The organism is Marinobacter sp. ATCH36, assembly GCF_023555055.1.
In the GTDB taxonomy this organism is placed as follows: Bacteria; Pseudomonadota; Gammaproteobacteria; order Pseudomonadales; family Oleiphilaceae; genus Marinobacter.
The window spans coordinates 57672-173014 of record NZ_JAMJPL010000005.1; the positions used below are offsets into that span (position 1 = coordinate 57672).

A 115343-nucleotide genomic window follows, 5' to 3' on the forward strand; every position below is an offset into this window, starting at 1 on the left:
GTGACGATGACCGGCTCCGGATTCTGATGGCCCGGGCAGAACAGCGAGGGCTGGTCCTTGGCGATGACGTCGCGGCATTTATTCTCAGGCGCGCCCCGCGAAAGCTTGCTGATCTGCTGGCAATGCTGGATCGCCTGGACGAAAATTCATTGCGTGCCCAGCGCCGGCTAACAATACCGTTCGTGAAGTCGGTAATGGGTTGGTAGGGTGAACGAATACAGGGAAACGGTCGGGGGAAAATCATGAGGCGAGTAGTGTTTAATCAGAAAGGTGGTGTTGGCAAATCCAGCATCACCTGTAACCTGGCGGCCATCAGTGCTGCCAGAGGCAAGCGCACGCTGGTCGTCGATCTTGACCCCCAGGGCAACTCAACCCACTACTTGCTGGGCAAGCCGGCGGGGGAGCTCAAGGACACAGTTGCAGACTATCTGGAACAGACGGTGGCGTTTACGGTGTTCAACCGTCGTGCTGACGAATTTGTTCACGCGTCGCCCTTTGACAATCTGTTTGTCATGCCGTCCAGCCCGGAGCTGGATTTTCTGGAGCGAAAGCTGGAAGCCAAGCACAAGATCTACAAGCTCAGAGAGGCGCTCAAGAAACTGGGCGAATCCTTCGATGAGATCTATATCGATACCGCTCCGGCATTAAATTTCTATACCCGTTCGGCACTGATTGCGGCACAACGGTGCCTGATTCCCTTTGATTGTGACGATTTTTCCCGTCAGGCTCTCTACAGCATTCTCCACGAAATTCAGGAACTGCAGGAAGATCATAACGAAGATCTTGTAGTGGAGGGGATTGTTGCCAACCAGTTCCAGCCCCGTGCCAGCCTGCCCAAGAAGCTGGTACGTGAGCTGATAGACGAGGGGCTGCCGATGCTGCCGGTGCGCTTGTCCAGTTCGGTGAAGATGAAGGAATCCCATCAGAGCCGGCAGCCGCTGATTCATATGGCGCCCAAGCACCCGTTGACGCGGCAATACGAGGATCTTTACCGCGTGCTTCACGGCGAAACGGTTGAACTGGAGCCACTGGCCGACTGAGCATTAACTATGTCAAGAGAGTCCGACGATATCACCCGCGTGGCGGACAGCCTGCTGCAGATCGAGATCGAGTTGCGGCGAATCGATGCCTGGGAAAGCGAGCCGCCCCCTGCGGATGCGTTGCAAAGCACAAAGCCATTTGCGGTGGATACCCTGGAATTTACGCAATGGCTTCAGTTTGTGTTTGTTCGCCGCATGAAGGTGATGATCGAAAGCGGGCACTCATTGCCCGAAGTATCGGGAATGGCCCCCATGGCTGAAGAGCATTTCCGGGGCAGGAGCGAGTCCGGTCACGGCCTGATTCGTGAACTGGAGGAGATGGACCGCCTGCTATCCGGGCAGTCCTGAGCTCTCAGCCGGCGGTTTCCAGCCGCATGGACAGGTCCGCGGCCCGCACATCCTTGGTCAGTGCTCCGATTGAGATGTAATCCACGCCCGTTTCTGCTATCGGTACCAGCGTATCGTTGTTGATACCGCCGGAGGCCTCCAGTTTCGCGGCGCCGGCTGTTCGGGCAACCGCCTTTTTCATGTCTGCCAGAGAAAACTCATCAAGCATGATGATGTCTGCCCCAGCGGCAAGCGCCTGCTCCAGTTCATCTGAATTTTCGGTTTCGACTTCCACAGGGCGCCCCGGGGCAATTCTGTGCGCCTCCGCGACTGCGTTGGCGATCGAGCCGCAAGCAGCAATATGGTTTTCCTTGATCAGGAACGCATCCCAAAGGCCAATGCGGTGGTTGTGGCATCCGCCGCAGGTTACCGCGTACTTCTGGGCCAGACGTAAACCGGGGAGAGTTTTCCGGGTATCAAGCAGTTGCACGCCAGTATGTGCGACACGTTGCGAATAGGCGGCACATGTTGTGGCGACCCCGGAGAGCATCTGAAGCCAGTTAAGCGCCGAGCGCTCTGCGGTGAGCAGACTGCGGGCCGGGCCCTCCATGGAAAACAGCAACTGGTCGGGATTTGCTCTGTCGCCATCGTTGACGTTCCAAGTCAGGGTAACCCTCGGATCCACCTGTCTGAAAACCTCCTCAACCCAGGCGCGCCCGGCAATGATGGCCTCCTCACGAGTGATAACCCGCCCCCGGCTTACCCGGTCTTCCGGTATCAGCATGGCGGTGATATCACCGTCTCCGATATCTTCCCGAAGGCTTTGGGCGACAGATTCGATACGGGACTGACGAAGCAGTTCGGCTGGGATCATGGTCTGGTTCCGGTCGGTTTTCAGGGTCTTGAGTAGCGCATTCGATACGGGCCGATGATTCTAAAGCCAGGCAAGGGATTCGCCAAACATAAGTAAGCCGGAATGCTAAACTGTGACCGCCATCACTTAAACACAAAAGGTGACAAAATCTGACACAAGGTGACGTGGGTAGAGCATAAGATGTGCAATAACACATCTCTCCAGTCAACGTCCGGAGTAGCCGAATGGCGCAGGATAACAAGGTTGTAAGTCTTAAAGCCCAGAAGTTGCCGGACAGGTTTTCCCTGCCGGGCTCTCTGGTGCGCCTGCGTGACGTATCCGGGCAGTCCCTGAAATCGATGATGTCCGGTTTTTTTGATAAGGCTGACGACGCGCTTTTCGAGCTGGCGGACAAAGCAGCTACCAATCAGGACCAGACTGCCTATTTTGATGCAATGCGGGAACTCAGGCTGCGTCGCAAAAACATGACGGTTTCGGTGCTGCAATACGTCAGCCGCGCATTCAATGAGATTGGCTCGTTCCGACCTGGTGCCGGCAGCGGCAGCCTTGACGAAGTTGACCAGGATTCTTTGGCCCTGGTGGATCACTCCGACCTGGAGCAGCAGGTAGCGATCGACAACCTCATCAACAAGCTACGCAATCAGCACGCCGAAGCAATCAGACTGCTGAATGTCCGGGTGTCGCACCTCGTATCGTCGGTAAAACTTGATGACAGCCAGATGCCACTTAGCCCGGAAGTCATCTGTGGGGGTGTCGCTGAGGCCTGTTCCGACCTGGAGATCGACATTCGCGCCAAACTGGTGGTGCTGAAGCTGTTTGATCGTCTGCTGGTCGGAGTTCTGGGCGATGTCTACAAAGATGCCAACAAAACGCTGATTGCTGAAGGCGTATTGCCAGACATGCGCCGTGCTCCGGTTGGTGGTCGTTCACCTTCCGGTAAATCGGCTCCGGCGCCCGAGCAGGGTGGTGGGGTGTTGTCGGCGCCCTCCGATAATGCTCATGCCACTTTTTCAGAACTCAGTGCGCTGCTACACCAGGGGCAGGGCCATAGCGATGCAGGCGGCATGCCATCCGCAGGGGCCGGATTGCTGGATACCAGTACCCTGATGTCACGGTTGAGCGACGTTCAGGCGCAATCAGTGCATTGGGGAGAGGGCGAAGTGGTGCCCTTATCCCAGCAACTGCAGCCGGTATTCAGGGCGGAAACAGGCGGAAGACTCAATGCCGGCCAGGTAGATAGCGATGTTATCAACCTTGTCTCCATGCTGTTCGATTTTATCCTTGAAGACCGTCAGCTCCACCCGGTCATGAAAGCGGTAATCGGCCGCTTGCAAATTCCGGTGTTGAAAGTGGCCCTGAGTGACAAGAATTTCTTCAATCGCGGCGGGCACCCGGTCAGGAAGCTTCTCAACGAACTGGCAATGTCCGCTATTGGCTGGACTGAGAAAAAAACGGGCCAGCGTGATCCTTTACGGGAAAAAATTGAATCTGTTGTTGATCGTGTGCTGAACGAATTTACCGACAACGTGGAGATATTCAGCGAGCTGCTCAGCGACTTTGGTCATTTCATGGATCTGGACCGCCGCCGGAGGGAGCTGGTGGAGCAGCGGCTCCGTGATGCTGAAGAGGGCCGGGCCAAACAGGAAAGGGCTTCGAAAGCTACGGAAGCGCTGCTGAACGAGCAGATGACCAGCCGGGACCTGCCGCCCCAGGTCGTCACCCTGTTGAACGAGGCCTGGTCCAAGTACCTGCAGTGGATCGTGTTGCGCGAGGGCGAAGACAGTGAGCGCTGGCAGGCAGCGACTGCATTGACTCGCCGATTGGTCTGGAGTGTCGATCCAAAGCCGATTGAAGACGATACCCGCAGCGAATTGCTACGGGCAATTCCCGGCATCGTGGATGGATTAAGGTCGGCATTACAGGAAATAGCCTGGGATCCGTTTGCGACCGACGCAGCCATTCGCGACCTTGAGCTGGCTCACGTTGACGTATTTCAGCGCCTAGTGACCACGTCCCGGCGCCCGGAGACGGTTGAAGAGCCGGAGCAGACAGCAGCGCCCGAGGCGGAGCCTCCTGTTATCGAGCCGGAAGACGCACAGCTTATCGAACCCGAGGAAGCTCAGCCGGCAGAAGCTGTAGTACAGACTCAGGAAATCATTGAACCGGCTCAGGCCGAAAGTCTCGATTTACAATGGCTGGACCGAGCCGACAGCCTTCGTGTCGGTTCCTGGATCGAACTGATCCGCGACAGTAGCAAGATCCGCTGCAAACTGGCGGCTTTTATCAAGGCGACCGGAAAATATATTTTTGTCAATCGCAGTGGTGCAAAAGTGGCGGAATACCAGCGTGAGGATCTGGCCTCAGCCCTGGCGGCGGAAGAAATCACCATGCTCGACGATGGCCTGATTTTCGACCGCGCCCTGGAGTCCATCATCGATAACCTGCGCAGCAGTCGCAAGGACTGACCGGCGACTGACTGGATAGCAAGGCGGGCCACTTTGTGCTTCAATCACAGGCACAAACGTAACAAAGGCGGATGGTTGTGGATCGTCCGCCGTCGGCTCGCTGGAAACACATTGTCTGAACAGAACGCATCCCGTTGTCCCCTTGACCCTGCTGATCACCTGGCTCACGAGCTACGCCTTACCGGGCGTGTAGCCGCGGCCCGATGGTGCCCGTCGCCCAATTTTGGCCCGCGGCCAGAAGGTGCTGCTATTTCCCTGCTGGTGGTACATAACATCAGTCTGCCGCCAGGGCAGTTTGGTGGCGATGCCATAGAGCAGTTTTTCTGCAATCAGCTTGATACCTCCGCGCACCCCTATTTTGAAACCATTGCCGAAATGAAAGTTTCTTCGCATTTGCTGATTCGCCGCGACGGTTCACCGGTACAGTTCGTTAGCCTCCTGGACAGGGCCTGGCATGCGGGCCGGTCCTGTTTTCGGGGTGAAGAGGAGTGCAACGACTTCTCGATAGGAATTGAACTCGAAGGTGCGGACGACATTCCCTACACCTCAGCCCAGTACAGAACTCTGGTAAACCTGTCGCAGCTGATCATGGCGGCCTGGCCGGAAATTGCCCCGGACAGAATTACCGGCCACAGTGATATTGCACCGGGCCGAAAAACCGACCCCGGCCCGGCGTTTGACTGGGCTCATTACCGGCAGATGCTGGATGCCCGGCAGCAATCAGGAGGGATGGGCTGATGGTACTGGTCGTGTTTTTACTCGCATACCTGACCAGGCGCAAGCTGGACGCGGCGAATGCCTGGTCCGGGGATTCTCTTTGGCGAGCTGCCTTTCGCGCAAACAGTAAAGTACCGGCCGGGAAAGAATCGGTGAAATGGAAGGGGCTGGTCATGGTTGCCGTGCCAGCTGCATTACTTGCTGCCGGGGAGTGGTACCTGGGGGAAGTGGGCTGGAGAATGGCCGCTTACCCTCTGGAATTTGTTCTTCTGGTCATGCTGATGGGGGCACCCGGGTGGCGGTCGCCGCTGGAAGCCTACAGTGCGTCCTGGGCCAGGGGAGACATGCAGGCTGCCTGGCATCATATCAAGGATTTTCTACCAGCCAGAGAGCGAGGTTCAGCCGTCTCTCCAGACGAAATGCACCTGATACTGTCACGCACGTTGATGGTCAATATTTTTGAGCGCTTCTTCCTGGTTGCCTTCTGGTATGTGGTTGGTGGCCCGGCAGCTGCATTTTTGGTACGCGGGGTTATCGCATTGCGTGATCACTGGCCGCAGGCCGCTGCCAGGCCTGGTTTTGCCATGCTGGCAGAGGTGCTGAACTGGTTGCCGAGTCGCATTCTGTCGTTCACGTTTGGCCTGGCCGGAGATCTTGCCGGCTGGATGAGCGAGGGGAAACGTGTTCTGGCCGGCCTGTCGCTGAAAACAGATCAGGTGTTGATGGCGGCGGCGAATGGCGCTTTGACGGGCTATGCGCTGGACCCGGGACGGTTTTCGCAGATCCACCCGGACGAGTGGGCAAATTATGGCCGTCGCAGTCTGGAGGCCACCCGCGACCTGTTGAACCGCAGCATGCTGGTATGGATCTGTGTGCTTGCTCTGCTGGTAATCGCGGGGGTTCTATAGCGTTGATGTTTTAACAAAAATTACATTTATACGCCGAAAAACACTCAAGTTTGTAGTACTTTAGTCGACAATATAAACAAATAGAATAACGTTTCTTTTTTCGACGCCTTGAGTGAGGGTAAATGTGAATCAGCTTATCAAGCCGGCAGTGTCGTTGATGAACCGGCTTCCGATGTTCTACAAATTCAGCCTGATCAGCATTCTGTTTCTGCTCCCCATTGTCGCTCTTTCCTGGCTGGTCATCAGTGAGCTCAACCGGTCGGTGGAAACCATGACCCGGGGTGTCGAAGGCCTGGAACAGCTTGAGAAAGTCGATTCACTGCTGCAGGCCTCACTGGACTACCGCGATTTCCGGGCACCCGGAAAGACCAAGGATAACGGCGAGCTGCTTTCCAGGTCGGATCAGTCGGGCCGGCAGATTGACCGCATTCTGGAGGAGCTGGCCGAAGCTGATGCAGAGTTTGATACCTCCGGCAATTGGGCTGAACAGGTTGCTATGCTGCGGGAAGAGTGGCAAACGCTGAAATCAACCGACAGCTATCAGGGCAATATTGATCCCCAGTTCAAGTATTACCAGGAGTTTGTGCAGAAGGTCCGTGCCATGCTCTCCGCAACCATTGAAATTTCCGGCCTGGGTCAGGACGCTTCGCGGGAAAACCTGCTGCTGCTTGGGCTTCTGCGTGAGGCTCTGCCAGATGCCGAAAGTATTATCGGACGGGCCCGATCGTTTGGCATTTTTGCACTGGTGGAAGGGCAGGTGGGTTACGGCCTCAGTGATGTGTTGAATGAAATCTACGACCAGCTGACCAACCGCGCTTCGCTTCTTGGTCCCGCGCTTGCAGTGGCAATCGATACATCGCCTGCACTGGCGGAAAAGTCCGGGAATGCCGCTAAAGGTATTAAGGGTAGCCTGATCGACATTCGGAATGAGCTCGATACGAATGTGATTACGCCCATGCGGCTGGAACTGCCATGGCAGGAATTCAATAGCACGGTTGAGAATCAGCTCGTTCATTACGAGACCCTGACCGCGGGTATATTCGATGTGGTCAGCGAAAACCTGAATGCACGTCTGAATGGCGAGATTCGTCAGCGCCAGTTCATTGTTGTCGCCCTTGTGATCGTGCTGCTGGTGGTGGTGTATCTCTACGTCGGTTTCTTCATGTCAGTACGCACCGCGATCAACCGGTTCAGCCAGGCGGCCCGTAACGTGGCGGCGGGCGATATGACGGCCCATATCGAACTGGATAACCGTGACGAGCTGGGTGAACTGACCACCGAGTTCAACAGCATGACAGACCGGATTGCCGAACTGATCCGGTCTGTCAGCACGACGACATCGGATGTGGATCGCCAGGCAATTCGGGTTAATGACACTGCCGCCGCCAACAGCGAGGCGGTAGCCCGTCAGATGGAGGAGTCCGGGCAGATTAACGAAGCCATGAGCCAGATGGTGGAGGCTGTCCATGAAGTGACAGAGAGTGCCCACAGGGTGGCTGACAGCGCCGGTGCGGCCGAGCAGGACACCGAGCAGGGACGCAAAGTGGTCGCCGATACCGTCGAAACCATTAACCGTCTTGCCACTGAAATTTCCGCTGCGGTTGGGGTAATAAACCGGGTTAACGCGGACAGCGACAACATCAGCCAGGTGTTAGTGGAAATCAAAGCGATTGCCGAGCAGACAAACCTGTTGGCCCTGAACGCCGCCATTGAGGCAGCCCGTGCCGGGGAGCAGGGCCGTGGGTTTGCCGTGGTTGCGGACGAGGTGCGTTCGTTGTCCCAGCGTACCCACAAGTCCACGGAAGAAATTGAAGGTATGATTTCCCGCCTGCAAAGCGGTGTCAAGGAAGCTGTTTCCGCCATGACCAACAGCCATGACGTGACTGAAGCTACCGTCAGGAAGTCCTCTGAGGTCACCGAGGCCCTGGACAGAATTGCCCAGGGAATCTCGACCATCGTGGATATGAGTCACCAGATTGCCCAGGCCGCAGAAGAGCAGTCTGCAGTAGCGAAAAACGTCAATACCAACGTTGAGCAGATTAGCGTGTTGGGCCATAAAACGGCAGAAAATGCCGAAGAGACACTGGCGTCTTCCCGTGAAATGTCTCAATTGACGGCCTCTCTGCAGCGGCTTGTGGAAGCCTTCAAGGTCTGATTGGTGATTGGGGTAGCTTTCGTACCTGATCCGTCAGCATCTGATTCACTGGCACGTCGATTCCCTGCGCCCGGCCCCGGCGCGCGATATAGCCGTTGATGAAATCAATTTCTGTGGGCCGGCCCTGTTGCCGGTCACTCAGCATGGAAGATGTGTTCTTTGCGGTAGTTCGGGCAACCGCTTCAATACGCTGACGAATGGTTTCGGGCGCCAATGGCCTGCAGCCTTCGGCGGCGAGGACAGCGGCCATTTCGGTGCACAGGGCGTCGATATGCTCAAGGTAGAGTTGCTGGTTCAGGATGTCGCCATTGCGGCAATTGAGAATCGCAGTAAAGGCGTTGATACCGGCATTGATCACCAACTTGTCCCAAAGTCTCTGGTGAATATCGGCTTCCGGGTGGATAGTCAGGCCACTGGTGGCGAGAGCCTGCACTGTCGGCGTTAAATGCGGCCTCGCCTTTTCTGTGATGGCGCCAACCCAGGTTTCTCCCTTGCCGGCGTGGACCGTATGGCCGGGCTTCGGGCGGTTAGCGCCTTCGGTTGTGCTGGCTGCCAGCACAGGGTGGTGTGGCCAGCGCTCTGCGACAGCCTGCTGATTACCCATGCCATTCTGAAATAGCACAATGGGCGTGTCCGGAGGAAGGTCGTGCAGATGCGGCTCCAATGCGCTCAAAGTGTCGCCTGCCTTGGTCGTTACCAGCAGCAGCGAGGGGTTTTCTTCGGGGTTGTTCAGCCATGGCACGGAAACGGGATGTACAGAACCATCGAATCGTTCGAGGTTATAGGCCAGTGGTTCTGCGGTGGAGCCGGGCCTGGGCACGAAGGCGACTTTACCGGTCGGTAAATAGCCCGCCCATAGTTGGCCAAGAGAACCAGCCCCGAGAATAGCGATGAGGCCATTCCCGGGTGGCTGTTGATTCTCCTTGCGCCCGTTCATGGACTACATGGCCTCGATGGCGACCCGCTGCTCGGTGAGACGGCTCATGCTGCCCTGGGCATCCCGGAGTTTTTCCTTCTCTTTTTCCACCACGTCGGCCGGGGCTTTGGCGGTGAACTTCTCATTGCCCAGCTTGCCTTCGAGCCGGCCAACTTCCTTCTGCAGTCGCTCGAGTTCCTTGTCCAGGCGTTTGAGTTCGGCATCCTTGTCAATCAGCCCGGCCATGGGTACCAGGACTTCCATCTCACCAACCAACTGTGTGGCAGACATGGGGGCCTCACCTTCGGTGAACCAGTCCACGGATTCCAGTTTCGCCAGGGATGCCAGGAACTGCCGGTTTTCATCCAGCCGCCGCTGGTCTTCCGTTTCCTTGCCGCGCAAAAGAACCGGAATGGCCTTGGCTGGGGAGATGTTCATCTCACCACGGATATTCCGAACCGCAACAATCACGCCTTTCAGCCATTCGATATCGGCGGCAACGTCAGGGTCCTGCTTGCTGGTATCCGGCTGGGGGAAGGGCTGCAGCATGATGCTATCCCCGGTCTTGCCAGCCAGCGGTGCGATACGCTGCCAGATTTCCTCGGTAATAAACGGCATGATCGGGTGTGCCAGGCGGAGCACCGCCTCGAGAACGCGAACCAGGGTGCGGCGGGTACCGCGCTTCGCCTCGGCACTGGCGTTGTCGTCACCCAGTACCGGCTTGGACAGCTCCAGGTACCAGTCGCAGTATTCGTTCCAGATAAACTCGTAGAGAGTATAGGCTGCCAGGTCGAAGCGATACTGGTCCAGATGGCGGATCACGTCCTGTTCGCAGGCCTGTAGTTCGCTGGTAATCCAGCGGTCTGCCAGGGATAGTTTCACCGGCTCATCGTTGACGCCACAATCTTCGCCCTCGGTGTTCATCAACACATAACGGGCAGCATTCCACAGCTTGTTGCAGAAATTGCGATAACCTTCCAGGCGCTTCATGTCCCAGTTGATGTCGCGGCCGGTGGTGGCCATGGCTGCCAGGGTAAACCGCAGTGCGTCGGTGCCATGGGCAGTGATGCCTTCCGGGAATTCCTTTTTCGTGCGCTTGCCGATTTTCTCGGCCAGCTTCGGCTGCATCAGGTTGCCGGTGCGTTTTTCCAGCAGATTTCCCAGGTCAATGCCGTCAATCATGTCCAGCGGATCAATCACATTGCCCTTGGACTTGGACATCTTGTCGCCGTGTTCATCGCGAATCAGACCGGTTACATAGACGGTCTTGAACGGTACCTGCGGGGTGCCGTCCTCGTTCTTCATGAAGTGCATGGTCATCATGATCATCCGGGCGACCCAGAAGAAGATGATGTCAAAACCGGTCACCAACACGTCGGTGGGGTGAAAGGTTTTCAGGCGCTCAGTGATCTCCGGCCAGCCCAGGGTGCCGAAGGTCCACAGGGCAGAGCTGAACCAGGTGTCGAGAACGTCATCGTCCTGGTTGAGTTGCAGGTCAGCAGCCAGGCCATGTTTCTGGCGCACCTCTTCTTCGCTGCGGCCGACGTAGATATTACCGTCGGCGTCGTACCACGCGGGAATGCGGTGGCCCCACCACAGCTGACGTGAGATACACCAGTCCTGGATGTCGCGCATCCAGGCGAAGTACATGTTCTCGTACTGCTTGGGGACGAACTGGATGCGACCATCTTCCACAGCTTCAATGGCGGGCTTGGCCAGAGTTTTGGCGTCTGCAAACCACTGATCCGTCAGCATGGGCTCGATGATCAGGCCGGAACGGTCGCCCCGGGGCACGTTCAACACGTGGTCTTCCACCTCGTGAACCAGGCCTTTTGCGTCCATGTCGGCCACGATCTGTTTGCGTGCGTCCTCACGGGTCAATCCGGCATAGGCGGCTGGCAGGCTGCCATCTACCTCGGTGTTTTCAGTGCCGTCGGCATTGACCACTTCGGCTGCGTCTCGAATGCTGGCGTCCTGGGTCATGACGTTCATCATTACCAGGTTGTTGCGCTTGCCCACGGCGTAGTCGTTGAAGTCGTGGGCCGGAGTGATTTTTACACAGCCACTGCCTTTTTCCGGATCGGCGTGGGTATCGGCAATGATGGGAATCCGGCGGCCTACCAGGGGCAGGTCCACGAATTTTCCGACCAGGTGCTGGTAGCGCTCATCATCCGGATGGACCGCCACGGCAGTGTCGCCCAGCATGGTTTCCGGGCGGGTGGTGGCGACCACGAGGTAATCTTGGCCGTCCTGAGTTTTCTCACCATCGGCCAAGGGGTAGCGCAGGTGCCAGAAAAAGCCCTTCTCCTCCTTGTTCTCCACTTCCAGATCGGAGATAGCGGTGTGCAGTTTCGGGTCCCAGTTGACCAGGCGCTTGCCGCGATAGACCAGGCCTTCATCGTACAGACGGATGAAGACTTCCTGCACCGCCTTGTAGAAGCCGTCGTCCATGGTGAAGCGTTCGTGGTCCCAGTCCACGGAGTTGCCCAGGCGGCGCATCTGGCCGGTGATGGTGCCGCCGGAGTGCTCTTTCCAGTCCCAGATGCGTTTGATGAATTCGTCCCGGCCCAGGTCGTAGCGGGTCTTGTCTTCTTCGGCGGCCAGTTTACGCTCGACCACCATCTGGGTTGCGATGCCGGCGTGGTCGCTGCCTACCTGCCAGAGGGTGTTGCGGCCCTGCATGCGTTTGAAGCGGGTGAGCGTGTCCATGATGGTGTGCTGGAACGCGTGGCCCATGTGCAGGCTGCCGGTGACGTTGGGCGGCGGAATGGCGATGCTGAATGACTCGCCTTCGCCGGAGGGGCGGAAGTACCCTTTGGATTCCCAGTTTTCGTACCACTGGCGCTCGATGTTTTCTGGCTGGTAGGTTTTTTCCATGGGTTTCTTCTGGTGACCGTTTGGTTGATTCGCAAGGGAAATTCGAGATGGGTGATTATACATGCTCACTTGGGTTGCGGCGAACCTTGGGAGGAGGGGTACGGGGATGGTTTATATTTCAGGCTGGAAAAGAACTCGCTGCGCTCAGACACCTTTTCCTGCCTGAAATATAAACCACCCCCATACCCTTATTAAGTCCGAGTTATCTCAACTGTGTTCAAAGGTCTCACTTGGGTTTGATTGTGAGTCTGCTTTGCATATCTAGGTTTCCAGACAAAACAGGGACAGACCTTGCGCTGCTCTGGAGATACCGGCTAGGCCCACAAGAGTGGGGTGGTGGTGTTATTTCCCGCCAGGAAAAGATGTCTGAGCGAAGCGAGTTCTTTTCCCAAGGGAAATAACATCACCACCCCGCTCCTCCGCCAAACGAGCAGTCCTACAAAAGGCTCAAATTCTCACCGCTTCCTCTGATCATGCACCCGAGGCTCAATCCCCAGCGCCCGCAATTGCTTGAAATGCGACCGCGCCTGCCCCAGCACAGACTCATCGTTATGGGCCACCAACGCCAACCGTTTGAACCGGTCTGCATCCGCCGGCAGCGTGGCCGACAGAATGATCACGGTGTCCCAGTCCTCAGCCACCGGTGGGCAAAGCAGTATGCCAACCGGGTCGGTGCAGGCGGTGGCGGAGTCAGGAACAATACTGTGGGGAATAAAGGCTTCCGGGCTGAAGTTCCAGAGCAGGTCGTCCAGTTCCTGGGCATGCTGCATGGTATCGCAGACGATGCCCACGCGGTCTCCCTGCTGTCTGGCCTTGGCGACCAGCCTGGCAGCGTGAAGGTTACGGGCAGAGGGAGCATTTTGGGAGAGGATGTGGAACCAGTAGGACTGGTTCCTTTCATCCTGTGAGCCGTTGTTACTTTCCGGCATGGGACATCAGGTAGTCGACCAGCAGGGGTACCGGGCGACCAGTGGAGCCTTTGGCCTTGCCGGAGTTCCAGGCGGTGCCGGCGATGTCCAGGTGCGCCCAGCGATAATCCTTGGCGAACCGTGACAGGAAGCAGGCGGCGGTGATGGAACCGGCCGGGCGACCGCCGATGTTCTGCATATCGGCGAAGTTACTGTCCAGCTGGCTCTGGTACTCATCCCAGAGTGGCAGGCGCCAGGCGCGATCGCCAGCCCGCTCGCCAGCGGCCAGAACTTCGTTGGCCAGCTCGTCATCATTGCTGAATACAGCGCTGGCCTGATGGCCGAGGGCGATAATGCAGGCGCCGGTCAGGGTTGCCATGTCCAGCACGGAGGCCGGGTTGTATCGCTTCACGTAGGTCAGTGCATCGCAGAGTACCAGGCGGCCTTCGGCGTCGGTGTTGAGGATTTCAACCGTTTGACCCGACATGGTAGTAACAATGTCGCCAGGGCGGGTTGCGCCGCCATCGGGCATGTTTTCGGCGGCGGCAATGACGGCCACAATGTTGATCTTGGGTTTCGTTTCAGCAATCACCTGCATGGTACCCAGTACACTGGCAGAGCCGCCCATGTCGTACTTCATTTCATCCATGCCTTCGCCGGGCTTGAGGCTGATGCCGCCAGTGTCAAAGGTGATGCCTTTGCCAACCAGTACGTGGGGTTTGTCTTTCGCTTTGCCGCCGCTGTATTCCATGATAATGAATCGAGGCGGCTGGGTGCTGCCCTGGCCAACGGCAAGAATGGTGTTCATGCCCAGCTTTTTCATCTGCTTCTCATCAAGAATTTCAGTCTTGATGCAGTCGTGTGCTTTTGCCAGTTTTTGCGCCTGCTCAGCCAGCCAGACCGGATGGCATATATTGGGAGGGGTGTTGCCCAGGTCACGGGTGAAGTTCATGCCGCGGCCGGTGGCCAGGCCGAGGTTGAACGCATCTTTCATTGCCTTGCCCGCGGAGGAGGCAGCAACAGTAATTTTTCCCAGTTTGCGATCTGACGGCTTTTCACTCTTGAATTCGGTGAAGCGGTAAAACTGCTCTTCCAGGGTGCGGCCAATGAGGCTGAGGCGTGCCGCTTCCGAGCCGGTAGCGTCATCGCCGGTTACGAGGGTGTCACCGAGGCCAACCAATACGTGTTTCGACGGGCCGTCCTTGATCTGGCCGGCCATGGCAATCAGTGCTTTGCGATAGTTGGCGGGAGTGCGGTCTTTGTCCGCTCCGGTGCCCACTACCAGCAGGCGTGCCCAGGGTTGGCCGTCAAGAGGCATTTGCAGGGTGGTTGCGTTTTTACCGGTGGCGTCCCCGTTTTTATGCAGGGTCTTGATCAGTCCGCCCAGGGCTTCGTTGGCCTGTGTGGTGGAGGCGGGCCAGTCGCCTTTTTCCGGCAGGGCGACAACAAGGCAATCCGCTTTGATATCGGAAATGGGCTTACTGCTCAGGGTAAAATTCATGGCAACTCCCGTTGATTGTACTGATGGAGGACAGACCCGGACTCGGGTTTGCTGTCCGAATGCCTATAGCATTGGGGTTCGGGGGCAAATTATCAAGCGCTGACAGCTTGTTAACGCCTTTGTAAAGCCGGTGCTCTGTCATTCGGCTCCAAGGTTACTTAGAATACGGCGAACTCCGAATTCCATCGACTCCGGTCGCGTCCGGCTCTGAGAGACCGAATTGAGCATCGTTTTCCGATACCTTACCCGCCAGGTGATTATCAGCATGCTTGCCGTTTCCGGCATTTTGCTGATGGTGTTCATGAGTGGCCGGTTTATCAAGTATCTGGCCGATGCCGCTGCCGGCGAACTGGCCGGTGATGTGTTGTTCCAGATTATGGCCTACCGCTTCCCGGGGTTTCTGGAGCTGATCCTGCCGCTGGGCCTTTTCATCGGTATACTGCTGGCTTACGGGCGCATGTACCTGGAAAGTGAAATGACAGTGCTGTCTGCCTGTGGTATCAGCGACAAGCAGTTACTGGGTAAAACCCTGATTGGCAGTATTCCGGTGATGCTGACGGTCGGGCTCATGAGTCTTTATGTATCGCCCTGGGGCATGAAACAGGTCGAAGGCATTTTCAATGAGCAGCGCCAGGCGACGGAATTCGAAATGCTCGCGCCCGGGCGTTTTCAATCGCTGTCTTCCGGTGATCGTGTTACCTACACGGAAGGGTTGAGTGACGACAAGCGACGGCTTGAAGGCGTTTTTATTGCCGAGTACAACAAGAATGGCAAAGGCCTGTCGATTATCACCGCCCGCGAAGGTTCCCAACTGGTTGATGAGGAGACCGGCAGCCGGTTTCTGGTTCTCGAGGAGGGTGCCCGCTTCGAGGGGGTTCCCGGTCGTCTTGATTACGATGTGACCGGTTTCGATGCTTACGGACTGAAAATTCGCAGTGGTAACGCCCGGGACAAAGAGCTGGAAGAAGGGCTGAGCACGTCGGATTTGATGGTGTCCGATAACCCGGAACACCGTGCGATGCTGCACTGGCGTTTTACACTGCCGCTGATTGTGCCGATTGTGACCTTGTTGGCGGTTCGGCTCAGCCGGGTGAATCCGCGCCAGGGACGTTTCTTTCATTTGCTTCCGGCAATGCTGGTTTATATTACCTACCTGGGCCTGCTTATTGTGGCTCGTGACGCCCTTGAAAACGGGAAGGTTCCAGAGTGGGTTGGCCTGCTCTGGGTTCACGCAATCTTCCTGGCACTGGGTTTGTGGCTGCAATTCGGCCCCGCCTGGCTGTACCGGCGGCGCCTGATTCGGGAGGGTCGAACCCGTGCGTAAGATCGACCGATATGTAATGAGCACCGTCGGCGGCGCCATGTTCCTGGTGATGCTGGTGGTACTGTCGCTGGATCTGATTTTTGCGTTTATCGCCGAGCTGGATGACGCCGAAAACAACTATCAGATGCTGCAGGCACTGACGTTTGTATTTATGACCTTGCCCCGCCGCATTTACGACTATTTGCCGCTCGGCGCGTTTATGGGGTGCCTGGTCGGGCTTGGGGCTATGGCGAGCTCTTCCGAGCTGACAGTGATTCGTGCTGCTGGCGTTTCCCTGAAGCGTATCGTCTGGTCGGCGATGAAACCGGCCCTGGTGATTGTGTTGATTGGTGTGTTGATAGGCGAATACGTCGCGCCCCCGGCAGAGCGGATGGCCCAGAGCCAGAAGGCGATGGCCCAGGGTGCGGGCGAGAACGTTGCGTCGGCTTCCGGTATCTGGCATCGGGAGGGCGAGGTGTTCATGCACCTTAACGCCGTTCAGCCCAATGGTGTGCTGCATGGGATATCGCTGTTTCGTTTTGATAATGAACGCTGGCTGGTGTCTGTCAGTTTTGCTCAAAGAGGCATTTATCAGGGCGACTACTGGCTGTTGGAAAACGTTACCACCACCACTCTGACTGACGACAAAGCCACCCAGGAGAAACACCAGGCACTACGCTGGGAAACCGGATTGTCTCCGGATGTGCTCAGTGTGCTGATAGTAAAACCGGAAGACCTGTCCATTTCCGGCCTTTATACCTATGCCAGCTATCTGGGTGAGCAGGGGTTGAACGCCGCGAATTACTGGCTGGCGTTCTGGAAAAAAGTACTCATGCCTTTGGGCACAGCGGTGATGGTTCTGGTGGCGATTTCGTTCGTGTTTGGTCCGCTGAGATCGGTCACCATGGGCTTTCGGGTGTTCACCGGCCTGATTGTGGGGCTACTGTTCAAGTACATGCAGGACCTTTTGGGGCCCATGAGTCTGGTTTTCGGTTTCAATCCGGCGCTGGCCATTGTGCTGCCGATCGCCATTAATGCGGCAGTCGGTGCGGTTCTTATGAGAAGGGCTGGGTAGCTATTTTTTGGGTGCCTTGGGCACTGCTGCCACGATGCTACCGGATGCGCGATCGGTCAGGGACAGGCCGTTTATGGGATAGAACAGCGCGATAATGGCCGGGATAGTGACGAATAAAGTGGCAGCGTTGAGATAATAGGCTCCCAGCAAGGCTACGAACAGAATTGCGGCTGCGGCCGTGTATCGCTTCAGTGCCTGCGTCCAGGAAACGGACGTGCCATCCAGATTTTCAATACGGATGCGCCAAACCTGCATGCCCAGCGTCTGGCCGTTTCTGGTCCAGAAATATCCGAAAAACAGGTACAGGGTCAGGAACAACACAAACGTAAGCGCCGGGTCTGCGCCAAGGCTGCCGGCCTCGGCCATTTCCTCGTACTTGTCCCAGCCGGTTATCCAGCCTGCCACAAGGGTGTACGCCCAGGTGGTTACCAACAGCACCGCAATACTGATCAGGGCATCATAGACCACAGCCATGAGACGCTTGATAAACGCGGCGGGGGGTAACAGTTCCTCAGCACTATGAAAGCGGCGGGGCATGGGGTCTCCTGTGATGTTTCACGTTTTTCCTGTTCTCGGCGTGTGCTAGAGTAGCGGATTTGCACGCGCATGTAAGTATGTGTCTTTAAACGTGGACCCGCACGGGTTTATAGAAGGGTATCAAAGGGCTATGAAAACCGCAGAGTTGCGACAGGCATTTCTCGATTACTTCAAACAGCAAGGCCACACCATCGTATCAAGCAGTTCCCTGGTGCCGGCAGACGATCCGACTTTGTTGTTTACGAATGCGGGAATGAACCAGTTCAAGGATGTGTTCCTTGGCCGCGAAGAGCGCGACTACAGCCGGGCGACTACCTCGCAGAAGTGCGTGCGGGCGGGCGGCAAGCACAACGACCTGGAAAATGTGGGCTACACCGCACGTCACCACACGTTTTTCGAAATGCTGGGTAACTTCAGCTTTGGTGATTACTTCAAGCGCGAAGCCATCAACTTTGCCTGGACGTTCCTGACCGGTGATGACTGGCTCAAACTGCCGAAAGATAAACTCTGGGTGACGGTTTACGCCTCTGACGACGAAGCATTCGATATCTGGAACAAGGAAATCGGTGTTCCGGCTGATCGCATCGTGCGTATTGGCGACAACAAGGGCGCCCCGTACGCATCCGACAACTTCTGGCAGATGGGCGACACCGGGCCTTGCGGCCCCTGTACCGAAATCTTCTACGACCACGGCCCGGACGTTGCCGGTGGCCCTCCAGGCAGCCCCGAGGAAGACGGTGACCGCTACATAGAGATCTGGAACGTGGTGTTCATGCAGTACAACCGTCAGGCGGACGGTGAAATGTTGCCGCTGCCCAAGCCGTCAGTGGATACCGGCATGGGGCTTGAGCGTATTACCGCCGTGCTGCAGGGGGTTCATAGTAACTATGAGATCGACCTGATGCAGGATCTGCTGAACGCAGCTTCTGACATTCTCGGCGGTGTCGACACCACTGAAGCTTCACTGCGGGTGGTGGCAGACCACATCCGCTCCTGTGCCTTCCTGATTGCCGACGGCGTGATGCCGTCCAATGAAGGCCGTGGCTTTGTGCTGCGCAGGATCATTCGCCGTGCAGCGCGCCACGGCAATAAACTGGGTGCAACCCGGGCGTTTTTCTACAAGTTGACTGGCGCCCTGGTTGAACTAATGGGCGATGCCTACCCGCAACTGGTCAGCAGCCGCAAGCAGATTGAAAAGGTGTTGCTGCAGGAAGAAGAGCAGTTCGCAAAGACCCTCGATAAAGGCCTGCGCCTGCTGGAGCAGGATATTGCGGAACTCAAGGGGACCGAAATCCCCGGTGAAACCATTTTCACCCTGTATGACACCTACGGTTTCCCGGTTGATCTGACCAACGACATCGCCCGTGAACGTGGTCTGACCCTGGACTACGAAGGCTACGAGAAGGCCATGGAGCGCCAGCGTGAGCGCGCCCGTGCTGCCAGTAAGTTCGGCATCGATTACAACGCCGCCGGGCTGAATATTGAGGGCTCCACCGAGTTTACCGGTTACGAACATATCGACGGCCACGAAACCATTCGCACAGTCATTGTGGATGGCAAGGAGGCCAATGCCCAGGCAGGGGATGAGGCGGTAGTGGTGCTGGAACGCACGCCTTTCTATGCGGAATCCGGCGGTCAGGTGGGTGACACCGGCCTGCTGACCTGGAGCGGTGGTCGTTTCAAGGTAACCGATACCCGGAAAGAGGGCAGCAACCATCTTCACATAGGAACTGTGATTGAGGGTGAGCTGTTCCCTGGCCTGGAAGTGGATGCGCGCATCGACCACGCTCGCCGCGAGCGAACCAAGAAAAACCATTCGGCAACGCACCTGATGCATGCCGCGCTTCGCAATGTACTTGGTGAGCACGTGTCCCAGAAAGGCTCACTGGTGGACCCGGACAAGCTGCGCTTCGACTTTTCCCACTTCGAGCCGGTAACACCGGAACAGTTGCGGGAAATCGAACGTCAGGTCAACCAGCAGATACTGGACAACACCCCGGTACAGACCGAAATTACCGATATGGAGCAGGCCCAGGCCAAGGGCGCCATTGCCCTGTTTGGTGAAAAGTACGGCGATACCGTGCGGGTACTGAGCATGGGTTCCGATGATTATTCGGTAGAGCTCTGTGGTGGTACCCATGTGGGTCGTACCGGTGATATCGGCCTGTTCCGCATTACCTCGGAAAGTGGCATTTCTTCCGGTGTCCGCCGGATCGAGGCGGTGACCGGTTTTGGTGCTCTGGAATGGGTGGAAGAAACCGAGCAAACACTGCGCGAGGCCGCAAAACTGGTGAAGGGCTCCCGTGAATCGTTGGTGGAAAAAGTTCAGCAAACCCTGGACCGTAACCGCCAGTTGGAAAAAGACGTCAGTGCGCTCCAGGCGAAGCTGGCCAGTTCTGCCGGAACCGACCTGGCCAGTTCTGCTGTTGAGGTCGGTGGTCTGAAGGTGGTTGCTTCGGAAATGGAAGGTGCCGACCGCAAGGCACTGATGGAAACCGCAGACCAGCTCAAAAACAAGCTGGGCGAGGGTGTCGTGGTGCTTGCCAGTGTTGAGGACGGCAAGGTCACGCTGGTGGCCGGTGTGACCAAGTCCGCTACTGACAGGATCAAGGCGGGTGATCTGATGAAGCACCTGGCGGCGCAGGTTGACGGCAAAGGCGGGGGGCGCCCCGACATGGCCCAGGGCGGCGGTAACGATCCCTCGAAGCTGGCGGATGCGCTGGCTGGAGTTCCGGCCTGGGTAGAGAAAAATATTGCTTAACTAACTGTTTTGGAAACGGGCGGGCGTTTATACTCTTGCCCGTTTGATCGTCTGAGGCAGGCCCTGTCCTGCCATTTGTCCACGTTTGGTATCGGGAAAACAATGGCGCTCTTGGTTCAGAAATTTGGTGGTACGTCGGTAGGCACCACCGAAAGAATTGAAGCGGTTGCTGAAAAAGTCAGCCGTTTTCGCAAAGAAGGTCATGACGTGGTGGTTGTGGTCTCTGCCATGAGTGGTGAGACCAATCGCCTGATCGGGCTGGCCAACGAAATCATGGAAGAACCTACGCCCCGGGAAATGGATGTGCTGGTCTCTACCGGAGAGCAGGTCACGATCGCCCTGTTGTCCATGGCACTGCAGAAGCGTGGCTGCGATGCCCGCTCCTACACAGGTGCGCAGGTGCGGATTCTGACTGACAGCAGCCACACCAAGGCGCGCATCAAACAGATTGATGAGCAGCGCATGAGGGAAGACCTCGATGCCGGCCGCGTGGTTGTGGTTGCGGGCTTTCAGGGTATAGATGAGAACGGCAGCATCACCACCCTGGGGCGTGGCGGGTCTGATACCACCGCGGTTGCCCTTGCTGCCGCATTGAAGGCTGATGAATGTCAGATCTACACTGATGTGGATGGTGTTTACACCACCGACCCAAGGGTCGTTGACAGTGCGCGCCGGCTCGAGCGGATCACCTTCGAAGAAATGATCGAAATGGCCAGCCTGGGTTCGAAAGTTCTTCAGATTCGCGCGGTGGAATTTGCAGGTAAATACAATGTTCCTTTAAGGGTTCTTTCCAGCTTCCAGGAAGGCGAAGGCACCCTGATTACTCTTGAGGATGAAAGCGCCATGGAACAACCGGTCGTCTCCGGCATAGCCTTTAACCGTGATGAAGCCAAGCTGACGATTTCCGGTGTGCCAGACACACCGGGTAGTGCTTTACGTATACTGCAGCCAGTCAGTGATGCCAATATTGAAGTCGATATGATCGTGCAGAACGTCGGCGCCGATAACCGCACTGACTTTACCTTCACCGTGCATCGCAATGACTTCAAGCGTGCCCAGGCTGTTCTGCAGAGGGTGTCTGATGAGCTGGGGGCCAGAGAGGTCAGCGGTGACAGCAAGATCGCGAAGGTCAGCATCGTAGGTGTAGGTATGCGTTCTCATGCTGGAGTTGCAACTAAAATGTTTGCGGCGCTGTCCAACGAGGGCATCAATATTCTGATGATCTCCACGTCCGAGATTAAAATCTCTGTGGTGATCGACGAAAAATATCTTGAGCTGGCGGTTCGGGCGCTTCATAGTGCCTTCGAACTGGACACGCCCGGGGTGGAGGAAGCCTGATAGTCAGTGGGCATATTTGCCTGTTTTCTCGGGTTTTCGTTTAACAAGGGAATCATTTGCAGGCTTCTGCCCTTGCAAGTGCGTATAAGTGATTATGCGTGTTTTGAGCAGCAAGTGATCCCACTATAAAAGTAAGCAGTATACATTTGTCGGAACAGGTAGCTCTGGATAAGGGAGTAAAGGAAATGTTGATTTTGACCCGCCGTGTTGGCGAGACCCTGATGGTCGGTGATGACATTACTGTAACCGTGCTTGGGGTGAAGGGGAACCAGGTACGAATTGGTGTCAATGCCCCGAAAGAAGTGGCGGTACACCGCGAAGAAATCTATCAGCGTATTCAGAGCGAGAAAGGCTCTGAAGAGCCGGAGCCCGGTAACAGCTGAAAGCGATGAAGCCGTTCGAGGAAAACCCGAACGGCTTTTTTGTACCCGGGAGCGCGTGGTTTGAAAAAACTCGTGTCAACCCTATGAAATCAGAAAAATTATGGTAGTATACGCCCCGTTCTCAAGGAGAGGTGGGTGAGTGGCTGAAACCAGTTCCCTGCTAAGGAACCGTACGAGCAATCGTACCGAGGGTTCGAATCCCTCCCTCTCCGCCATTTCTTTTCGGAGAATACTAAGAGAACGATACTGAATTAGGAAGGCTTGATGCGCGGCTGTAGCTCAGCTGGATAGAGTACCTGGCTACGAACCAGGCGGTCGGAGGTTCGAATCCTCCCAGCCGCGCCACTTTCGAACAGAATTCAAGGTTTCAAGCGGCTGTAGCTCAGCTGGATAGAGTACCTGGCTACGAACCAGGCGGTCGGAGGTTCGAATCCTCCCAGCCGCGCCATATCAAGATCAGAACGCCTCAGCTTGTGCACCTCACAGGTTGAGGCGTTTTGCTTTGTATAGCTGGGAGGATTTGAACCGAAAGAGGTTCGACCGAAGCAGACGCAGTGTGCTGAGGAACGTCGGAGCAACGCGACGACGGCCCCGAAAGGGTGAGGGCCGCAGGCCCGAATAATCCTCCCAGCCGCGCCATATCAAGATCAGAACGCCTCAGCTTGTGCACCTCACAGGCTGAGGCGTTCTGCTATGTAAAGTCGGGATCATTTGAACCGGGATGAATAGCGGCCAGTCAGCTTCAGAGCCTGAATCGGGAGACGAGGCTCTGAAGCTCGCTGCTAAGTCTGGCCAGCTCGTTGCTTGAGCTGGCCGTCTGATTGGAGGAAGTTGCGGACTGGTCAGTAACGTCCCGGATACGGGTAATATTCTGGCTGATTTCTTCAGCAACCGATGTCTGTTGCTCCGCTGCGGTGGCAATCTGGTTATTATACTGCTTGCTGTCTTCAACGGCCCTGGCAATACGCTCTATGGTTTTACCCGATGCCGTGGCACGTTCCAGTGTATTGGCGGCCATGGTGGTGCTTGAGCCCATTGCGGATACTGAGTTGCCCGCGCTGTTCTGCAGCGCGGTTACCAGCGTTTCGATTTCCTGGGCGGATGTCTGGGTGCGCTGAGCCAGAGAGCGAACCTCATCGGCAACCACCGCAAACCCCCGGCCCTGCTCACCGGCTCTGGCGGCCTCAATGGCTGCGTTCAGGGCCAACAGGTTGGTTTGCTCGGCAACGGACTTGATAACGTCCAGGACTGTGCCGATGTTTGCGGTTTCCTTTTGCAGTCCCTCGATCGTTGCCATGCTCTGGCTGACTTCTCTGGCGAGATTGTTGACCTGGTCGACGGTCTCCCTCACCTCGCGTTCACCATCGGTTGCCTGGTTGGCCGCATCGGTTGCCACTTCAAGAGCCTGCTCAGCGCTTTTTGCAATTTCGGCAACGGTCGCGGTCATTTCGTTCATGGCAGTCGCGACCTGATCGGTTTCCTGTTTCTGGCGATTGATGCCATCGCTGGTCTGGCTGGTTACGGTTGACAGCTCCTCGGCCGAAGCAGCGATACTGGAAGCGCCGGACTCTATGCTTCTGACCAGTTCCCGGAGGTTCGTCACCATGGTCGCGAGGGCAGCCATCAGGCGACCGATCTCATTGGTACCGGTAGCGTCTATATTGACAGCCAGGTTACCGGACGCCACCTCTGATGCAGCTGCAACCGCCTGTTTGATTGGCGAGACAATGGCCCGGGTAATTAGATAGGCCATCAAGATACCAAGCACCAAAGCGATGCCCGTGGCACCGAAGATGAGGCCGGATGCTTGCTGGCGATCAGACTCCATCTGGTCGGACTGGTGTGTCCTGAGGCGGTCTGCGGACTTGATGGCACCGCGGGCGGTGCTGACCATTTCGTCGGATAATCGGCGTTCGGAGCCGGTCAGCGTCACAACCGTCTGGAACCCTTCGACGTAGGTGTCGAGAGCTGCGTTGATCTGGGCCTTTTCTTCGTCGGTAATACTGGCGGATTTCAACGGAGCCTGGATCCTTTTGGCATCGTCGAGGTATGCCTTGACGCTGGCTTCGTCATTCTCGATAAGGAACTTTCGTTCGGATCGACGCATGTCCTCGAACATTGCCGAGGCAAAAAAAAGCGAGCTATGAGCTTTGAGGGATGACCCGAAGATCCTGGCGCTGGTTTCAAGGCGATTGAGAGCCTCTTCCCGTTCGCTGATGTTGTCCTCAACCTTTCCCATCAATTGCTGATAGTTTTTTACATCAGCCTGAATGCTGTTCAGCGTGCCGATATCCTCGTTATCGGTGAGCAAGGGTCTGATGTCGTTGGTCAGCTCGATAACCCGGTCTCCCTGCGCCCGGGTTCTTGTGACCGCGTCGGCTTCTCCGGTCAGAAGGAAATTCTTTTCCTCCACACGAGCTTCTGTAAGGCCGGTATTCACTTGCCCGAGCATGGCAACGATGTTCGACCTCTGGCTATACCTGTCCAGAGCCCGGTCACCAACGACGCCTACTATAATGGTCAGTAACAGAAGGATGGAGAACCCGCCTGCCAGCCTGGTGCGTATGGTCATGTTGGTGAAAAGTTCTGGAGCGCGCATCGTTCGTTTTCCTCGGATGTGGGATTCGCCGGCCCTGCCTTTGAATCTGCGGGGCTGGTTCAAAAGCCGGGCAGCTTTTCCGATACGCCCCGAAAAATAAAGGTGGATTTATTTGACTTATATTAAGTCGGTTTACGGCTGCGCACTCCAGAACTTTACAGTTACAGTTGATTGCTGGATGTTTTTAGCTTGATACGGAATGGTTTGGCCTACAAGTCTGCGGGTATCAGAAAAGGCCTTCTGTCTACCACATCAAATCATCCGGAATCTCATAACCCGCATAGGGGTCATCATCTCCCTGATCATCGCTTTTTCGGTCATGCAGCACCACAACAGCGCTCTCATCCCGTTCCATGACTTTCCGGGCGACGCCCTCAGCAACAATTTCGTAGGCGTCGCTCACCAACACAATGGCCAGCCGGCCCCGGGAAAGCTGGTCCACCATGGTGTCGTCCACAAAGATTTTCTTGATCTTTTTGTCATGCACGAACTGGTAGGATGTCTCACCCCGGGAGCGGTCAAGACGGTTGGTTTCCACCAGTTGCCGAATTTGCGCCTGTATGGCCTTTTTCTCGGCTTCCTTCTGGCGCTGGAGGTTCAACTGCCGGTCTTTCTCTGCCTTCTCTTCTTTTGCCTGCCGCGCTCTGACTTCGGCTTCGTTGACTTCAACGGCGCCCTTGGGTTGCTGCTTGCGTTTCTTGTGCTTCTCATTGCGAATGGCTTTGGCCTTCTTCTCATCGGCCAGGCCGGCTTTTAACAGCTGATCCTGTAGTGATGGCATTCATTGCTCCGTGACAGTTGGCTATTTCTGGTAAACTGGCACCATTATACGCCCGGAACGCACCCGGTCGAACCCATCCTTTTTTCGCTATCTCCAGGAATATATATGCCTTCATTCAACCAGCTGGGTCTTTCCCGGCCAATGCTCGCGAACCTGTCGAGGCTTGGCTTTGAAAACCCGACCCCCATCCAGGCCGGCACCTTGCCTCATGCGCTTGAGGGCAGTGATCTGATTGCCATGGCACAGACCGGCAGCGGCAAGACGGCGGCTTTCGGTATCCCCATGGTGGAGAAGCTGAAGCCGCGAAGGTTCGTAGTTCAGGGGCTGGTGCTGTGCCCAACGCGTGAACTGGCAGACCAGGTGGCCAAATCCCTGCGAGAACTGGCGGTGGCAAGGGATAACGTAAAAATACTTTCGTTGTGTGGCGGAGTTTCAATTGGCCCGCAGATAGGCTCACTCAGCCACGGCGCCCATATTGTGGTGGGAACGCCGGGGCGGATTCAGGATCATCTACGTAAGGAGACTTTAAAACTGGACCAGCTTGAAACCCTGGTTCTGGATGAAGCTGATCGGATGCTGGATATGGGCTTTCAGGAGGCCGTGGAAGACATTATCAGCCAGGCGCCGAAAAAAAGGCAGACCCTGATGTTTTCCGCCACCTGGCCGGAAAATATCCGCAAACTCAGTGAGCAATACCAGACCACTGCGGTGGATGTGAGGATTGATAGTCAGGCGGTAGAGTCCGACATTACCGAGCGGTTCTATGAGATTGCGCCGGGGCAGCAGGTTCAGGCTCTCGCAGCATTGCTGTCGATGCATCAACCTGCCTCCTGTATTGCCTTCTGCACGAGGAAGCAGCAGTGCGATGAAGTGGCCAGCGAACTGAACGGTCTGGGGTTTGCAGCCTTGCCCCTGCACGGTGACCTGGAACAGCGGGAGCGTGACAGCGTTCTGGTGCGTTTTGGCAACCAGAGCTGTTCGGTACTTGTTGCAACTGATGTTGCCGCCCGTGGGCTTGATATCAAGTCCCTGCCGTTGGTGGTGAACGTGGAGCCTGCACGCGACCCGGAAGTGCATACCCACCGGGTTGGAAGAACAGGGCGTGCAGGGGAGCAGGGCCTGGCCGTAACATTCTGCACGCCGTCTCAGGCACACAAGATCAACCGGCTGGAGGCAGAGCGCAAACAGGCAGTGGAGTGGGGAAGTACTGCAGACTTGCTGGCAACGCCTATGAAGCCGTCTGCCCCGGCGATGAAAACCCTGTGCATTGCGGGTGGCCGCAAAGACAAGGTCAGGCCGGGCGATGTCCTTGGCGCGCTTACCGGTGAGGCCGGGCTGCCGGGCAAGGTGGTCGGGAAGATTGATCTGTTTGATTTTCAGTGTTTCGTTGCCGTTGAGAAGGAATCAGCGGCAATGGCCCTGAAAAGGCTTGAACAAGGCCGCATAAAAGGCCGAAAAATGCGCGTACGCTATGCATGAATGAGAATTGCTTTTACCTTCCTGGGCCCCGTCATTATGGGCCAGGGCGCTGGGAAACTACCTATTGAAACCTGCAATTAGGTTGCTCAGCGGGTCGGAAACCGGTAAATTACGCGGGATTTTGCCCCCCGGATTGGCTGGTCTGTGGATGGTTTCCGCGGATTTGCAGGCGATACGGGAAAATCAACAACTCAATACAGGTAGCTATTCGTTATGAATGAGCTGATGTCACAAGCCATTGATCTGATGGTCGCAGGCATGGGGTTTGTCTTCGCATTCCTGATCATATTGGTGTTTGCAACCCTGCTCATGTCAAAACTGGTACTCCGGTTTGGCCCGGCTGAGCCTGAGCCTGCGCCGGCCCGAACTTCACGTGCAAAGCCTTCAGCGCCCTCGCCAGTTGATCCTGACACCGCTGAAGCGATTAAAAAAGCGATTGCACAATACCGGTCACGCCACAAGAAGTGACCTGGCAGACAGATTAGAACCTTTAAACAGAAGGCTGACACGATGACTGACACAAAGAAACCGCTGGGGATTACGGACGTTATTCTGCGTGACGCCCACCAGTCCCTGCTGGCCACCCGCATGCGGCTTGACGATATGCTGCCCATTGCCGAGAAGCTGGATCAAGTAGGCTTCTGGTCTCTGGAATCCTGGGGTGGAGCTACCTTTGATTCCTGCATCCGCTATCTGGGCGAGGATCCGTGGGAGCGCATTCGTGAGCTGAAGAAAGCCATGCCCAATACCCAGCAGCAAATGCTTCTGCGGGGTCAGAACCTGTTGGGTTACCGTCACTACGCGGATGATGTGGTGGACCGTTTCTGTGAACGTGCCGCCGACAATGGCGTTGACGTGTTCCGTATTTTTGATGCGATGAACGATCCCCGTAACCTGGATCGTGCCATTAAGGCCGTTCGCAAGACTGGCAAGCATGCCCAGGGCACTATCGCCTACACTACCAGCCCGGTGCACACCATCGAGATGTGGGTAGAGCTGGCGAAAGAAGTCGCCGACATGGGTGCGGACTCCATCGCTATCAAAGACATGGCGGGTATTCTCAAGCCCTATGTGGCTTTTGATCTGGTCAGCCGTCTGAAGAAAGAACTGGATATTCCGATTCACATGCAGTGCCACGCAACCACTGGCATGTCCACTGCCACCGCCATCAAGGCAGCGGAAGCCGGTATCGATAACGTGGATACCGCCATTTCCTCAATGAGTATGACCTATGGTCATTCGCCCACCGAAGCGGTGGTGGCGATTCTTGAAGGAACCGAGCGTGACACCGGTCTCGATCTGAACCTGCTTGAGGAGATTGCCAGTTACTTCCGTGAAGTCCGTAAGAAGTACGCGAGATTTGAAGGCAGCCTCAGAGGTACTGATTCCCGCATCCTGATTGCCCAGGTACCGGGTGGCATGCTGACCAACATGGAAAACCAGCTGAAAGAGCAGAACGCGGCCGACAAATTCGACCAGGTTCTGGATGAGATTCCCAAGGTGCGTGAAGATCTGGGCTTCATCCCGCTGGTAACACCAACCTCCCAGATTGTTGGTACCCAGGCAGTACTGAACGTTCTGACCGGAGAGCGCTATAAATCGATCTCCAAGGAAACCGCAGCAATCCTGAAGGGCGAGTACGGTGCTGCCCCGGCGGCTATGAACAAGGAGCTGCAGGACCGTGTTCTGGACGGAAAAGAGCCCGTTACCTGCCGCCCGGCTGACCTGATTGAGCCGGAAATGGACAAACTGACCGACGAGCTCCGGGAAATTGCCAAGGAAAAGAACATAAAGCTGGCTGAGCAGGAAGTGGACGACGTTCTCACTTACGCCCTGTTCCCGCAGATTGGTCTGAAGTTCCTTGAAAACCGTGGTAACCCGGACGCCTTCGAGCCGGTCCCCACCAAGGAAGACGCCGCTGCAGCATCGGTTCCCGCCAAGAAAGGTGGCGCTGAAACCTACACCGTAGAGGTAAACGGTAAGGAATACGTGGTGGCTGTCAGTGAAGGCGGCGAGATCAGCCAAATCGAAGGCAAGGACGGCTCCGGCGCATCGGCGCCTGCGGCTTCCTCGCCCGCTCCAGCTGCTCCTGCTGGCGGTGGTGACCCTGTTCCGGCGCCGTTGGGCGGCAATATCTTCAAGGTACTGGTTTCCCCGGGTGACGCTGTTGAAGAGGGTGATGTACTGATCATCCTCGAGGCCATGAAAATGGAAACCGAGGTGCGCGCACCCAAGGCCGGTACTATCGGCGAAGTCTTCATCAAGGTCGGTGATGCCGTCTCCGTTGATGATGAAATGCTGACAATCGCATAAGGGCCAGCATTCCATGGAAAAATTACTGACGTTGTGGACGGGCAGTGGCCTGTTCAATATAGAGCCGGGCCAGGTGGTGATGATCCTCATCGGCCTGGGGCTTCTGTATCTTGCGGTTCGCAAGAAGTTTGAGCCATTGCTGCTGGTGCCGATTGGCTTCGGTGGTATTCTGGCAAACATTCCGGAGGCGGGGCTTGCCCTGTCTGCGGCGGAAAATGCCTTGCACTTTGCCAAGCCTCAGGTTCTGGCGGCGCTGGCGGGTGTGCTGGACGTGTCTTATCAAGCTGGCCAGGCGGTAACGCCGGAGGTCAAGGAAGCGTTCAAGGCGGCGTATAACGACGCCAGTTACGCCACCATCAGCATGGCCAATGCGGTTGCCCAGGATAACGGCTACGGCAACGGCATGCTCTACAACTTCTACACCATTGTGATTGGTAGCACTGTTGGTCCGCTGCTGATCTTCATGGGTGTGGGTGCGATGACGGACTTCGGCCCGCTGCTGGCAAACCCGAAGACACTGCTGCTGGGCGCTGCCGCTCAGTTCGGTATTTTCGGTACCGTGCTGGGTGCTGCATTGCTGGACTGGCTGGGCATCCTTGATTTCACCATCCTGGAAGCAGCTGCCATTGGTATTATCGGTGGTGCGGACGGCCCCACGTCCATCTATGTGTCCAGCGTATTGGCGCCTCACCTGATTGGTGCAATCGCGGTTTCAGCGTATGCTTACATGGCGCTGGTGCCAATGATTCAGCCGCCGATTATGAAGGCGTTGACGTCGCAGAAAGAGCGGGCCATCAAGATGACCCAACTGCGTCCGGTGACGAAGAAAGAGAAAATTGTCTTTCCTATCGTGGTGCTGGTCGCTGTTGCCCTGTTCCTTCCGGATGCGGCTCCGCTGCTGGGTATGTTCTGCTTCGGTAACCTGATGCGGGAGTGTGGCGTGGTCGAGCGACTGAGCGACACCGCTCAGAACGCGCTGATCAATATCGTGACCATCTTCCTGGGGCTGTCCGTCGGTTCCAAGCTGATGGCAGACAGTTTCCTGGACGCTCAGACATTGGGCATCCTGGGGCTGGGTATTGTGGCCTTCGGCGTTGGCACGGCCTGTGGTGTTCTGATGGCAAAGCTGATGAATACGTTCGTCAAAGAACCCATCAACCCACTGATCGGTTCCGCCGGTGTATCCGCGGTGCCGATGGCAGCACGGGTGTCCAACAAGGTCGGCCTTGAGGCCAACCCGCATAACTTCCTGCTGATGCACGCCATGGGCCCGAACGTGGCCGGTGTTATCGGCTCTGCGGTGGCCGCAGGTGTAATGATCAAGCTTCTGGGCTGATCGTTCTCTGCAGTGCCAAATGAACCCCGTCACACGGCGGGGTTTTTTAATGAAAATCCCGCGAACTGACGGGTAAGGCCTCAATCAAATGGCTTAAATCCGACAACCTCCCCGCCATCACGTGAACAATATCACCCTCTCTTTCCAGCACTCCCTTCACATGTAACAACCGCGCCGTTATCAGCGGCTTGCGCTGCCGCCGTGCCGTCTCCAGCCAGACCACCACGTTCACATTACCGGTTTCGTCTTCCAGGGTGACAAAGGTAACCCCGGAGGCAGAGCCGGGTCGCTGGCGGCCGGTGACCAGGCCGGCAACCTGGACGGGGATTCCGGCTTTGGTGGTTTTGAGCTGTTCGGCGCTGAGGCAGAATTTGAGATGGCCCTGCTCCCGGAGTAAAGCCAGAGGATGGCGTTGCAGGGTGAGGCCCTGACTGGCGTAGTCGGCCAGTACATTCTGGCCTTCGGTGGGCTCAGGGAGGTGGGCGCAAGGTTCCGGCTGGTAGCTGGCTGGCACTTCTTCAGCAAAGAGTTCCGTGGGCTGTTCATGGTCGAGCAGTTGCCAGTAAGCCTGATGGCGATTAGCGGTGAAGTCCGGCATGGCATTGGCGCCTGCAAGAAGCTCCATATCCCGCTGGTTCAGGCCGGCCAGGTGTCGCAGTTCGCCAGCGGAGCGGTAACCTTCTGGAGGACGATACTGACAAAGTCTTTCGCCCCCGCTGCTGGACAGGCCCTGTATCAGCCTCAGGCCCAGGCGTAGGTGGCGTTCAGGGCCAGTTAGGGTGTGGTCCCACTGACTATGATTCACATCCGGAGGCAGCACCGTGACGTTATGGCGTCGGGCATCCTGAACCAGTTGGGATGGTGAATAGAACCCCATGGGCTGGCTGTTGAGCAGGGCGCAGTAGAAGGCGGCCGGGTGGTGACGCTTGATCCAGGAAGAGACATACACCAGCAATGCAAAGCTGGCAGCATGGGATTCCGGGAAGCCGTAACCGCCGAAACCGCAGATCTGCAGATACAGCCGTTCGGCAAAATCAGTATCGTGCCCCCGCTCCAGCATGCCGTTCACGAGCTTGTCCCGGAAGGGAGTCAGATCACCGTGGGACTTCCAGGCGGCCATGGCACGGCGGAGCTGGTCGGCTTCACCGGCGGAGAAACCGGCGGCCACCATGGCGAGTTTGATGACCTGTTCCTGAAAGATAGGCACCCCCAGGGTACGCTCAAGAACTTTCCGCACGGCGTCGTTAGGGTAGTCGACCGGTTCCAGGCCATGCTTGCGGCGCAGGTAAGGGTGCACCATATCGCCCTGGATGGGGCCAGGGCGCACGATGGCAACTTCGATCACCAGGTCATAATAGGTGCTTGGCTTCAGGCGTGGCAGCATATTGATCTGGGCGCGGGACTCCACCTGGAAAACACCAATGCTGTCGCCTTTCTGAAGCATGGCGTAGGTGGCCGGGTCTTCCTGGGGAACGTCCTGGATAGTGAAGGGTGCGCCTTTTTCTTCGCTGATCAGCGCCAGTGCCTTGCGGATGGCGGTCAGCATGCCCAGAGCCAGCACGTCCACCTTCATCAGGCCCAGGCTTTCCAGGTCGTCCTTGTCCCACTGGATCACCGTACGGTCCGCCATGGCGGCGTTCTCAACCGGTACCAGTTCGGCCAGCGGGCCAGCGCTGATCACAAAACCGCCTACATGCTGGGACAGGTGGCGGGGAAAGCCGAGCAGGGTATTCACCAGGGTAAAGAACTGGTCGGCCACCTTGGGGTTGCGGGTGAGGTGTTTGTCGAGAATCTGCTGGCGCCAGTCGCTGGCCCTGTCCCGCCAGTCGATACCCTCCAGTAATTGCTCCACCATGGCCGGGTCAAAACCCAGGGCCTTACCCACGTCGCGAATGGCGCTGCGTGGCCGGTAACGGATCACAGTGGCAGCCAGGGCGGCCCGTTCGCGGCTGTAGCGCTGGTAGATGTATTGGATAACTTCCTCACGCCGCTCGTGCTCGAAGTCCACATCGATGTCGGGTGGCTCGTTCCTGTCTTTGGAAATGAACCGTTCGAATAGCAGCTCCACCCGTGCTGGATTGACTTCGGTAATGCCCAGGCAATAACACACGGCGGAGTTGGCCGCGGAGCCCCGGCCCTGACAGAGGATGCCCCTGCTGCGGGCAAAGGCGACGATGTCATGGATGGTCAGGAAGTAGTGTTCGTACTTCATCTCCGAGATCAATGCCAGCTCTTTGCGGATGAGACCCTGAACGCTCAGCGGGGTGCCTTCGGGGTAGCGCCGGCGCTCGCCCTCACAGGTCAGCCGTTTCAGGTAGGCTGCTGGTGATTCTTTGTCCGGGACCAGGTCCGGCGGGTATTCATAACGCAGGCTGCCGGGCTCGAAGGTGCATTGCCGGGCAATGGCCAGGGTTTCCCTGAGCCAGGCTTCCGGGTAAAGACGCTGCAAAACCGGCAGTGGCCGCAGATAGCGCTCCCCGTTCTGAAACAGGCAGTGGCCGGCATTCTCCAGGTTGGTATGGTTGCGCAGAGCGGTCAGTACGTCCTGCAGGGGGTGGCGATCCCGGCTGTGCATATGCACCTCGCCGGTGGCCGCGACCGGGCAGCGCAAGTGCTCAGCGAGCCAGCGCACGCGGGCCAGCTGCAGCTCCTCTCCGGCTTCAAGGGTTCGGGCGGCAGCTATCCAAAGACCGGGTTCAAACAGACGCTGTATCCATTCGCCGCAGGCCAGGGCCTGCTCCGCAGTTGTTTCACCGGGAGAGGGAGGCAGCCACAAACACAGGCAATCATCCAGCGTGTGGGTTTCAATATCCCGGAAGAAGAGCCGGTAATGGCCTTTTTCCGCGCGTCGTCGCCCGGTGGTGATCAACTGGCAGAGCTGGCCATACCCTTTGCGGGTACGAGCCAAAAGAATAAAGTGGGGAACAGCGGCCCCTGGAGGAGCGTCTTCAAGCTCAAACCAGCTGCCGGTGATCAGCTTTACCGGGCTTTCTTTCAGTGCGGCCCAGGCCCGGGGGATGCCGGCTACGGAGCAGGCGTCGGTAATTGCCAGGGCGGTGTAGCCCAGTTTGTCTGCCTGTTCTGCCAATTCATGGGGATGTGAGGCTCCGGTCAGGAAGGTGAAATTGCTGAAGCAGAATAATTCCGCGTACGTATCCTTGCTCATCAGCCAAACCACCCGTGTACAAACCAGCCGTCCCGCACATCCCTGAATACCCAGGCAAGCTGGCCGCTGGCCAGTTGTGCAATGTAATAATCCCTGTGTACCCGCTGGCCATCCCACCAGCCACCACTAATCCGTTCCGGCCCCGAAAACCATACGGGCGGGGTTTCGGTAAGCGGTTGTGGGCCTTTAAGCAACCATAAAGGGCGGCGGGGGAGTTGGGTGTAATCCGGCAACCGGTTGTTATGCCCACGCAGCACTTCGGAGGCGGACCAGGCCCTTTCAGGGCGGTGATCTGCCTGTGGGGTTAGCTGCCGCAGGGCATTGTCACCCAACCGCGCCTGCAGGCGGCTGATCAGGGTGTGCCAGGCTTCGTTCAGATCCTGTGTTTCCCCCAGAAGATCCTGGCTAGTGGTTGCTTCCCGCCCCAGGAAACGCTTGACCAGCAGCACCAGCGAGATCACCGGGGCCCTTAGCGGGTGTTGCTCCAACCGCAGCCGTATCAGGTTCAGGAACGCGTCAGCCCGGTGCTCCGGCCCGGACGTGCGAATTCGCAGACGGGTAGGCTCCTGGTGACGATGCTTCAGAACCAGGAGCAGGCTGTCGGTATCCTGCTGACGCCAGCAAAGGTCTTCCTCGAACTCGGAAAGGATGCGCTGAAGCGGAAACAGCAGGCTCTGGGACTGTTCAATTTCCTGCACAAAGTCGGCCTGCTGGCGAAAGTAATGGGGTGGTTGCCAGGGTGTTTGTGGGTCTGCCCGGTTACCCTGGATTTTCTGGGCATGGGCCAGGGTTTCCGGCGACAAACGGCGGGCCAGTTCATTGGGTGGTAGCGCAAGCACTTCACCGAAGGTCTTCAGGCCAATCCGTTGCAGCCGGGTACGGGTTTTGTCATCAAACCCTGCAGCCAACAGCGACATCTGCCCCAGTATGCGCAGGATGTGGCCCTTATCCGCCGTGCATTCGCCCCTGCCCGTGCGGGCAATCAGCCGTGCTGCCAGTGGCGTATGACCGATGGCAACCCAGGCATTAAGCTGTCGCTCGTTCAGGCCTTGTTCCACGGTTTGCCAGACCGCTGACAACCCACCATAAAGCCGCTGCAGACTGCCCACTTCTGCCAGCAGACCATCAGGTGGCACCAGTACGATATGGGCCGCAAAGCGGTACAACCAGCGAGCCTGGTCTTCCAGTATTCGTGCTTCCTGCTGATGGTCCGCCCTTACCATGCCCAGTTCGGGTGCCAGGCTGATGGCGGTTTTCAGGCGCATGCCAGCCTGCACACCCTGGGCCTGAGCTTCCGGGCAGGCCTGGATGACTTTCTGGCCGGACCCTTCCACAACGGCCAGCGCCCCCTGTTGTTCACGGGAGCGGCGAATATGGTCCAGCAGCAGGTGAGGGAAGTGCAGGTACAACCAGAGCATGACGTGCCTTACCCGGCCCGGCCAGACCATGGGCCCTGAACTACCCGGGGCGATTCCCGGAAAGCCAGGTCGGCCCGCTGGTTCATCGCCAGAGAGCAACACTGCCCGGGCCAGCTACCGCGGCGTTTCAGCACATTTACCGTGAGATCCTGCTGGTCTCCGGGAGCCAGTTCCAGGCGCAGTGCTGCCGGGGAGTTCTGTTCGGCGTAGCGGCGTTCACGGAACAGCACGCACACATTGCTGCCGGCTTCAGCCGCCAGTTGTAAGCGCCGTACCTCCCGCGCGACCAGCTTTCCGGGCCAGGCCATCACCAGGCCGGTTACCGGCGAGCGCAGGCAGTTCTCCAGCGTCCACAGGAAGTCGCCTTCGTCTTCAGTGTCAATCAGTATCACCTGGTCCAGATTGACACCCTCCCGCGCGAGGGCAGGTGCGTAGGGCATGTGAGGCGGATTAATCCAGAATACGGTTTTGCCGCTGTGAGACAGCCGTTGCATCAGGGGCAGCAACAGGTGCAATTCACCGATGCCGGGCGTATCCAGCAAACACTCACTCAAGGCACCTTTGGGCCAACCGATACCACCAAGCTGGTTGTCCAGAACCTGGTAACCGGTTGGCTCCGCCGATTGGACCGTGCGGATATGTTGGTGGCCCTGCCAGACGCGTGCATCCTGCATCAGCGTGTTCAGAATCTCGCTCATGGATAGCTCTCAATATACTGTTTAAATATACAGTATTCTGAAAGGCAGGTGATTTCAAGCGCCCGGTTGATAATCTGGCTGAACGAACCCACGCTTGTAGTACAGCCATCAACCATGGAGGTTGAAATGAGTGACTTGAAAGAACACAGCTGTGAAGCCTGCAGCCCGAACGCCCCCAGGGCGACCGAGGAAGAAAAACAGCAGTTACACAAAAATGTTCCGGACTGGGAAATCCTGGACATTAACGACGAAGAGCAACTCCACAGGGTCTACAAACTCAAAAACTTTGTTAAGGCTCTGGAGTTCACCAACAAGATCGGTGACCTGGCGGAAGCCGAAAACCATCACCCCGTGATTGTTCTGGAGTACGGAAAAGTCGCGGTAAGCTGGTGGAGCCATGAAATCGGCGGCCTGCACAAGAACGATTTCATTCTGGCAGCGAGAACCGACGCTGCCTTTAACGACCTGCAATAACCCGAACCGCGGCGGAATTCAATTTCCGCCGCGCTCCTTCCGGAGATCATTAACAGAATGATTGAAGACCGCACCGATAACCCCCTGACTCTGAAACTTGGGCACGAGGAACTGATCATTCGCCGCCGCTACGAGGTGATCAGCATCATCAACGACTTTTTCATTGCTATCTGGTTTCTGGTGGGCAGCATCCTGTTTCTGTTCCCCGAGTACGAGAAAGCAGCAATCTGGCTGTTCATTATCGGCAGCTTTCAGTTCCTGGTTCGCCCGACTATCCGGCTTATCAGCCACATCCATGTTCAAAGAATTCCCGCCAGTAACTGGCAGAGTTAGAAGCCTTCCTTGATTCGAAGGCCTGAGCCATACACCAAGCGCGCCACTAATTGAGATTCATCCCGAAAAACTCCATGAACTTCGTTTTGGCAGGCTTACAACTCTATGAAAAGCATGAAATAGTGCGTAAATAACGATTCTGAATAAACGAACAGGCGCTTAGGATAAGGTTCAAAAATCGACGCCTATCTACAGGCCGGTTATGTTTTGAAAATTGGTAATGGTCTGATAAAAAAAGAAAGTTTGACGGTGACAATATGAGGCAGTGTGAAATAGGCGCGCCTGGAATAGATGTCATTTGTCGTTGACTGACAACCCGGCTCTTGGCGGTGTTGCCGCTCCAGTTCTTTATCCAGTGGGTCGAGCATGATGTTAGCCAGCAGATGCGTCATCAGCAGGTCGTGATTGACCCGGTCGAAGAACTTCGACAGGTCCACATCCACGGTAAAGCGCCTCCCTTCCTTGAGAACACTTTGTACCCGTCGCACCGCCTGGTGCGCGTTCCGGCCCGGACGGACGCCGTAGCTGTCCGCTGAGAATTCCGGGTCGAACAGGGGCACAAATGTCAGAGCGAAAAGGAATTCCCTATCAGAGCTTGATCAACTTATACCTCCGAGACTGTGCGGCCAAGCATAGGGATCTCAAACTTCCGTGGCAGTGATAGTTATCAAGGCCAGGCACGGCGACGCCTTTTTCGTTGCGGCTTCGTCTCCACTACAAAGGCGCGCATGCTGGCAGCGTTATGCAGAACGTTCGTCTTGACGTACGTACCAAAAGGCGTACAATTGATGAAAATCTGAGCACGCAAGAGGTTCGTCATGACTGGAATTACAGCAACTGAGGCGCGCAGTAACCTTTATCGGTTAATTGACGAAACTGCCGAGTCCCACCAACCAATCGTCATTATGGGTAAGAGAAACAAGGCCGTCTTGGTATCCGAGGAGGATTGGTCGGCCATTCAGGAAACACTTTATCTGCTCTCCGTACCAGGTATGCGTGAGTCTATTCGTGAGGGGATGGATACCCCCGTAGATGAATGTGATGAGGAGTTGGACTGGTGACATGGAAGTTGATTTACACCAAGCAAGCCCAGAAAGATGCAAAGAAGTTGGCTTCCAGTGGCCTGAAGCCCAAGGCCCAGGAACTGTTGGCACTGATTTCAGAAGATCCGTATCGGAAACCGCCCCCGTTTGAGAAACTCATTGGTGATCTTGCGGGGGCCTACTCACGCCGGATAAATATTCAGCATCGTCTGGTTTACCAGGTGGTCGACGACGAGCGGATGGTGAAAGTTCTGAGGCTCTGGAGCCACTACGAATAATGCATAACAAGCCGCTGTTGCCGGACAATTTTTCCACCGCTGCGCGGTTCCGAAATTGCCGCAAAGCTCCGCGTTCGCCCTCAATGAAGAGAGCCATGCAATAATCTGCATGGAGGAAACATCATGAAGCGTCCAATTCGTATTTCGCTCTCTTTGCTCGTAGGCTTCCTGATGGTTTTAGGTCTTTTTGCGCAAACCAATGCTCAGTCCAGTCCCTACATGAGCGCCGAGGAATCTGACCCTAAACGGTTAGGCTGGATGACGGGTTTCCCCCCGTCGCCTGGGAAGTTGATTATGCAGCCGGAATCTGATTTCTTTAGCTTTCCAAAGCTGCGATGGACGGTATGCCACATTCGGGAATTGATGCCAACAAAGCAAGTGAATAGAGGGATCGGCCCGACGGTTCCGCTAGATTACGCAATCGATGACAGTATTGACGCCGTGACTTTCACGCCCGCGGGTGCCGGAAAATCGATGACATGGAAGGAGTCACTGTCCGCGAATTATACTGACGGCATTCTCATCCTCCACAAGGGGCGAGTCGTTTATGAGAAATACTTTGGCTGTCTCGACGAGATGGCCAAGCATGCCGCCATGTCGATGACCAAGTCCATTACGGGACTCCTGGCTGAGGTCCTTGTAGTTGAAGGACGGCTCGACGATAAAGTAAAGGTCTCCTCAATCCTCCCGGATCTTAGAGACAGCGCGTTTGGCAGCGCAACGGTGCGTCAAATCATGGACAGGCGCTCCACCAGACTGCTATTACGCTGCGCTCCATAGCGGTAGCCTTTAACGATAAGGAAGCATGATTATGGCCAGTACAGTCCTGGAGTCGACGATCTAATGCCCAAACTGTGGCCACGAGAAAACGGAAACCATGCCTACCGACTCCCGCCAGCATCCTTAACAAGTACGTGGAAGGTCGCTTGCATGGCGGGCGTTAAATGCCGGTGATAGCCAGGTCCAGAATGCACAACGATCTGGTCTCTGAAATGGGAGAGGGAACCAACAGGGCCTTTGAGATGCTTTTCTGGAACGGAGGAAATTTGCGGGGTTAACAGCCCGAGTTTATGCGCATGCAAGCATTTAACCAGTAGCTGTTGTCGGACGTGCCTACTTTGGCGCCCCGGCACGCCGCAACGCCAGAGCATTATCTGAAGGCGCTGAGAGGAAAGTAAATGAAGGGAAGTTGCCTTTGTGGAAGTATCGAGTATGAAGTGGATCGGCTAGATACCCCGATTCAGCACTGCTCTTGCAGAACATGCCAAAAAGCGCATTCCGCGGCCTTTAATACGGGAGCAGGAGTGCTCCACGAGCATTTTCGGTGGACGAAAGGCGTAGATATGCTCAAGGGCTTCGAGTCTTCACCAGGCAAACTGCGCTATTTCTGCTCAAACTGTGGTTCCCAGCTAGTTGCAACAAAAAAGGGAAGTCCTCGTCTGGTTCTGCGCGTGGCGAGTTTGGATGAAGACCCCTTTTGCAGACCCGAGCGCAAGATTTGGAATTCGCACGAAGTGCCGTGGCTGGAATATGGCTCGCATATCCCGGCATATGCCGAGTGGGAACCGGGACATTGAGCAGTCAGATAACAAAGCAATGCACGCGATAATCGCGTGATTGCGACGTTACATAGTGAATCCAGCCCTATCGATGCTCGAAGATTCTGAGTTCATAAAGTTTCTGGGGCCGCTTCGCGCCCTTGCCGCTGGCGATATGCCGAGGAAGGAAAAGCACGGTGAAAACGATACTTCTTGGGAATGCCGGAGCCGGTAAAAGCACTCTCTCAAAGAGATTGATTGCCAAACACCCAGCCGCTCGCCTGTCTCTTGACGAAGTGGCATTTTGCGAGGGGACGCAGAGGCGGCCACTCCAGGATAGCATCGCCGATGTAAGGGTTTTCATCGCCGATCATGAGAGCTGGATAATTGAAGGGTGTTACGCAGACATAATCGAGCCGATCCTGGGCGAGTGCGACGAGCTCATTTTTCTGAACCCGGGAGTTGATGTATGTATCGCCCATTGTCGCGCACGCCCTTGGGAGCCAGAGAAATTCGGCTCAAAAGAAGAACAAGATAAAAATTTGGAAAATCTTATCGAGTGGGTAGCTGCTTACGATACCCGGTCAGATGAGTATGGTCTCCGTCGGCATCGGGTGCTTTACGAGGCTTACAAAGGGAACAAGCGTGAACTCAATCATACGAGTGAGTATGAATCGGTATAACCATCGCAGGCGCGGCACTCGGTGGTAAGTAGGGGCTGGCGTATAATGTGACCGACTGACCAAGACGAAGGGCGGTAAAAACTGGATAATGGCGGCCATTCAAGGTTACGACCTGCAAAATCCTCCAATCCGGATGCTTCGCCATGGAAATCAACGTCAATTTTCTCGACAACCTCAGGCTTGAAGCCAAGTTTGACGATTTCACCGTCGTTACTGATCAGCCCATCCGCTACAAGGGTGATGGGTCGGCGCCCAGCCCCTTTGATTATTTTCTGGCTTCTTCGGCTTTGTGTGCAGCCTATTTTGTGCGCGTTTATTGCCTGGCGCGTGATATACCCACCGAGAACATTCGCCTGTCCCAGAACAATATTGTGGATCCCGAGAATCGCTACAACCAGATTTTCAAAATTCAGGTAGAGCTTCCGGAAGACATCTCCGACAAGGACCGGCAGGGCATTCTGCGGTCCATTGACCGGTGTACGGTCAAGAAGGTGGTGCAAACCGGCCCGACCTTCGAGATTGAACCGGTTGAAAGCCTGGGTGCGGACGCCCAGGCCTTGCTGATGACCAAACCGGAGGGCGGTACCAGCACTTATATCGAGGGCAAGGATCTTCCCCTGGAACAGACGATCGCCAACATGACCCGTATCCTTGAGAATCTGGGCATGAAAATCGAGATCGCTTCCTGGCGCAATATTGTGCCTCACGTGTGGTCTCTGCACATTCGTGACGCCGCCTCACCCATGTGTTTTACCAACGGCAAGGGTGCCACCAAAGAGAGCGCGCTGTGTTCGGCCCTCGGTGAATTCATCGAGCGGCTGAACTGTAACTTCTTCTATAACGATCAGTTTTTCGGGGAAGACATCGCCAACAGCGAGTTTGTGCACTATCCGAACGAAAAGTGGTTCAAGCCCGGCCCTGATGACGAGCTGCCCGAAGGGATTCTGGATGACCACTGTCTGGCTATCTACAACCCGGAAGGGGAGCTGTTCGGCTCCAACCTGATCGATACCAATTCCGGCAAGACCGACCGCGGGATTGTTTCCCTGCCTTTCGTGCGTCAATCGGATGGCAAGGTGGTCTATTTCCCTTCGAACCTGATCGAGAATCTGTACCTCAGCAATGGTATGAGTGCCGGGAATACGCTGCACGAAGCTCAGGTACAGTGCCTGTCGGAAATCTTCGAGCGGGCGGTGAAGAAGCAGATTATCGAAGAAGAGCTTGCGCTGCCGGACGTGCCCCGGACCGTTCTGGAGAAGTATCCTGACATTCTGGAGGGCGTGGAGGCCCTGGAAGCACAGGGCTTTCCGACTCTGGTCAAGGATGCATCCCTGGGTGGCCGCTTCCCGGTGATGTGCGTCACCCTGATGAACCCGAGAACCGGTGGTGTCTTTGCCTCCTTTGGTGCGCATCCCAGCCTGGAAGTCGCACTGGAACGCAGCCTTACGGAACTACTACAGGGTCGCAGTTTCGAAGGCCTGAACGACGTGCCGCCGCCTACGTTCAATAGCCTGGCGGTCACCGAGCCCAATAATTTTGTGGAACACTTTATCGACTCCACCGGTGTTGTGTCCTGGCGCTTCTTCAGTGCCAAATCGGATTACCCGTTCCACGAGTGGGACTTTTCGGGCACCAATGCGGAAGAGGCGGCGTGCCTGTTTACTATCCTCGAAGATATGGGCAAGGAAGCCTATGTGGCCGTCTATGAAGAACTCGGGGCGCCGGTATGTCGTATTCTGGTGCCAGGGTATTCCGAAGTTTACCCTGCGGATGACCTGATCTGGGATAACACCAATAAAGCGCTGGACTACCGGGAGGATATTCTGAATCTCCACTCCCTGAGTGATGATCAGCTGGCGGATCTGGTGGAGCGCCTGGAAGAGAGCCAGATGGATGACTACACAGATATCATTACCCTGATTGGTATCGAATTTGATGAGAATACGGTCTGGGGCCAGCTCACCATCCTGGAACTGAAGCTGCTTATTTACCTGGCCCTGCAACAGCATGAGGAAGCCCTGGAGCGGGTGGAAGCCTTCATGCAGTTCAATGACAACACGGTAGAGCGCAATCTGTTCTACCGGGCGGTAAATGCAGTGCTGGAGATTACCCTTGATGACGAGCTAGAGCTTGATGACTACCTGATCAATCTCCAGCGTATGTTTGGTGAGGAGACCATGAAGGCCGTGGTAGGCTCGGTGAATGGCGATGTTCGATTCCATGGCCTTACCCCGACCAATATGCAGCTGGAAGGGCTGGACAGGCACCTGCGCCTGGTCGAAAGCTATAAAAAGCTGCATGCGGCCCGCGCGGCGGGGTAAAACTCATTCTGTGGAGTAGATTCTTATGAAGAGAACCCTGTTGGTGTCGATTTTCCTGGCCGTGGTCAGCTTCAATGCCTGGGCTGAAGAGGTCGATTACGACAAGCGCAATCTGCATATCTTCTGTGCAAGCCATTTAGCGCTTCTCAGTGACTCGCTCACCGAAAAAGGTGATGACTACAAGGCACTGATGTTCATGTCAGATACCCATGGTGATGAGGCCAGAAAAATGGGCGCGAATGACACACACTTTTCCGATGTAACGGGTTATCTGCAAAAGGTGCGCAACAATAACAAAGGCAAATGGAGCAGGCTGACTTCCCGGAGCAAAGAGGTTTGCCTGCCAAAGTCATGAGGACACCCTGATTCAAGATGAGGATTATTGAATGACCGACGATACCTACACGCCGCCGAAAGTCTGGAAATGGGATGCCGAGAGTGGTGGCGCCTTCTCCAAAATCAACCGGCCAATTGCAGGACCCACTCATGAGAAAGAACTGCCAGTCGGGAAGCACCCGTTCCAGGTGTATTCACTGGCAACTCCCAATGGTGTGAAAGCCACCATCATGTTCGAAGAATTGCTGGAGAAGGGCATCAAGGAAGCGGAATACGATGCCTGGCTGGTTCGCATTACCGAAGGTGAACAGTTTGGCAGCGGATTTGTGAAATCCAATCCCAACTCCAAGATTCCGGCCATGATGGATCATACCCACCAGCCTGCCGTGCGAGTGTTCGAGTCCGGATCCATTCTGCTGTACCTGGCCGAAAAATTTGGCGAATTCCTTCCGAAGGATATCGTAGCCCGCACCGAAACCATGAACTGGTTGTTCTGGCAGATGGGCAGTGCGCCTTTCCTGGGTGGCGGGTTCGGCCACTTTTTCGCCTACGCGCCGGAAAAATACGAGTACCCGATTAACCGGTACACCATGGAAGTGAAGCGCCAGCTGGATGTGCTGGACCGCCAATTGGCCGATAACCGATATATTGCAGGGGATGAATACACCATTGCGGATATGGCGATCTGGCCCTGGTACGGCGCCCTGGTCAAAAACAAGGTGTACGAAGCGGCCGAATTTCTCGAGGCTCACACTTACACGAACGTTGTGCGTTGGGCCGATGAAATAGCAGAGCGCCCGGCGGTCAAACGCGGGTTGATGGTCAACCGAACCTGGGGTGACGAGAGCAAGCAATTGCACGAACGGCACGACGCCAGTGACTTCGAACTGCGCACCCAGGACAAGCTGGAGCCTTCCGGAGAAAAATAATGGCTGCATCGGTCACCTGGTGGAAGGTAGCCCTCGCGTTTGTCGTTGCGCTCGTAGTGGGCTCGGTGCTTGGCAGTCTTGTTCAGACCCAGTTCAACCTTCAGGCGCTGGAAGGCCTGGGGGTTGAAATCAGCATGGCAAAACGGCTGGAAACCAGTGTTCAGGATCTGGTTGGTTTTGCACCTCTGTATGCCATTCTATTCGGCATCAGTTTCCTGTTCTCCCAGGGTGCTGCCTCGCTGGTGGCCAGGCTGGCCGGCGAGTCCGGACGTTTGTGGCTTTACCCGCTCGCTGCGGCAGTGGGGCTTTGGGTGACGTTGTGGTTGGTGGATACTCTGGCTCCTATGCCCACGCTTATTGCTGCCACCCGAGAGGCCGGAGGTTCGATTGCCATGATTGTGACCGCTGCGATTGCCGGCTGGCTGTTTGCGGTGTTGGTTATCCGTCTGGCCCGCCGGAGTAGCGGGGTCTCCGCCATGCCGATCATGGCACTGATGATTGCCGGTGGGCTGGCCCTGCCGGAGTCAGACGCCGTGGCTGATGAGCAGCCAGACTACCAGACCGAAACCCTGGCGGAGGGCCTGGAGCATCCCTGGTCACTGGCGTTCCTGCCAGATGGAAGGATGCTTGTCACCGAGCGACCGGGCCGGTTGCGTCTTCTGACTGCGGAAGGCGAACTGGTACCGCAGCCCCTGGAAGGTGTGCCGGAGGTATTTGCATCTGGCCAGGCCGGTTTGTTTGAGGTGCTTCCCGCCGCTGATTTCGAACAGAGCAGGGCGATTTACCTGAGTTATGCCTGTGGCACTGCAGAGGCCAACCACGCTTGCCTGGCCAGGGGTGAGCTTGACGATAAAGCTCTGAAGAACGTGACCGAGATTTTCCGGGTGCAGCCGTCCAAGAAGGGGAGTGCCCACTATGGCGGGCGCCTGGTATGGCTGCCTGACAACACGCTGGTATTAACCCTGGGGGATGGCTTTGATTACCGGGAGCAGGCCCAGCGGCGGGAAAATCACATTGGCAGTATTGTTCGCCTGAATCCGGACGGTACAGTACCTGAGGATAATCCGTTTGCCGACAGTGACCGGTATCGGGGTGAAATCTACAGCTATGGCCATCGCAATGTGCAGGGGCTGGTCTACGATAAAGAAAAGGATCGTCTTATTGCCCACGAACACGGGCCCCGTGGGGGAGATGAGATAAACGTGATTCGCCCTGGGGCCAATTATGGCTGGCCCATTACCACCCATGGGCTGGATTATACCGGCGCGCGGGTGACCCCGTTCAGTGAGCGGGAGGGCATTGAGCCGCCAATGTTGCACTGGACACCATCCATTGCGCCTTCCGGCATGACCGTTTACGACGGTGATCTGTTCCCCCGGTGGCAGGGCAATTTGCTGGTTGGTGGATTGGTGACCAGGCAAGTGCATCGTGTCAGCCTTGAGAACGGCAGGGCGAACGAGGTCGGTGTTCTGTTTGGTGAGCTCGGCGAGCGCATCCGGGATGTGCGCACCGGTCCCGACGGTGCGGTTTACCTGCTTACCGACAGTGCTGATGGTCGTGTTCTGAAAGTCACGCCAGAGTAGAAAGGAAGCCCATGTCAGACCTGAAAGATCCGAGAGTTCTGTTTGCCGCCGAGCGCACCCTGCTGGCATGGAACCGCACCAGCCTATCCTTTATTGCTTTCGGCTTCCTGATTGAAAGGGCGGGGCTACTGCTGCATGTTCTGGCGCCGGAGAGTGTGGGGGCTGTGAATGCCATGCTGGGGTTCTGGATTGGCATCCTTTTCATTTTGCTGGGGGCTTTTGCTGCGGTGTGGTCTTCGCGTCAGTTCCGGGCCCTGTTGCGCACCCTCAGCCCGGCGGAGTTCCCCACCGGATACGGTTTCCGGTGGGGGCTGGCGGTCAACATGGTGGTGGCGTTTCTGGGGCTTGTGCTGGTGGGTGCACTGTTTATCGGCCGCGGGTAGAGGCGCTTACCGCGGCCTGCGGTCGCCTTCCATGATCTTGGCCACAAACACCGCTTTGCCGTACTCCTCGAATGACCACTTCATGGTATCAGAAAGCACACGCATCACCTCATCGTACTCCCCGAACATCTCCGTGCTCATGCGCCCGGGATAGACCTCCAGGCCACTTTTCTCCAGGCGTTCGATAAGTGCCCGGATGGGCGGCTTATAATCATCGGCGAGCGGATAGCAGCTCAATTGCACTGATAGATACATAAAACCTCCCGGGTCAGTAACCCATGGCTGATGATGTGCTGCGGCGGGGGTCTGCGCCGCCATACAGTGTTCTGTCGGTGTCGATCAGTATGCTCTGGATGGCACCCATGGCGCTACCAGTCACCACCTTATGGCCCTTTTTCTCCAATAGCTCCACGGTGTCAGGGCTGATTCCCTGCTCGATGCGGATTTCGTCCGGCAACCACTGATGGTGAATCCTTGGCGCACTGACCGCAGACTGTATGTTCATATTGTGGTCAATCACATTGAGGAGCACCTGCAAGGTGGTTGTGATGATCCGCGAGCCACCAGGGCTGCCGGTAACGAGGTAGTTGCGGCCATCGCGCCGGACGATGGTCGGCGACATGGAGCTCAGCATGCGCTTGCCGGGTTCCACCTTATTGGCTTCACCGCCGATGAGTCCATAGGCGTTGGGCTCACCAGGCTTGGCGCTGAAATCATCCATTTCATTGTTCAGCAGGAATCCTGCCCCAGTCACCGTAATGCCGGAGCCATAACTGAAATTGATGGTGTAGGTGTTGGAAACGGCGTTGCCCCAGCGGTCGACAATGGAGAAGTGGGTGGTTTCCGGGCTTTCAAAGGCGCCTGGGTTGCCTGCGCGGATGTCGGATGACGGCCGCGCCTTGTCCGGGTCGATGGTTTCGCGTAAAGCCTCTCCGTAGGCCTTGCTGGTCAGGCCCTTCAGGGGCACATCCACGAAGTCGGTATCGCCCAGGAACACGGCACGGTCGGCATAGGCCAGTTTCATGGCTTCTGCCAAGTGATGAATGCTGGCGGCGGAATTGTGGCCGTAATCGGCGAGCGGATAGCCCTCCAGGATATTGAGGATCTGCACGATATGGGTACCACCGGAGGAGGGCGGTGACATGGAATAAATGTCGTGGCCACGGTACCTGCCATGAACCGGCTGGCGCACCTGGGGCTGATAGTTTTTCAGGTCACTCAGGGTAATCAGGCCGTCGTGGCGCTCCATTTCCTCCACAATCAGTTGTGCGGTTCGGCCTTCATAGAAACCCTCGGTGCCCTGATCGGCAATGCGCTGGAGGGTGTCTGCGAGTTCTGGTTGCCGGAAACGTTCGCCCGGTTGCCAGGCGTTCCCGTCATTTTTGTAGAAAGTGCTCAGCGTGGCGGGCCAGCGTTGCAGTCGTTCACGAGCCTGCTCCAGGCCTTCGGTGAATCGGGCGGGTACTGTAAAACCATCCCGGGCCAGTTTTATCGCTGGTGCCAGTGCCTGTTTCAGGGGCAGGGTGCCGTGCCTCTCCAGCGCCAGAGCAAGGCCGGCGACGGTGCCGGGCACCCCGGCAGCCTTATGGGTGAAGCGGCTGCGGTTCTGTACCACATTGCCGTCTTCATCCTGGAACATCGTTTCCATGGCAGCAGCAGGCGCTTTTTCCCGGTAGTCGATGGCTTCGACGGCATCACCGTTACCGGGCGCATAGAGCATGAATCCGCCCCCGCCGATATTGCCCGAGCGGGGTTGAGTAACTGCCAGGGCAAAACCGGCCGTTACCGCCGCATCCATCGCGTTACCGCCTTTCTCAAGAACCTCCAGTGCCACTTGAGTTGCCAGTGTATGGCTGGTGGCGACCATTCCGTTCATGCCTTTGACCGGGTGGTGGCGTTCGCCCTCAAGAATGGCGTCGGCCACCGCTGGTTGTAGTGGCAAGAGTAATGCAATGGTAATGATCAGGTTCTTAGCCAGTGAATAGCCCGGCTCGGCTTTTCTGTTACCTACCTGTAGGGGGTGTCTATCCATGTCAGTGCGCCTCGTTTCTGATGCTCAGATAGGCTATCATAGCCGGTCATTTTTAGGGGTGTGAACCTGCACGCCCGCTTTCCCGGATCAGATTAAGGAAAGGCTTCCATGGAGCATACCTATCGTCTTGTGATTTCCTGCCCGGACCGGGTGGGAATCGTTGCCAAGGTCAGTAATTTCCTGTCGACCTATAATGGCTGGATTACCGAGGCGAGCCACCACTCGGATACCCAGGCAGGCCGGTTTTTCATGCGGCATGAAATCAAGGCCGACTCCATTCCGTTCGGCCTTGAGCAGTTTCGCATTGCCTTTGAGCCTATTGCCCGCGAGTTCGATATGGACTGGCACATCGCTGACTCGGCGCGGCCCAAGAAAGTGATCCTGATGTGCAGCAAGGAATCCCACTGTGTGGCGGACCTGCTTCATCGCTGGCACAGCAGGGAGATCAATGCCGAGATTGTTGCCGTCATCTCCAACCACGAAGATCTCAGGCGCATGGTGGAATGGCACGAAATACCCTATCACTATATTCCCGTGGACAAGAGCAACCGTGACGAAGCCTTTGGTGAGGTTGAGGGTCTGATCGAGGGCTATGAGGCGGACGTCGTTGTTCTGGCGCGGTACATGCAGGTACTGCCCGCCAGCCTTTGCGAAAAATACGCCGGCCAGGTCATCAATATTCACCACAGCTTTCTGCCATCGTTCGCGGGTGCAAGGCCATATCATCAGGCATACAGCCGGGGTGTGAAGCTGATAGGTGCCACCTGCCACTACGTGACCCAGGATCTGGATGAAGGCCCCATTATCGAGCAGGATGTGATCCGCATCAGCCACAGTGACTCGATCGAAGATATGGTGCGCCTGGGCAAGGATGTTGAGAAAAATGCCCTGTCCCGCGGGTTGAGAGCGCACATTGAAGACCGCGTGATCACCTACGAAAACAAGACTGTGGTTTTTGACTGACGGACACTGCCACATACCCCGCTAAAGGGTTGAATGTGGTAGTATTGGCCGCTTATTAAAGAATAACTATGGGGTGCTCTGAAGGGCCCTGAAACGACTTCCAGCAAATGCAAAGGAACCTTTCTCGATGGGTGAGTTAGCCAAAGAGATCCTGCCGGTAAATATTGAAGACGAACTGAAACAGTCCTATCTCGATTACGCCATGAGCGTTATCGTTGGCCGGGCCCTTCCAGACGTACGGGACGGCCTCAAGCCGGTGCACCGCCGCGTGCTGTTTGCCATGTCCGAGCTCAATAACGACTGGAACAAGGCTTACAAGAAGTCCGCCCGTGTGGTCGGTGACGTTATCGGTAAATACCATCCCCATGGTGATTCCGCTGTTTACGACACCATTGTCCGTATGGCCCAGCCATTCTCCCTGCGATACCCGCTGGTGGACGGCCAGGGCAACTTTGGTTCCATCGACGGTGACAACGCAGCCGCCATGCGTTACACCGAGATCCGCATGGAGAAGATTGCCCACTCCCTGCTGGCGGATCTGGAAAAGGAAACGGTGGATTTCGTCCCCAACTACGACGGCACCGAGCAGATCCCGGAAGTGCTGCCTACGCGGGTTCCGAACCTGCTGGTTAACGGCTCCTCCGGTATTGCCGTGGGCATGGCGACCAATATTCCGCCCCATAACCTCACGGAAATCGTGAATGGCTGCCTGGCGCTGATCGACAATCCGGACATGACCATTGATGACCTGATGGAGCATATTCCGGGGCCGGACTTTCCCACCGAGGGCATTATCAACGGCCGCGCGGGCATTGTTGAGGCCTATCGCACCGGCCGCGGGCGTATCTATATCCGTGCCCGCCATGAAATCGAGCACGACAAGAAAACCAACCGCGATGCCGTCATTATTACCGAGCTACCGTACCAGTTGAACAAGGCGAGGCTGATCGAGAAGATTGCGGAGCTGGTTAAAGAGAAGCGCCTGGAAGGTATTACCGAGCTGCGGGATGAATCCAATAAGGAAGGCATCCGGGTAGTGATTGAGTTGCGTCGCGGGGAAAACCCGGATGTGATCGTCAACAATCTCTTTACTCACACCCAGCTTCAGACGGTCTTCGGCATCAATATGGTTGCCCTGATCAACGGTGAGCCGAAGATCCTCAACCTGAAGCAGATGCTGGATGCGTTTGTTCGCCATCGCCGGGAAGTGGTTACCCGCCGGACTATTTTCGAGCTGCGCAAGGCTCGGGAACGTGGCCATATTCTGGAGGGTCTGACGGTTGCGCTGGCAAACATTGATGAGATTATTGCCCTGATCAAGGCATCTCCGGGCTCTGCCGAGGCAAAAGAGAAACTGATGGCACAGGGCTGGGCGCCCGGTGACGTTCTGGCGATGCTCGAACGGGCAGGTGAAGATGCCTGTCGCCCGGATGACTTGCCGGAGATATTTGGCCTGCGCAATGGCCTGTATCACCTCTCGCCGGAACAGGCCCAGGCAATTCTGGACCTGCGTCTGCATCGCCTGACCGGTCTCGAGACCGAAAAGCTGCAGAACGAGTACAAGGACATTCTAGAGAAAATTGCCGATCTTCTGGAGATTCTGGGAGATCCGGACCGCTTGATGCAGGTTATCCGCGAAGAGCTGGAGGCCATCGTTACCGAGTTTGGCGATAAGCGGCTTACCGAAATTACCAGTTCCAAGCGTGACCTGACCATTGCTGATCTGATCGACGAGGAAGATCTGGTGGTAACCATCTCCCACGGTGGCTATGCCAAGACCCAGGCAGTTGAGGATTATCAGGCCCAGCGCCGTGGTGGCCGTGGCAAGGCTGCGACCTCCATGAAAGATGAGGATTTTGTCGAGAAGCTGCTGGTCGCGAACTCCCACGACACCATTTTGTGCTTCTCCAACCGTGGCAAGGTCTACTGGTTGCGGGTATTCGAGATTCCCCGCGCCAGCCGTGCGTCCCGTGGCCGGCCGATGGTGAACATTCTGCCGCTGGAAGAGGGTGAGCGTATTACCACCTTCCTGCCGGTGCGTGATTACCCGGAAGACCAGTATGTGCTGATGGCGACGTCGGCCGGTGTGGTCAAGAAAACACCGCTGCCGAACTTCTCTCGCCCGCGTAGCAGTGGTTTGATTGCACTGTCTCTCGATGAGGGCGATACCCTGATTGGTGCGGCCATTACCAAAGGGGATGCCGAAGTAATGCTGTTCTCCACCGCGGGCAAGGCCGTGCGCTTCAACGAAGAAGCGGTGCGCCCGATGAGCCGGACAGCCCGTGGTGTGCGTGGTATCAAGATGCCGGAAGGGCATCATGTCGTCTCGCTGATTATTCCCGAGGAAGGCGCTGTGCTTCTGACGGCCAGTGAAAACGGTTACGGCAAGCGCACTACGTTCGACGAGTTCCCGACATACAGCCGGGGCAGCCAGGGCGTTATCGCCATGCAGTGTTCCGAGCGAAACGGTAACCTGGTGAGGGCGTTGCAGCTGTTTGATGGCGACGAAATGATGCTGATCTCGGACAAGGGCACGCTGGTGCGTACCCGCACCGACGAAGTGTCGGTTCTGAGCCGTAACACCCAGGGCGTTCGCCTGATCAAGCTGAGCCAGGAGGATGAGCGCCTGGTGGGTGTTGAGCGTATTGCTGAAACCGATGCGGAAGATGAGACCGCTGTGGATGGTGAGGACGATGAGCAGGGCGTATAACTTTTGTGCAGGCCCGGCGACCTTGCCGGAGCCGGTGCTGCGGCAGGCGCGTGATGAAATGCTGGACTGGCGCGGCACTGGCATGTCGGTGATGGAAATGAGCCATCGCGGTGACGAGTTTGTGGAAATCGCTGAAACCGCCGAGAAAGATGTTAGGGAATTGGCCGGTATATCAGATGATTACGCTGTACTCTTCATGCAGGGTGGCGCTTCAAGCCAGTTCTCGACCATTCCGCTGAATCTGCTGGGCGACAACACCTCTGCCGATTATGTGAATACCGGTATCTGGTCGAAGAAGGCGATTGCCGAGGCCAGCCGTTATGCACAGGTGAACGTGGCGGCCAGTAGCGAAGCCAACGGGTTCACCAGCATCCCCGATCAGGACAGCTGGAGCACCCGTGCCGATGCGGCCTATCTGCATTACACGCCCAACGAAACCATAGGCGGCCTGGAGTTCGATTTCGTGCCGGAAAGTGGTTCCGTGCCCCTGGTTGCGGACATGTCGTCCACCCTGCTGTCACGCCCTCTGGACGTGTCGAAGTTCGGCCTGATCTACGCTGGCGCCCAGAAGAACATCGGCCCTTCTGGTCTGGTGGTTGTCATCATTCGCAAGGACCTGCTGGGTAAGGCTCTCAAGATTACGCCGACAATGATGAACTATCGGGTGATTGCTGATAACGATTCGATGTACAACACCCCTGCAACCTATTCCTGGTACCTCGCCGGCCTGGTGTTCAAGTGGCTGAAAGAGCAGGGCGGCGTCAAGGCTATGGGCGAGATCAACCATCGCAAGGCCAGCAAACTGTACAGCTTTATTGATGACAGTGATTTTTACGCCAACCCGATTTCCCCGCGATTCCGCTCCTGGATGAACGTACCCTTCACCCTTGCGGACGACGGGCTTAACGAGGCATTCCTCAAAGGCGCGAACGAGCGTGGTTTGCTGAACCTGAAGGGGCATCGCTCAGTGGGTGGAATGCGTGCCAGCATCTATAACGCGATGCCCGAAGCAGGTGTTGATGCGCTGATCGATTACATGACGGTGTTTGCGAAGGAGCGGGGCTGATCATGAGCAATGATGAGCAGGCCCGTCTCGGGCAATTGAGGGACGAGATCGACCGGGTTGACCGGGAAATCATGGACCTGATCAGCAAGCGGGCCGAATGTGCCCAGGAAGTGGCTCGCGTAAAGATGGAGGCCCATCCGGGGGAGGATGTGTTTTTCTACCGCCCTGAGCGGGAGGCCCGGGTGTTAAGGCGCATCAAGCAGAGTAATCCCGGCCCGCTCTCTGGCGAAGAGATGGCGCGCCTGTTCCGGGAAATCATGTCTGCCTGCCTGGCGCTGGAAAAACCCATGCACATCGCTTTCCTGGGGCCGATTGGTACCTTTACCCAGGCAGCGGCGCTCAAACATTTTGGTCATTCCGTGATCAGCGTGCCACTGCCGGCCATCGACGCGGTTTTCCGTGAGGTGGAATCCGGCGCGGCTCACTACGGTGTGGTTCCGGTGGAAAATTCCACCGAGGGTATGATCAACCATACCCTGGATATGTTCATGTCCTCGCCACTGAAAATCTGTGGCGAGGTCCAGTTGCGTATTCATCACCACCTGATGGTGTCGCCCAAGCATAAAGACCAGGACATTGTTCGCATCTACTCCCATCAGCAGTCCTTTGCTCAGTGTCGGCAATGGCTGGACGCCCACCGCTATGGCATAGAACGTGTCACTGTCAGCAGTAACGCAGAAGCGGCAAGGCGTGCAGCGGAAGAACCGGGCACGGCTGCCATCGCCGGCGATATGGCGGCGGAGCTTTATGGCCTGGAAGTGCTGGCGACCAGTATTGAAGACCGTCCGGACAATACCACGCGCTTCCTGATCATCGGGCGTGAGGAAGTGCCGGCCAGTGGCAATGACAAGTCGTCCATTCTGGTGTCCATGCGTAACAAGCCGGGTGCCTTGTATCAGCTTCTGGAACCGTTCCACAAGCACGGTCTGAGCCTGACCCGCATTGAAACCCGGCCGTCACCAAGCGGAACCTGGGCCTACGTTTTCTATATTGATTTTGAGGGTCATGTAGAGGATGAGCAGGTCAGCAAGGTGCTTTCCGAGATTGATGAAGAGGCGGTGGAGCTGAAGCGCCTTGGCTCCTATCCCATCGGGGTTTTGTAAAAAACACGAATTGCTGAGGAAGGGTTACATGTCGATTGATTACCAAAGCCTGGCGGTCAAAGGTGTGCAGGCGCTATCCCCCTATCAGCCGGGCAAGCCTATCGACGAGCTGGCGCGGGAGCTGGGCCTTGACCCGGAAAGCATCATCAAGCTGGCCAGCAACGAGAACCCGCTTGGCCCCAGCCCGAAGGCCCTGGCGGCGGTAAAAGACGCCCTGGGTGAACTTTGTCGCTACCCGGACGGCAACGGTTTTGACCTCAAGCAGGCGCTGTCTGCGCGTTATGGCGTCAAGCCGTCACAGATTACCCTGGGCAATGGTTCCAACGATGTCCTGGAAGTGATCACCCGGTGCTTTGCAGATCAGGCGTCGGAAGTGGTGTTTTCCCAGTATGCTTTTGCCGTCTATCCGCTGGTAACCCAGGCTATCGGAGCCACTGGCGTGTCCGTACCCGCCAAGGATTACGGCCATGATCTGGATGCCATGGCCAATGCCGTCACTGAACGCACAAAGCTGGTATTCGTTGCCAATCCCAACAATCCTACGGGTACGGTTCACGGTGCAGAGGCTATTGAGGCATTTCTTGATCGTGTTCCCGGGCGGGTCCTGGTTGTTCTGGACGAAGCCTACTGCGAGTACCTTCAGGGCGAGGGTTATGTGGATGGCCTGTCACTGCTGGCGCGTTATCCCAATCTGATTGTCACTCGTACCTTCTCCAAGGCCTGGGGGCTGGCATCATTGCGTGCGGGTTATAGCATAAGCTCATCTGATATTGCCAATGTTCTCAATCGGGTACGTCAGCCTTTTAATGTAGATACTCTTGCATTGGCGGCAGCGACTGCGGTATTGGATGATGAGAATTACCTGCAACGCTCCCGCGAGGTCAATGCCGAGGGCATGAAACAGCTTGCGAGTGCTTTCGATGAAATGGGGCTGGACTACATTCCCTCTGCCGGCAATTTCATTGCGGTAGATGTGGGTGAACAGGCCGGAGAGGTCAACCAGTTATTACTCGAACAGGGTGTGATTGTAAGGCCGATTGGCGGCTACGGCATGCCCAGACACCTTCGGGTATCCATCGGCCTGCCCGAAGAGAACGACCGCTTTATTGAAGCCCTGGCCCGTGCGTTGGACACCGTGTCATCCGCTGAATGCGGGAAAGGAGTCTGAGGTGCCTGAGGTTCAGCCACTGTTCCAGCGAGTTGCAATTATTGGTCTCGGCCTGATTGGTGGTTCACTGGCCAGGGCCATCCGCGAAAACGGCCTTGCAGTGACGGTTGTTGGGACGGATAAGCGTCAAGAAGAGCTGGCTCTGGGCAAGGAGCTGGGCATAATCGATGAGGCCGCTGGATCCATTGCCGAGGCGGTGGCTGGTAGCGATCTGGTGGTCCTGGCGGTGCCTGTCAAGGCAACGCGAACCGTGCTGGAAGAGATTCGGCCCCATCTGGGCAGCACGACGGTGCTTACGGACGTTGGCAGTACCAAGACCAGTTTTGTGAACGACGTGCGTGAAGTTTTCGGCGATCTGCCTGCCAACGTCATTCCCGGTCACCCAATTGCCGGTTCCGAGAAGAGCGGAATCCGCGCAGCCGATCCCGGGTTGTTTGCCAATCACAAGGTGATCCTGACCCCGGCGGACAACGTCAGCAAGCCGGATCTGGAGAAGCTGAAGGCTCTCTGGGGAGGTTGCGGCGCCATGGTGCTGACCATGTCCGTGGCCTATCACGACGAAGTTCTGGCTGCGACAAGCCACTTACCGCACCTGATTGCCTTCTCGTTGGTAGACACCCTGGCAGGTGAAGATGAGAATCTGGACATATTCCGCTATGCGGCGGGTGGTTTCCGGGATTTCACCCGAATCGCGGCCAGCGACCCGGTGATGTGGCACGATATTTTTCTTTCCAACCGTGATGCGGTGCTGCGGGTGATCGATCATTTCACTCATGACCTGGACCAGCTTCGCACCGCCATTGCCGATCAGGACAGTGCAACCCTGCTGCGGGTTTTCAGCCGCGCCAAAGCGGCGCGGGAACATTTTTCGAAGATGCTTTCAGGACAGGCTTACGTGACAAAAAACAGTCAGAAACAGGTAACGTTCCGTCTTCAGCCCGGCGGCCGTATTTCTGGAGAAATCCGTGTGCCGGGCGACAAATCTATATCCCACCGATCGATCATGCTGGGTGCCCTTGCTGACGGCATCACTGAAGTGAAGGGTTTCCTGGAAGGGGAGGACAGTCTTGCCACGCTTCAGGCCTTCCGCGATATGGGCGTGACCATTGAAGGGCCGGACGACGGTTTTGTTCGCATCCATGGTGTCGGCATCAATGGCCTGCAGGCCCCGCGTGGTCCGCTTTATCTGGGTAATTCCGGTACCGCCATGCGTTTGTTTTCAGGTTTGCTGGCTGCCCAACCCTTTGATTCCGAGCTGACCGGCGACAAAAGCCTGTCCAAGCGTCCCATGGGCCGTGTTGCGGACCCGCTGAGGGCGATGGGCGCGGTGATTGATACCGCTGAGGGCGGTCGGCCACCGCTGAAGATCCGCGGTGGCCACGCGCTGGCAGGTATTCATTATGAGATGCCGGTGGCCAGTGCCCAGGTGAAGTCCTGCCTGTTACTTGCCGGGCTTTATGCGGAAGGTGTCACCTCGGTAACAGAGCCAGCGCCAACCCGGGATCACACCGAGCGCATGCTGGAAGGCTTTGGCTATCACGTCCATCGCGACCTGGCCACGGCCAGCGTTACCGGGGGTGGGCGACTGACAGCAACCGCCATCGACGTACCGGCGGATATTTCTTCAGCAGCCTTTTTCCTGGTGGCTGCAAGTATTGCCCCGGATTCCGAGCTGACTATCCGCCATGTGGGTATGAATCCGACCCGCGTAGGGGTGATCAATATCCTGCGTATGATGGGGGCGGACATCGAAGTGCTTGAGGAACGTGTGATTGGCGGCGAACCGGTTGCCGATCTGCGTGTTCGCTCGGCGGAACTCAAGGGTATCGATATCCCGGAGGACCAGGTGCCCCTGGCTATTGACGAATTCCCGGTACTGTTTATTGCCGCCGTATGTGCGGAAGGCAGAACCGTGTTACGTGGGGCAGAGGAGCTTCGCGTCAAGGAAAGCGATCGCATTCAGGTAATGGCCGATGGCTTGACCATATTGGGTGTGGAAACCACCGTTACCCCGGACGGCATCATCATTGATGGTGGCCAGAACCTGAGTGGCGGCACCGTCAACAGCCACGGCGACCACCGGATTGCCATGGCATTCGCGGTGGCCTCATTGCGCGCCAATGGCAATATTGAAGTGACCGATTGCGCCAATGTTGCGACATCCTTCCCGGATTTCGTGGGTTTGGCAAAGCGTACCGGTATCAATATCTCGACCGAGGGGGCTGAGTAATGGTCGAAGACAAGGCACCCGTGATCACCGTGGATGGCCCTGGCGGATCCGGCAAGGGCACCATCACCCAGATGTTGGCCCGGAAGCTTGGCTGGCATCTGCTGGATAGCGGCGCGCTCTACCGTCTGACCGCTCTTGCCGCTGCGCAGAACAGTGTGCCTCTGGATGATGAACCTGCACTGGTGGAGCTTGCTGCCAACCTGGATGTTGCCTTCGAGCCCACACCCCCAGGTGAGCCGGCAAAGGTGTTGATGGGTGGCGCTGATGTGACGGCAGATATACGTACGGAAACCTGTGGGGACAACGCTTCCAGGGTGGCGGTAATGCAGCCGGTTCGCGATGCACTGCTTCAGCGCCAGCGTGATTTCCGTAAGCCTCCGGGGCTGGTTGCGGATGGCCGCGATATGGGCACGGTGGTGTTTCCGGATGCTCCGGTGAAGATCTTTTTGACGGCCAGCGCCGAAGAGCGTGCGCAAAGACGTTACAGCCAGTTGAAGGACGCTGGGGTCGATGTTAATATTGATGCCCTTTTAGAGGAGATACGGGTGCGCGATGAACGGGATATGAACCGCGCCGCCGCCCCGCTCAAGCCTGCAGACGATGCGCAAGTCATTGATTCGACGGGTTTGAGTATAGAAGAGGTGCTAGTCAGGGTTATGGCCGCAGTAGGCCAGGCCTGACTACACCTTTTTGTCGTTGAAATTCCGGATTCGGCGTTATCGGCCAGCCACTGGCTGAATCCGGATTGAAACTAACAGACCGTGTTGCTGGTAGCACGGAGTAAACTTGCGTTGATCACATAGGACACATAATGAGCGAGAGCTTTGCGGATCTTTTTGAAGAAAGCCTAAAAGAAATTGACATGCAACCGGGTTCCATCGTCCAGGGAACTGTCGTTGACGTCGATAACGACTGGGTCACCGTTAACGCCGGGCTGAAGTCCGAAGGCGTTATCCCCGCCTCCCAGTTCCTCAATGAAAAAGGCGAGTTGGAAGTTGCTATTGGCGACGTTGTTGACGTAGCTCTCGACGCTGTTGAAGACGGCTTCGGCGAAACCCGTCTGTCACGTGAGAAAGCCAAGCGTGCAGAAGCCTGGAAGGTACTCGAAAAGTCCTTCGAAGCTGAAGAAGTGGTTAAGGGTATTATCAACGGTAAGGTCAAGGGTGGTTTCACCGTCGATCTGGCTGGTATCCGCGCCTTCCTGCCTGGCTCTCTGGTAGACGTTCGTCCGGTTCGCGACACTGCGCACCTGGAGAACAAGGAACTCGAATTCAAGGTTATCAAGCTCGACCAGAAGCGTAACAACGTGGTTGTTTCCCGCCGCGCAGTTCTGGAAGCTGAAAATAGTGCCGAGCGTGAAGCTCTGCTCGAAACCCTGACCGAGGGTATGGAAATCAAGGGTATCGTCAAGAACCTGACAGACTACGGTGCATTCGTGGATCTGGGCGGTGTTGACGGCCTGCTGCACATTACCGATATGGCCTGGAAGCGCATCAAGCATCCGAGCGAAATCGTCAATGTGGGCGATGAGATCAGCGTTAAGGTTCTGAAATTTGACCGTGAGCGTAACCGCGTATCACTCGGTCTGAAGCAGCTGGGTGAAGATCCCTGGGTCGACATCAAGGGCCGTTATCCGGAAGGTACCAAGGTTACTGCACGCGTAACCAACCTGACCGACTATGGCTGCTTCGCTGAACTGGAAGAAGGTGTTGAAGGCCTGGTTCACGTTTCCGAAATGGATTGGACCAACAAGAACATTCATCCGTCCAAGGTCGTTCAGGTAGGCGACGAAGTGGGCGTGATGATTCTGGATATCGACGAAGAGCGTCGTCGGATCTCCCTGGGTATCAAGCAGTGTGTTAACAACCCTTGGGAAGATTTCTCCAGCAAGTTCAACAAAGGCGACCGTATCTCCGGCAAGATCAAGTCAATCACTGACTTCGGTATCTTCATCGGCCTGGACGGCGGCATTGACGGCCTGGTTCACCTGTCAGACATCAGCTGGAACGAGACTGGCGAAGAAGCCGTCCGTGAATACAAGAAGGGCGACGAAGTCGAAACCGTTATCCTGTCTGTTGATCCCGAGCGTGAGCGTATCTCCCTGGGTATCAAGCAGCTGGAAAGCGATCCGTTCGCCGAGTTTGTACAGCTGAACGACAAGGGCTCCATCGTTAAGGGCACGGTATCTGCTGTAGACGCAAAAGCAGCCACCATCACCCTGAACGATGAAGTTGAAGCTGTTCTGAAAGCCTCCGAAATCAGCCGCGACCGTGTTGAAGATGCACGTAACGCACTGAACGAAGGTGATGAAGTAGAAGCGAAGATCATCAGCATTGACCGTAAGAACCGCGTTATCAACCTGTCTGTTAAGTCGAAAGACGTTGAAGACGACAAGCAGGCACTGGAAGGTGTACGCGCGAAAACGGCTGAGTCTTCCTCTGGTGCGACCACCATCGGTGATCTCATCAAGGAGCAGATGCAGCAGCAAAACGCCAACAAGGAATAAAATTTCCGGTTGGTACGAAAAAAACGGGCTCTAAGAGCCCGTTTTTTTTGTGTTTTTTTCTGGTTTGGCTAAACTAGAGGAAAGGAGCTGGTAACCGGCTATCCGATAATAATGTAAAGAGGGATGAGCCCAATGACGAAATCTGAACTGGTAGAGCTGATTGCGTCCAAGCAGACGCAGCTTTCAGTGAAGGATGTGGAACTGGCTGTAAAAACCATTATCGAACACATGTCCCAGTCACTGGCGGATGGCCAGCGAATAGAGATTCGTGGGTTCGGCAGTTTTTCATTGCACCACCGCGCTGCCAGAACCGGGCGAAACCCCAAAACGGGTGAAGCTGTTCAGTTACCGGCGAAATTTGTTCCGCACTTCAAGCCTGGCAAGGAGTTGCGGGAACAGGTTAACGATAGCCTGAAAAAGGGTTTTTGATTACCCTGACAGGGAAAGACTTTAACCAGGTCCTGATTTAAACACTCAGGTCCGCTTGGAGCGTTGCGACTATGGCCGGATTACAGAAGGTCCTTCTCATTCTGCTGGTGTTGTTCCTGGTTCTGGTAGCGCTTGTCTTTTCCCTCAATAATCAGATGGCTGTATCCCTCAACTTCCTGCTTTTCGAGACCCAACCGCACGGTGTTGCGGTCTGGATCATTATGTCATTTGTGATCGGCGCTTTGATCGGAGTTCTGATTACTATGCTTGCAACCGTTCGTACATCGGTTTCCCGCCGTAACCTAGAGAAACGACTTGCTCGTACCGAGCAGGCATTGGAGAAATCCAGGGCCCAGAACGACCGGACACTTTGATGGATATAGTGCTTCAGTGGCTGCTGTTAACGATTGCGGTGGCTGCAGGTTGGTTTGTCGGGCGAATGGGTAACACGAGAGAACGCTCCAAAACGCCCATCTCGGATGAAGAATCCGTCAAGGACAGGCTGCAATTCCTGTTCACCAACTATTCCGACCAGGCGGTAGAGAACTTCGTTCAATCCCTTGCAGTGAACAAGGAAACGGTGGGCCTGCACTTATCCATTGGTGCGCATTTTCGCCATAAAGGTGAAACCGATCGCGCCATCCTTATTCACCAAAACCTGCTTGCACGTCCTGAACTACCACCCCGTTATTCTCAGCAAGTGACTTACGAGCTCGCTATCGACTACCTGAATGCAGGCCTGCTGGACAGGGCAGAGGCTCTGCTCCATCAACTGATGGGAGACAGGGGGTATGGCCGTAAAGCGTCACTGCAGCTGATTGAGCTATACCAGCAAGAGAAGGAGTGGGGCAAGGCCGGCCAGGTAGCCCGAACCCTGACCACCGGTGAGCAGGACAGCGGCATGTACAAGATGCTGGCTTACATCACCTGTGAGCTGGCGGAAAACGCCCTTAAACACGACGACCGCTGGATGGCCCAGAAGCTGGCGAAAGAGGCATTGGAATACGACGGTTCCTGTGTCAGGGCCACGTTTATCATGATGAAGCTTCTGGTTCGGCAGGGAAGTTACCGGGATGCGGCGAACCAGAGCCTTAAAGTCTTCGATCAGAACCCCGAGTTCAGCTCCGAGGCTGTCGACCGTTTAATGAAGCTTGAACGGGAACACGGTGACGTGGGGCGCTTGGTCAAGAAACTGGGAAAACTTTACGAAACGTCGCCCAGCACCAGCCTTTTGCTGGCGCTGGTAGAGGCCGTTGAACGAACCTCGGGTCGCATGGCTGCCATTGAGCTGCTGCGTCGCGAACTCGAGGTTCGCCCCAGTGTTCGCGGTTTGTTGCGGCTGGTGGAACTGGCAGGCTACGAAAAGGGCATGACCACCGACGAAGGCCGCCTGGTCAGTCGTATTGGTCACCTGATACTGGCCAATCGCCCTGTTTACCGGTGTGTGAACTGTGGCTTCTCGGGCCAGCAGCTGCACTGGTTATGCCCGAGCTGTAAGCATTGGGAAACCGTTCGCCCGATCCAGGGTGTGGAAGCCGAATAACCCGAACCTACGACATTCTGCAGGAAACCGACTGTGCCGACCGCCGATAATCCCCGAATCATTGTTGCTCTGGATTTCCCCTCCGATCAGCCTGCACTGGCACTGGTTGACCAGCTGGACCCGGCCAAATGCCGTCTGAAAGTCGGGAAGGAGCTCTTCACCCGTTCCGGACCGGCCCTGGTTCAGGGCCTTCAGAATCGCGGCTTTGAAGTCTTTCTGGACCTGAAGTTCCACGATATCCCCAACACCACCTCGGCGGCGGTGGCGGCCGCTGCCGATCTGGGTGTGTGGATGGTAAACGTGCATGCCTCCGGCGGACAAAAGATGATGACCGCCTGCCGTGACCGCCTGGAGAGTTTTGGTAAAGACCGGCCATTGCTGATAGCCGTCACCGTTCTGACCAGCATGGGTCCAGAAGATCTTGCTGGCATCGGTATCACCGATTCCCCGCAAGCCCAGGTTTCCCGCCTGGCAACACTCACCCGCAACTGCGGCCTGGACGGCGTCGTCTGCTCCGCACAGGAAGCCCCAGCACTGAAGGCAGAGCAAGGCGCCGATTTCAAACTCGTCACCCCGGGCATACGTCCGCTGTCAGCGGACAAAGGCGACCAACAACGCATCATGACCCCCACGGATGCCCTCAACGCCGGTTCCGACTACCTCGTCATCGGCCGCCCGATAACCCAGGCTGCTGATCCGCTGGCTGCGTTGGAGGCTATTCACTCTGAGATGGTTGGCCTCTGATTCCGTGGGGCATGCTAGTTCGGCCCCAGCCTTCTGGTGTGGTGCTTTGGTGCGGTGGGGCCTCCCTCTCGAAAACCGCTTCTAGTACATCCATGTACGCTTGGGCTACGCCATCCCTGGCTCCGCACATTTTCGAGAGGGAGGCCCCACCACACCCGTCTGAACCGTTCAGATATCGTGAAAACCCATTTAATTGGAATCTTGAGAACAGATCCACTGAGAGACAGTGCAGGCGATAACACAGGAGATAGAACCGGCGGGGTAGGACCACCATCCCAAAAATGTGCGGAGCCAGGGATGGCGGAGCCCAAGCGCACAGGGATGTGCTTGTAGCGTTTTTTGGGAAGGTGGTCCTACCCCGGCGAGGCACTTAACTGAAAGGCTAGGGCCCAACCCAGAAGACAAGCACCATACCGGAACAATAAACGAAAAAAGCCGCTAATCCAGAGGACTAGCGGCTTTTCGTAATAGTGGCTCCCCGAGCTGGGCTCGAACCAGCGACAAACGGATTAACAGTCCGTTGCTCTACCAACTGAGCTATCGGGGAACGTCGTCATGTGACGAGGCGCGTATATTAAGGTTACCCCAACGCCTCGTCAACCCCTTGCCGGAAATTTTAGTCCAGGGCCTTCTTCAGGCGCTCAATAGCCTGCTTCAGTGTGTCCAGACCGGTGGCGAAGCTCAGGCGCATATGGCCCGGCGCTCCGAAGGCGGAGCCTGGAACCAGTGCCACGCCGGCTTCTTTCAGCAGTTTCTCAGCAAACTCCACGTCATTGCTGACCTCTGAGTCCGCATCAATGGCACCCTGGAAGCTCGGGAACACATAGAAGGTACCGTCACCATGCAGGCATTCAACGCCGGGCAGGGCGTTCAGGGCTTCCACCAGGTAGTCGTGGCGTTCCTTGAAGGCGTTGACCATTTTCTGCACGCATTCCTGCTGGCCGTCCAGGGCTGCAACAGCTGCTGCCTGGGAAATGGACGCCGGGTTGGAGGTGCTCTGGGACTGGATCTTCTTCATGGCACCGATGATCTTCGCCGGGCCTGCGGCATAGCCAATGCGCCAGCCGGTCATGGAGTAGGCCTTGGACACACCGTTAAGCACGAAGGTGCGATCATACAGTTCCGGTGTCGCGTTCAGGATGTTGCAGAACGGTTGGCCGGTCCACAGGATCGGCTCGTACATGTCGTCGGTGGCGATCATGATCTGTGGGTGCTTCTTCAGCACTTCACCGATGGCCTTCAGTTCGTCCAGGCTGTAGGCCATGCCGCTGGGGTTGGACGGGCTGTTGATCACGAACAGTCGGGTACGCTCGGTGATCGCATTTTCCAGCTGTTCCGGGGTGATCTTGAAGCGGGTTTCCGCCGCTGTTTCGATGATCACTGGTTTGCCTTCGGCCACCAGAACCATGTCCGGGTAGGAAACCCAGTAGGGTGCCGGAATGATCGCTTCGTCACCCTTGTTGAGGGTTGCCAATGCGAGGTTGAAAAAACTCTGCTTGCCACCACTGCTTACCAAAATCTGGTTGGCTTCGTATTCCAGCCCGTTGTCCCGTTTGAACTTCGCAATGATCGCCTTCTTGAGAGCGGGCGTACCATCCACGGCGGTGTACTTGGTCTGGCCGTTGTTGATGGCTTCGATGGCCGCCTGCTTGATGTGATCCGGGGTGTCGAAGTCCGGCTCGCCGGCACCAAGGCCAATGATGTCCTGGCCTGCGGCGCGCAGTTCCGCCGCCTTGTTGGTGACTGCGAGGGTGGGGGATGGCTTGATCGCCTGTACTCGGCTGGAAAGTTGAAGGTCCAAGCTTGTGCTCCTTAAAGCTGGGTCTGATAGGGCTGCGGCGGCTGAAAGGTAGTGGATTACACCACGTTCAGGCTGCCTTGAATGGAACAAATGGTACCATGAAGCCCGCGTGACGATAAGTTTCTCTAACCCGATCGATCGGAGGATGTCTCCCGACTATGGCCACATCAGAAACCGGCGCACTCATGAAAGACGGCGCGTTCAAGGTGGATTCCCCGTTCCAGCCAGCGGGTGATCAGCCGAAAGCCATTGAAGGACTGGTGGATGGTATCCATTCCGGGCTGGCCCACCAGACACTGCTGGGTGTAACCGGTTCGGGCAAGACGTTCACCATTGCCAACGTGATTCAGCAGGTGCAGCGTCCAACCATCATCATGGCCCACAACAAAACCCTGGCTGCCCAGTTGTATGGGGAGTTCCGGGAGTTTTTCCCGGACAACGCCGTTGAGTACTTCGTTTCCTATTACGACTATTACCAGCCGGAAGCCTATGTGCCGTCTTCCGACACTTTCATTGAGAAAGACGCGTCCATCAACGAGCACATCGAGCAGATGCGCCTGTCCGCCACCAAGGCTCTGCTTGAGCGCCCGGATGCCATCATCGTGGCCACGGTGTCGTCTATTTACGGCTTGGGTGACCCCCAGTCTTACCTGAAAATGATGCTGCACCTGGACCGGGGTGACCAGATCGATCAGCGCTACATCCTCCGTCGCCTGGCGGAATTGCAGTACACCCGCAACGACATTGAGTTTCACCGTGCCAACTACCGGGTGCGCGGCGATGTAATCGATGTGTTTCCGGCGGAATCCGAAAAAGAAGCCATCCGTATTGAATTGTTCGATGACGAAGTGGAAAACCTGAGTTACTTCGACCCGTTGACCGGGGAAGTCCTCCGCAGGGTGCCAAGGGTTACCATCTATCCCAAGTCTCACTATGTCACGCCCCGCCAGACAGTGCTGGACGCCGTTGAGCACATCAAGGTGGAACTGGATGAGCGCCTCCAGCAACTGCGGGACAACAACCGCCTGGTGGAAGCCCAGCGGCTGGAAGAACGCACCCGCTATGACATCGAGATGATGCTTGAGCTGGGCTACTGCAACGGCATCGAGAACTACTCACGCTACCTGTCCGGACGTCGACCGGGCGAGGCACCGCCCACGCTGTTTGATTACCTGCCACCAAACGCGCTGCTGGTGGTGGACGAATCCCACGCTACCATTCCCCAGATCGGCGCGATGTATAAAGGCGACCGTTCCCGCAAGGAAACCCTGGTGGAATATGGCTTCCGGCTGCCCTCGGCCCTGGATAACCGGCCCATGCGTTTTGACGAGTGGGAAGGGATCGCGCCGCAGATGCTGTTCGTGTCAGCTACTCCCGGCAATTACGAAGCCGAACACTCAGGGCAGGTGGTTGAGCAGGTGGTCCGCCCAACCGGCTTGCTGGATCCGGAAATCGAAGTTCGCCCGGCCTCTACCCAAGTGGACGACCTGCTCTCGGAAATCCGGCTGCGCACCAACGTTAGCGAACGGGTGTTGGTGACCACACTCACCAAGCGCATGGCGGAAGACCTCACCGACTTCCTGATGGAACACGATATCCGGGTACGCTACCTGCACTCGGACATCGACACGGTGGAGCGGGTGGAAATCATTCGTGACCTGCGCCGGGGAGAGTTTGATGTGCTGGTGGGTATCAACCTGCTGCGTGAAGGTCTGGATATGCCGGAAGTGTCGCTGGTTTCCATCCTCGACGCCGACAAAGAAGGCTTCCTGCGATCCGAGCGCTCCCTGATACAGACCATCGGCCGAGCCGCCCGTAACCTTCATGGCAAGGCGATTCTCTATGGCGACCGGATTACGGGTTCCATGCAGCGGGCCATCGACGAAACCGAACGCCGCCGGGCCAAGCAGGCTGCTCATAACGAGGAGCATGGCATAACGCCCAAGGGCCTGAACAAGAAGATCGCGGATATCATGGAAGGCGCCGGTGGTGGCAGTGGCCGCGGACGTCGCAAGGCAGAGCGTCCGGGCGAGAAGGCCGCCGAGGAAGCAGAACGCTACCGCGCGAAGATGGGCAATCGCTCGCCGGAGGAGATTCTCAAGGAGATCACCCGTTTGGAAGACGATATGTACAAGGCCGCCGCCGATCTGGATTTCGAGACGGCTGCCCGGTTGCGGGATGATATTTCGGAGCTTAAAGAGGCTGCTTTGCGCACTGGCTAGGAAGAACGCTTGGGCCCAACAATAACCGCCGCCTGCAACGGCTGGTTCTTGCCGTAACGGGACATGCGGTCAAACACCCGGCGGTCGACCGGCAGGTATTGCTTGTCGGCGACGGTTTCGCCAATCTCGGTGTCTATCTCCGGGTCGTGGAGATAAACAAACTGATCGTCGATGGCGCAGACCGTTACCCAGTGCGGTACACGGCTGCGGTTCAGTTGCCAGGTGCTGATCAGGATAACCGGTACCCGGCCATCGTGGAGTGCGGCCTGCATGCCATCCAGGGTTAAAGGGTCGTGATGGAGTTCGATGCCGGTCTGGCCGATGTCGTGCAGAAATCCTTCATGCACCAGCTCCAGTACCCGCTTCTTATCGTCATTGCGAACCGTGTCCTTGAACAGCGCACCTTCCTTGCTGATATAGGCGCTGGCATGGAAACCACGGTGCCAGGCGGCGAGTGCCAGGCCATGGGGGCCGCAGCCGCCGTGGCCGGCGAGCATGAAGATGGTGGTCGCTTCGCGCCAGAGTTTCAGCTCCTCCAGGGTAGTCATCGGCTGCTGTTCATCCAGCGTTGCCATGGCCATGATCAGGGCGGCTGGCCCACAGGAAAATTCCGTGGTCTGGGGGTAATAGGGTACCGCCGGAAATTCCCGGGATGGTTCGTAGAAGAGTATGCGGCGTTCGAACCGCAGGGCGGTGCCGTGGTCTTCGTAGTAGTCACGGTAGGTTCCGAACTGGCGATAGCCGAGGCGGCGGTAAAGCCGGATTGCAGGGGCGTTGTCTTCCCGCACTTCCAGCCGCATGACGATACGGCCGGCGTCCACGGCGGCGGCTTCGGCTTCGCGAACGAGCTGCTCGCCAATGTTGCGTCCACGCTCGGACGGCAACACAGCAATAGAGTAGATCCGCGCCAGCCGGGTGGCAGCACTCATCAGTACCAGGCAGTAGCCCACCAGTCCCTCGCTGCACACAGCAACAATCAATCGGTCCCTGGGCATCTCCAGAAAACGGCGGAAGCTCCGGCGCGAGATGCGATCGTCGCTGAAACATTGGTTTTCCAGCTTTACCAGTGCGTCCAGATCATCGCCGGTGGCGTGACGAAATTTTAGTGAGGTCATAGTGTCAGGACTCTGGAAAACGTAATAAGTGACGGCTTGGCCGGTGTCAGCTGTGGCGGCTATTATGAGTGAGAGCCGACATTGCCGGTAGCGCGCAATTATGCGTAAAAGCACGCATTTCCTGCTAATTGTAGGCCAACACATTCCGGCGTATTGTTGCGACATTGTACAGGCCGGGTCATTACACCCTTGCCCTGTTCCCTTTCCGCTTTCCGGCACTGCCTTCATGGAGGAATGCCACTGATGTCACGATTGTTGATTGTTGTTGACCGGGCCAAGGACTGGGCGCCTTATTACCCCAGTGAAGACGTGCTGACTTTCGACCAGTATTTGCAGTTTACGGCGCCAGCTTCCAGCCGGGTGCGGGTGATCAACCTGTGTCAGAGTGCCCGCTATCTCAGCCGTGGCTATTACTGCTCGCTGCTGGCCGAGGCCCGGGGCCACCATGTTGTGCCATCGGTGATGACGCTGAACGATCTCAGCCGCAAGGGTCTGTTTTCCCTACAGTTGGACGAACTGGACGCCAGTGTTATTAACTGGCTCGAGGCGTCTGGTTCCGAAATCGATCCGGCGGCTGACGACAAGAATGCTACCCATGAAGTGCGCATCCGCACCTACTTTGGCCAGGCTGAACATGCAGACCTGAAGCCGGTCGCACGTGCACTGTTTGACCGTTTTCCGTGCCCGGTGCTGGAAGTGGTGTTCCGTCGCGGAAAAACCTGGCAGATTGTGTCCATGAAGCCGGGATGTCCGGCTGATCTCAAAGGCAAGGAGCAGGACGCGTTTGCAGCGGCATTCGACCGTTTCAGTAGCATGGTCTGGCGCAAGCCCCGTTCACGCCGTCGCTATCGCTTTGATCTGGCCATGCTGGTTAATGCGGAAGAGGAAATGCCGCCCAGCGACAAGGAAGCGCTCGAGAAGTTCGAGAAAGCCGGCAGGAAACTGGGTATTAATGTCGAGAAGATCGGCCGCCGTGACTATATGCGGCTGCCGGAATACGACGGTCTGTTTATTCGTGAAACCACGGCCATTGATCATCACACATACCGTTTTGCCCGCAAGGCAGAGGCTGAGGGCATGGTAGTGATTGATGATCCGGTGTCCATTCTTCGCTGCACCAACAAGGTGTACTTGGCGGATCTGTTGAAGAACAACAAGATTCCGACACCCAAGACACTGATTCTTTCGAAAGACCAGAAAGACAGTGCCGAACAGGTAATGCGTGAACTGGGTTTTCCTGTGGTCATCAAGATTCCGGATGGTGCCTTCTCAAGGGGCGTGACCAAACCAGAGGATGAAAAGTCCCTGCGGGCAGGTCTCAAAGAGCTGTTCAAACAGTCTGCCCTGGTGCTGGCTCAGGAATACCTGTACACCGATTACGACTGGCGCATCGGCGTTCTGGGCGGCAGGGCCATCTACGCCTGTAAATACTTCATGGTCAAGGGCCACTGGCAGATCTACCAGCACGGTGGTGCGGAAGTCGACAGTGGCGGTTTCGAAACCATGCCTACCTATGAGGTGCCGAGAAATGTGATCCAGGCGGCGCTGAACGCCACCCGCTTGATCGGCAATGGCCTCTATGGTGTGGACATTAAACAGTCGGGCAATCGGGTGGCGGTGATTGAAGTAAACGACAACCCCAGCATTGACGGTGGGGTGGAAGACGGTTTCCTCGGAGGCGAGCTGTACACCCTGATCATGCAGGAATTCCTGTCCCGCATGGAGGATAACCGACGCCGTTAGATTACCGGTTGATTATCGGTGTGGGCGTGCCAGATTCTCAGGCTACCGAACCAGGCGTACTTTCCCAGCTCCCGGCTGATCCGCTGAGCGTCCGGAAGCGCTTCGGATTCGGGGATCTCCATAAACAGTTCCATGTGCACCTTGTTGCGCAGGTAGTGCAGCCTGAGACGGCTATTCGCTGGCAGCTTTTCGATGTGCCAGCTTAACCGTTCACGGATCTCTTCGCGGGTGGGTAGTTGTTCTGAGGTGTGGGGGTGGTCTTCATCATTTTCTGCATCAATATGGAAATTGATGTCGAGGATATTGTCCAGCCGCTCACGCATGGCGGAAACTACCTTCATGCCAATCTGGTGTCCTTCGGACACGCTGATTTCCGGGCGCACGACCAGATGGATATCCAGCATAATGTCATGCCCCATTCGCCGGCTGCGAAGCTCGTGAACGTTCCGCACGCCGTCGATGTTCATGGCGACTTCACGAAGCAATCGGGTATCTTCCGGCGAAAGGCCGGTGTCCACCAACTCTTTGACACTGTCCCAGGTAAATTTCCAACCGATATGAATAATGATGGCGGAAATAACAACAGCAGCCAGAATGTCCAGCCACACGTAGCCGAGCATGGCACCGGCTGTCGAAAACAGCACGATCACCGATGAAAATGCGTCCGTACGGCTGTGCCAGGCGTTGGCAATGATCAGGTCCGAGCGAATCCTGATGCCAACGCGACGGGTGTAGCGGTAGATCCACTCCTTGCTGCCAATCGATACGGTCGCGGCTACCAGAACAGGCCATTGCGGGAGTTCGACAGCGCCTTCTCCCATGAGCCGAAGGGTATTGTCCCATGCTAGCGCAGCTCCTACCGCGATCAGAAAACTACCCAACACCATGGTTCCCATGGTTTCAATGCGCTGGTGTCCATAAGGGTGGTCTGCATCCGGCCCCTGGCGGGATACACGCATGACCCCCAAAACCACGAAATCCGACGCGACATCACTGAGCGAATGAATGCCGTCCACGAGCAGAGCCTGGGAATGGAAGAGTGTGCCGCCGATTATTTTTATGGCACCCAGAAAAGCGTCCAGAAGCATGCCGATCACGGTCACTCTCGAAGCGGCCCTGCGCTCTTCTGACAGGTTTTCCCCATGGCGTAAGGGCGGGGTCTGGTGGTCTTTCAAAATTTTGCTCCCATGGCTTGGAAAACCAGTATACCGATATTATTGCCAAGCTTTGCAAGGATCTTCCGATGACCAATCTGGATGATTTATGCACATCGTCGGGAATTGGCTTCAAGCTAGCCTCTGGTGTGTCATCTGCTTTACGAATCAGAAAAAATGAGTCAACTTGCTGATATATATAATAAAATAAACTGGTTAAAAAATGATCAATCTGTAGACTGGCGCGGATATCAAGGGTTCGACGGCGTTGCTCCGCGATTTTCAACAGGGTTATCCACAGATTCCGTGGAAAAGGTCACAACACCTTAACGCTACAGACATTTTTCTGTCATATGAGTCGCGTAAGGCGATGCTGTGGAAAAGTTCCGGTATACTCCGCGTCATTCTCGATCAGGGAGATTCTGTATGTATGGGATTATGCGTGAATTGTTGTTCCGACTGCCACCGGAAACCGCTCATGATCTGACTCTGTCTGGCCTGGATATCGCTGGAAAACTTGGGCTGCTGAAAGCGCTGGTCAGCGAGCCGGATCCGCTGCCCGTACGGGTGATGGGAATTGATTTTCCCAATCCGGTTGGCCTTGCTGCAGGCCTGGACAAGAATGCAGATCATCTCGATGCTCTGGGCGCACTGGGTTTCGGATTTATAGAGGTGGGCACCGTTACGCCACTTGCCCAACCGGGTAACCCCAAGCCGCGCATGTACAGGCTTCCCGAGCATCAGGCAATTATCAATCGAATGGGTTTTAACAACCAGGGGCTGGAACATTTGCTGGCGCGGGTGGATAAGCGACGCTATTCCGGTGTGTTGGGTATTAACGTGGGGAAGAATAAGGCGACGCCCAATGAGGAATCCGAATTGGACTATCGCAAAGGCATCGCAGCTGTGTATTCCCGTGCGGATTACATTACCGTGAATGTGTCATCTCCCAATACGCCCGGGCTGCGGGACCTTCAGTTCGGGGATTCATTAAAGGGGCTGATGCATGCCATCAAGGACGAGCAGGCGCGCTGTGAAAAAACGCATGGCCGTTACGTGCCGTTGGCGGTGAAGATTGCTCCTGACATGGACGACGAAGGAATCCGCTTTGTCGCCGCAGCATTGAAAGAGTCAGGGCTTGATGGAGTGATTGCAACGAATACAACCATCAGCCGTGACGCAGTTGCCGGGCACCGGCACGCGGAAGAGGCAGGTGGACTGAGTGGAGCACCCGTGCGGGAACCTTCAACACGTGTAATCCAGGCCCTCTATGCAGAACTTGGTGAGGTGCTGCCCATTATCGGGGTAGGTGGCATTACCGACGGTGATAGTGCAGCGGAAAAGGTTCGCGCAGGGGCAAAGTTGGTGCAGGTATACACCGGCTTTATCTATCGCGGTCCGGCGCTGATCAGGGAGTCGGTCGAGGCGATTCGTCAACTGGGGGTAAAAGCAGGCTGAAAACGGCAGGGCCAATAATAAAGTGGGCCCGCTTAGCGGGCCCGTGCGGGGAACTTACCCCGTGGCGCTTCATCGCATGATACGGGTCGGGAGGACCCGTTTGGTTTGCTCTGAGTACTGCGTCAAATTGTATGTTGTTAAAAGATCAGATTAAAGATTCGGGACTTTGGCAAATAGCGTCATGCCGTTACGTTCGACAGTCTGTGGATACCGGATACGCCGGTCATGCCCTCCCATTGATCTGTGCGGCCTTCTCGCCACCCGTTGAGCCATTCCTGGCGAACTTCCGGTTGTTCCAACGGGCAGCTGTCTTTTGCTTTACCGGACACGCCGGCCAGATAGCCCCGTTTGTATGCACGAGCGTACATGTCTCTTTTCTGTCTTTTCATGCCGTTCCTCACTAATGGATTAACAGAACAAGCGTGTACACATCTGCAGTGGCCGAGACTCTGGGCAACCCTTCCGGGGTAACCCACTATTGTCAGGTGTGGCCAGAGCAGTCAGGATCCTGTTAACAGAGAGCGTTTTTTGGCTCCCCGGAACGACGCGTCACTTACAAGGTAAGACCAAGCCGACGCCGTTGTACACTAATTATTTAATCTATATGAAGCTTTTCTTATAGTTGTGTGACATAAAAAAACCGGTAAAACCCGGGACAATGCGCTATTCCGCGACTTTAGCTCCATCAGCAACGACCCAGGAGTCGAACGTGTCAGACCTTAACTTTTTCGTAACCTGCCCCAAGGGCCTGGAATATTTGCTGGAGGACGAGTTGCGTACCTTTGGTATGGATCCGGTCCGGAACGCGCCGGCAGGTGTCTGGGCCAATGGCACACTGGAGAGCGGTTACCGTGCCTGCCTGTGGTCGAGGCTGGCCAACCGGGTCATTCTTCATCTGGCGGATGTGGACGCAACCTCCGGCGATCAGATGCTGGGTGGTGTGACGGATCTGGAGTGGCAGCAGCACATTCCCGTGAATGGCAGTTTTCGCGTCAACTTTGTAGGCCAGAACGAGGCGATCCGTAACACCCAATTTGGTGCCCAGCGTGTAAAGGACGGCATTGTTGACCGCTTGCGCAGCGCCAGCGGACAGCGGCCTTCTGTGGATGCGAAAAATCCCGATGTCACCGTCTCCGCCCGACTGAATCGCGGCAAATTGTCGGTAGGCATTGATCTGAGCGGCGACAGCCTTCACAAGCGGGGCTACCGGACAGAGAAGGGTGCTGCGCCTTTGAAAGAAAACCTGGCGGCTGCTTTGTTGACCCGATGCGGCTGGCCGGAGATTGCAAAAGCCGGTGGTGATTTCGTCGACCCCATGTGTGGTTCCGGCACATTGGTGATTGAGGCCGCGATGATGGCTCTGGATATGGCGCCGGGCCGTAAGCGAGAGCGCTTTGGCTTTGAACGCTGGCCAGGCCATCAGCCGGACCTGTGGCTATCGTTGCGCCAGGAAGCAGAGAAGCGCGCATACGAAGGTAAGCAGGGCATCGAAGGCCGTATGCCCTTATTCCATGGTTTTGATCAGGACCGCAGTGTGATTCAGACTGCAAAACATAACCTGCAGCGTGCAGGCCTTGAAGGCATCGTAACCGTTGAACGGCGGGCCATCGACGAATTTATCCGTAATGAGAGCTGGGCCGAAACTGGCCTGGTGTTGGTAAATCCTCCCTACGGTGAGCGCCTGAGTGAGCGCAAGGAGCTGGGTAGTCTTTACCGAAGCCTGGGCGAAGCGGTGAAGTCTGCATTGCCGGGCTGGCGGCTGGGGGTGTTCACCGGTGCGCCCGAATACGGCAAATCCGTAGGCCTGCGCAGCTACAAACAGTATCGCCTCTACAATGGCAAGTTGCCGGCTCAGCTATTGCTTTTTAACGTCGACGACGTCAGCGCAATGACGCCGCGAGAGCCGGATGTGCCAGGTCAGTTGACCCCCCGTATTGCCAATGAAGAACGTGCGGCCATGCTGCGCAATCGGCTGAAGAAAAACCTGAAGACGGTGGGGCAGTGGGCCCGCAAGCAGGGCATTGGTTGCTACCGACTGTACGACGCCGATATGCCGGAGTTCGCCCTGGCCATTGATATCTACGAAGGGCGCGTTCACGTCCAGGAGTATGCGGCGCCCAAGTCGGTGGATGATCGCTCCGCAAGGGAGAGGCTGGCAGAAGCAATGGCGGTTATTCCCGAGGCCATCGGTGTTGAGAGGGAAGCGATGGTCTGCAAGCAACGTCAGCGCCAGGCCGGCACCAGTCAGTACGAGAAACAGGCGGCCAGCGGTGAGTTTTTCAATGTGCATGAACATGGCTGCGTACTGAAGGTAAATCTCAAGGATTATCTGGATACCGGTTTGTTTCTGGACCATCGTCCGGTGCGGCATTGGATTCAACAAAATGCGACCGGCAAGCGGTTCCTGAACCTGTTCTGCTATACCGGTGCAGCCACGGTTCACGCAGCGGTGGGTGGAGCGACCCGCTCTCTGAGTCTGGATATGTCGAAAACCTACGTGAACTGGGCACAGGAGAATCTTGCGCTCAACGATGTGGATGCGTCCCATCATCGTGTGGAGCAGGCAGATTGCCTGGCATGGCTGGCGGCGAGGACCTCCGGTGATCAGCGCTTTGACCTGATCTTTATGGACCCGCCTACCTTTTCGAATTCAGCCCGAATGGCTGGCGTACTGGACGTTCAGAAGGACCATGGCAGGCTGATACGCCAGGCTATGCAGCGGTTAACGTCCGAGGGACTGTTGGTTTTCTCGACCAACTTCAGACGCTTCAAGCTGGATGAGGGCCTGGAGGAAGAGTTTGCGATTGAAGAGGTAACCCGCGACACACTCGACCGGGATTTTCAGCGTAATGCGCGGATTCACCGGTGTTGGCACATCAGAACTCGTATTTGAGGCCTGTGGAGAGCGGTCGTCCGGGGCGGTCTCCCGGGCCTTGCCGAGGGTTGTCAGCCCGGCCTCGCCCTGCTAACAGAGGTGTATTAGTCGAAAAAACCTTCCTCACGGGCAATCAAAAGCAAAGCGTAAACGCCGTTTTCAGGTAGCTGGGGTTCCAGGCCTTCGTCTGACAGCAGTTGGCGACGGCGATCGTCCAGTTCCTCTCTGGAAAGAGTGGTGATAAGTTCTTCCACACCGGCGATTTCGAAGGGTGCGTCCATACTCACTGCGGTAAAGATCAGGTCCACCAGAGTTTCATCCGGGTCCAAACCGTCGACGTAAACGGTCTGGTCGGGCAGGTCCTGGTGTAATTCCTGGGCCAGCTCAATCAGCGGCACGCCCTGTTCTTCCAGATAAAGCAGGTCAATGTCACCCAGGTCGCCGTCTTCCGGTATCCACTCGTCGGCCGGGGCAATGACGACGGTTTTCATCTGCCCGTCGTCAAGCGACCAGGCCATGGCCACTGGAAACAATGTGTCGTCGGTCTGGCAGTATTCGATATCAAGAAAACGTGGTGCAGGCAATGTACACTCTCCGGGTAGCCGGGCCGCACTCAGGCAGCCGTTTTGTACGGATATGACGTCGGGCGCCATCATGCCATACTGGCGCCGCAATTATCAGTTTATCAGGGACATCATGGAACACGCCGAATTTAACAACCATTTGCTCGAATTTCTGAATGCTTCACCCACACCATGGCACGCTGTTGCGACTATGAAGCAACGGCTGGATGAGGCCGGCTTCAAAACTCTGGACGAGAGGGAGGACTGGAATCTGGAAGCGGGGCAGGGCTACTACGCCATCCGCAATGGCTCGTCCATTGTCGCGTTCCGGACAGGCCGCCGGGACGCCGCTGAGGCCGGCATTCGCATGGTAGGCGCACACACCGACAGTCCGTGCCTGAAGGTAAAGCCGAACCCGGAACTGCGCCGCAAGGGCTTTTTTCAACTGGGCGTGGAAGTCTACGGTGGAGTACTCCTTAACCCCTGGTTTGACCGGGACCTGTCCCTGGCCGGGCGAGTCACCTATGTGGATGAATCCGGCCGCGTGAATGACACGCTGGTGGATTTCCGCAAAGCCGTGGCCTACATCCCCAGCCTGGCAATCCATCTGGACCGGGAAGCCAACAGCAACCGCACGGTGAATCCCCAGACCGATCTGCCGCCGGTGCTGATGCAGGTGCCGGAGGATGACACTACCCGCTTTGCCGATCTGCTTGTCGAGCAGATGGCTGAGGAACAGCCGGGCATCAGCGTTCGCAAGGTTCTGGGTTATGAGCTGGGTTTCTACGATGCCCAGCCAGCGTCAATCGTGGGTCTTCGTGAGGAATTTATTGCCTCGGCAAGGCTCGACAACCTGCTGAGCTGCTACATCGGGCTGCAGGCGCTGATCGAGTCTTCAGGTGAAGAGCCGGCTTTGCTGGTATGCAATGACCATGAGGAGGTGGGCAGTATGTCCGCTGAAGGTGCCCAGGGGCCCTTTTTGTCCGCAGTTCTGGACCGCTGGTGTGGCAAAGGCCGCGCCCGTGCCATTGCGCGCTCCATGATGATCTCTGCCGACAATGCCCACGGCGTTCACCCCAACTATCTGGACAGGCATGATGAGAACCACGGCCCCATCCTGAACCAGGGGCCGGTAATCAAGGTCAATCACAACCAGCGCTATGCCACCAACAGTCGCTCAGCCGCATTGTATCGCCACATCAGTGATGAACTGGACTTGCCATACCAGACCTTTGTAGTGCGCAGCGATATGGGGTGCGGTAGTACCATTGGCCCGCTGACCGCCGGAAATCTGGGAGTGACAACTCTGGATATAGGGGTGCCGCAGTTCGGTATGCATTCTATTCGGGAAATGGCCGGAACCAGGGATAGCGTAACGCTGTTCAGGGTGCTGCGGGAGTTTATGCAGCGAGGGGAAGTGCTGTAAGTGGCTCCCCGAGCTGGGCTCGAACCAGCGACAAACGGATTAACAGTCCGTTGCTCTACCAACTGAGCTATCGGGGAACAAAGTCGGAATGGCGCGCATGATAGGGGCTTTCCCTGTTGGCGTCAAGCCCATGAATTGGAAGGTTAAATTTTGTACTATCACTTCCTCGACTACAAACCACCTCTCTGGTTGCGTAATGGCCATATCCAGTCGGTGTGGCCTTCACTGTTCCGCAAGGTGGCTCTGGCAGAGCCGGAACGGGAAGTGTTGGCCACCGATGACAACGACGAGTTGCACCTGGACTGGTATCGTCAGGGCAGTGACCGGCTGGCGGTGTTGTCCCATGGCCTGGAAGGACATAGCCGTCGCCCTTACATGCTGGGTCTGGCACGTGCGTTATTCAACGATGGTTGGGATGTGCTGGCCTGGAATTTCCGCTCCTGCGGTGGCGTCATGAACCATCAGCCACGCTTCTATCACAGCGGTGCGACAGGCGACCTGGACCGGGTCGTGAAACATGGCCTCGGGCAAGGGTATAAAACAGCGTTTCTCTCCGGCTTCAGTATGGGCGGCAATCTTACCCTGCTTTACCTGGGGCAGCAGTCAGAGCGGGTGGACAGCCGCATCTGCGGAGCCGTTACCTATTCCGTACCCTGTGATCTCGCCGGCAGTGCCGATACGCTGGCTTTGCCCAGTCGACGCATTTACATGCAGCGATTCTTGCGGGACCTGCAGGTGAAGATGGAAGAAAAATCGAAGCGGTTCCCGGACCTCATTGATACAGAGGGCTTTGAAAGTATTCGTAGTTTCCATGAATTTGATGATCGGTACACAGCGACGCTGCATGGTTTCCGGGATGCACAGGATTATTGGGCGAGCTGTTCGGCACTCTGGAAGCTGAAAGATATTCGCGTGCCATCGCTTGTGGTCAATGCCGCTGATGACCCGTTTCTGTCGCGGCAGTGTTTTCCCGAATCCCGCGAGCAACTCGGGCCATACGTGCGGCTGGAATCACCACGGTGGGGTGGGCATGTCGGCTTTGTCGAACGTGCCCGGGATGGCTATTACTGGTCGGAGCGCCGTGCCGTGGCGCAGGCAAGGGCTCTGTTGGTATAGGCCAGAGTGGTTACTGGCGCAGCATGGGCTCCAGCACCGGCCAGACATTATCGAGTAACTGGCCCTGTGCCTCTGCTGTCGGATGAATATCGTCGTCCTGCATCATGCCTTCCTGGTCGTAGATACCATCGAGGAAGAAAGGTACCAGCTCGGTCTCCTGTTCCTCCGCCAGTTCCGGATAGATTTCTGCGAAGGCGCTGGTATACCGCTGGCCATAATTCGGAGGAATCTGCATGCCCACGAGCAACGCCCTGGCACCGGCCTCATTGACCTGTTCAATCATGCCGGAGAGGTTGCGGCGAATGACCTCAGGCGGGAAACCCCGAAGGCCATCGTTGCCCCCGAGTTCGATTATGACAATGTCTGGCTCGTTTTCATTCAGCAGTCTGGGCAGGCGCCGCAGGCCACCATCGGTGGTTTCTCCGCTTATGCTGGCGTTCACCACCTGCCACTGATCAAGGCCTTCTGCGTCGAGTCGCTGCTTCAGAAGGGCAACCCAGGCTTCCTCGGTCTGCACGCCGTATGCTGCACTGAGGCTGTCACCAAAAATCATCAGTGTGTTCTGGCTGGCCTGCGCTTGCACACCGACACAAATTAAAGCGACGAAAACTATTGATCTCAGGCGTAAAAATACCGTATGCATAGAGTAGTTGATTCCAATAAACCCGTTGTGGAGAACCCGTGAGCGACCTAAGTGAGCACCAATCGGATAGTCAGCGCACCATCCTGAAAGTCAGTGACCTGACCCATAAGGTTAGCCTTGAGACTGATACGTTGACGATCTTGCAGGGGGTCAGTCTGGAAATCAACCGCGGTGAGTCGGTAGCGATCGTCGGGCGCTCTGGTTCTGGCAAGACTACCTTGCTTGGTCTGTTGGCCGGGCTTGATACGCCCTCGGCGGGCACGGTTGAGCTTGATGGTTCGGTGATCAGCCAACTCAGTGAGGATGAGCGGGCGAAACTCCGCTCCCGCCGGGTCGGCTTTGTATTCCAGTCGTTCCAGCTGTTGCCGGCCCTGACGGCGCTGGAAAATGTCATGCTGCCACTGGAGCTTGGCGGTTTTGACAGCCCGCAGGCAAAGGCACGGGAACTTCTGGAGCGGGTAGGTCTTGGTGAGCGGCTTTACCACACGCCCCGACAGCTTTCCGGTGGTGAGCAACAGCGGGTTGCCATCGCGCGGGCGTTCGCCTCGGAACCCGCCATCCTGTTTGCGGATGAGCCGACAGGCAATCTCGATAACCGCACGGGTGCCGATGTATCGGATCTTCTGATGACACTGAATCGTGAGCAGGGTACTACTTTGGTAATGGTCACCCATGATGAGCGACTTGCCGCCCGCTGCGCCCGCCAGTTCAATATCGAAGCCGGTGTCCTGACGGAGCCTTCCATCGTGGAACAGCCGGAAGCGGTGAACTGATGGCAGCGTCAAAGAAGTTAATGTCAGTCAGGCGCGATTGGCGTGAGAGGGACGTTCGTGTTGTTCTGTCAGCTCTGATTATTGCCGTCGCCACTGTTGCCACTATTGCCCTGTTTGCGAGCCAGTTACAGCGCACACTGGTGTCGTCTGCCAGCTCCTTCCTCGCCGCAGACCGGCAACTGGAAGCAGAGAATGGTCGCCCCATCCCGGAAGACTGGATGAAGGAAGCCGAACAGCGGGGCCTGGAAACCGCCCGTATGGTCGAGTTTTCCACCATGGTTTACGGCGCCGACAATTTTCAGCTGGTTTCGATCAAGGCGGTCGATAACGGATACCCGCTGCGCGGACAGGTCGAGTACCAGCAGGGTACGGATGCACCGAGGCAGACAGTCGGGCACGGGCCGGGCCCCGGAGAGGTGTGGGTGAATCCGCGCCTGTTGCGGTTACTGGAACTGGAACTTGGCGACAGCCTGGAGGTGGGGAATAAGGCATTGACCATCGACGGCTTGCTGGTTCGTGAGCCGGATGGTGGCTTCCGTATGTCCTCGCTGGCACCACGGGTGATGATGCACGTGGATGATGTGGAATCCACCGGGGTGATTCAGGAAGGCAGCCGGGTAGAGTATGTGTACCTGTTTGCCGGTGAAGAGCCTGCCCTGAACAACTACTACAGTTGGTTGCAACCACAGCTGGAACCCAGTCATGAGTGGGAGGGGGTGCGCGATGGCGAGACCTTTTCCGAGTCGCTTGAGCGCGCCGAGCGCTTCCTGCTTCTGGGCGGCAGCCTGGCGGTGATGCTGGCGGCGGTTGCTGTTGCGGTGGCCAGCCGCCAGTACGCGCTGTCCCAGAGAGATACCGTTGCGTTGCTTAAAACCCTGGGTGTGAGTAGCAAGGGAATTGGCCGGTTGTACATTCGCCGTCTGGCCCTCTGGGGCATCGTTGGCGCCATCGGAGGACTGCTGGTAGCCTTGCCCCTCTATTGGCTGCTGTCCAGTGTGCTGGGGGATGTTCTGGATCAGCAAATTGACTATCAACTGGACCCCAACGCGCTGGCACCAGCACTGTTGACGGCGCTGGTCTCACTGTTTGCCTTTGCCTATCCGCCCATTCGCCGACTGCGCAATGTACCGGCGATGCGAGTGTTGCGAAGCCAGCCGGGTGAATCCGGCCGTGAAGCCCTTCCGGACCTTGTTATTGCGGTAGTAGCCGTATTCGGGTTGGTATGGATGTATGCCCGCGAGGTTTCACTGGTGCTGTCTTTGCTGGGCGGCCTTGCGTTGCTGCTGGGAACGCTGGCATTACTGGGATGGCTGCTGGTCAGTACCCTGCGCAGAATCAGCGGTGGTGGCAATGCCTGGAGGCTTGCACTAGTCGGGTTGTATCGCCATCGCCGCGCGAGTCTGTCCCAGATAGCCGTATTTGCCATGACACTAATGCTGGCGGCCACGTTGATTCTGGTCAGGACATCATTGTTGGACGACTGGCAGGCGCAGTTGCCGGAGGACACCCCGAACCACTTCCTGATCAATATCGCTCCACAGGCAGTTGAAGACGTTGACGACTTCTGGGCCGAGCGTGGGCATCCCCTGGAGCAATTGTACCCGATGGTCCGTGGCCGGCTTACCGAGCTGAACGGACAGCCTGTCAAGGAGGCGGTCACCAAGGAAGAGAGCGTAGGGGCTCTGAACCGTGAGCTCAACCTGACCTGGATGGATACTCTGCCGGAAGACAATGAGATTGTGGCAGGACAATGGTTCGAGTCCGGACAGACGGACGGTGTGTCCATTGAGGCAGAACTGGCGGGTAAACTCGGGGTTAATGTGGGTGATGAACTGGGTTTCACCATTGGTTCGGACAAGGTGACTGAAACCGTGACCAGTATCCGCACTGTTCAGTGGGACAGTATGAAGCCCAACTTCTATATGGCATTTCCACCGGGAGGCGGGCTGGAAGACATGCCCGCAACCTGGATTACCGCTTTTTTCCTTCCATCGGACATGAAAGCGGAACTCAATGAATTTTCCCGCAGCTTCCCTACGGTCTCGGTGCTGGAGATCGACCATGTAATTGAACGCATTCAGGAGATCGTACGGCAGGTTACCCAGGCGATCGAAGCCATACTGGCGTTGATTCTGGCTGCGGCACTGGTGGTAATGGCAGCGGTAGTCAGTGCCACCATGCAGGACCGGCAAAGGGAGGGTGCGCTGCTACGAACCCTGGGCGGCAGGCAGTCTCTGCTGGTGAGAAGCACCATGCTGGAATTCGCTCTGCTGGGTTTCTTTGCCGGCGTGCTCGGGGTTGCGGCGGCGGAAGGCGCTGTCTGGGCGCTGCAGTTCAGGATGTTTGAAGGGAAGTTCCGCTGGCACTGGCAGGCCATTCTGCCAATTCCGCTGATCAGCGCCCTGGTATTGGCGCTGTTTGGTCGCTGGCAGTTGAAACCAGTGCTGAGTGTCTCACCGATGCTGTTGTTGAGGCGTCTGGAATAGTGCAGCCTCCCCGGGCAAGCACTTGGAACAGCAGGGGGAGTTAGCGATAGTTGGCGAGAATCTTATCCAGCTCGCCATTCTCCCTCATGGCCTCAAGCTCGCGGTTAAAGGCGTTGGCAAAACTCGCCCAGTCTTTTCGGAGCATCAAGCGAAAACCGTATTGGCTCAGTTTTGCTGAACTGGTACGGAATTCGTTCTGCATGTTTTCGTTACGCAGGATCCACCTGCCAACCAATTGGTCTGCAACCGCTGCGTCCATTTCGTCTCCGTGAAGCACGTATCTGAACATGTCTTTGTCACGGGAAACATCAAAACGCCTGATTTTGCCTGACGCAAAATGGGGCTCCAACGCAGGGTAGTGATAGCCAAGATGCGTAACCACTGTGAGTGAAAACAGGTCCTCGGGCACTTCAAACTCCAGGTTGGAGTTTTTGGGCACGAACAGTACTTCCTCAATATCCACTATGGGATCCGTAAAGGCGAACTGATCAGGGTTATCCGTCCACTCCTTTGCGCGAGTTGTGGCGTCGATATAGCCTTCAACAAGCATCTGGTCCACGCGTTTGCGAGGCACCTTTTCAGCAATAACCCGATAGTCCAGTCGGTCCGCAATCTCAGTGACGACATCCCACATGATACCGGACTGTTTTCCATTGTCGCTGATCAGGTAGGGTGGGTAGCCATTGGGAGAGATATTAAACCGGAACGACCGTTCTGCCTCCTGTGCAGAAGCGTGGTCAGTGGCGACTACACAGGTTGCTGGCAGCAACGAAAAAGCAAACGCCAGAGAGGCGATGACTGTCGGCAGAGGCCGGCTGGGTGATGCGTTGCGCATAGATGTAAGGCTCATAATTCATATTAAGAACTAATCCGGCTACATCCCTGCCAGCGAGAAAGAATTGTCACTTGTTCCCGTGCTGATTTCAATGATTTGATTGGAATGTTTTTACGCCCAGGCTTTTTTCAGAACGGCTCGGGCATCTTCCAGAGTTACCTCTTTCGGATTGAACATCATGGACCCGTCATCCATGGCCAACTCGGCGATGGTATCCAGCTGGTGCTCTTCCACGCTGCCGGTTTCCTTGAGGGTGCGCGGAAGTTTGCAACGTTTGAAAAGTTCATCCCGCAGCTTGCGAAGGGCAGAAATACTGGCCTCTGCGCGGCGGTTGCCCGGTGTAGCAGCATAAACTTCCGGGCCCTCGAGATAAAGCAGGAGTTCTCCCAGGGGGCCCCGTATTGTCTCCAGATTGTATTCCAGAACGTAAGGCAGATACAGGCTCATACAGAGCCCGTGGGGCAGGTGACAGATGGCGCCCGTAGCGTGTCCTAGGGCATGAACCAGTCCTACCATGGAGTTGGAGAAGGCAATGCCGGCCATGGTCGAGGCTTGCGCCAGTTCCAGCCGGTTATCGCTGTCCTTCGGGTTGTCCATTACCTTCAACAGGGACTGACTGATTTTCTTGATAGCCGCCGTTGCGTAGGCATCGCTGAGCGGGTTCTTCGCCATGCAGGTGAACGCTTCCGTGGCATGGGTCATGGCGTCCATGGCGGTGGCCGCGGTTATGTGCGGTGGTAATGTCAGGGTCATCCGCGGGTCAATTACCGCAGCATTGGGTAGCAGAAACGATGACGTAAAGGGCAGTTTTACAGACTTGGCGGTGTCGGTGATCACCGCAACCGACGTAACTTCGGATCCGGTGCCGGCAGTAGTTGGAACAACAAGGAATGGCTTCAATGGGTGCTTGATGATGCCCGCACCGCTGTATTCGGCAATGTTGTCGCCACCTTCCGACACCAGGATGTTCACGGCCTTGGCGGTATCAATGGCGGAGCCACCACCCACAGCAATGAGAGAGTCGCACTTTTCGCGCCGATAGATACCAGCAATGTCCTTGACCACCCCGGTAGAGGAATCCGGCGGGACATCATCATAAATACTGATAATTTCCAGGCCGCTCTCTTCGCAGGCAGCAAGCACGGGGTCGAGCAGGCCGGCGGCGCGCACGCCCTTGTCGGTCACGATCATCGGGCGTTTGGCGCCCAGGCCGGTCAGTTCGTAGGGAATATGTTCCAGCGCCGCTTTGCCGGCAATTACCTTAACCGGGCAGAAAAACTCATAGTATTGATTGGTCATTATGCTCTCACCGTATCGACAAAATTGGATGCTACCTTGAGGTAAATACGCGCCGCACTGAGGAGTTTCTCGGGCAGGTGCAGATTGGAGGGGTATTCCTTTACGGCACGTTGCGCCACCAGCTTGGGTAGAATGAAGGTTTCAAGCCGGTTCAGTATCCGGGTCATGCGGATTGCATAGCTGATATCGCCATCCACCAGCATGCGGTCGTTGGCAAAAGCGACGGATGTTTTTTCCTGGAACGACAGCACCAGGAAGGCATGGGCAATGTGCTTGAACTGGATAGACAGATCAGTTTCCCGGGGTGCCGAGTCGCCATGGTAGTGGAAACGACCGTCGCCGATATGCTCCACGATGAAACGGGAGCCATCCGGCATCACCATCATCTCGAACAGGAAACCTTCGGGCAGGCCGCGGGCCTCCTTTTGTACGGCAGCGTCAATTTCGCTGACGGCCTGGAGCGCCCGCCCCATGACCTGGAACATCAGCTCTACATAAAGCCGGCGAGCCTGGAAGACCATCGGCTGGATACGTTTTGCGAGCATGGCAATCGTCCGCTTGTTGTGTGATTACCGTAATCTTTAGAGTTATTGCTCTAAAAGTCAATGCGGACGATGACATCAGTTCTGCGTCAGTTTGGCCAGCTTCTGTTTTGCTTCCTGGGCAATCTGTCCCTCAGCCTTCGCTGCGGTGCTGTAATACTGGATCGCGTTGTCCCGGCGATTCTGCCTGACCGCAATGTCACCCAGGCGCAGGTAAGCAATCGAGGTAGGAACGGTTTCGTTGGCCTTGTTCAGTCGCTCCTTCGCCTTATCCAGTTTGTTAAGCCCCAGGGCATTGAGACCGCTGTGCAACTGGTAGGTAAACATCTCCGGGTAAAGGGAGGTAGCCTTGTCAAAGTCGGCTTCGGCCTTTTCGGGCTTTTCCTGTGCCTTGTATATCCGGCCGCGCAGAGAGTAGAAAGCGGCCTCGTCCGGCTCGATTTTGATGGCCTCATTAATTTTGGCAATGGCCTGATCAAACTTGTCATCGCTTGCCAGTTTCATGGCTTCGTCTTGAGCGTCGTAGGCAGGCTGTATTTTGCGCAGGTATGCAGTTTTGTTCTGGTATTCTTCACGACCGCGGTAACCGCCTGCGCCGATCTTGTCGACCAACTTCTGGTTTTCCCGGACGCGCTTCATCGAAGGTGGGTGAGTGGCAAACATGCCCTCGATAAAGCTGGTTTCGCGGCCTTCGGAAAGCTCCACAAACAGCTGCTGCAGCTCGACCGCAGCCTGTGGATCGTACCCGGCTTCTTTCATGTAACGAATGCCGTAATGGTCTGACTCCAGTTCATCGCCCTGGCTGTACTGCGCCAGGGCAAGCTGGGCGCCCATGGCAGCGCCGCCCATGATCAGCCCTGCCCATTCGTTATCCGAGAGGGCAAAACCCAGCCCCGCCACACCGGCACTTATCAGCATTCCCTGTTGCATGCGCTGAACGCTGTGCCGCGCCGCCGCATGGACGATCTCATGGCCGATAACGGAGGCCAATTGGGCTTCGTCTTCAAACTCTGTCAACAGGCCACGGTTGATGGCTATTTTACCGCCGGGAAGTGCCCAGGCATTCGGAACACTGCTGTTCAACACCACAAATTCGTAGGGGAGATCCGGGCGATCACTGACTTTGGCCAGCTTCTGGCCGATCTCCGCAACGTACTGGTTCAGATCCGGGTCCAGGTAGAAGCGGCCACCCTGTGTCTGTTGGGTGGGTTTGTACTGTTCGCTGCCGATAGACAGTTCCTGGCTTTCAGGGATAAGCGAAAGCTGCTTCTTCCCGGTGACGGGATTGGTGGCGCACCCGGAGAGAACGGCGAGCATAATAATAATGGTGAAGTATCGTAATCCAGCGTGGATAGTCACGAGTAAAGCTCCTGGTTCGGATTTGCCACTTTTATACCACATCCGGGCCTCGTGCTGCGTTACCACAGTTCGAGGCCTGCCGTGTGGAGGCAGCATGGACGTTGCGTTATTATTGGCGCTTTTCACCTGACGAGCCAGACCCTATGAACAACGCCATGCGAATGGAACGGGTTCGCCGGTTTATCGGAACTCTCAACCAGAGCCGCGAACTTGGTATGACCGTAACATCGGCAAAAGAGGGCCAGTTGACCCTTTGCCTTCCCTATAGCGACCGCATCATCGGCAACCCGGATACCGGCGTGATCCACGGTGGAGCCATTACCACGCTGATGGATACGACTTCCGGCTCGGTAATTATGTGCACCCTGGATGACTTCGAGCTAAGCCCGACGCTGGATCTGCGGGTGGACTACATGCGTCCCGCCGAACCCCATAAGCCGGTATACGCCCGCGCCGAAACCTACAGGGTTACCCGCAATATCATCTTTACCCGCTGTGAAGCCTTCCAGGAGCCTGGCGATACCATTGCCAACTGTGTGGGCACGTTCATGAGGATTGGCAAAGAGGCGATGCCCAAATCTTTTCGTGATCTGATCGACGGAGGCAAAGAATGACCAATCCGGAAATCCTCCGTTACACCCAGGAAACCGGCGATTTTTCCCGAATGCTGGAAAGCATCCCTTACGCCCGCTTTATTGGCCTGGAATGCAACCGTTTCGGTGACGACCTGATCTTCCGGCTGCCGGAAAAAGAGGAAAACCTGGGCAATCCCGTCCTGCCGGCGATTCATGGTGGGGTGATCGGTGGCTTCATGGAGTTGTCAGCGGTTATCTATCTGATGATGTCCCAGGAAACCCTGCGCATGCCCCGCATCGTGGATTTCTCCCTTGATTACCTGCGCGCCGGCCTCAACCGCGAGACCTTCGCCGAGTGCCAGCTCACCCGCCAGGGCAACCGCGTGGCCAATGTGATGATCACCGCCTGGCAAAAATCCCGTTCCCAGCCCATTGCCACGGCCCGGGCCCACTTCCTGCTGGAAGACTGAATTCAGCTTGTCGGGGTTGAAATGCCCCCGGTGACCCCCATTTCTGGACCCAGCACTTTAGGCATTGGTGCAGGCAAGCAGTTGAGGATGGGTTTACGAAACACGCCTCAAGACGTCCGTGTGCGGCTCGGGCTCCGCCATCCATGGCTCCGCACGGTTTCGTAAACCCATCCTCAACTGCTCGCTCCGGCCTGGGTGCCAGAACGGAAATTACTCCACAGTTGGGTGGGGTGGCTGGGTGATCCTTTCCAAAACCGTGCGGAGCCATGGATGGCGGAGCGGAGCGTACAAGGACGTATTCACAGCGTGTTTTGGAATGGATTACCCAGCCGCACCGCTCCTCCGAACCTTAATACCAGGAGACAAAACAAGCCATGACAGTTGAATCGCAGAAAGAGACGTTGGGATTTCAGACTGAGGTTAAGCAACTGCTTAACCTGATGATCCATTCCCTATACTCCAACAAGGAAATCTTCCTTCGTGAACTGATTTCAAACGCTTCCGACGCAGAAGATAAGCTCCGCTTTGCCGCCCTGAAAGATGACTCCCTGTTTGAAAACGATCCCGAGCTGAAAATCCGTCTGGATTATGACGCCGAGAAGAATACCGTCTCTCTTTCCGATAACGGCATTGGCATGAACCGGGACGATGTTATCCAAAATCTGGGCACCATCGCCAAGTCCGGCACTGCCGAGTTCCTCAAGCAGCTATCCGGTGACGAGAAGAAAGACAGCAAGCTGATCGGTCAGTTTGGTGTCGGCTTTTATTCTTCGTTCATCGTGGCGGATTCCGTTGAAGTGTTTACCCGCCGCGCTGGTGCGCCGGTTGAAGAAGGTGTGCATTGGGAATCCAAGGGCGACGGCCAGTTCACCATTGAGAATGTGGATCTGGACGAACGCGGAACGAAAATTGTTCTGCACCTGAAGGACGACGCCAAGGAATTTGCGGACGGTTTCCGCCTGCGCAACCTGGTGAAGAAGTACTCCGACCACATTTCGTTCCCGGTGGTGATGAAGTCCGAATCCGAGGAAGAAGGCGAGAAGGGCAAGGACGAGACAGTCAACGACGCGACCGCTTTGTGGACCCTGTCGCGCAGCGAGATCAAGGACGAAGAGTACAAGGAATTCTACAAGCACATCTCCCATGACTTTGAAGATCCGCTGACCTGGTCTCATAACAAAGTGGAAGGCAAGCTTGATTACACCAGCCTGCTGTATGTTCCCGGCCGTGCACCGTTCGATCTGTACAACCGCGAAGCGCCCCGTGGCCTGAAGCTGTATGTGCAGCGTGTGTTCATCATGGACGACGCCGAGCAGTTCCTGCCGCTGTATCTACGCTTTACCAAGGGCGTGATCGACTCCAACGATCTGTCGCTGAACGTCTCTCGCGAGATTCTCCAGAACGACAGCACCGTGGACAGTATCCGTACTGCGGTTACCAAACGGGTTCTGGATATCCTCTCCAAGCTGGCCAAGAAAGAGCCGGAGCAGTACCAGCAGTTCTGGAACGAGTTTGGCACGGTGCTGAAGGAAGGCCCGGCGGAAGATTTCAGCAACCGTGAGAAGATCGGTGGTCTGCTGCGTTTTGCCTCCACTCATACCGGTGAAGAAGCCCAGAACGTGTCTCTGGATGAGTACATCGCCCGTATGAAGGAAGGTCAGAACAAGATCTACTACATCACCGCCGATAACTTCATGGCCGCGAAGAGCAGCCCGCACCTGGAAGTATTCCGCAAGAAGGGCGTTGAGGTGCTGATCCTCTCTGACCGGATTGACGAGTGGATGATGGGTTACCTGAACGAATATGACGGCAAGCAGTTCCAGGATGTAGCCCGTGGTGATCTGGACCTTGGCGAAGTGGAAACCGAGGAAGACAAGAAGCATAAGGAAGAAGCAGCCGAGGAACACAAAGCCCTGGTGGAGCGCATCAAGACCGCGCTTGATGACCGTGTTCAGGATGTGCGTGTTACCAACCGTCTGACCGATTCACCGGCCTGCCTGGTGGTTGGTGACTTCGACATGGGCGCGCAGATGAAGAAGATCATGGAAGCTGCGGGACAGAAGGTTCCGGACAGCAAACCCATTTTCGAGATCAACGTCGATCACCCGCTGGTTCAGCGCCTGGAAAACGAGCAGGGCGAGGATCGCTTCAAGGAATTGTCTGCTGTGCTGCTGGACCAGGCTACACTGGCCAGTGGTGAGCAACTGCAGGATCCGGGTGCCTATGTAACCCGCCTGAACCGGTTGCTTCTGGAACTGGCCAACTGATCAGGATCCCATGCAGCAGATTACTGTGGACATTGAAATCAGCCCTGATGAGTGGATAAAGCTCTATCAGGGCGTTGCCACCGATGTCCGCACCACGGCCCGGGACGGACGCTCTGTCCGGTTCCCGGCCCGTATTCTCTCCCGTTTCTATCTCAAGGACGGTATTCGCGGCAGCTTCCGGATTCTGTTTGACGATGCCGGCAAATTTACGTCCATTGAACGACTGTGATTTTCTGACTCTCCCACCATTAATAAAAACTCTCACAAATTTATTTTTAATTAATTATCTTGTTGCCTTTGCCTCGCGCTACAGTGAATGTGTTCTTTATAGGCACTCGCTATCCCGGGTATTGGAATTACTCAGAGCAGAGCGTTTTTTCTATCCTATAGTTAGTGGTGCCTAATTCGAAATAGAGCGGTTTTGCCAAACCCAATGAGGAGAGAGACATGACAGACAACAATAGCTCAGGCGGAAAGTGCCCGGTAATGCACGGGTCCAACACGCAGGAGAAAGCTGATGTTGTTGCCTGGTGGCCGGAATCCCTGAATCTGGACATCCTGCATCAGCATGACAGCAAGACCAATCCGATGGGTGAAGATTTCGACTATCGGGAAGAGGTCAAGAAGCTTGACCACGAAGCGCTTGAAAAAGACATGCACGAGCTGATGACCAACAGTCAGGAATGGTGGCCAGCAGACTGGGGCCATTACGGCGGCCTGATGATCCGTCTGGCCTGGCACGCTGCAGGTACTTATCGTCTGGCCGACGGTCGTGGCGGCGCTGGTACTGGCAATCAGCGATTTGCACCGATCAGTTCCTGGCCTGATAACGGCAACCTGGATAAAGCCCGGCGCCTGCTGTGGCCGCTCAAGAAAAAATACGGCAACAAAGTGAGCTGGGCCGATCTGTTCATTCTGGCTGGCAACGTTGCCTACGAATCCTTTGGCTTCAAGACCTTTGGTTTTTCATATGGCCGTGAGGACATCTGGCATCCGGAAACCGACATTTACTGGGGTGCTGAAAAAGAATGGTTGGCGCCCTCTGATAGCCGTTATGAAGACGTCGAAAAGCCGGACACCATGGAAAACCCGCTCGCCGCGGTTCAGATGGGCCTGATCTACGTGAACCCTGAAGGTGTGAACGGCGTGCCGGATCCGCAGAAGACTGCCGAGCAGGTTCGTGTCACCTTCGCCCGAATGGCGATGAATGACGAAGAGACCGCTGCACTGACCGCAGGTGGCCATACCGTTGGCAAAACCCATGGTAACGGCGATGCGGATGCGCTTGGTCCGGAGCCGGAAGGTGCTGATCTTCACGAGCAGGGTCTTGGCTGGCACAACCCGAACCTGAAGGGTAAGGCGACTAACGCGATTACGTCAGGACTTGAGGGTGCCTGGACCACCAACCCGACCCAGTTCGACATGGGTTACTTTGACCTGCTGTTCGGCTACGAGTGGGAGCTGAAAAAGAGCCCGGCTGGTGCGAACCAGTGGGAGCCTATTGATATCAGGGAAGAAGACAAACCGGTGGATTCCACCGACCCGTCTGTTCGTCGTAATCCGATGATGACCGATGCGGACATGGCGATGAAGGTCGACCCGAAGTACCGCGCCATCTGCGAGAAGTTCATGGCTGATCCGGAGTACTTCAAAGATTGCTTCGCCCGCGCCTGGTTCAAGCTGACTCACCGGGATATGGGTCCGAAGTCCCGTTACATCGGCCCAGATGTACCGGCTGAAGATCTGATCTGGCAGGATCCCGTGCCGCAGGGCGAGACCAACTACATCGAAGAAGTGGTCAAAGAGAAAATCGCCGCAGCCAACCTGACCATCAACGAGCTGGTGTCTACCGCCTGGGATAGCGCCCGCACATACCGTGATTCTGACATGCGCGGTGGTGCCAACGGTGCCCGCATTCGCCTGGCTCCCCAGAAAGACTGGGAAGGCAACGAGCCAGACCGTCTGGGCAAGGTGCTTAAGGTTTACGAGAAGATCTCTGCCGATACCGGCGCCAGCGTCGCAGACGTGATCGTGCTAGGTGGTAACCTGGGCGTCGAGATGGCGGCGAAGGCTGCTGGCCACGAAGTGCATGTGCCATTCCTGAAAGGTCGTGGTGATGCCACCGACGAGATGACGGATGCCGAGTCCTTTGATCCGATGGAGCCGTTGGCCGACGGATTCCGTAACTGGCAGAAGAAGGATTATGTGGTCAAGCCGGAAGAGATGCTTCTGGATCGCGCCCAACTGATGGGTCTGACCGCGCCGGAAATGACCGTTCTGCTCGGTGGTATGCGGGTTCTGGGCACCAACCATGGTGGGACAAAGCATGGTGTATTCACAGATCGCGTTGGCCAGCTGACCAACGACTTCTTCGTGAATCTGACCGACATGGCAAATGGTTGGGAGCCTACTGGCAAGAACTCCTACAACATCGTGGATCGCAAGAGTGGCAACACCAAGTTCACCGCGACCCGTGTTGACCTGGTGTTCGGTTCCAACTCGATCCTGCGGGCTTACGCCGAGGTGTATGCGCAGGACGACAACGAAGAGAAGTTTGTTAAAGACTTCGTTGCAGCCTGGACCAAGGTCATGAACGCCGATCGTTTCGACGTCAAATAAGACCTGAAAGTGAATGGGTACCCCGGTAACGGGGTACCCAGCTACCAACTTCCCGCCAAATTCCTTACAATCCTCCCCGCCTGATTTTTGATCAGCCGCAATCTGTCCAGACTTCTTCTCTACTGGAGCATTCATGCGAATCATCCTCGCCCCGATGGAAGGGCTGGTCGACGCACCTATCCGTGAAACTCTGACCAAAGTCGGTGGTATTGACCGGTGCGTGACGGAATTCATTCGCGTGACTCACGGTATGCTACCGCCAAGAGTGTTCTACAAATACGCCCCGGAATTGCACAACCATTCAAGAACGGAAGTGGGTACGCCGGTCGCTGTTCAGCTACTCGGCTCAGACCCACAGCAGATGGCTCGTCATGGTGTAAAGGCGGCCGAACTGGGAGCGACCCAGGTTGACATCAATTTTGGTTGCCCGGCCAAAACCGTCAACAAGCACAAGGGTGGCTGTGTACTGATGCGTGAGCCTGAGCTGATGCACGGGATTGTCGCCGCAGTGCGCCAGGCGGTGCCTGCGAACGTGTCGGTGACTGCAAAAATGCGCCTGGGGTACGACGACCGCTCCATGGGCGTTGCCTGTGCCCAGGCCCTGGAGGCCGCGGGTGCTGAAGAAATCGTCATACACGCCCGAAGCAAAGTCGATGGCTACAAACCTCCCGCTTACTGGGAAGAAATTGCCCGGGCGCGGGAAGCGGTGAAAACCCACATCATTGCCAACGGTGAAATCTGGACCGTCGCTGATTACTGGCGATGCCGTGAAATATCCGGCTGCGAGGATGTGATGATCGGCCGGGGCCTGATTGCCCGGCCAGACCTGGCCCGCCAGATCAAGGCAAGCCAGCGAAGCGAGACAGTCGCGGATATGACCTGGCCTGAAGCCGTTGTGCTGGTTCGTGAATACGCCACCGTGTTGCAGGGCTGGCTGGAAGACCGCTATGTGACCGGCCGCATCAAACAATGGCTCAATTTCCTGCGCCAGGGTTTTGCAGAGGCTGAAGCTCTATGGCCCGAGGCACGCAAGATCCGCCAGGTGGCACCGATGATGGCCTGCCTTGAACAGCGGGTGCCTGTTACCGACTCCCGCGCCGCCTGACGTTCGCTCCCCGACGTAAATTCCTTCCACTGACTACACTGGTATCAACGGCACTAACGTTCGTATCACTGTGGGTACCAACAACAAGACAAGTGGAGAGGACGATTACCATGTTACAGGGACATTTCCGCACCGCCCTGGCTATCGCCGGAGCAACCGTATGCTTTTCACTGGCAGTGGCCATGCCTGTTCAGGCCGACGAGCATGTCGTAAAGGTCACACCTCTTGGCAGCCACGATGGTGAATTCTGCAGTCGCGACCGGGCGCTGGTGTTCGAAGATCCGAACGGCACCCGGATTCTGTACGATGCCGGAAGAACCGTCGCCGGCCCGGATGACCCGAGGTTGGGCAAGATTGATGTGATTCTGGTGTCGCACATGCACGGTGATCATGTGGGTGATCAGCGAATCAGTGAGACCAATCAGGGCAGCTGCGGCTCTCCCGACACGGGCGTGTCCACGTTACCGCAATCCAATACCGTGGATATCGCAGTGAAGAAGAATGCGAAGATCGTCACCGGTAGCGAAATGCCGGCGTTCTTTGCTGCCAAGTTGAAGGAAAGCGGTGGCGACCCTGCAAATTCTCTGCTCGTGCGCTTTGGTGGCGAGCGGAAAGTCGGGGGCGTGGCCATCACCACAGTGCCGGCTGTGCACAGCAATGGGGTATCCCCGTCGTTTCTCACCGGCCCGCTGGCGGAGTATCTGAAAGCCGCGGGCGTAGGCGCCAGTGTCGGGGCGCCTACCGGTTACGTACTGACATTTTCCAACGGGCTGGTGGTGTATCTGTCCGGCGACACCGGCATCACCGCCGAACAGAAACTGGTGGTCAACGAGCACTATGGCGCCCAACTGGTGGTCATGAATATTGGTGACACCTTTACCACCGGGCCGAAGGAAGCGGCTTACGTGATTAATGACCTGATTCGTCCGGCAGCCGTCATTGCGTCCCATGCGAATGAATCGGCCACGGAGAAGGGTGCAGTGCGCAAGGACACCCGCACCGAACAGTTTGTGAGCCTGTCTTCGGTACCGGTGCATGTTCCCCTCAGCGGGAAAACCATGAGCTTTAACGGCAGTGCAAGCTGCACTGAGGGCTGTTGATGCAAAAGGCTGACCGTCGGTCAGCCTTCCATATCTGTTGAGTAGCGCCCCAGAGTGGCCAGGCTGTTGAGCTTCGCCCGTTTCAGAAGAGCGGCCTGGGCAGCGGATTTGTTCGAGGAAATGCCTGCCCAGGCTTTTTGAGCGGGTTCCTGAAGGGCGCGACCATAGGAGAAACTCAGTACCCATGGCTGCGATGCGCCACTGTTTATGGCATTGAGGTTCAGGGTTGCCTCTTCAGGTGTCTGGCCGCCGGAGAGGAAGTTGATGCCGGGAACCGCTGCCGGAACCACCCGACGGAACACCCGCAGGGTATGCTCGGCCACTTCTTCGGGGCTGGCTTTCTTGCCATTGGCGTTACCGGGCGTAACCATGCTTGGCTTGAGGATCATGGTTTCCAGTTCAACGCGATGGCGCCGCAGGGCCCGGAACACCTCACTGATGACCGCCTCATTGACGTCGGCACTGCGCTCAATGGTATGGCTGCCGTCAATGAGCACTTCCGGCTCCACGATAGGCACGATTCCGCAGGACTGGCAGATGGCAGCATAACGGGCCAGAACCTCGGCGTTGGCCTCAATCGCCGCGATACCGGGGTTGTTGTCAGTGATGTGGTAGACGTTCCGCCACTTGGCAAACCGGGCGCCCAGCGTCTTGTATTGCTCAAGGCGCTGGGCCAGGCCGTCAAGGCCCTCGGTAATCTCATCGCCCGGCGCATTCACCATCGGCCCCTTGCCCTTATCCACCTTGATGCCGGGAATAACGCCGTTGCTCGCGGAAACGGAGGGGAGCGGCTTGCCATCGTCGGACTTCTGGCCCAGGGTTTCCTCAAACAGAATAACGCCGCTGATATAGTCTCCCAGTTCTTGTGTGTTCAACATCAGGCTACGGTATTCGCGGCGGTTCTCTTCGCTGGACTCAACACCCACGGCCTTGAAGCGTTTGGCGATGGTGGGGTGGCTTTCATCGGCCGCGAGAATACCCTTGCCGGCTTGGACCAGCTCCCGGATGGTGGCGTTCAGTTCTTCCTGAATGGTCATAGTGAGCTCCTGAAAAATCCGTGACAGTCTGCGTGTGCGTTTTGGGCTGTTATCTCATTGTAGACGGTGAATGACGCTCTGGAATTTGATCTGCGCTAAGGCAGAAACCATTCCCTTGATTTAGGCTGTAAAGGATAACAAAAGGAAAAAGGGAAGACCTGTTTATGAAAACCGTTGTCAGTGTGAGCCAGGGATCCGCCGAATACGATTACGATCTGGAAACCGAGTTTCTGGGCCAGCCTTTCCGCATCATCCGTATTGGCACAGACGGTGACTTGTCCAAGGCAGAAGCGACGCTGGAATCCGTGCATTCCCAGGCAGACGCCATCGGCCTGAGCATGGTTCACGACCATTACGAAGTGGGCCGGGAGCAGCTCGAACACCCGGATACCGCCCGATTGGAGGCCTGCGTTCCGGACAAACCGGTCACCACCGGCGCCGGGCTGAGGGCTATCCTTCAGGAATGGGCGGTTCGCCATACCCAGTCGGAATTGGGGCATTTCTTCGACAACGCCCGGGTGCTGTTCATGAACGGCCAGGCTGGCTATCGCATTGCCAGGGCGCTGTCTGAACACACCGACAACCTGTTTTTTGCGGATCCGTACATGGATTTTGGTGTTCCCAGGCTGCTGACATCAATCAAGCAGCTGGAGACCTACACGTCACTGACCGCACCCATCATGTTCCGGCCCACAGCGGTGAAGGCCGTCGAAACCCTCTTGAGGACGCCGTTGTATCGCCTTGGTGAAGGTCTGGTCAAAGGGTCTCTGCACCAGGCTGTTTCCGAAGCTCACGTGATTGTCGGCGCCATCGGAGACCTGGAGCATTTCAGCCAGAAAGAGCTGGATGGCAAGACCATCATTACCTCCCGCGTATCCGATTCCGCCCTCGACTGGATGCGGTCCCGGCGCGTCGCCATGGTGGTGGACTACAGCCCCTGGCTGGAAGGCAGGCCAGTGGGTGTCAACGTGATGGAGGCAATGATCAGCGCCGCACTTGCCCGCACACCGGATCAACTGGGGCCGGATGACTTTCTGGATGTCATTCAGAGCCTTGGCATCGAACCCCGCATTCTGTACCCGAATGGCTATCGCCGGGTGAACCGCTTTGCCTTCGTGATTCATCCGCTGTCACAGCAGTACCTGACCAAAACACCGCCCCTGGACTGGATTGCCAGCGTGTCGCCACCAATGGTGATGAACCTGGTTGAAAAAGCCGTGGCCTACACGCCGCCGTTCATTTACTCGAAAGTGTCAGGCATCAGATCGCCTGCCGGTGACGAAGTCGAGGGCTGGCTGATTACGGTGGGTGGTACCCCAAAAGAAATCATGGCCCATGACCCTGAGTTCACCTATGCGCGATTACTGCAGGCAGCGAAACTTGCGAAAAAACTGGGGGCCCAGGTTATGGGTCTCGGTGCATTTACCAAGGTAGTGGGTGATGCAGGCATTACGGTGGCCAAGCGCGCGCCCCTGCCGATCACCACCGGTAACAGCTACAGTGCCTCCGGCGCGCTCTGGGCGGCCCACGATGCCATGAAGAGGATAGGGCGGGTAACCATCGGCCCAAGTGGTAAAGCGGCGGGCAAGGCCATGGTGGTCGGTGCCACCGGTGCCATTGGGTCTGTGTGTGCGCGTCTGCTGGCCAAAGCCGTGGATGAAATCTATCTGGCCGCACCGGAGCCGGCAAAGCTGCTGGCCCTTAAAGAGAGCATTGAACAGGAAACCCCGGGCGCTATCGTTCATGTCGCCGGCTCTGCCGAGCGGGATCTGGCAGACATGGACATGATCGTTACGGCCACATCCGGCGCCGGTAAACGTATCCTGGACATCATGAAAGTGAAACCCGGCTGCGTGATCACCGACGTGGCGCGGCCATTGGATATTTCCGCCGAAGATGTCGCCAAACGCCCGGATGTACTGGTGATCGAATCGGGTGAGATTCAATTGCCGGGTGAAGTGCGTATGAAGGACATTGGCCTGCCAAAAGGCATTGCCTATGCCTGCCTGGCAGAAACCATTGTTCTGGCCCTGGAAGCACGGTTCGAAAACTTTACCCTGGGCCGCAACATTGAGTGGGAGAAAGTGCGGGAAATCTACAAGCTGGGCCTGAAACACGGTATGAAACTGGCCGCCATCTCCGGGGTGAACGGGGTGTTCACCGAGGAAGATTTTGAAAGGGTCCGCACCCTGGCGGCCAGCAAAGATATTCAGGCAGAGGGATCAACCACGCCGGCGTAACGCACCTCGCGTTAAAGCCCCTGAGCACCCCTGCGCAGCCAGTCGTGCACGAAGGCAAGCTTATGGCGGGCAAAGCTGGACAGCACGAACGGATAAAGGTCCGACAACCCCATGGATCGGTTGACATGGTTCACGCCCACGGCAATTGAAGCCGCAATGTGAATAAGGCGCTGGGCATCAGGCTCTGAGTAGGGGTCCCAACCGGGGCCCGGTACTTCGGATGACGTCAGGCCTGAGGCAAAAAAGCTGTCGGTCAGGTCTGTCAGGTGGAGCAGATGAGCAGCCGTTTCCGCCCAGTCCTCATGAGGATGGGCGGAGGCATAGCTGGTCAGGTAATACTGTTTCCAGTCCTGCGGCGGCCCGTTCTCGTAGTGGTGCTGTAACGCACCGGGATAGCTCATTCGCTCATCCCCAAACATTTCCCGGAAGGCATCCAGAAAGTCCTCCCGCAGGCTCAGACGCCACCAGAGCATATGGGCGACCTCATGGCGCATATGGCCGATCATCGTCCTGTATGGTTCGTCAAGCGCCTCGCGGCGGGCTGTGCGTAGCACCGGGTCTGCCTCGGCCACGCTGATTGTGACCACGCCCTGGGCATGGCCCATGGGAACAGGGGTAGGTCCCTCGGCAAGCATGTGAAAAACTGGCCTGGCGCCCGGATCTTCGGGCCGAAACCAGTGCCAGCGCCCCAGGTTATCAAGCATCCAGCGTTTGGCGGCTTCGGTTTGCGCCCAGTTGGGCATGGCATTGGGAATGGACGGATCCGGCGCCAGCGCAGTCATGGCACAGGAGCGACAGAAGGCACCTTGTTCGGGAGCAATCCAGTTACAGCCAATCACATTCCGGTTGGCACAGAATGGGGGCATGGGCAGGAAAGCCCTTGCCTGGGGGTCATAAGCAACAGGGGTTCCGTCAGCGGTGGCAAGATTATCAAACCAGAGTGAGCCGGAACCGACCGGGTTGGCGAAAACGCGCATAAATAAGTCATCCAGCTAAGTGAAATTCGAGTATAGGAACTACCGGTGCCCGGTGTCCAATACAGTGGAAGGCCGGGCGCACTATTCCTGCTTTCGCGAAGGCCAGAAGTGGGCAATGGCAGGCTTCACGCTAATGCCATGAACCAGTATCGACAAAGCTACCACCACCAGTGTCAGGTGAATTAACTCCAGAGCTATGCTCTCTGGCAGACCATGTTGGATGGCATACATCAGATAATAGAGCGAGCCAATACCTCTAACACCGAACCAACCGGCCATGTTCCGCAAGCGCATTGGCTCCTTGCTCGCCAGCAAGCCCAGATGAACACTGACAGGACGAGCGACGAAGAACAGAAATGCGGCAAAGCCCACAGCTCGCAAACTCCAGGAGTCCCAGAAAAGCGATCCGCCGATCAACAGGACCAGCACGATCTCAGCCAGTTTTTCGAGATGCTCGTTGAACACCAGTGAGCTCTGGTGAATGTGCGCGATGGGTTGTGGTTTATCACCGGGTTGTGCTTCGCCAGATGTGGCGCTTGAATAGCTTTGTTTGAGGCCGGTCAGCTTCAGTTCAGTGTGCCTCAAGGCGACGGCTGCGCTGAATACCGCCAGAAACCCCCAGGCCTCCACCAGCAGGCTGATGCCATAGGCAAAGGCAATCAACCCAAGGCCAAGAAAACTTTCCATAAACTCAGTGCCGGCATAGGTTGTGCGCATTTTCTGAACCAGCCAGCCAACACCAATGCCGGTCAAAATACCAATGCCAATGCCCGCGCCGCTGGCCCAGACCACATCCAGCATAATCCAGCGCCAGCCGGCATCGCCGAGGTCGTGCAGGCCCAGCAAGCCAAGACCCAGCATCACAAAAGGAAAAGCGCTACCGTCGTTGATGCCGGCCTCGCAGGTCAGCCCGAACCGCAGTTGGTCCGGATCATCCGCATGCCGAATCTGAACCTCTGTGGCCAACACGGGGTCCGTGGGGGCCACTACCGCACCCAGTAAAACGGCGGCGCCAAGAGGCAAGGCGAGCCAGTAATAACCAAAGAGCGCTACCAGGGTTACGGTCAGCGTCATTGAAACAACGGCTAGCCTCAGCGGCGTGCGCCAACGCTTGAAGGTGACCGGAGCGGGCATCTTCACACCGGTGCAGTAGAGCGAAATCAGCACCGCGATTTCTGTCAGCAATTCCAGCAATGCTGACTCTTCCAGCGGATTGAAATGAAACAGGTTGAACCCCATCGGCCCGACCACGAACCCGAAAAGCAGATAAACAATGGCCGATGTGGCGGGAACGGTTTTGATATAGGAAGCGGTAAAGCCCACTACCAGCAGCAGTGAGCCAAGCAGGATAAACCAGGTGGCAGTGGTCATAAGTGACTTATTGGCGAAAAATGTTGCGTAAGGTCACAGGAAAACCCGTGCCGATCCAATCAGTAAATACCAGTGTGCAATTGCTTTCATGTTAAACTAATATTTGTTAAATCCAGTGAAAACGTCGGGCAGTTCAGGCAGTCACCAGACAGGTAGTGTTCTCACTAATCCCAATGCCGAAAAAGAGCCTAAAATGCTTGATGCACTTGACCCACTGCAGAACAGGCTGCTTGCAGCGCTGTCTGAAGACGCCCGCGCGCGTATATTCCCGAAACTGAAACTGATCGAATTGTCCCTCGGGGACGTGATTTACGAGTCTCACCAACCCATTGAATACGTTTACTTTCCCGTCGACTGTATTATTTCTTTGCTTTACGTGATGGTGAATGGCGCTTCCGCCGAAATTTCCGTAGTGGGCAAGGAGGGCATGGCTGGCGTCGCGGTTGTCATGGGTGGCGAAAGCACGCCAAACCGGTTGGTTGTGCAAAGCCCCGGCCATGCCTATCGACTGCCTGCCGCTCATCTGAAACAAGAGTTCAATAATTATTGCGAGATACGCATCATCACCTTGCGCTTTACCCAGGCCCTGATCACCCAGATGTCTCAAACCGCCGTCTGCAATCGTCATCACTCCATCGACCAGCAATTATGCCGCTGGTTGCTGTTGTCACTGGACCGTCTGGAAGGCAACCAACTCAATATGACCCAGGATCTGATTGCCAATATGCTCGGCGTACGCCGCGAGGGCGTAACCGAAGCCGCGGGCAAGCTTCAGAAACTGGGTGTTATTGAGTATCACCGTGGGCATATCACCGTGCTTGACCGTGCGACACTGGAATCGCTTAGCTGCGAGTGCTACGGCGTGGTCAAACGGGAGACCCGCCGCCTGGAATCAGATATGTCAAGCTCTAAATGGAGCTCTTCTGGTATTTCCCGGTCTTGACCCGGTACATGGCGGCATCCGCATGAGGTAACAACGCCTCAAGGGTTTCGCCGTCGTTCGGAAACAGGCTGACACCGACACTGAGCGTGAGCGACGCCCAATGGCCTTCCTGCCGCAACAGCTCGCTGGCTGACTCGCGCACCTTGTCGACCACCGCAAACGCCTGCTCATGTTCAGTGAGGTCGCTTAACAGCACCACAAATTCGTCACCACCGTGGCGGCATACATGATCCGTGGAGCGCACGCAGCCCAGCAGTTTCTGACCCAGTGCCTGCAAAATGGAGTCGCCAACGCTGTGCCCCAGGGTGTCGTTTACTTCCTTGAAGTTGTTCAGATCGATGAACAGCATCACCATTTTCTTTTCATGCCGCCGGGCCAGCGCTGACGCCTGCTCGAAGCGCTCGGCAAAGGCATAGCGGTTGAGCAGGCCAGTGAGGGAATCATGTTGCGCCATGTACGCCATTCTGGCCGTATTTTCAGCGGAATAGCGGGAATCGTGAAACTTGACCAGGGCGCCGTTTACTTCGCCGTTTGCGTTGAGCAGTGGTGTGGCAGCATCCTCGATCGCCAGCTCACGGCCGTCGCGTGTTTTCAGCAAAGCACTGTTGTGCAATGCCACGGGCGTACCGGTATCCATGACATGACGTGCGAGATTGGCCCGGGTCACCCGGGAGGTTACGTCAATGACCTGAAATATCGCCTCCAACGGCTGCCCGAGCGCCTCCTGGCGGCTGAAACCGGTAAGGGTCTCAGCCGCCGTGTTCATGTAGATAATGTTCGCGCAGGTATCCGTTGCCAGCACACCATCGCCAACAAAATCCAGCATTGCGTACGCCTGCGCTGCCTCATTAACACAATAGGTACTCTCACGGGCGGCTCTAAGCTTTGCACCTTTTCGATCACCGTTCCGGATAGCAGGGGGTGCGAAATCAACCGCTCTGAAGGAACTCAACATCCGCCTGCTCCCTAGTTCTCAATAATGACTTCAACACGACGGTTCTGCTGGCGACCCGTGGCGGACTCGTTGCTGGCCACAGGTCGTTCGAGGCCGAGGCCCGACACGTTGAGCCGGCGGCTCTGCACACCATGGTCGATCAGGTAACGACGGACCGATTCGGCTCTCTGCAGGGACAGATTCTGGTTGAACTGCGCACTGCCGATGTTGTCGGTGTGGCCTTCAATCAGAACGCCTTTTTCCGGATACTTGTTGAGAAAGTCCACCAGCTTTTCCAGGTTGCGGTTGGAGCCGCCCTGCAGCTCGGCGCTGCCGGTGGCAAACAATACGTCACCCAGAGTGAGCACCAGGCCCCGTTCGGTGGCTTCTGCCTCAAGCTCGTCGATCTGCCTCTGCATTTCTTCGGCCTCTTTTGCGGACATGGCTGCGGCCGCAACCTCAGAGCTGCGGGCACTGTCTGCGTCTGCGCGGGCTGCGTCTGCCTCACGGGTGCGGGCTGCCAGCCTGGCGGCATCGCGTTGCTCACCCATGCGTTCCCGCTCCACTTCCATCTGCCGGGTTGTGCCCGTTGCCCGGGCGATTTCCACCATGCGGTCTGCCATATAAACACGGTGGTCGGACAACGCGGTTTCGTCGTTATCAAGGGGCTGTTCTGCAAGCTCTACTGCCGCTTCGGCGTCACGCAGTTCGATACGCGCGTTACGGGCCATTTCAGGGTTGCGTTGCAGTTCTGTCAGTTTTTCACGCACCTCAAGTGCGGCGGGCGGGGTTTCTGGGGCCATGGCGCATGCGGTCAGCAAAAATGTAGACAGCACAATGGTGGCGCCGGTTTTGCCGCCAAACGGTTTTTTCAATAGCGATATAGTGTTCATTTCTGCTCTCCCTGGCGATCCATTTCCACATCCAGGGCATCGGCGCCACGCCCCATTTCACGATTGATTTCCGCCGCCTTGGCGGCTTCTGTTCTTGCAACCGCAAGCTTCGCTGCCACGCGGGCTTGCTGAGCCATCCGGTCTGCCTCGGTCATGGCTTCTTCGGCAACCGCCTTCTCCGCCATAACGAGCTTTGCACGGGCTTCTTCCAACTCGGCACCCGCGTATTGCCGGGCGTCTGCCTGTTCAGCTCTGGCGATTGCGTCTCTGGCAGCGTTTAACGAATCGGTTGGCGGTAACGGTGCCGAGGCACAGGCAACCAGAAACGACGTCAGGGCGAGTGTACAAAGAAGAGGTATTCGGTGGTTCAGAAAGGTTGCAGAAAAGTATTTCATGGTATTGCTCCCTGTTAATTCGGAGCTGCCCGTCACCCCAGGAGGGTACAGGCACTGACGAACCGGATTGGCTCGCAGATTCTCCTTATTTCACCCAATTTAACAATTGGAGACCAGGGTTTCGGTACGCTATCGCACACAGGATGCTGAATGTCGCTATTGCGTTTCAGCCCCTGTCTAAAGCGTGTTTCGCACGGTAGTATGGAAGCTGTTTAAGGCGATAAGCCCCAACAAAAGGAAAGGCTGATGACTACCAGTGGTGAAAGTTCTTGGGAGGAAAACCGGGCCCAGCTCCGCGTAAATGCCGAAGAGCTGATTCGGGACGGCGCTGCCACGGCTGCAAAAATGGGGGGTGGGGCCCTGGGCGTTGATGCGCTGGCGCTTTTATATCGTCGGGCCGGTGATCCTGACTTTGCTGCCGATGCGCTGAAGCTTCTCCATGAACTGCAGACTCATCAGGTGGAGCTCGACCTTCTGCTTGAACAGCTCCAGGCCAGTGAAACCGAACTCACCGAAGAACTGGCCCGTTACCAGTCGCTTTATCAACTCGCTCCGGTTGCTTACCTGGTTGTAGCGCGCGACGGCCGGGTGATTGAAAGCAACGCCGCCGCAGGCACGCTGTTGGGTTTTGCCGCGGAACATTCTGACGAGCAGACGCTGACCCAATACCTGGCATCACCGGGGCGGGCAGATGTGGCCAACCTGATAGAGACACTGGAGGTGCCGGGCACGGTTGCAACCTGTGTGGCACAACTGGCTGGCCACCCCGATTTACAGGTTTCAATCAGCGCCAGCGTCACCCCATCCGGAGATAAGGTCATGGTGGTGGTTTCTCATTGCCAGGCTCCGGACAAGAATCCCGCCCGGTCCTAATGCGCATTGTCGGAATCGGAGCCTCCGCCGGCGGCCTGACAGCACTTGAAGAGTTTCTGCGCCATACGCCAACAGACACTGGCATGGCGTTTATCGTTGTACAGCATCTGGACCCCACGCAAAAAGCCCTGTTACCGGAGTTGTTGCAGCGCGTGACCACCATGCCCGTGCAGGAAGCCGTGCAAGACGCGGAGATTCTGGCCAACTGTGTCTATGTCATACCCTCCAACGCGGAATTGACGGTGGAGAAGGGTCGGCTGAAACTTGACCAACCCCGGGAGCCCCGGGGCATGCGCCTGCCCATTAATGTGTTGTTTTCATCCCTGGCCAGTGCCCGCAACGAGCGGGCGATTGCTGTGGTGCTTTCCGGCATGGGCTCTGATGGCACACTGGGCCTGCAGGCCATCCGGGCTACAGGTGGCCTGGCGGTTGTGCAGGAACCTGGCTCTGCGGAGTTCGACGCCATGCCGCGAAGTGCCATTGCCACCGGTTGCGCAGACATAATTGCTCCGGCCAATGAGTTGCCTGGCCTCATACTCGCCTACACCAAACGTGTGACCGAGCCCGACCAGGCTGGGCCATCGGCGAAATTGATGGAGCCGATCAAGGCCATTACCGCCATACTGCATCACCAGACCCGGCACGACTTTTCCCTGTACAAGCCCAGCACCCTGTTGCGCAGAATCGAACGCCGTATGGCGATTCATGGCATTGCAACCCTGCCTGATTATGCGCGATACCTGGAAAACAACGACCAGGAAGTAAAGCTGTTGTTCAAAGAGATGCTAATCGGGGTGACGTCTTTTTTCCGCGATGCCGAAGCCTGGGAGTACCTGTGCGAGCATGCGCTTGAGCCCCTGATCGGGCAACTCGAACCCGGCGCTGGCCTGAGGGCGTGGGTGGTGGGCTGTTCTACCGGCGAAGAGGCCTATTCGCTGGCCATGGTGTTCACGGAAGCATTGGAACGTTTGCAGCCCGGCAAGCATGTCAGCTTCCAGATTTTTGCCTCGGACCTGAGCCTGGAAGCCATCACCGTGGCCCGGGCGGGTCAGTACCCCGCCAGTATCGAAGGCCAGGTATCCGGGCAGCGCCTTGCCCGGTTCTTCACAAAAGACGACAACCATTACCGGATCAACCAGACCATTCGCGACAAGGTTCTGTTCGCCCAGCATGATGTCATTCTGGACCCGCCCTTTACCAAACTCGACCTGCTGGCCTGCCGCAACCTGCTGATCTACTTTGACCCCATGCTGCAGCGCCGGCTTCTGCCGCTGTTTCACTACAGCCTGCGGGACAAAGGCCTGCTGATGTTGGGCAACTCGGAAACCGTGGGCAGGTTGAACCACCTGTTTGAGCCGCTGAAGCAAAGACTGCGGATTTACCAAAGGTTGCCCCACGATTCCATCAGTGGCTCCAGCTTTCTGTTGAAATCGTTTCCACCCCTTTCCACTCTATCCAGGGAGCAGCCCATGTCGGCGTCCACCTTTCCCTCCAAAGGCAGCCAAAGTCTGCAGACTGCCGCCGACCACTTACTACTGCAAGGCTATTCACCGGCGGCTGTGGTGCTTAACCGGGATGCCGATATCGTCTACATCAGCGGACGCACCGGTAAATACCTGGAACCAGCCGCCGGCAAAGCCAACTGGAATATCCATGCCATGGCGCGGGACGGTCTGCGTACGCCGCTTTATACGGCATTGAAACAGGCTGCCATACAGCGAGACCCGGTCGAGTTGCACAACCTGGCGGTGGAAACCGGCGCCGGCGTGCAAAAGGTGGATGTAACGGTGCAGGCACTGAGCGAACCGTCAGCCCTTAAAGGCATGACCATGGTGGTATTCCGTGACCACCCTGCAGCCGCTCGGCGCAAACGGTCGAAGCAGGCTCCGGCCACGGCGGCCGATCAGTCCGATGAAATCCTCCGTTACCAGCAGGCCATAGAGCAGTTAAGCGAAGAGGCCCGGCTTTCCAGCGAAGAACTTCAGGCCTCCAACGAAGAGCTGCAATCCACCAACGAGGAACTTCAGTCCGCCAATGAGGAACTGACGTCGTCCAAGGAAGAAATGCAGTCAATGAACGAAGAGCTGCAAACCATCAACACCGAGCTGCAAACCAAACTCGATGACCTGGCACTGGCCCAGAGCGACATGCAGAACGTGCTCAACAGCATTGAAATAGCCATTCTGTTTATGGACCAGAGCCTTAACGTGCGCCGCTATACGGCCCGGGCCGCCAGCATCATCAGCCTGCGGGAAAGCGATGTGGGGCGGCCGCTCAGCGAGCTGACCACGATACTGAAATACCCGGAACTGGAGGATGATGCCCGCAATACACTCAATACCCTGGTGGTCTCTGAAAAACAGATTGCAACCAGTGAAGGCCGCTGGTTCTCCATCCGCATCATGCCTTATCGTCGCCTTGACAACGTTATCGACGGTGTGGTCATGACCATGGTCGATATTACGGCTACCAAAGAGCTGGAGTCGAGCTTGCGGAAGGAGTCTGCGTTGCCGCCGAGTTCGCGCTAGGCTCGCTCGCCCTCGCCTTGGTGGTTTAGCGAACAGACCGGGCGGCTCTCCCGAAGTACGTTGGAACCTCATCCTGAAATTGATGTTAGGCCGTAGTTCAGATCGGTTCCGGCAATGACGCTGGTGCGGAAAAGCCCTGATGAGGTGCAAGGAGAATCCAATGAAAAAATTACATTCATTCGCGTTTTATGCATTAATGACACCGGCCATCGCGCTGGGCTCCAGTGCCGCTCTTGCTCAGCAGAGCACCGGCTCGCAAGTCGAGCAGGATCAGACTGGCGTCCAGAAAAACCAGAACGACATGAAATCCACAACCAGTACCTCGCAAACTGGTCAGTCTGGTATGAAGAAGGATCAGTCTGGCATGCAGAATAAAGGCTATATGGGTTCTGCACCGGCGAACGGCATACACGCGAGCAATTTGATTGGTGCCGAAGTGAGCACTACTGGCGACGAAGAAGTCGGCCCGGTGAATGACCTCATTATCGATCAGGACGGCAAGGTTGTTGGTATCGTGATCAGCGTAGGCGGATTCCTCGGCATGGGCGAAAAAGAAGTCGCCATTGGCTGGGACGACGTTCAGAAGTCCGGCAATGCCGATGAGATGGAGCTGCGCATTGACCAGACCCGCGAAGAACTGCAGTCTGCGCCTGAATTTGAAACACAGCAGTAAACCCGAATAAACGCAGAGGCGAAGGCCTCTGCTGTTTCAGGCATCAACAGGCGCCATGTGCGCCATCGTTTTCTAGAGGGAACCACTATGGGCATTATTATATGGTTGGTCATGGGCGGCCTGGTAGGCTGGGTTGCAAGCATGATCATGGGCACCAACGGCCAGCAGGGTATTATCCTTAACATCGTGGTTGGCATCATCGGCGCACTGATTGGCGGATGGCTGATCGGGCCACTGGTTGGCGCCGGCTCCATCAACGAGGGCATCACCGTCATGAGTTTCGTCGTGTCGCTGATCGGCGCAGTTATCCTGCTCGCTATTCTGAGGCTTATCCGGGGCAACTCTGTACGATGAGGGGTGTGGCCAGCCGCGCGGAAGAACCGCGTGGCTGGAACTCGCATCGCGTTTATGAATCCGTTGCCCTGGGGTTACTGGTGCTTGCCGTAGGCTATCAGGTTGCAAAGATGTTTCCTCACACACTGCTGATGTCCAGGTACACATCAACAAAGTGCTCTTGGCGGTCGTCGATCAGCGGAATGCGCATATCGGGTTGCTCGGTACCGTCCACCGTCACGCGGTTTACCTGCCCCGATGATTCACCCATGCATGTGACGGTGATGTGATAGACGGTGTCTCTGTAGCGGTAGTGGATCTTATAGCCATCCCAATCGGCCGGGACGCAGGGCGCAATCCGCAGATGGTCCACTTCAAGCTGTAGACCCAGCAGGGTTTCCACAGTCAGCCGGTACATCCAGCCTGCCGCCCCGGTGTACCAGGTCCAGCCTCCCCGGCCAGTGTGTGGCGACACGCCATAGATGTCCGCGCACATCACGTAGGGCTCGACCTTGTAGTGATCGATGGATTCAGGCGTGCTGCCGTGGTTCACAGGGTTGAGCATCGCGAACAGTTCCCACGCTCGCTCGGTGTCGCCCAGCATGGCAAATGCCATCGTGGTCCAGATCGCGGCATGGGTGTATTGGCCGCCATTCTCCCGCACACCGGGGATATAGCCCTTGATGTAGCCGGGCTCCAGGTCTGATTTGTCGAAGGGCGGGTCGAGCAGCTGGATGATCTGTTTGTCGCGCCGCACCAGGCGCTGGTCAACCGCCATCATCGCCTGCCGGGCCCGAAGCCTGTCGCCACCCCTGGAGATAACCGCCCAGCTCTGGCTGATAGAATCAATCTGGCATTCCTCGTTACCGGCCGAACCCAACGGAGTGCCGTTGTCGAACCAGGCGCGCCGATACCAGGCGCCATCCCAGGCCTCGGCTTCGATATTGCTCCGCAGTTGTGTCGCCTGGGTGCTGCATAACTCGGCAAAAATCTGATCATTCCGGTCGCGGGCCAGGTCGGCAAACAACTCAAGATTCTCTACCAGGAACCAGGCCAGCCAAACGCTCTCGCCACGGCCGTCCTTGCCGACGAGATTCATGCCGTCGTTCCAGTCGCCACAGCCCATCAGCGGCAGATGATGGGGGCCGAAGCTCAGGCCGTACTTGAGCGCACGCACGCAGTGCTCGTACAGGCTGGCCGCTTCAGATGAACGCTGCGGCTGGTCGTAGTAGGCCTCCTCCTCTGCATACAGTTCTCGCCCTTCCAGGAAGTGGATGGACTCGTCGAGCACCCCGGTATCGCCAGTCGCCCGCACATAGCGGCAGGTGGCATAGGGTAGCCACAAATAGTCATCAGCAAAATGAGTTCGTACGCCCTGTCCGTTGGGTGGGTGCCACCAGTGCTGCACGTCGCCTTTGAGGAACTGGCGACCGGCGTGCCGGAGTAGCTGCTGACGGGCGATCCATGGTGTTGCGTGGATCAGTGCCATGGTGTCCTGCAGCTGGTCGCGGAAACCGTAGGCACCACCCGACTGGTAGTAGCCGCTGCGTCCCCACAGCCTGCACGACAGGGTCTGATAAACCAGCCAGCCGTTGGCCAACACGTTCAGTGCCACATCCGGCGTGTCGACATTGACTGCACCCAGGGTGTGGTTCCAGTGCTCCCAAACCGCTTCCAGCGCCTGCCGCGCGCCCGCCTGACCGCCATATTGCTGGACGAGATGCCGGGCCTCGTCGGCGTTCCCAGCCGCCCCGAAGACAAAGACAATTTCATGTTCCTGGCCTGCCTCCAGTTCGACCCGGGCCTGGATCGCGGCGCACGGATCGAGACCGGCCCCGGTCCTGCCCGACAAACCCTTCCGGCGCATCGCCGCCGGATTTGCGAGCGCACCGTTGCGGCCGATGAACTCGGTGCGGTTGCCGCTAATCGACCGCTCGCGCTCGCTGGTCTGAACGAACACTACCCGGTTGGCACATTCGTGACCGTAGGCATTGCGGGCGAACAGCGCGCCCGTATGCAGATCAATCTCGGTGACAATGTGCATCAGGTTGGCGTGCCGCCACTCGCCGAGCACCAGCTCCCAGTAACCGGTAAGGGAAAGGTTGCGCGCACGGTTAGACTGGTTATGCAGCTTGACCACCAGGAACTTGACCGGTGCGTCCATAGCGACGTAGGTATACTGTTGCGAGGCGATGCCGGCCTCAAAGTGCTCAAATACGCTGTAACCGAATCCATGCCGGCACACGTAGCCGGATCGGCCGCGGGCAGGCAGCGGGGTCGGCGACCAGAATGCGCCGGTTTCCTCGTCGCGGATGTAGAGCGCCTCGCCGCTGCTGTCGGAGATCGGGTCATTGTGCCAGGGAGTCAGGCGGAATTCGTGTGCGTTTTCCACCCAGGTATAGGCGCTGCCGCTCTCACTGACGACAGTGCCAATGTGTGGGCTGGCAATTACGTTAGCCCAGGGCGCCGGCGTGGTTTGGCCGGGCTCGAGAGTGATGACGTATTCGTGGCCGTCGGGTGTGAAGCCGCCAAGGCCATTGCTGAAAATGCGCTCGCGCGGCTCCAGGGGATAAACCGTTTCGGTGCCGGCCTGCTGCGAAGGCTTGAACAGGTCTGATGGTCTTTCTGGCGACATGCGGCGATCCACCTGCTCGATCAGGGTCTCGGCGGTGTCGCTGAAGACGATGCGGGCAACGGTCTGCAGCAGTACGCGCTCGTCCTCGGAAAGCTCTTCGGCACGCCGCACGAAGATCCCGCCCGGTTTATCGATTACCTGCGCTTCGGGCCCCGCATTGATAAGCCCCATGATCAGGTCCTGCAACTCCGCCCGATAGCCGGAGAAACCCTCGTTCACGATCACCAGATCGGCGGCCAGGCCCTTCATGCGCCAATAGGCGTGCGCCTGCACCACCTGCTTGACCAGATCAATGCGGTTGAGATCGCCAATGAATAGCAGGACGATGGGCAGGTCACCGGAAATCGCAAAACGCCACAACCCGGGCTGTCCCAGCTGGTTGCGGGCGACGATATCGGGCGCCGCACGGCGCAGGGCATTGCCGTAAATGACAGAGTTGGCCAGGCGACCAAATTTCTGGGCATCGGCTTCGGTGATATTAAGGTGCCGCAGCACCTCCTGACTCTGGAACCAGGCCATCTCGAAAGCGCGCTCGACGAAATGGCGGTCGCAGTATTTCTCAAGCAGGGTCAGTGCGGCCTCCCGCGTGTCCGCGACCCCGGAAATGATCTGCACCCTCGCCGATTCATCGGGAGCCAGAGTCAGCGTGCTGCGGATTGCCACACAGGGGTCAAGCACTGCCCCCTGGGTGTTTGACAAGGTTGACGGGTGGTCTTCGCTGTCCATTACCATCGGATTGGCTGCGGTGCGGCCGCGCCCAATGAAGCGGGCCCGGTCGGTCTCACAGGATGGTTGGTCGGCGACCGAGCCCGGCGCGGCCAGCAGGTGAAACATCCAGGGCGCCTGCTCGCCTGGCGTACGGGGGCGTCGGGTGCAGAGAATTGCCCGTTGCCCGGGCAGGATTTCAGTCTGCACGAACAGATTGCTGAACGAGCGATGTGCCAGGTCCGCGTTCAGCGGCGCCAGCACCACTTCCGCGAAGCTTGTGACTTCAATGTGGCGGGTGCGGGACGACTGGTTGGTGAGCTTGACGCGACGGATCTCTACGTCGTCTTCCGGTGACACGCTGAGCTCGGTGTGCGCTTCGATCGCGTGGTCGCGCCGCCGGTACTCGGCCCGCCCCTGAACAAAAATCGCTTCGTAGTGATCCGCCGGGCGCAGGGTCGGCTGGTGCGCCGTCGACCAGTACTTCCCGTTGTCGCGGTCACGCAGGTATATGAAGGTGCCCCAGCCATCGGAGGTAGCGTCCTCACGCCAGCGGGTGACAGCCAGGTCGCGCCAACGGCTGGTGCTGCCACCGGCGTGGGTTGCCATGACGTGATAGCGGCCGTTCGATAGCAGGTGAACTTCGGGGAGTCGCGTTTCGGTGTCGGTAAACACACGCATGGTTGCGCCGGCTTCTGCACTGGGCGGGCGAGCGGCGGCAATGGCCTCGGCCGCATGCGGATGCAGGGTGTCGCCCCGCTTCGGTACCCGCTCCTGCAGCAGCAGTTCGGTTGCCCGCGCGAGCGGGTCGGACATGAAGCGGCGCTGCATTGGCTGGTTGAGCAAGACATGGGCAAAGGCCAGCAGGCTCATCCCCTGGTGGTGTGCCATGAAAGTCTTCACGATGGCGTACGGTTTGCCCCGCGGCACACGCGAGGGGGTGTAGTCGATAGCCTCGTAGAAGCCGTAGGCACCGAGGAACTCCTGACCCGCCAGAGCCTGCAGATTGCGGCAGGCTTCCCGCGGCATCACCGTCAGCGCCAGCGCGCTGGCATAAGGTGCAATCACAATATCATCGCTCAACCCGCGCTTGAGGCCGAGGCCAGGTACGCCGAAGGCCCGGTACTGGTAGACCTGATCGTAATCGGTGGCGTTGTAGCAGGACTCGGAAATCCCCCAGGGTACCGCGCGTTGACGGCCGTATTCGATCTGGCGCGACACGGCGGCCTTGCAGGTCTGATCCAGCAGGGTGCTCGGGTAGCTGGGCATTATTAGCTGCGGCATCAGGTATTCGAACATCGAGCCACTCCATGAAATCAGGCTGACGTCTCCACCATGGCTGGTCAGCAGGCGGCCGAGCCTGAACCAGTGCTTCTGCGGCACCTGTCCCTGCGCGATAAGCAGAAAACTGGCCAGGCGCGCCTCCGAAGCCAGAAGGTCGTAGCAGGCAGGATCGCGTCGGCGTTCACTGACATCGTAGCCGATGGTCAGGAGGCCACGACTGGCATCGTAGAGAAATTCGAAATCCATCTCTGCCAGCACGCCGCAACGATTCATCAGATCATCGATGAGGTCGAGCTGTGCCTGCGCGCCTGCTCCATCGGTGCGGTCGTTTGAGGCGGCCAGCTTCATCCGGGTCGGGAGCCCATCGCCCTGCCACGAATCGGGCATCAGGCTTCCGAGTTCATCACGAAGCGTACGGAACTGCTGGTCGAATGCCCGCGCCCAATAAACCAGCTCGCCATCAATGTCGACATCCACCGGCAGCCATGTAAACAAGGCCTTGTTGGTTCGCAGAATCTGGTCCAGCGCGCTGACGGCGGCAGCCAGCGTTAGCGGCTGACCTTCCTGCATGAGGTCCCCCAGGTTGCCTTGCAGCACACGGATGTGTTCCGCCAGTTCGGGGGCCGGTGAGGCAGGCAACTGGTCGGCCAATACCTGCAGGGTGTCCTGCAGGCCTTGCAACGCGCTGAACGCCAGCACCGGCTGGCTTTTCAGCTCAGCCAGCCCCGCCTGCAGGGTGAGAAGGCTGCCGGCAAGGTTGCCACTGTCCACTGAAGAGACGTATCGCGGGTGGAGCGGTTGCAGCGTTCGGGTGTTGTACCAGTTGTAAAAATGGCCGCGGTAGCGTTCCAGCCTTTCCATCGTGGTGAGGGTATTGTCGATGCGTTGCAGGCAATCTCCTACCGTGAGATAACCGAAATCCACCGCAGCCAGGTCGGCCAGCAGCGCCATGCCAATGTTGGTAGGTGAGGTTCGCGAGGCGATGGCCGGCGCAGGATAGTCCTGGAAGTTGTCGGGCGGCAGCCAGTTATCATCAGGGCCGACGAAGTCGGCGAAGTAGCGCCAGGTACGGCGGGCCGCGGCGCGCAGGAAAACCTGTTGCTCGACGCTCAGGCCCGGGCTGGGGGCGATCAGCGGCTGGCTGATCCACCAGCCGACGACGGGCGACACCAGCCACAGCAGCAGGATGGGGCCTGCGACGAGCCCTGCCGCCAATGTGCTCCCCGCCATAACCAGAGCCACGCCCACCACCACCGAAAGAGCCGGCGAAACCCACATCTCCCGGATAAAATCAGCCAGCGACCGGCATGCATTGCGGCGGGCGTAGCCGGGCAGTTGCCACATCAACAAGCCCCGTCGCGTGAACGGCATGCGTGCGCCCGAGCGCCAGATCGCTCCCAGGACAATCCGTGTGTCATAGGGCAAAAAGGCCAGGATCAGTAGAGCAAGCGCGATTGGACGGCCGGCGGACTTTCCGGTCAGGCTCAGGTGCATCAGCCAGTCACATTCTTCAGGCTTGCGAACCAGTTCGATCAGGATGGATAGCACGGGAGGCAGGAACACCACCGCAATCACCAGCAGGGTCCATACCCACACGGGGCTCGGGCCAACAAGCCATCCCCCCAGGAGCAGGGCAAGCATTGCTGGCGCCACCAGGCTGCGCCGCAGGTTGTCGAAAACCTTCCATAGCGACAGCGCCGACAGCGGATTCGCCTGCCGCTTCGAGCTGGCGTCATCTGCGCCGGGGGGCCCTGGTACTCGCGGCAGCAGCCAGCCGACAAGCTGCCAATCGCCGCGTATCCAGCGGTGGCGCCGGCTGGACTCGGTAGCGATACTGGCCGGTTGCTCCTCGATGAGGTCGACATCGGTCACCAGGGCTGAACGGGCGTAGCCGCTTTCCAGCAGGTCGTGACTGAGTATGAGGTTCTCCGGAAAGCGTCCGTCAACGGCCTTACGAAACGCATCGACATCGTAGATGCCTTTACCGATGAACGAGCCTTCTCCGAACACATCCTGGTAAACATCCGACACCTCGCGCGTATAGGGGTCGAGGCCCGAGTCACCCGCGAACAGTCTGGCAAAGCGTGACCGGCCGGCACTGGTCAGGCTGATCGAGGCGCGCGGTTGCAGGATGGCGTAGCCTTCGACGATACGGCCCCTGGCGGGGTCGTAGACCGGCCGGTTAAGTGGATGCGCCAGGTTGCCGACCAGGGTGTGTGCCGCGTCGCGAGGCAGTTGCGTATCGGTGTCCAGGGTGATGACGTACTGGATAGACGCAAGGATGGACTGATCGCCGACGATGTCCGAAAAAGCTCCCTGCCCCTCGCCCCGGAGCCGGGCGTTGAACTGCTCGAGCTTGCCGCGCTTGCGCTCGTAGCCCATCCACACCCGCTCGAACGGATTCCAAAGCCGCGGACGGTGAAACAGGTAGAAAATACAGGGGCGATCGTCGCCGTAGGTTTCGTTAAGCGTCTCGACCGCTGCGCGCGCATAGGCGAGCAAGACCGCGTCGCCGGGCAGCGTTTGCTCGGGTGCATCGGGGTAATCTGTCAGCAGGGCAAAGTACAGATTGGGATCGCGATTGCCCAGATAGCGTATTTCCAGGGCCTCGATCAGCTGATCGACCTCCTGTCGGCTACCCAGCAGGGTGGGTACCACCACCATGCTGCGGTGATCGGCGGGAATACCCTGTGAGAAATCCAATCGTGGTAATGCCCGGGGTGGCAAGAGCAGCGTTACCGCCAGGTTCACCAGCGCGATCGCCAGCGCCGAGGCGCTAATCATGGCAGTGATTGCAAAAAACCAGTAGCGCCAGTCAGAGGGCGCGAATCCGTCAAGCGGGTAAAGTACGCCAGCTGTCGTGAGCAAAGTCAGCAACAGAATAAGGCCCAGGTATAGGGGCAGGCGGACAGGCCAGCTCGCCCGTTTCAGGCGGGTCGTCAATGACGGGCGGCAGCCGACTGCGTGCTCCAGATGCGGGCGTCCCCGGTCGACCAGATAGTAGCCGACATGCGCGCTGCGGTCGTGGCGGCCCCGTTGCGCGGCAGTCGCCTGCGCGAGAACAACGGCTTCCCGTGCCACCGCCATTTCGTTACACCCGCTGCCCCGGGCGACGTCCTCGATGACGTGCCGGTAGCGGTCGCGGGTAGCGAAATCCTGGCGTGCGTGCTCTCCGGAGGGGTCTTCGCGCAAGGTTTTTTCCACGACACTGAGCGACTCGACGTAATCCTTCCAGTCCATGGCGCCGATGAAGCGCAGGCTGCCAATGCTGTTGGCGATGGATATCTGGTTGGCCGCGGCCGTCCGTCCGGCTGCCTCCGACAACTTCGTTGCAGTCGTACCCTGTTCGCGCAGTTTGTGCTCGACCCAGGTTTGCACGAAATCCATGGCAGGCCCCTGCGCCTGGAGCCGGTCATAAAACTCTTCCACAAACGACGCTGTCAGCGGTATATCGGCATGGGCAAACTCGGCCAGCAACTGGATCAGCAGCTTCGGTTCGCTTTCGGCCGCGGCGAGCATGCGGTCCGCCCACCGGATAGCAGCGTCGCGCTCCTCGCGCCGTTGGGCGATGCGCACGCCGACGCGGCGCAGATTTTCCAACAGCGCCAGCTTCAGCATGATGGGGAAAGCCCACAACTCGCCCAGCTTCAGGGGCTCCACGGTCTGGTAGGCGGCGACGAATTCGGTGACGTTGTCGCGGTCGACG

92 protein-coding genes and 5 tRNA genes (2 of these 97 cut by a window edge) are annotated in these 115343 nt (G+C 57.0%); 64 read left to right on the forward strand and 33 right to left on the reverse strand.

What is annotated here, in order from left to right; translation table 11 throughout:
- The 3 genes in view from hda to M8010_RS15045 are tightly spaced (at most 36 nt apart) and all read left to right on the forward strand, a layout consistent with a single transcriptional unit that may run on beyond the window.
- Positions 1-206 carry the final stretch of a DnaA regulatory inactivator Hda gene (gene hda, locus M8010_RS15035; protein WP_250092927.1) on the forward strand. 493 nt of this gene lie to the left of the window's left edge, so the window shows 206 of its 699 coding nt (coding positions 494-699); its start codon lies off the left edge, out of view; it ends in the stop codon at positions 204-206.
- Between the two features lie 36 nt (positions 207-242).
- Positions 243-1040, forward strand: a complete 798-nt coding sequence (locus M8010_RS15040; protein ID WP_250092928.1) for a ParA family protein — start codon at positions 243-245, stop codon at positions 1038-1040.
- Between the two features lie 9 nt (positions 1041-1049).
- The gene (locus M8010_RS15045) at positions 1050-1388 is read left to right on the forward strand and encodes a YqcC family protein (protein WP_250092930.1); all 339 of its coding nucleotides are present in this window, start codon (positions 1050-1052) and stop codon (positions 1386-1388) included.
- Positions 1389-1392: 4 nt separating this feature from the next.
- Here the strand turns inward: M8010_RS15045 and nadC are convergent, their stop codons facing one another.
- Positions 1393-2241, reverse strand: coding sequence for a carboxylating nicotinate-nucleotide diphosphorylase (gene nadC, locus M8010_RS15050; protein ID WP_250092931.1), 849 nt, complete (start codon positions 2239-2241; stop codon positions 1393-1395).
- Positions 2242-2465: 224 nt separating this feature from the next.
- Between nadC and M8010_RS15055 the strand changes: the two genes are divergently transcribed.
- From M8010_RS15055 to M8010_RS15070, 4 genes are all read left to right on the forward strand, one after another.
- Positions 2466-4706 (forward strand): DUF1631 domain-containing protein, encoded by a 2241-nt coding sequence (locus tag M8010_RS15055; protein WP_250092933.1) that lies wholly within the window; start codon positions 2466-2468, stop codon positions 4704-4706.
- Between the two features lie 159 nt (positions 4707-4865).
- Entirely contained in the window at positions 4866-5444 is a 579-nt protein-coding gene (gene ampD, locus M8010_RS15060) for a 1,6-anhydro-N-acetylmuramyl-L-alanine amidase AmpD (protein WP_250093603.1), read from the forward strand.
- Positions 5444-6331, forward strand: a complete 888-nt coding sequence (ampE, locus tag M8010_RS15065) for a regulatory signaling modulator protein AmpE (RefSeq protein WP_250092934.1) — start codon at positions 5444-5446, stop codon at positions 6329-6331. Before ampD ends, ampE begins: the two co-directional genes overlap by 1 nt.
- A gap of 124 nt (positions 6332-6455) precedes the next feature.
- Entirely contained in the window at positions 6456-8486 is a 2031-nt protein-coding gene (locus tag M8010_RS15070) for a methyl-accepting chemotaxis protein (RefSeq protein ID WP_250092936.1), read from the forward strand.
- On the opposite strand, the gene M8010_RS15075 is transcribed toward M8010_RS15070, so the two are convergent.
- The 4 genes from M8010_RS15075 to M8010_RS15090 form a co-directional block, all read right to left on the reverse strand.
- On the reverse strand, positions 8476-9423 hold the full coding sequence (locus M8010_RS15075) for a ketopantoate reductase family protein (protein ID WP_250092944.1): 948 nt from the start codon (positions 9421-9423) through the stop codon (positions 8476-8478). The two genes, M8010_RS15070 and M8010_RS15075, sit on opposite strands and share 11 nt — an antisense overlap.
- A 3-nt stretch (positions 9424-9426) precedes the next feature.
- On the reverse strand, positions 9427-12279 hold the full coding sequence (locus M8010_RS15080) for a valine--tRNA ligase (RefSeq protein WP_250093089.1): 2853 nt from the start codon (positions 12277-12279) through the stop codon (positions 9427-9429).
- Between the two features lie 455 nt (positions 12280-12734).
- The gene (locus tag M8010_RS15085; protein WP_250093091.1) at positions 12735-13208 is read right to left on the reverse strand and encodes a DNA polymerase III subunit chi; all 474 of its coding nucleotides are present in this window, start codon (positions 13206-13208) and stop codon (positions 12735-12737) included.
- Positions 13195-14688 (reverse strand): leucyl aminopeptidase, encoded by a 1494-nt coding sequence (locus M8010_RS15090; protein ID WP_250093098.1) that lies wholly within the window; start codon positions 14686-14688, stop codon positions 13195-13197. Before M8010_RS15090 ends, M8010_RS15085 begins: the two co-directional genes overlap by 14 nt.
- Before the next feature lie 220 nt (positions 14689-14908).
- Between M8010_RS15090 and lptF the strand changes: the two genes are divergently transcribed.
- Together lptF and lptG are read left to right on the forward strand one after the other, a co-directional pair.
- A complete protein-coding gene (gene lptF, locus M8010_RS15095) occupies positions 14909-16012 on the forward strand; it encodes an LPS export ABC transporter permease LptF (protein WP_250093105.1) in 1104 nt (367 codons plus the stop codon).
- The gene (gene lptG / locus M8010_RS15100; protein ID WP_250093115.1) at positions 16005-17066 is read left to right on the forward strand and encodes an LPS export ABC transporter permease LptG; all 1062 of its coding nucleotides are present in this window, start codon (positions 16005-16007) and stop codon (positions 17064-17066) included. Before lptF ends, lptG begins: the two co-directional genes overlap by 8 nt.
- Here lptG and M8010_RS15105 read toward each other — a convergent pair whose 3' ends face one another.
- Complete coding sequence (locus M8010_RS15105; protein WP_250093117.1) at positions 17067-17603, reverse strand: RDD family protein; 537 nt, start codon at positions 17601-17603, stop codon at positions 17067-17069. It abuts the gene before it with no gap.
- Positions 17604-17733: 130 nt separating this feature from the next.
- On the opposite strand from M8010_RS15105, the gene alaS reads away from it, so the two are divergent.
- The 6 genes from alaS to M8010_RS15135 all read left to right on the forward strand — a co-directional run bounded on the left by alaS (position 17734) and on the right by M8010_RS15135 (position 22533).
- On the forward strand, positions 17734-20364 hold the full coding sequence (gene alaS / locus M8010_RS15110) for an alanine--tRNA ligase (protein WP_250093122.1): 2631 nt from the start codon (positions 17734-17736) through the stop codon (positions 20362-20364).
- A 102-nt stretch (positions 20365-20466) separates the two neighbouring features.
- On the forward strand, positions 20467-21702 hold the full coding sequence (locus tag M8010_RS15115) for an aspartate kinase (RefSeq protein ID WP_250093134.1): 1236 nt from the start codon (positions 20467-20469) through the stop codon (positions 21700-21702).
- Between the two features lie 185 nt (positions 21703-21887).
- Complete coding sequence (gene csrA / locus M8010_RS15120; protein WP_008172808.1) at positions 21888-22085, forward strand: carbon storage regulator CsrA; 198 nt, start codon at positions 21888-21890, stop codon at positions 22083-22085.
- A 125-nt stretch (positions 22086-22210) separates the two neighbouring features.
- A tRNA-Ser gene (locus M8010_RS15125) sits at positions 22211-22300 on the forward strand.
- A gap of 53 nt (positions 22301-22353) precedes the next feature.
- Positions 22354-22430 (forward strand) — tRNA-Arg (locus M8010_RS15130).
- A 26-nt stretch (positions 22431-22456) separates the two neighbouring features.
- Positions 22457-22533: transfer RNA gene (locus M8010_RS15135), tRNA-Arg, on the forward strand.
- A 294-nt stretch (positions 22534-22827) separates the two neighbouring features.
- Here M8010_RS15135 and M8010_RS15140 read toward each other — a convergent pair.
- Positions 22828-24684 carry a HAMP domain-containing methyl-accepting chemotaxis protein gene (locus M8010_RS15140; protein ID WP_250093142.1) on the reverse strand — a complete coding sequence of 619 codons (1857 nt, stop codon included), beginning with the start codon at positions 24682-24684 and terminating at the stop codon, positions 22828-22830.
- A gap of 244 nt (positions 24685-24928) precedes the next feature.
- Positions 24929-25465: a DUF2058 domain-containing protein gene (locus M8010_RS15145; RefSeq protein WP_250093149.1), complete on the reverse strand. Its 537-nt coding sequence runs from the start codon at positions 25463-25465 to the stop codon at positions 24929-24931.
- A 105-nt stretch (positions 25466-25570) separates the two neighbouring features.
- Here M8010_RS15145 and dbpA point away from each other — a divergent pair, with 105 nt between their 5' ends.
- The 4 genes from dbpA (at position 25571) to M8010_RS15165 (ending at position 30593) form a co-directional block, all read left to right on the forward strand.
- Complete coding sequence (gene dbpA, locus M8010_RS15150; RefSeq protein WP_250093161.1) at positions 25571-26944, forward strand: ATP-dependent RNA helicase DbpA; 1374 nt, start codon at positions 25571-25573, stop codon at positions 26942-26944.
- A 213-nt stretch (positions 26945-27157) separates the two neighbouring features.
- Positions 27158-27412 (forward strand): OadG family protein, encoded by a 255-nt coding sequence (locus tag M8010_RS15155; protein WP_250093166.1) that lies wholly within the window; start codon positions 27158-27160, stop codon positions 27410-27412.
- Between the two features lie 42 nt (positions 27413-27454).
- Positions 27455-29257, forward strand: a complete 1803-nt coding sequence (gene oadA / locus M8010_RS15160; protein WP_250093176.1) for a sodium-extruding oxaloacetate decarboxylase subunit alpha — start codon at positions 27455-27457, stop codon at positions 29255-29257.
- A gap of 13 nt (positions 29258-29270) precedes the next feature.
- A complete protein-coding gene (locus M8010_RS15165) occupies positions 29271-30593 on the forward strand; it encodes a sodium ion-translocating decarboxylase subunit beta (protein ID WP_250093182.1) in 1323 nt (440 codons plus the stop codon).
- Positions 30594-30639: 46 nt separating this feature from the next.
- On the opposite strand, the gene M8010_RS15170 is transcribed toward M8010_RS15165, so the two are convergent.
- From M8010_RS15170 to imuA, 3 genes are read right to left on the reverse strand one after another with little or no spacing between them, the layout of a single operon-like run.
- Positions 30640-33759 (reverse strand): error-prone DNA polymerase, encoded by a 3120-nt coding sequence (locus M8010_RS15170; protein WP_250093188.1) that lies wholly within the window; start codon positions 33757-33759, stop codon positions 30640-30642.
- The gene (locus M8010_RS15175) at positions 33759-35177 is read right to left on the reverse strand and encodes a Y-family DNA polymerase (protein WP_250093194.1); all 1419 of its coding nucleotides are present in this window, start codon (positions 35175-35177) and stop codon (positions 33759-33761) included. The genes M8010_RS15170 and M8010_RS15175 overlap by 1 nt, the downstream gene beginning before the upstream one ends.
- 8 nt (positions 35178-35185) lie before the next feature.
- Positions 35186-35875, reverse strand: coding sequence for a translesion DNA synthesis-associated protein ImuA (imuA, locus tag M8010_RS15180; protein WP_250093200.1), 690 nt, complete (start codon positions 35873-35875; stop codon positions 35186-35188).
- A gap of 126 nt (positions 35876-36001) precedes the next feature.
- On the opposite strand from imuA, the gene M8010_RS15185 reads away from it, so the two are divergent.
- Both M8010_RS15185 and M8010_RS15190 read left to right on the forward strand, forming a co-directional pair.
- Positions 36002-36349 carry a 4a-hydroxytetrahydrobiopterin dehydratase gene (locus M8010_RS15185; protein WP_250093206.1) on the forward strand — a complete coding sequence of 116 codons (348 nt, stop codon included), beginning with the start codon at positions 36002-36004 and terminating at the stop codon, positions 36347-36349.
- Between the two features lie 57 nt (positions 36350-36406).
- Positions 36407-36682, forward strand: coding sequence for a YrhK family protein (locus M8010_RS15190; protein ID WP_250093210.1), 276 nt, complete (start codon positions 36407-36409; stop codon positions 36680-36682).
- Positions 36683-36882: 200 nt separating this feature from the next.
- On the opposite strand, the gene M8010_RS15195 is transcribed toward M8010_RS15190, so the two are convergent.
- On the reverse strand, positions 36883-37242 hold the full coding sequence (locus M8010_RS15195; RefSeq protein ID WP_250093219.1) for a reverse transcriptase domain-containing protein: 360 nt from the start codon (positions 37240-37242) through the stop codon (positions 36883-36885).
- Between the two features lie 258 nt (positions 37243-37500).
- Here M8010_RS15195 and M8010_RS15200 point away from each other — a divergent pair, with 258 nt between their 5' ends.
- The 10 genes from M8010_RS15200 to M8010_RS15245 all read left to right on the forward strand — a co-directional run bounded on the left by M8010_RS15200 (position 37501) and on the right by M8010_RS15245 (position 45776).
- Positions 37501-37743, forward strand: a complete 243-nt coding sequence (locus M8010_RS15200) for a type II toxin-antitoxin system Phd/YefM family antitoxin (protein ID WP_058092928.1) — start codon at positions 37501-37503, stop codon at positions 37741-37743.
- On the forward strand, positions 37740-38003 hold the full coding sequence (locus M8010_RS15205) for a Txe/YoeB family addiction module toxin (protein ID WP_250093232.1): 264 nt from the start codon (positions 37740-37742) through the stop codon (positions 38001-38003). Before M8010_RS15200 ends, M8010_RS15205 begins: the two co-directional genes overlap by 4 nt.
- Positions 38004-38126: 123 nt before the next feature.
- Positions 38127-38783: a serine hydrolase gene (locus M8010_RS15210; protein ID WP_250093239.1), complete on the forward strand. Its 657-nt coding sequence runs from the start codon at positions 38127-38129 to the stop codon at positions 38781-38783.
- Between the two features lie 398 nt (positions 38784-39181).
- Positions 39182-39580: a GFA family protein gene (locus tag M8010_RS15215; protein WP_250093244.1), complete on the forward strand. Its 399-nt coding sequence runs from the start codon at positions 39182-39184 to the stop codon at positions 39578-39580.
- Between the two features lie 158 nt (positions 39581-39738).
- Positions 39739-40224 carry a P-loop NTPase family protein gene (locus M8010_RS15220; RefSeq protein ID WP_250093245.1) on the forward strand — a complete coding sequence of 162 codons (486 nt, stop codon included), beginning with the start codon at positions 39739-39741 and terminating at the stop codon, positions 40222-40224.
- A 143-nt stretch (positions 40225-40367) separates the two neighbouring features.
- Complete coding sequence (locus M8010_RS15225; RefSeq protein WP_250093253.1) at positions 40368-42545, forward strand: OsmC domain/YcaO domain-containing protein; 2178 nt, start codon at positions 40368-40370, stop codon at positions 42543-42545.
- Between the two features lie 25 nt (positions 42546-42570).
- Positions 42571-42900, forward strand: coding sequence for a hypothetical protein (locus M8010_RS15230; protein WP_250093255.1), 330 nt, complete (start codon positions 42571-42573; stop codon positions 42898-42900).
- Between the two features lie 31 nt (positions 42901-42931).
- A complete protein-coding gene (yghU, locus tag M8010_RS15235; protein WP_250093268.1) occupies positions 42932-43810 on the forward strand; it encodes a glutathione-dependent disulfide-bond oxidoreductase in 879 nt (292 codons plus the stop codon).
- A complete protein-coding gene (locus M8010_RS15240) occupies positions 43810-45393 on the forward strand; it encodes a PQQ-dependent sugar dehydrogenase (protein WP_250093270.1) in 1584 nt (527 codons plus the stop codon). Before yghU ends, M8010_RS15240 begins: the two co-directional genes overlap by 1 nt.
- An 11-nt stretch (positions 45394-45404) precedes the next feature.
- Entirely contained in the window at positions 45405-45776 is a 372-nt protein-coding gene (locus M8010_RS15245; protein ID WP_250093271.1) for a YidH family protein, read from the forward strand.
- Between the two features lie 6 nt (positions 45777-45782).
- On the opposite strand, the gene M8010_RS15250 is transcribed toward M8010_RS15245, so the two are convergent.
- Together M8010_RS15250 and ggt are read right to left on the reverse strand one after the other, a co-directional pair.
- On the reverse strand, positions 45783-46031 hold the full coding sequence (locus tag M8010_RS15250; RefSeq protein ID WP_250093274.1) for a thiamine-binding protein: 249 nt from the start codon (positions 46029-46031) through the stop codon (positions 45783-45785).
- 13 nt (positions 46032-46044) lie between these two features.
- On the reverse strand, positions 46045-47808 hold the full coding sequence (ggt, locus tag M8010_RS15255; protein WP_250093291.1) for a gamma-glutamyltransferase: 1764 nt from the start codon (positions 47806-47808) through the stop codon (positions 46045-46047).
- A 108-nt stretch (positions 47809-47916) separates the two neighbouring features.
- On the opposite strand from ggt, the gene purU reads away from it, so the two are divergent.
- From purU to pyrF, 12 genes are all read left to right on the forward strand, one after another.
- Positions 47917-48771, forward strand: a complete 855-nt coding sequence (gene purU / locus M8010_RS15260; protein WP_250093297.1) for a formyltetrahydrofolate deformylase — start codon at positions 47917-47919, stop codon at positions 48769-48771.
- 127 nt (positions 48772-48898) lie between these two features.
- Positions 48899-51481 (forward strand): DNA gyrase subunit A, encoded by a 2583-nt coding sequence (gene gyrA / locus M8010_RS15265; RefSeq protein ID WP_250093308.1) that lies wholly within the window; start codon positions 48899-48901, stop codon positions 51479-51481.
- On the forward strand, positions 51465-52547 hold the full coding sequence (gene serC, locus M8010_RS15270) for a 3-phosphoserine/phosphohydroxythreonine transaminase (RefSeq protein ID WP_250093316.1): 1083 nt from the start codon (positions 51465-51467) through the stop codon (positions 52545-52547). The genes gyrA and serC overlap by 17 nt, the downstream gene beginning before the upstream one ends.
- Positions 52548-52549: 2 nt before the next feature.
- Positions 52550-53650 carry a prephenate dehydratase gene (pheA, locus tag M8010_RS15275; protein WP_250093330.1) on the forward strand — a complete coding sequence of 367 codons (1101 nt, stop codon included), beginning with the start codon at positions 52550-52552 and terminating at the stop codon, positions 53648-53650.
- Between the two features lie 28 nt (positions 53651-53678).
- Positions 53679-54818 (forward strand): histidinol-phosphate transaminase, encoded by a 1140-nt coding sequence (gene hisC, locus M8010_RS15280; RefSeq protein WP_250093334.1) that lies wholly within the window; start codon positions 53679-53681, stop codon positions 54816-54818.
- Position 54819: 1 nt separating this feature from the next.
- On the forward strand, positions 54820-57048 hold the full coding sequence (locus M8010_RS15285; protein ID WP_250093342.1) for a bifunctional prephenate dehydrogenase/3-phosphoshikimate 1-carboxyvinyltransferase: 2229 nt from the start codon (positions 54820-54822) through the stop codon (positions 57046-57048).
- Positions 57048-57728 (forward strand): (d)CMP kinase, encoded by a 681-nt coding sequence (gene cmk / locus M8010_RS15290; RefSeq protein ID WP_250093349.1) that lies wholly within the window; start codon positions 57048-57050, stop codon positions 57726-57728. Before M8010_RS15285 ends, cmk begins: the two co-directional genes overlap by 1 nt.
- A 131-nt stretch (positions 57729-57859) precedes the next feature.
- A complete protein-coding gene (rpsA, locus tag M8010_RS15295) occupies positions 57860-59554 on the forward strand; it encodes a 30S ribosomal protein S1 (protein WP_250093358.1) in 1695 nt (564 codons plus the stop codon).
- A 132-nt stretch (positions 59555-59686) separates the two neighbouring features.
- Entirely contained in the window at positions 59687-59983 is a 297-nt protein-coding gene (locus M8010_RS15300) for an integration host factor subunit beta (protein ID WP_007154691.1), read from the forward strand.
- Positions 59984-60054: 71 nt separating this feature from the next.
- Positions 60055-60357: a LapA family protein gene (locus tag M8010_RS15305; RefSeq protein ID WP_027831725.1), complete on the forward strand. Its 303-nt coding sequence runs from the start codon at positions 60055-60057 to the stop codon at positions 60355-60357.
- The gene (gene lapB, locus M8010_RS15310; RefSeq protein ID WP_250093373.1) at positions 60357-61526 is read left to right on the forward strand and encodes a lipopolysaccharide assembly protein LapB; all 1170 of its coding nucleotides are present in this window, start codon (positions 60357-60359) and stop codon (positions 61524-61526) included. Before M8010_RS15305 ends, lapB begins: the two co-directional genes overlap by 1 nt.
- A gap of 33 nt (positions 61527-61559) precedes the next feature.
- Positions 61560-62270: an orotidine-5'-phosphate decarboxylase gene (gene pyrF, locus M8010_RS15315; protein WP_250093380.1), complete on the forward strand. Its 711-nt coding sequence runs from the start codon at positions 61560-61562 to the stop codon at positions 62268-62270.
- 471 nt (positions 62271-62741) lie between these two features.
- On the opposite strand, the gene M8010_RS15320 is transcribed toward pyrF, so the two are convergent.
- Both M8010_RS15320 and M8010_RS15325 read right to left on the reverse strand, forming a co-directional pair.
- Positions 62742-62817: transfer RNA gene (locus tag M8010_RS15320), tRNA-Asn, on the reverse strand.
- Positions 62818-62886: 69 nt separating this feature from the next.
- A complete protein-coding gene (locus tag M8010_RS15325; RefSeq protein WP_250093384.1) occupies positions 62887-64071 on the reverse strand; it encodes a pyridoxal phosphate-dependent aminotransferase in 1185 nt (394 codons plus the stop codon).
- Positions 64072-64256: 185 nt separating this feature from the next.
- On the opposite strand from M8010_RS15325, the gene uvrB reads away from it, so the two are divergent.
- Entirely contained in the window at positions 64257-66293 is a 2037-nt protein-coding gene (gene uvrB / locus M8010_RS15330; RefSeq protein ID WP_250093606.1) for an excinuclease ABC subunit UvrB, read from the forward strand.
- Here the strand turns inward: uvrB and M8010_RS15335 are convergent.
- A complete protein-coding gene (locus tag M8010_RS15335; protein ID WP_250093386.1) occupies positions 66290-67408 on the reverse strand; it encodes a GNAT family N-acetyltransferase/peptidase C39 family protein in 1119 nt (372 codons plus the stop codon). The genes uvrB and M8010_RS15335 overlap by 4 nt on opposite strands.
- Positions 67409-67651: 243 nt before the next feature.
- Here M8010_RS15335 and M8010_RS15340 point away from each other — a divergent pair, with 243 nt between their 5' ends.
- Positions 67652-69151, forward strand: coding sequence for a RimK family ATP-grasp domain-containing protein (locus M8010_RS15340; RefSeq protein WP_250093388.1), 1500 nt, complete (start codon positions 67652-67654; stop codon positions 69149-69151).
- Here M8010_RS15340 and M8010_RS15345 read toward each other — a convergent pair.
- On the reverse strand, positions 69148-70239 hold the full coding sequence (locus tag M8010_RS15345; protein ID WP_250093608.1) for a cation diffusion facilitator family transporter: 1092 nt from the start codon (positions 70237-70239) through the stop codon (positions 69148-69150). The genes M8010_RS15340 and M8010_RS15345 overlap by 4 nt on opposite strands.
- A gap of 492 nt (positions 70240-70731) precedes the next feature.
- On the opposite strand from M8010_RS15345, the gene M8010_RS15350 reads away from it, so the two are divergent.
- Positions 70732-71763: a quinone-dependent dihydroorotate dehydrogenase gene (locus M8010_RS15350; RefSeq protein ID WP_250093396.1), complete on the forward strand. Its 1032-nt coding sequence runs from the start codon at positions 70732-70734 to the stop codon at positions 71761-71763.
- 179 nt (positions 71764-71942) lie between these two features.
- On the opposite strand, the gene rmf is transcribed toward M8010_RS15350, so the two are convergent.
- Positions 71943-72152 (reverse strand): ribosome modulation factor, encoded by a 210-nt coding sequence (gene rmf, locus M8010_RS15355; RefSeq protein WP_250093404.1) that lies wholly within the window; start codon positions 72150-72152, stop codon positions 71943-71945.
- A gap of 320 nt (positions 72153-72472) precedes the next feature.
- On the opposite strand from rmf, the gene rlmKL reads away from it, so the two are divergent.
- A complete protein-coding gene (gene rlmKL, locus M8010_RS15360; RefSeq protein WP_250093410.1) occupies positions 72473-74656 on the forward strand; it encodes a bifunctional 23S rRNA (guanine(2069)-N(7))-methyltransferase RlmK/23S rRNA (guanine(2445)-N(2))-methyltransferase RlmL in 2184 nt (727 codons plus the stop codon).
- 86 nt (positions 74657-74742) lie between these two features.
- Here rlmKL and M8010_RS15365 read toward each other — a convergent pair whose 3' ends face one another.
- Entirely contained in the window at positions 74743-75222 is a 480-nt protein-coding gene (locus M8010_RS15365; protein WP_250093412.1) for a hypothetical protein, read from the reverse strand.
- Positions 75223-75334: 112 nt separating this feature from the next.
- Here M8010_RS15365 and M8010_RS15370 point away from each other — a divergent pair, with 112 nt between their 5' ends.
- Positions 75335-76627 (forward strand): M18 family aminopeptidase, encoded by a 1293-nt coding sequence (locus tag M8010_RS15370; RefSeq protein WP_250093609.1) that lies wholly within the window; start codon positions 75335-75337, stop codon positions 76625-76627.
- A 1-nt stretch (position 76628) separates the two neighbouring features.
- On the opposite strand, the gene M8010_RS15375 is transcribed toward M8010_RS15370, so the two are convergent.
- A tRNA-Asn gene (locus tag M8010_RS15375) sits at positions 76629-76704 on the reverse strand.
- Between the two features lie 73 nt (positions 76705-76777).
- On the opposite strand from M8010_RS15375, the gene M8010_RS15380 reads away from it, so the two are divergent.
- On the forward strand, positions 76778-77743 hold the full coding sequence (locus M8010_RS15380) for a YheT family hydrolase (protein WP_250093418.1): 966 nt from the start codon (positions 76778-76780) through the stop codon (positions 77741-77743).
- Positions 77744-77753: 10 nt separating this feature from the next.
- Here M8010_RS15380 and M8010_RS15385 read toward each other — a convergent pair whose 3' ends face one another.
- Positions 77754-78386 carry an arylesterase gene (locus tag M8010_RS15385; RefSeq protein WP_250093424.1) on the reverse strand — a complete coding sequence of 211 codons (633 nt, stop codon included), beginning with the start codon at positions 78384-78386 and terminating at the stop codon, positions 77754-77756.
- A gap of 38 nt (positions 78387-78424) precedes the next feature.
- Between M8010_RS15385 and M8010_RS15390 the strand changes: the two genes are divergently transcribed.
- Both M8010_RS15390 and M8010_RS15395 read left to right on the forward strand, forming a co-directional pair.
- On the forward strand, positions 78425-79159 hold the full coding sequence (locus tag M8010_RS15390; protein ID WP_250093427.1) for an ABC transporter ATP-binding protein: 735 nt from the start codon (positions 78425-78427) through the stop codon (positions 79157-79159).
- Positions 79159-81645, forward strand: coding sequence for an ABC transporter permease (locus M8010_RS15395; protein WP_250093428.1), 2487 nt, complete (start codon positions 79159-79161; stop codon positions 81643-81645). The genes M8010_RS15390 and M8010_RS15395 overlap by 1 nt, the downstream gene beginning before the upstream one ends.
- A gap of 40 nt (positions 81646-81685) precedes the next feature.
- Here M8010_RS15395 and M8010_RS15400 read toward each other — a convergent pair whose 3' ends face one another.
- From M8010_RS15400 to M8010_RS15415, 4 genes are all read right to left on the reverse strand, one after another.
- On the reverse strand, positions 81686-82480 hold the full coding sequence (locus tag M8010_RS15400) for a substrate-binding periplasmic protein (RefSeq protein WP_250093429.1): 795 nt from the start codon (positions 82478-82480) through the stop codon (positions 81686-81688).
- A gap of 111 nt (positions 82481-82591) precedes the next feature.
- Positions 82592-83779 (reverse strand): iron-containing alcohol dehydrogenase, encoded by a 1188-nt coding sequence (locus tag M8010_RS15405; RefSeq protein ID WP_250093430.1) that lies wholly within the window; start codon positions 83777-83779, stop codon positions 82592-82594.
- Positions 83779-84324: a hypothetical protein gene (locus M8010_RS15410; RefSeq protein ID WP_250093431.1), complete on the reverse strand. Its 546-nt coding sequence runs from the start codon at positions 84322-84324 to the stop codon at positions 83779-83781. Before M8010_RS15410 ends, M8010_RS15405 begins: the two co-directional genes overlap by 1 nt.
- A gap of 75 nt (positions 84325-84399) precedes the next feature.
- Positions 84400-85638 carry a M48 family metalloprotease gene (locus M8010_RS15415; RefSeq protein WP_250093611.1) on the reverse strand — a complete coding sequence of 413 codons (1239 nt, stop codon included), beginning with the start codon at positions 85636-85638 and terminating at the stop codon, positions 84400-84402.
- A 185-nt stretch (positions 85639-85823) separates the two neighbouring features.
- Here M8010_RS15415 and M8010_RS15420 point away from each other — a divergent pair, with 185 nt between their 5' ends.
- The 7 genes from M8010_RS15420 (at position 85824) to M8010_RS15450 (ending at position 93816) form a co-directional block, all read left to right on the forward strand.
- Entirely contained in the window at positions 85824-86294 is a 471-nt protein-coding gene (locus tag M8010_RS15420; RefSeq protein WP_250093432.1) for a PaaI family thioesterase, read from the forward strand.
- Positions 86291-86725: a PaaI family thioesterase gene (locus M8010_RS15425; protein WP_250093433.1), complete on the forward strand. Its 435-nt coding sequence runs from the start codon at positions 86291-86293 to the stop codon at positions 86723-86725. Before M8010_RS15420 ends, M8010_RS15425 begins: the two co-directional genes overlap by 4 nt.
- Before the next feature lie 374 nt (positions 86726-87099).
- Positions 87100-88992, forward strand: a complete 1893-nt coding sequence (htpG, locus tag M8010_RS15430; protein ID WP_250093434.1) for a molecular chaperone HtpG — start codon at positions 87100-87102, stop codon at positions 88990-88992.
- A gap of 10 nt (positions 88993-89002) precedes the next feature.
- Complete coding sequence (locus M8010_RS15435; protein ID WP_250093435.1) at positions 89003-89221, forward strand: DUF2835 domain-containing protein; 219 nt, start codon at positions 89003-89005, stop codon at positions 89219-89221.
- 218 nt (positions 89222-89439) lie between these two features.
- Complete coding sequence (gene katG, locus M8010_RS15440) at positions 89440-91611, forward strand: catalase/peroxidase HPI (protein WP_250093436.1); 2172 nt, start codon at positions 89440-89442, stop codon at positions 91609-91611.
- Between the two features lie 133 nt (positions 91612-91744).
- Positions 91745-92716: a tRNA dihydrouridine synthase gene (locus M8010_RS15445; protein ID WP_250093437.1), complete on the forward strand. Its 972-nt coding sequence runs from the start codon at positions 91745-91747 to the stop codon at positions 92714-92716.
- A 110-nt stretch (positions 92717-92826) separates the two neighbouring features.
- The gene (locus M8010_RS15450; RefSeq protein WP_502846226.1) at positions 92827-93816 is read left to right on the forward strand and encodes an MBL fold metallo-hydrolase; all 990 of its coding nucleotides are present in this window, start codon (positions 92827-92829) and stop codon (positions 93814-93816) included.
- Between the two features lie 20 nt (positions 93817-93836).
- On the opposite strand, the gene M8010_RS15455 is transcribed toward M8010_RS15450, so the two are convergent.
- Positions 93837-94853 carry a class I fructose-bisphosphate aldolase gene (locus tag M8010_RS15455; protein WP_250093439.1) on the reverse strand — a complete coding sequence of 339 codons (1017 nt, stop codon included), beginning with the start codon at positions 94851-94853 and terminating at the stop codon, positions 93837-93839.
- Positions 94854-95017: 164 nt separating this feature from the next.
- Between M8010_RS15455 and M8010_RS15460 the strand changes: the two genes are divergently transcribed.
- On the forward strand, positions 95018-97093 hold the full coding sequence (locus M8010_RS15460) for a DUF8754 domain-containing protein (RefSeq protein WP_250093440.1): 2076 nt from the start codon (positions 95018-95020) through the stop codon (positions 97091-97093).
- Positions 97094-97104: 11 nt separating this feature from the next.
- On the opposite strand, the gene M8010_RS15465 is transcribed toward M8010_RS15460, so the two are convergent.
- Together M8010_RS15465 and M8010_RS15470 are read right to left on the reverse strand one after the other, a co-directional pair.
- Positions 97105-98070: a zinc-binding metallopeptidase family protein gene (locus M8010_RS15465; RefSeq protein ID WP_250093441.1), complete on the reverse strand. Its 966-nt coding sequence runs from the start codon at positions 98068-98070 to the stop codon at positions 97105-97107.
- An 81-nt stretch (positions 98071-98151) separates the two neighbouring features.
- Positions 98152-99441: a cation:proton antiporter gene (locus tag M8010_RS15470; protein ID WP_250093442.1), complete on the reverse strand. Its 1290-nt coding sequence runs from the start codon at positions 99439-99441 to the stop codon at positions 98152-98154.
- Between the two features lie 193 nt (positions 99442-99634).
- On the opposite strand from M8010_RS15470, the gene M8010_RS15475 reads away from it, so the two are divergent.
- A complete protein-coding gene (locus tag M8010_RS15475; RefSeq protein WP_250093444.1) occupies positions 99635-100384 on the forward strand; it encodes a Crp/Fnr family transcriptional regulator in 750 nt (249 codons plus the stop codon).
- On the opposite strand, the gene M8010_RS15480 is transcribed toward M8010_RS15475, so the two are convergent.
- The 3 genes from M8010_RS15480 to M8010_RS15490 form a co-directional block, all read right to left on the reverse strand.
- On the reverse strand, positions 100350-101210 hold the full coding sequence (locus tag M8010_RS15480; protein WP_250093445.1) for a diguanylate cyclase domain-containing protein: 861 nt from the start codon (positions 101208-101210) through the stop codon (positions 100350-100352). The genes M8010_RS15475 and M8010_RS15480 overlap by 35 nt on opposite strands.
- Before the next feature lie 140 nt (positions 101211-101350).
- Positions 101351-102211: an OmpA family protein gene (locus tag M8010_RS15485; protein ID WP_250093447.1), complete on the reverse strand. Its 861-nt coding sequence runs from the start codon at positions 102209-102211 to the stop codon at positions 101351-101353.
- On the reverse strand, positions 102208-102606 hold the full coding sequence (locus M8010_RS15490; protein WP_250093449.1) for a DUF4398 domain-containing protein: 399 nt from the start codon (positions 102604-102606) through the stop codon (positions 102208-102210). The genes M8010_RS15485 and M8010_RS15490 overlap by 4 nt, the downstream gene beginning before the upstream one ends.
- Before the next feature lie 246 nt (positions 102607-102852).
- On the opposite strand from M8010_RS15490, the gene M8010_RS15495 reads away from it, so the two are divergent.
- The 4 genes from M8010_RS15495 to M8010_RS15510 all read left to right on the forward strand — a co-directional run bounded on the left by M8010_RS15495 (position 102853) and on the right by M8010_RS15510 (position 107034).
- Positions 102853-103479 (forward strand): PAS domain-containing protein, encoded by a 627-nt coding sequence (locus M8010_RS15495; protein WP_250093451.1) that lies wholly within the window; start codon positions 102853-102855, stop codon positions 103477-103479.
- Positions 103479-106007, forward strand: coding sequence for a chemotaxis protein CheB (locus M8010_RS15500; RefSeq protein ID WP_250093452.1), 2529 nt, complete (start codon positions 103479-103481; stop codon positions 106005-106007). Before M8010_RS15495 ends, M8010_RS15500 begins: the two co-directional genes overlap by 1 nt.
- 160 nt (positions 106008-106167) lie before the next feature.
- Positions 106168-106680: a PRC-barrel domain-containing protein gene (locus M8010_RS15505; RefSeq protein WP_250093454.1), complete on the forward strand. Its 513-nt coding sequence runs from the start codon at positions 106168-106170 to the stop codon at positions 106678-106680.
- A gap of 87 nt (positions 106681-106767) precedes the next feature.
- Positions 106768-107034, forward strand: a complete 267-nt coding sequence (locus M8010_RS15510) for a GlsB/YeaQ/YmgE family stress response membrane protein (protein ID WP_250093455.1) — start codon at positions 106768-106770, stop codon at positions 107032-107034.
- Positions 107035-107152: 118 nt separating this feature from the next.
- On the opposite strand, the gene M8010_RS15515 is transcribed toward M8010_RS15510, so the two are convergent.
- A protein-coding gene (locus tag M8010_RS15515; protein ID WP_250093457.1) for a GH36-type glycosyl hydrolase domain-containing protein crosses the window boundary here: on the reverse strand, positions 107153-115343 show its 3' portion. 365 nt of this gene lie beyond the right edge of the window; 8191 of the gene's 8556 nt are visible here — the last part of the coding sequence; its start codon lies beyond the right edge, outside the window — the gene reads right to left on this strand; the stop codon is at positions 107153-107155.

Excerpts from the sequence above, each read along its gene's own strand:
- M8010_RS15040 (WP_250092928.1), top strand. The coding sequence starts at position 243 with ATGAGGCGAGTAGTGTTTAATCAGAAAGGTGGTGTTGGCAAATCCAGC.
- M8010_RS15045 (WP_250092930.1), top strand. The coding sequence starts at position 1,050 with ATGTCAAGAGAGTCCGACGATATCACCCGCGTGGCGGACAGCCTGCTG.
- nadC (WP_250092931.1), bottom strand. The coding sequence starts at position 2,241 with ATGATCCCAGCCGAACTGCTTCGTCAGTCCCGTATCGAATCTGTCGCC.
- M8010_RS15055 (WP_250092933.1), top strand. The coding sequence starts at position 2,466 with ATGGCGCAGGATAACAAGGTTGTAAGTCTTAAAGCCCAGAAGTTGCCG.
- ampE (WP_250092934.1), top strand. The coding sequence starts at position 5,444 with ATGGTACTGGTCGTGTTTTTACTCGCATACCTGACCAGGCGCAAGCTG.
- M8010_RS15075 (WP_250092944.1), bottom strand. The coding sequence starts at position 9,423 with ATGAACGGGCGCAAGGAGAATCAACAGCCACCCGGGAATGGCCTCATC.
- M8010_RS15080 (WP_250093089.1), bottom strand. The coding sequence starts at position 12,279 with ATGGAAAAAACCTACCAGCCAGAAAACATCGAGCGCCAGTGGTACGAA.
- M8010_RS15085 (WP_250093091.1), bottom strand. The coding sequence starts at position 13,208 with ATGCCGGAAAGTAACAACGGCTCACAGGATGAAAGGAACCAGTCCTAC.
- M8010_RS15090 (WP_250093098.1), bottom strand. The coding sequence starts at position 14,688 with ATGAATTTTACCCTGAGCAGTAAGCCCATTTCCGATATCAAAGCGGAT.
- M8010_RS15105 (WP_250093117.1), bottom strand. The coding sequence starts at position 17,603 with ATGCCCCGCCGCTTTCATAGTGCTGAGGAACTGTTACCCCCCGCCGCG.
- alaS (WP_250093122.1), top strand. The coding sequence starts at position 17,734 with ATGAAAACCGCAGAGTTGCGACAGGCATTTCTCGATTACTTCAAACAG.
- M8010_RS15115 (WP_250093134.1), top strand. The coding sequence starts at position 20,467 with ATGGCGCTCTTGGTTCAGAAATTTGGTGGTACGTCGGTAGGCACCACC.
- csrA (WP_008172808.1), top strand. The coding sequence starts at position 21,888 with ATGTTGATTTTGACCCGCCGTGTTGGCGAGACCCTGATGGTCGGTGAT.
- M8010_RS15140 (WP_250093142.1), bottom strand. The coding sequence starts at position 24,684 with ATGCGCGCTCCAGAACTTTTCACCAACATGACCATACGCACCAGGCTG.
- M8010_RS15145 (WP_250093149.1), bottom strand. The coding sequence starts at position 25,465 with ATGCCATCACTACAGGATCAGCTGTTAAAAGCCGGCCTGGCCGATGAG.
- dbpA (WP_250093161.1), top strand. The coding sequence starts at position 25,571 with ATGCCTTCATTCAACCAGCTGGGTCTTTCCCGGCCAATGCTCGCGAAC.
- M8010_RS15155 (WP_250093166.1), top strand. The coding sequence starts at position 27,158 with ATGAATGAGCTGATGTCACAAGCCATTGATCTGATGGTCGCAGGCATG.
- oadA (WP_250093176.1), top strand. The coding sequence starts at position 27,455 with ATGACTGACACAAAGAAACCGCTGGGGATTACGGACGTTATTCTGCGT.
- M8010_RS15165 (WP_250093182.1), top strand. The coding sequence starts at position 29,271 with ATGGAAAAATTACTGACGTTGTGGACGGGCAGTGGCCTGTTCAATATA.
- M8010_RS15170 (WP_250093188.1), bottom strand. The coding sequence starts at position 33,759 with ATGAGCAAGGATACGTACGCGGAATTATTCTGCTTCAGCAATTTCACC.
- M8010_RS15175 (WP_250093194.1), bottom strand. The coding sequence starts at position 35,177 with ATGCTCTGGTTGTACCTGCACTTCCCTCACCTGCTGCTGGACCATATT.
- imuA (WP_250093200.1), bottom strand. The coding sequence starts at position 35,875 with ATGAGCGAGATTCTGAACACGCTGATGCAGGATGCACGCGTCTGGCAG.
- M8010_RS15185 (WP_250093206.1), top strand. The coding sequence starts at position 36,002 with ATGAGTGACTTGAAAGAACACAGCTGTGAAGCCTGCAGCCCGAACGCC.
- M8010_RS15190 (WP_250093210.1), top strand. The coding sequence starts at position 36,407 with ATGATTGAAGACCGCACCGATAACCCCCTGACTCTGAAACTTGGGCAC.
- M8010_RS15200 (WP_058092928.1), top strand. The coding sequence starts at position 37,501 with ATGACTGGAATTACAGCAACTGAGGCGCGCAGTAACCTTTATCGGTTA.
- M8010_RS15210 (WP_250093239.1), top strand. The coding sequence starts at position 38,127 with ATGAAGCGTCCAATTCGTATTTCGCTCTCTTTGCTCGTAGGCTTCCTG.
- M8010_RS15215 (WP_250093244.1), top strand. The coding sequence starts at position 39,182 with ATGAAGGGAAGTTGCCTTTGTGGAAGTATCGAGTATGAAGTGGATCGG.
- M8010_RS15225 (WP_250093253.1), top strand. The coding sequence starts at position 40,368 with ATGGAAATCAACGTCAATTTTCTCGACAACCTCAGGCTTGAAGCCAAG.
- M8010_RS15230 (WP_250093255.1), top strand. The coding sequence starts at position 42,571 with ATGAAGAGAACCCTGTTGGTGTCGATTTTCCTGGCCGTGGTCAGCTTC.
- yghU (WP_250093268.1), top strand. The coding sequence starts at position 42,932 with ATGACCGACGATACCTACACGCCGCCGAAAGTCTGGAAATGGGATGCC.
- M8010_RS15240 (WP_250093270.1), top strand. The coding sequence starts at position 43,810 with ATGGCTGCATCGGTCACCTGGTGGAAGGTAGCCCTCGCGTTTGTCGTT.
- M8010_RS15245 (WP_250093271.1), top strand. The coding sequence starts at position 45,405 with ATGTCAGACCTGAAAGATCCGAGAGTTCTGTTTGCCGCCGAGCGCACC.
- M8010_RS15250 (WP_250093274.1), bottom strand. The coding sequence starts at position 46,031 with ATGTATCTATCAGTGCAATTGAGCTGCTATCCGCTCGCCGATGATTAT.
- ggt (WP_250093291.1), bottom strand. The coding sequence starts at position 47,808 with ATGGATAGACACCCCCTACAGGTAGGTAACAGAAAAGCCGAGCCGGGC.
- purU (WP_250093297.1), top strand. The coding sequence starts at position 47,917 with ATGGAGCATACCTATCGTCTTGTGATTTCCTGCCCGGACCGGGTGGGA.
- gyrA (WP_250093308.1), top strand. The coding sequence starts at position 48,899 with ATGGGTGAGTTAGCCAAAGAGATCCTGCCGGTAAATATTGAAGACGAA.
- serC (WP_250093316.1), top strand. The coding sequence starts at position 51,465 with ATGAGCAGGGCGTATAACTTTTGTGCAGGCCCGGCGACCTTGCCGGAG.
- pheA (WP_250093330.1), top strand. The coding sequence starts at position 52,550 with ATGAGCAATGATGAGCAGGCCCGTCTCGGGCAATTGAGGGACGAGATC.
- hisC (WP_250093334.1), top strand. The coding sequence starts at position 53,679 with ATGTCGATTGATTACCAAAGCCTGGCGGTCAAAGGTGTGCAGGCGCTA.
- cmk (WP_250093349.1), top strand. The coding sequence starts at position 57,048 with ATGGTCGAAGACAAGGCACCCGTGATCACCGTGGATGGCCCTGGCGGA.
- rpsA (WP_250093358.1), top strand. The coding sequence starts at position 57,860 with ATGAGCGAGAGCTTTGCGGATCTTTTTGAAGAAAGCCTAAAAGAAATT.
- M8010_RS15300 (WP_007154691.1), top strand. The coding sequence starts at position 59,687 with ATGACGAAATCTGAACTGGTAGAGCTGATTGCGTCCAAGCAGACGCAG.
- M8010_RS15305 (WP_027831725.1), top strand. The coding sequence starts at position 60,055 with ATGGCCGGATTACAGAAGGTCCTTCTCATTCTGCTGGTGTTGTTCCTG.
- lapB (WP_250093373.1), top strand. The coding sequence starts at position 60,357 with ATGGATATAGTGCTTCAGTGGCTGCTGTTAACGATTGCGGTGGCTGCA.
- uvrB (WP_250093606.1), top strand. The coding sequence starts at position 64,257 with ATGAAAGACGGCGCGTTCAAGGTGGATTCCCCGTTCCAGCCAGCGGGT.
- M8010_RS15335 (WP_250093386.1), bottom strand. The coding sequence starts at position 67,408 with ATGACCTCACTAAAATTTCGTCACGCCACCGGCGATGATCTGGACGCA.
- M8010_RS15340 (WP_250093388.1), top strand. The coding sequence starts at position 67,652 with ATGTCACGATTGTTGATTGTTGTTGACCGGGCCAAGGACTGGGCGCCT.
- M8010_RS15345 (WP_250093608.1), bottom strand. The coding sequence starts at position 70,239 with ATGCTTCTGGACGCTTTTCTGGGTGCCATAAAAATAATCGGCGGCACA.
- M8010_RS15350 (WP_250093396.1), top strand. The coding sequence starts at position 70,732 with ATGTATGGGATTATGCGTGAATTGTTGTTCCGACTGCCACCGGAAACC.
- rmf (WP_250093404.1), bottom strand. The coding sequence starts at position 72,152 with ATGAAAAGACAGAAAAGAGACATGTACGCTCGTGCATACAAACGGGGC.
- M8010_RS15370 (WP_250093609.1), top strand. The coding sequence starts at position 75,335 with ATGGAACACGCCGAATTTAACAACCATTTGCTCGAATTTCTGAATGCT.
- M8010_RS15385 (WP_250093424.1), bottom strand. The coding sequence starts at position 78,386 with ATGCATACGGTATTTTTACGCCTGAGATCAATAGTTTTCGTCGCTTTA.
- M8010_RS15395 (WP_250093428.1), top strand. The coding sequence starts at position 79,159 with ATGGCAGCGTCAAAGAAGTTAATGTCAGTCAGGCGCGATTGGCGTGAG.
- M8010_RS15400 (WP_250093429.1), bottom strand. The coding sequence starts at position 82,480 with ATGCGCAACGCATCACCCAGCCGGCCTCTGCCGACAGTCATCGCCTCT.
- M8010_RS15405 (WP_250093430.1), bottom strand. The coding sequence starts at position 83,779 with ATGACCAATCAATACTATGAGTTTTTCTGCCCGGTTAAGGTAATTGCC.
- M8010_RS15410 (WP_250093431.1), bottom strand. The coding sequence starts at position 84,324 with ATGCTCGCAAAACGTATCCAGCCGATGGTCTTCCAGGCTCGCCGGCTT.
- M8010_RS15415 (WP_250093611.1), bottom strand. The coding sequence starts at position 85,638 with ATGCTCGCCGTTCTCTCCGGGTGCGCCACCAATCCCGTCACCGGGAAG.
- M8010_RS15420 (WP_250093432.1), top strand. The coding sequence starts at position 85,824 with ATGAACAACGCCATGCGAATGGAACGGGTTCGCCGGTTTATCGGAACT.
- M8010_RS15425 (WP_250093433.1), top strand. The coding sequence starts at position 86,291 with ATGACCAATCCGGAAATCCTCCGTTACACCCAGGAAACCGGCGATTTT.
- htpG (WP_250093434.1), top strand. The coding sequence starts at position 87,100 with ATGACAGTTGAATCGCAGAAAGAGACGTTGGGATTTCAGACTGAGGTT.
- M8010_RS15435 (WP_250093435.1), top strand. The coding sequence starts at position 89,003 with ATGCAGCAGATTACTGTGGACATTGAAATCAGCCCTGATGAGTGGATA.
- katG (WP_250093436.1), top strand. The coding sequence starts at position 89,440 with ATGACAGACAACAATAGCTCAGGCGGAAAGTGCCCGGTAATGCACGGG.
- M8010_RS15445 (WP_250093437.1), top strand. The coding sequence starts at position 91,745 with ATGCGAATCATCCTCGCCCCGATGGAAGGGCTGGTCGACGCACCTATC.
- M8010_RS15450 (WP_502846226.1), top strand. The coding sequence starts at position 92,827 with ATGTTACAGGGACATTTCCGCACCGCCCTGGCTATCGCCGGAGCAACC.
- M8010_RS15455 (WP_250093439.1), bottom strand. The coding sequence starts at position 94,853 with ATGACCATTCAGGAAGAACTGAACGCCACCATCCGGGAGCTGGTCCAA.
- M8010_RS15460 (WP_250093440.1), top strand. The coding sequence starts at position 95,018 with ATGAAAACCGTTGTCAGTGTGAGCCAGGGATCCGCCGAATACGATTAC.
- M8010_RS15465 (WP_250093441.1), bottom strand. The coding sequence starts at position 98,070 with ATGCGCGTTTTCGCCAACCCGGTCGGTTCCGGCTCACTCTGGTTTGAT.
- M8010_RS15470 (WP_250093442.1), bottom strand. The coding sequence starts at position 99,441 with ATGACCACTGCCACCTGGTTTATCCTGCTTGGCTCACTGCTGCTGGTA.
- M8010_RS15475 (WP_250093444.1), top strand. The coding sequence starts at position 99,635 with ATGCTTGATGCACTTGACCCACTGCAGAACAGGCTGCTTGCAGCGCTG.
- M8010_RS15480 (WP_250093445.1), bottom strand. The coding sequence starts at position 101,210 with ATGCTGGATTTTGTTGGCGATGGTGTGCTGGCAACGGATACCTGCGCG.
- M8010_RS15485 (WP_250093447.1), bottom strand. The coding sequence starts at position 102,211 with ATGAACACTATATCGCTATTGAAAAAACCGTTTGGCGGCAAAACCGGC.
- M8010_RS15490 (WP_250093449.1), bottom strand. The coding sequence starts at position 102,606 with ATGAAATACTTTTCTGCAACCTTTCTGAACCACCGAATACCTCTTCTT.
- M8010_RS15495 (WP_250093451.1), top strand. The coding sequence starts at position 102,853 with ATGACTACCAGTGGTGAAAGTTCTTGGGAGGAAAACCGGGCCCAGCTC.
- M8010_RS15500 (WP_250093452.1), top strand. The coding sequence starts at position 103,479 with ATGCGCATTGTCGGAATCGGAGCCTCCGCCGGCGGCCTGACAGCACTT.
- M8010_RS15505 (WP_250093454.1), top strand. The coding sequence starts at position 106,168 with ATGAAAAAATTACATTCATTCGCGTTTTATGCATTAATGACACCGGCC.
- M8010_RS15510 (WP_250093455.1), top strand. The coding sequence starts at position 106,768 with ATGGGCATTATTATATGGTTGGTCATGGGCGGCCTGGTAGGCTGGGTT.